This window comes from Pseudoduganella sp. R-31 (assembly GCF_049913235.1).
Lineage (GTDB): Bacteria > Pseudomonadota > Gammaproteobacteria > Burkholderiales > Burkholderiaceae_D > Rugamonas.
On record NZ_CP183986.1, the window covers coordinates 6,062,047 to 6,173,348 of the forward strand.

Here is a 111,302-nt window from a genome sequence, read left to right on the forward strand (position 1 = left end):
CCAAGTGCAACGTTGGTCAGCGCCGTGCCAGCCCCCATCTCGCCCAATAGGGCCGAAGTATTGAAGGCCTGCTTCTTGAAATCGAAGTCCACCAACTCAGTGGTGAGTGTTTGAGCCAAGGCGCTGATGCGTTCAGAAGAAGCAGAGTGAGTCTTGTTGGCATCATGAATGACGTAGCCAATGTCGCCATTTAGCTTGCCAACGTTACGTGCCGCGGCTTCCATAGTCGCCCTCCAAGCCTGGACTTCGCGAGACGGCTGTCCTTCCTGGCCTTCGAAGTCCACCACGTTCGTGGCGGCCGGATGGCCAATCCAAGCCAGCGGTGCACGCTCCGTCTTGTAGTTCGGACCAGCGAGCACCAGCAGCACCATATTCTCGTTAATCTGCGCGTCTTTTGGCGGGAAGCTCGGGGCGTCCCAGTTCATCACCCAGACCGTTTCGTTTGGGTGCGCTTGCAAATAGTCGAGACCAGCGGCCAACGATGTGAATCCAGCATTGGCACCGCCCATCGTTACACGTACGTCTGGCGGGGTACTCCGGCTCCATGCGGCGGGGAAGTTAGGATTGCCAATATCAAACGTATCAACGATGCGCTCTCGTGTGTAGGTTGCCGCCTCGATTGGATCCAGGCGCCCCTCGGGCAATGCATACTCGACGTGAATGCCAGCCAATTCTCGCCACGTTTTCTTGTCCTTTAAGGAGTGGACATTATAAAAATATGTCGAACTTGAAAAGTAATTCTTGTGAAATCTTAGCGTCAGTGAATCAACGTACTTGTGATGAAATCCATTGAAGGTTTCCACCCCATCATTACCGCTCGCGATAATGCCTATCGCCCGGAGCTCCGAGAATGACTTGGGATCTGACTTAACCATGTCATCGTCGTTGTTAGGCTGAACAAGCCCCAAGGTCCAAAGCAATTGCCACTCGGTCGGATAATCCCGCCGTTGCAGCAGGTTAAGCCATTGCAGCCCAACGACTTGTGCCTGAAATGGTTTGGCTTCCTGCAGCGCCCCCATCGCGGCGGCAGGCTCAGACCGGGTCGTACTGCACGCGCCAAGGTTAAGCAATGCCATGACACTCGTGCTAAAGAGGGCAGGCAAAAGTAAGAATCGATTCATAGTCAGCATCTGTTGGGAAAAGGGCGACGACTGGATAGTCACCTTGGCTGCACTGCCACCGATACTCCCCTGCCGCAACTACTTCGCGCACAAAATCTGCCGCGACAATGCACTGCCCACGTTATCCGCGGGTGCTCTTCGGGGCAGTGGTGATAAGGGTCGCGCCACAGCTGGTTTTATGACCGTCAAATGCCACTGGCACACCGTCGATCAGCACTTTGGGGTCACCTTCAACAATCACGCAAACGCCATGACCAGGCACTGGGCAGGTACAGCTGTCACCCTTGCGGGCGACAGCGATTCCATGGACCTTGGAATTAGGTGATGCACTGATGACGATGCCACCATGGCTGGTGGGGTCGTTCAGGCGGATCACGCCGCGCATGTGACGGCCTTACTCATCGCGAATAGCCTTGCGAGCCAGGCTTGGCGTCGTGACGCAGTCCCCACCAAGGCAGGAATGCGCTGCCGCCACCCCGAGCCCGGAACCAAGGAGCGTTTAGATCGATTGGCCGCACTTTGGCAGGCGGGCTTACAACGACTGCTGTCGGCTGTTCCGCGTTGGTTGTACCAGCGACCAGCACGTTCTTGCCAATATGATTGGCGTAAGCAATACCAAGTGCGACATTGGTTAGCGCCGTGCCGGCGCCCATTTCGCCCAGCAGCGCAGGAGTATTGAAGGTCTGCTTCGTGAAATCGAAATCCACCAGTTCAGTCGTCAGGGTTTGAGCCAGTGCGCCGATACGCTCGGATGAGGCGGAATGGGTATTGTTGGCGTCATGAATAACGTAGCCGATATCGCTATCCTGCTTGCCGACGTTCCGAGCGGCGGTTTCGACTACTGCCTTCCAAGCTTGGATCTGGCGCGGCGGCTGGCCTTTTTGCGCTTCAAAGTCCGCCACTTTTTGCGTGGCAGGGTAACCGATCCAGGCCAGTGGCGCGCGCTCAGTGCTGTAGTCTGGGCCAGCAAGAACCAAAAGCACCATGTTTTCGTTTATCTGCTCGTCTTTCGGCGGAAAGCTCGGGGCATCCCAGTTCATCACCCAGACTGTTTCGTTTGGATGTGCTTGTAGGTAGTCGAGACCTGCAGCCAGCGAAGTGAAACCGGCGTTGGGGCCGCCCATCGTTACGCGTACGTCAGGTGGCGTGTCGCGGTTCCATGCTTTGGGAAAGTTCGGGTTTCCAATGTCAAACGTATCAATAATGCGTTCCCGCGTGTATGTTGCGGCCTCGATCGGATTCAAGCGACCTTCTGGCAGCGCATACTCGACGTGGATACCAGCCAACTCACGCCATGTCTTCTTGTCTGTGAGCGAATGGGCGTTGTAAAAATACGTTGGACTGGAAAAATAGATGTCGTGAAAGAGCTCGGTAAGGGCATCAACGTACTTGTGATGATATCCCTTGAATGACTCCCTTCCATTATTGCCCGAGGCGATAATTCCTATCGCTTGAACCTTCGAGAATTTCTCAGGCTTTAATTTAACCATGTCATCGTCCTTGTTAGGCTGCACAAGCCCTAAGGTCCAAAGTAATTGCCACTCGGTCGGATAATCCCGCCTCTGCAGCGGGTTAAGCCATTGAAGGCCAACGACTTGAGCCATAAAGGGCTTTACTAAATTTGGTACCGCCGACTCAGCCGCTGCGGGCACCGGCTGGGCGGCTGCATGTGTGCCGAGGCTTAACAAAGCCAGTACGCCAGCTCCAAACAAGGCGGGAAAAACCAAGAAACGTTTCATAAGGTCACCATCAGATAGCAAATTTGGCGAGGATTCAGCGGCTCCTCTCGTAATTACGAAGGCCGCAATGACTGCAAGAACAAAGGCGAATAAGGCACAGGCGACTCGGCGCGTACGCGTCTCAGACAGAAATTTCATTGTGCCCCCTTGGGTACTTTGGCAAAGAAGCCTCGTTGATTAACGATCTTAATAGGCATGCTGCCTTCAGGATCGTTTTCCGCCCAAGTGTGAACAGCTAATTTCTTGAACTTCCCTAATTCAAAATATTCCTTGAATCGCTTGTTAGAATTATCGTCATCAAGACCACGAAGGAATCGCCAGTCTGCAGCCTTTCGTAACTCGGTAAAATCTACTGCTTTGATATAGCAAGCGCCAACTGCCACGTCGTAGGCAAGCGCCTTTTGTGCATGCATGCCGTTAGTCATAATCGTCGAATGGTCTGTCGCATGTGTGTCGATGTTATCAGCCAGGCTCTCTTTGATTTTCTTGGTGCGCCAAGCATTGTATTCTGCACTGGCAGTACTTGGATCGTCTTCTTCCATCGCTTGATCTCCATTTTTATAGAGGCCCTCCCGTTTCGCCTGCATGCGTAGCATGGCATGGTGCTCATAACGCAAGCCGGCCTCGGAAGACTGATCACCTTCTGCCGTATCGGTACCCTTGCGTGTCGAACCCTCTGAGCCACCACGCGGAATGGTCCGGTCGCCAGCATAAGCGTCACCTTCGTTGCGTTCACGATTCTTGTCGCGCGAGTCGCCCGGAGCATCGTAGCTCTGATCGAAGTCGGCGCACGGCTGGCCAAAACGCAGCGCAACTGGCAAGAACGAATCTGGCAGGTTTGGTGCGGTAAGTGGCGTCTTCCAGTTTTCTGGCGGGCTGCCATTGATGCGTGTACGAGCCAGCGATGTTGCTACCACTACCAACGGAGCGCTTACAAGCGTCATCACTTTGCCAAAAATATTCGTGTTGGCCGCAAGGCCTTTTGAAATGGAATATTTTGCTATCGGCGAAGGCGGGTGCCAGAACTCCTTAATGCCGCGGTCTTTCATCGCCTGTGCAAAGTCGTATTGCCCCTGCTCACCAACTTTGAATCCTTGCGCGAACACCCTTTGACTGAACACACCGTGGCCGCTGGTGGCATTGATCTCTTGCTGGCTCAGGCCACGCCAGCCTATGCCTTGAATGGTGGAGGATGAAATTACTTGGTCGTGCGGATTGAAATACAGGGTTACGCGTCCAAACGTTGTCAATTTGTCGCCATAGCCATACTTGTTACGGTCGCTTCGCGCATCGAAACCATGCGCTTCGTTTTTCATGAGTTCATCAACGACAGATGCTGGTTGCTCGTATGCCGCCTGCTTCCGTATGATGTCAAAGAAGGCGGCCAGCGTCTTGTAGCGGGCCTCGCCACTTGTACGCCCCCTACGCCCCTCTTCGTCTTTCATCCCGCGCTCGGCCCAGGTCTGGGTAGCGTTCTCTTGCAATAAGCTGTAAGGCGGATTGCACAGCACGTAGGTATCTGCTACGCAGTTGCCAGTTTTACCGGTCGCGTCACTGACGGGATCGAGCCGATCACCGAGAAATGCAGCCGCAATGCCGATCATATTGCCTTGGCTATGGCAGACGATAGTAATCGGGGTATCGGCCTGCTTCTTACGGATCGATTCGACCAGCTTCGCCAGGCGCAACGCGGCCAGCACGTAGTAAGGCCGGGGTGGGCAGGAATACACCAGTCGATCATTGGTCGGGTTCATGTGTTGGATGTGCAGCCACAGAAACAGAGTGTCGTCGATGCCGCTTCCCCATAGGTCGGGCAGCGATGTGCACCCGTTGGCAAATGGCCCACCTCCCCAATAGTTCTTTTCATTGAGGTAAATGGAATCGCCAAACTTCTGCAGTTCTTCGCTGCTAGCCTTATACCCCCAGCGGAAGTGAATCACCGGAGAGAAACTACCCGCACAATCAACAAAAGAATTTTCGTTCAGCTCGGGATTAATGAACCCATCCGGCGTCAACTCCTCCATATATTTGGCTGGCCGTAGCTGGCCGCCTTCCGGCGTAGCATGAACAATCTGTCCCTCATTGCGTTTGAGGCGGTCGTTCAGGCCTTTGCAGATGCCATCTTCCGTCTGCGTGTACCACTCGCCATCGGAATTCACTCCGTGCACGAAAATGGTAATGCCCGGCAGCGGCATCTGGGCGATCACGTCGAGGTGTTTGGGGTCGACCAGGCAGACGCCACTCTTGGCGCCGACGATCAGGTTACACGGGTCCTCAACCGGACCGTCAAAAGTTAATGGCTTCGTCATTGATGCGATTTCCTGGCTGATACGGGAGTGCACTTCATTTGCGCGGACGATAGAAAATGGCCTTGATCTGCTGCAGGCGGTCGGCGACGATCTTTTCGCCGGTACCGGCACCATCGCTGACGCCCTTCATCGCGCTGTCGCCGACGCGCTCGACGTGCAGCTGCATGCCTTCCACCGGCTTGCCGTCGGTGGCGCGCAGCAGGCGTGGCACGCGGCCAAAATCGCCCGATTCAAACTTGGGCAGCTCGGTCGCGGCGCTTGCGGGACCGTTCCAGTGGTGGCCATCCGTTTTCACGGTGAGTGGTCCCGGACCGCCGATTTCGGCATTGCCGCCTTTCAGCGTCAAATAGGCGCCACCACTCACCATCAAGGTCACTTCTTCTTCGGCCATGATGATCAGGCGCTTGGCAGCGGTGACCTTGATGTCCTTGGCCGAATTGATCTGCATGTCATCCAGTTGGCTTTGGAGCAGGAACTTGCCCTTGTGCGCCACCTGGGTGATGCCGTCCATGTGCGAGAACAGCGAAATGCCCTTCCCCGCATTGAGATTGAAGCGTTGGCCGCTCGTGAACTGCATATGCTGCTGGGCCACCGTGTCGACGTTCACGCCGGCGTAGCTGACCAGCGTTTTCGGTGTACTGAGCGCGATTCCGGCCGGCGCCGTCATGCTCAGCGTCGGCTTGCCGCCGTCGCGCTGGCGATCGGTATTGCTGCCGCCGGCGGCGGCGTCCACATGGTCTTTGAGTTCCGCTTGCGGCTCGGCATCCAGCGCAAGGCCCTGGTGTTCGGCGGCGTACTGGCCAAGGGACTTGAACAGGTCGAGGCAGTCCTGCATCAGGGCCAGGTGTTCGTCGCTGCTTAGCTGGTTGCCGCAGGCGTCCAGCCGCTTCCAGGCGGAGATCAGGAGCGACTTGGCGGTACGAATGGCGCCGCTGTCGTTGGTGGCCAGCTCGAAGCCCTCGCCGCGCGGGTCGGCTTCGCCGTCGCAGCGCGGATGGGTCAGATAACCGAGGTTCAACTGGCTGTGTCCATGTTCACTGGCCAATTGGGCGCTGATCTGGCCGGGCGTATCGTCCATGCGCAACTGGTTATAGCGCTGCGCCTTGACCTCTTTGCTCTTGATGCCGGACAGGTATTTGTCGCCGGGCAGTCGGCTGCGGTGGCTGAATGATGGCGGGTTGGTCTTGCCGCCATGTACGCGGCCGATGATCAGTGGCTTGTCCGGGTCGCCGCCGAGGAAGACGCAGATCACTTCGTCGCCGGCGCGCGGGAGGGAGATCGCGCCATACTGGGCGCTGGCCCAGCCGCTGGCCACGCGCACCCAGGCCGAATCGCGCTCGCTGTCGGACGCGCCGGCGCCGTTGGCGTGCTCATGGTCTTCGTTGCGGCAGCCGGCAAAGCGGATCTTGACGCGGCCCAGCGCATCGCAGTGGATTTCTTCGTTGACGGGGCCGACCACCGTCACGCTCTGCGCCTCGGTGCGCGGCAGATCGATGCGTGGGTCGTAGCGCGGCACGATGGGAATGCCGCGCCTCACGCAAGTAAAGCGATTGGTGTAGCGCACGCCGCGTTCGGCACTGGCCTGCTCCATGCCATTGCTGTCGGTACGCCAGTGATTGAGCGCGAACAGCCGGCGCACGCGGTCGTCGAATGCTTTGGGCAGGTTGTTTTCGGCCTCCACACGCAGTTCGGTGATGACAAACTCACGCTGCTCTTCCGAATGCGACTCCAGCTCCGGATGGCCGCTCACACGATTCCACTGGCCTACGCACATATTGCGGTCGCTGCCCTCGCCCTGGAAGAACTTGGACTCGTATTCATGCCGTTGCATGCGCAGGGTGCCCAGGCTACGGTAATCGGCGTCGTTGTCACCCGCATGCGGCACATCGACCAGGTAATCATCAAGGCCACTGGCGAACTGGTTGCCAAGCTTGCCCTGGTCAGCCTCGCTGAGGTTCTGGCTGCCCATGGACCAGGCCTGGGCGTAATCCCAACTGCGGCGGCTCACGCTGCCGGCGCTCAGTTGCCGCACTGCGTGCCATGTCGTGATGGTGTCGCGCTGTTCGGTACCGTCGTCACGGTGGTAGCGAATGGTGCCGGCCGCGTTCTCTTCCAGCGACATGGCATCGTCGAACAGCACCAGCGTGTGGGCCGGCGCTTCGTCGCTGCCGTGTTCACTCGATGCGCCGGGACGGATGAACCACGCAATGCCGCGGCGCTTCCAGAGGCGCTGCAGGAAAGCGGCGTTCGATTCGTTGTACTGCATGGTGAATTCGCGCGCCAGGTAGGTTTTCAAGTGACCCAGGTCGAACTGGAATGCGCGTGCCACGACGGGATTGGAGTCACGCCATTCGCGCAAGATGGTGTTGGTGATATCGATTTCGCTGGCGTTGCGGAACACCCGCGTATTGCTGGTTTTGTCGAGCAGCGACAGCGCGTCGCGCACGATCAGCTGGTAGGTGGCCAGGCCGCCATCGCCCTGCCCTTCAATGGCCGAGGCGACGATGCCGCACACGGAGCGCAGGCCGCCGCTGTCGGTAACGAACTGCAGTTCAACCGGATTGGCCATGAACTGCTTGAGCGGCAGTCCGGCTTCAGACGAAACGCAGAGCAGGCTGTATTCGATACCGCCGCAGATGCTCTCCACACCGCTAACGTGCTTGACCAGGAGTTTGTCGTCAGCTGTCCCCTCACCGCGGAACAGGCGCAGGCGGATCGGGCGATTGGCTTCGGTGAGCCCGGCCATTTCAAGGCCGGCGAGGCGTGGGGACATGCGAGCACTCCTGAAAATCAAGAAAATTCGGAGTGGAAATTATATTTTATTTAACACTTCATTGATGCACGATTGAATTTTTTTACATTGACAAGGTGCGGTCTGTCACTTTCTTTCAGACCGGACGCAACTGGTCGGCAAGGCTCCGCGTTTTTGTCGTAACTTCGGTACCGGTATGAAGCGTCGATTTTCGTTCGATCAGCATGATATGGCACTCCTCAACAGCGACGGGATTGTGCCTGACGCCTTTCGGAACGACGAAAGCCTCCCCTTCACGGAGCACCACCGTTCTGTCTTCCATCTCGATAGTTAAAGAGCCTTTGAGAATATAAAAAAGCTCGTCCTCGTTATCGTGGCTGTGCCAGGTGAGCGAGCCAAGTACCTTGGCAACTTTGACGAACGAGTCGTCCAGTTCTGCCACTACGCGGGGCGACCAGTGTTCAGTAAGGCCTGCCGCGATCTGGTTCGGAGAGACAACGTTGGTCATTGCATACCTCATTTAGGAGAACATCTTATTTCCTGGCTTCAGATACAAAAAAGCCCGGCAGTGCCGGGCTTTCCAGGTAGCAGGGTTTAATCCCAGCTCAACGCGCCGCCGGTCTGGTACTCGGTGACGCGGGTTTCGAAGAAGTTGCGCTCTTTCTTCAGGTCGATCATTTCCGACATCCATGGGAATGGATTCTCGTCCTGGTCGAACAGGGTTTCCAGGCCGATCTGGGTGGCGCGGCGATTGGCGATGAAGCGCAGGTAGCCTTTGAACATGGCTGCGTTCAGGCCCAGCACGCCGCGTGGCATGGTGTCTTCCGCGTAGCGGTATTCCAGGTCCACGGCTTGCAGGAACAGGCCCTTGATCTCTTCCTTGAAGGCCGGGGTCCACAGGTGCGGGTTTTCCAGCTTGATGGTGTTGATCAGGTCAATGCCGAAGTTGCAGTGCATCGATTCGTCGCGCAGGATGTACTGGTATTGCTCGGCGGCGCCGGTCATCTTGTTCTGGCGGCCCAGCGCCAGGATCTGGGTGAAGCCGACGTAGAAGAACAGGCCTTCCATCAGGCAGGCGAACACGATCAGGGACTTCAGCAGTTGCTGGTCGGTCTCGATGGTGCCAGTCTTGAAGGCCGGGTCGGTCAGCACGTTGATGAACGGGATCAGGAACTGGTCCTTGTCGCGGATCGACGCTACTTCGTTGTAGGCGTTGAAGATTTCCTGTTCGTCCAGGCCGAGGGATTCGACGATGTACTGATAGGCGTGGGTGTGGATTGCCTCTTCGAACGCCTGGCGCAGCAGGTACTGGCGGCACTCAGGGGCGGTGATGTGGCGGTAGGTGCCCAGCACGATGTTGTTGGCTGCCAGCGAGTCGGCGGTGACGAAGAAGCCCAGGTTGCGCTTGACCAGGCGGCGCTCGTCTTCGGAGAGGCCGTTCGGGTTCTTCCACAGCTCGATGTCGCGCTGCATGTTCACTTCCTGCGGCATCCAGTGGTTGGCGCAGCCGGCCAGGTATTTGTCCCAGGCCCATTTGTACTTGAACGGGACCAGCTGGTTGACGTCGGTCTGGCCGTTGATGACGCGCTTGTCGTCGGCGTTGACGCGCAGGGCGACTTGCTCGGCGGTGGCTTCGGCGGTGGCGCCCAGTGGTGGGGTTTGGCGCGGGGCGGCCGCGGCTTCATCATCCCAGGATAGCATTTGTTTTTTCCTCTTAGATTTACTCTTTTTTAACCGGTAAACCGGTGTCTGACCCATAGGGTCAGACACCTTCTGCTCGACCGCCGACGGTATTGTTACAGCCGAGGACTTTGTGCAGACGGGGTCTGACCCAGCGGGTCAGACCCCGGTTTACCGGTTCTAACTATGACTATTGTATTACTGGCAGGCTTCGCATTCCTCGAAACCTGGGTCACCAGGACGCAGGTAGCAGGCGGCGCCTTCGGTTACCTCGGCAGTCACTGCCGCCGGGGCATCCGGCACGTTCGCGGACACGGCGTTCAGGGCGCCGGTGCGGGTGGTGGATTTCTCCATGTGCGACGCTGCAATGGTGCGCAGGTAGTAGGTGGTCTTCAGGCCGCGCAGCCAGGCCAGCTTGTAGGTTTCGTCCAGTTTCTTGCCGGAAGCGCCTGCCATGTAGATGTTCAGCGACTGTGCCTGGTCGATCCACTTCTGGCGGCGCGATGCTGCTTCCACCAGCCAGGTTGGCGACACTTCGAACGCGGTGGCGTAGATGTCGCGCAGGTCTTGCGGAGCGCGGTCGATCTTGCTCAGCGAGCCGTCGAAGTACTTCAGGTCGGCGATCATCACTTCGTCCCACAGGTCGCGTGCCTTCAGGTCGCGCACCAGGTAGGCGTTGATCTCGGTGAATTCGCCGGACAGGTTGGACTTCACGTACAGGTTCTGGAAGGTCGGTTCGATGCAAGCCGACACGCCGATGATGTTCGAAATGGTTGCGGTCGGGGCGATCGCCACGCAGTTCGAGTTGCGCATGCCGAACTTGGCGATGCGTTCACGCACCGGGGTCCAGTCCATCGCGGACGACAGGTCCTGTTCCAGGTAGCCGCCGCGCTGTTCCGCCAGCAGGCGCACCGAGTCTTGCGGCAGGATGCCACGCGACCACAGGGAGCCTTCGTACGACTCGTAACGGCCGCGCTCTTCCGCCAGCTCGGTCGAAGCCAGGTAGGCGTAGTAGCACACGGCTTCCATCGAGGTATCGGCGAAGCTCACCGCTTCCATCGAGGCGTATGGCACGCGCATCATGTGCAGGCAGTCCTGGAAGCCCATCACGCCCAGGCCGACCGGACGGTGGCGCATATTGGCGTTGCGTGCTTTCTCAACTGCGTAGTAGTTGATGTCGATCACGTTGTCCAGCATGCGCATCGCGGTGCGGATGGTCTTCTGCAGCTTGACGTGGTCGATCTTGCCCTCTTTCATGTGGGCCGGCAGGTTGACGGAACCCAGGTTGCAGACGGCAATTTCGTCGTCATTGGTGTTCAGGGTGATCTCTGTGCACAGGTTCGACGAGTGCACCACGCCCACGTGCTGCTGCGGCGAACGGATGTTGCACGGATCCTTGAAAGTGATCCATGGGTGGCCGGTTTCGAACAGCATGGACAGCATCTTGCGCCACAGGTCCAGCGCTTCGATCTTCTTGAACAGGCGCAGTTCGCCGTTGGCTGCCTTGGCTTCGTAGCCCAGGTAGGCTTCTTCGAATTCCTTGCCGAACTTGTCGTGCAGGTCAGGCACGTCGGATGGCGAGAACAGGGTCCAGGTGCCCTTTTCCATCACGCGCTTCATGAACATGTCCGGAATCCAGTTCGCGGTGTTCATGTCGTGGGTGCGGCGGCGGTCGTCGCCGGTGTTCTTGCGCAGGTCGAGGAATTCCTCGATGTCCATGTGCCAGGTTTCCAGGTAGGCGCAGACGGCGCCTTTGCGCTTGCCGCCCTGGTTCACTGCCACGGCGGTGTCGTTCACCACTTTCAGGAACGGCACCACGCCTTGCGACTTGCCGTTGGTGCCCTTGATGTGGGCGCCCAGTGCACGCACCGGGGTCCAGTCGTTGCCCAGGCCGCCGGCGAACTTGGCCAGCAGTGCGTTTTCCTTGATGGCGTCGTAGATGCCTTCCAGGTCGTCGGACACGGTGGTCAGGTAGCAGGAGGACAGCTGCGAACGCTGGGTGCCGGAGTTGAACAGGGTCGGGGTCGACGACATGAAGTCGAAGGTCGACAGCAGGTTGTAGAACTCGATGGCGCGCGCTTCGCGGTCGGTTTCGTTCAGGGCCAGGCCCATGGCGACGCGCATGTAGAAGGCCTGCGGCATTTCGATGCGCACATCGCGCACGTGCAGGAAGTAGCGGTCGTACAGGGTTTGCAGGCCGATGTAGCCGAACTGCAGGTCGCGGTCGGCCACCAGGGCCTTGGCCAGCTTGGCCAGGTCGAACTTGCCCAGTTCTTCGTTCAGCAGTTCAGCGGCGATGCCCTTGGCGATGTACTGCGGGAAGTATTCGATGTAGGCGGCAGCGGCGCCGGCTTGCGGAACTTCCTTGCCGAACACTTCCTTGCGGATGGTGTGCAGCAGGATGCGGGCGGTCACCTGGGAGTAGGCCGGGTCCTTTTCCATCAGCGCGCGGGCAGCCAGGATGGCGGACTTGTGCAGTTCTTCGACCGGCACGCCGTCGTACAGGTTCTTCACGGTTTCGGCCAGGATGGCGTCGGCATCGACGTGCTTTTCCAGGCCCTTGCAGGCGGCGCCGATCAGGTCGCGCACTTCCTGCATCACCAGCGGACGGGATACGCCGTTCTCGGTGACGTTGATCTGCGGCTCAGCGGTCGCGGTGGCGCCGGCTGCCTCTTTCTTCAGGCGGCGTTCTTCCATGTGCTTGGCGCGGTACAGCACGTAGGAGCGTGCCACGTCGTGTTCGCCGGAGCGCATCAGGGCCAGTTCAACCTGGTCTTGCACGTCTTCGATATGGAAGGTGCCGCCGGCTGGCTGGCGGCGCATCAGGGCGCTCACCACGTTCTTGGTCAATTCTTCCACCAGTTCGCGGATGCGGGCGGAAGCCGCACCCTGGCCGCCGTTTACTGCCAGGAAGGCCTTGGTCATTGCCACGGCGATCTTGGATGGCTCGAAAGCGACCACGGCGCCGTTGCGGCGGATGATGCGGTAGTCGGCCATTTGGCTAGCGGAAACAGCGACGCCGCCAGCGGTTTCGCCAGCGGAAACAGGCACTTGAGGCGCCTGAGTGGTGGAAATATCTTGAGTAGATTGCATTTATGCTCCGCGTATTCAGTATTTGTTAATGGCCACTATATCTAGTGGACCATCGAATTCTGTCCACTAATTGTAGTGACGTGATTCGGATCGTACAAGGTGAAATTTTTTCGTTTAGACCACGTTTTCTTATTGACTTTTGATATCCCCCATCGCTACAGGCGATCGGCGGTGAGCGAGCACTAACACAGCTTTTTGCGTGCTGATTTAATAAGCAATGTTGCGGCGCAGCACACGGTTGTGCGTTGGCGAAAACGCTACATCAATCAAGGGGATTTTCGCGGCGGACCGGGATTATAGACCAATCGGGCGGCGGGCGCCCCGCCGCCGCGAACTGCTAGCCTGGGTCCTGGATGTTCAGCTTCTGCATCTGGTAGCGAAGCTGGCGGTAGCTGATGCCCAGCAGCTGGGCGGCCTGGGTGCGGTTGTAGTTGGCCTGGGCCAGGACACGCGTGATGATGTCGCGCTCGACCGCTTCCAGGTAGGCCGGCAGGCTGCTTGCCTGGACATTGAACGCCGGCAGCTGCGGCATGGCCGGCGCGCCGCCTGCTGCGGCCGCCCCTGCAGGGGCTTCGGCCGGCAAGCTTGCCACCGGCGCTGGCGTGGCGGCCGGGCTGGCCGGCTGGGCGGCAGCCTGGCTGGGCTCCGGGCTGGCAGGAGCGGCTGGCGCGGCCACGGGCGCAGGGCTTGGCACTGGCGCCGGCAGCGAACCGCCTTTCAGCGCCAGGTCTTCCGCCGAGATCACGCCATCATTGGAAAATGCCAGCGCGCGTTCCAGGATATTCTCCAGCTCCCGCACATTGCCCGGGAAGGAGTAGCCTTTCAAGACGTCCAGCACGCCGGGCGCCAGCACCACCTTTTGCTCAAAGCTCCCCAGCCGCGCCAGGATGGCTTCGACCAGTTCGTCCAGGTCGTCAAGCCGCTCGCGCAAGGGCGCCAGGCGCAGTTCGATCACGTTCAGGCGATAGAACAAGTCCTGCCGGAACAGGCCGTCCTCCACCAGCTTTTCCAGATTCTTGTGGGTGGCTGAAATGATGCGCACGTCGACCGGCTCCTCGGCCGTGGCGCCGATCTTGCGCACGCGCCGTTCCTGGATCGCGCGCAGCAGCTTGACCTGCATGGCCAGCGGCAGGTCGGCCACCTCGTCCAGCATCAGGGTACCGCCGTTGGCAGCCTGGAAGAAGCCGTCGCGCTCGTCGGAAGCGCCGGTGAACGCGCCCTTGCGGTAGCCGAAGAACTCGGCCTCCATCAGGGCTTCCGGGATGGCGCCGCAGTTGACGGCGATGAACGGCTTGTCCGCGCGCGAGCTCTGGGCGTGGATTTCGCGCGCCGCCAGCTCCTTGCCGCTGCCCGACTCGCCACTGATGGCAATCGGCGCCATCGAGCGCGCCAGCCGGGCAATCTGGGCGCGCAGGGCCTGGATCGCAGCCGAACTGCCGCGCAGCCTGCCTTGCGCCTGTCCGCGCGCCCGGGCGGCAGCCGGGGCGCTGTCGCTCAGCTTCAACGCCGACTGCACCAGCACGCGCAACTGCTCCAGCTGCACCGGCTTGCTCACATAGTCAAAGGCGCCCGCCTTCAGCGCCACCACGGCATTTTCGGCACTGCCGAAGGCCGTCACGACTGCAATCGGGATATTCTTGCCGCTGGCCGCCACCTCGCGCACCAGGTCCAGCCCAAGGCCGTCGGGCAAGCGCATGTCGGTCAGCACCAGTTGGAAGTCTTTTTCGGCAAACAGCTGGCGTGCTTGCTGAAGTGTTTCGGTGCTGTCCACGTCCAGCCCCATCTTCAGCAGGGTAATTTCCAGTAGTTCGCGCAGGTCGGCTTCATCGTCGACGACCAGGACACGTGGAGAAGTCATGTGTTTTTCGCAAATGTAATCACAAAACGGCCGCTCGATTTGCGCGCACCGCCCTCTGTCACGCTGGCTTCGAAGCGGTGTTCGTAGTCCAGCATGGCTTCGTTATTCGAGCACAATTCACGCGCCAGATACAGCCCCAGGCCCGTGCCTTTGCTCGACGTAGTATAAAACGGCTCGAACAGGTGGGCCCGCACCTGCGGCGAAATGCCGGGGCCATCGTCCTGCACGTGCAGTTCCAGCGGCCGGCCGGCCACCTGCACGATGAAGACGCGGATGCTGGCCGGCGTGCCGCTGGCGTAGCGCACCGCGTTGTTGAGCAGGTTGATCAGCACTTCGCGCAGGTGCAGCGGATCGAAGCGCACCACCACCTGGCGCATGCCGCCCAGGCAGACGATCTTGCTGTCCAGCTTATGGGTTTCGTCGAATTCCGCCTTCAAGTCATTGAGGAAGCTTTCCAGCTCCATCGGCTCATGGTGGTTTTGCGCCTTGCGCGACAGTTGCAGGATGTCTTCCACCATGCGGTTCACGCGTGCCACATTGTCGGCGATGATCTTCAGCAGGCGCTTGTGCACGGGCGCGTGCAAATCCTCTTCCAGCAGCGAATTGGCGTGGCCGATGGCCGACAGCGGATTGCGCACCTCGTGCGCGATACTGGCGGTCAGGCGGCCCATCGAGGCCAGCTTGAGCTGCTGCGCCTTTTCCTCGATGCTGGTCACGTCTTCCAGGAAGATCACGTTGCGCTCCACGTCCAGGCCGTTGGTATCGGCGGCGGCGAAACGCAGTTTCAGGTGCAGCGCCACGTCGCGCCGCGAATTCCAGGCAGCCGTCATGTCTTCCTTCTGGGGGTCCTCGAACGGCTTGACGGTGATGAAGGCGCTGGCCTGATGCGGGTCGTTGCGCCAGGTTTCGTAAGCGAGCGCAATCGGCTGCAGGGCTGCGCCATCCAGCATCTGCGCGGCGCCGCCCAGCATCTGCTGCGCTGCCGGATTGCTCATATGGATGGTGCCGTCCGCTCCCACCACCAGGATGCCGTCGGCCGAATGCGCGATCACCAGGCGGTTGACGGCCTGCTGCACGCCGATTTCAATGCCGCGCTGCGCCGCCAGTTCTTCCTGGCCGATCAGGCGCGCCGCCATGCGGTTCACCACCAGCGTCACGGCAAACCAGGCAACGCCGTACAAGCCGGCCTGCAGCACCGATGAATCTTCCCCGGCAATGGCGAAGTAGGCGCTATGGGCCAGCATGAACAGCGTGGCCAGCGAAGCACTGAACAGCGACAGCACCAGCGGCGCCAGGATGGCGCAGCCGGCCAGCGGGAACAGGTACAGGATGGCCAGGCCGGAGCGCAGGCCGCCCGATGCAAGGTACAGCAAGGAGATGCAGGTCAGGTCGCAGGCCACCTGCGACATCAGCTGCAGCATGAAATGGCGGCGCCAGCGGATAGCCAGCACCTGCATCCCCACCGCCAGCAGCAGGTAGGCGATGCACACCTGCACCGACAGTTCCGGGAGCGTCAGCTTGCCGGCGCTGAAGTACAGCAGCAAGACCAGGGCAATGACGATGCGGGTCGCGCCCAGCGCCTTCAGCGAGCGCCAGAAGGTGTCGCGCGAGGCGGCCGACAGGGTATGGAGACGGGCGAACACGCTGCGGCTTAATGCGGGGCGTGCGCCGCGCAGCAGTAGTCACGGCCGTTGGCAGGCACGTTTTCGGAGGCAGGGAAATGCACGCCGCAATGGGCGCATTGCAGCATCTTCTCGGCCTGTTGCGGCTCGGCCGCGCGCGGCTGTTGCGGCGCAGGCGAGCTACCGTCCTGCGGCGGGCCGCTCATCTTGCGCAGCTTGCTGCGGACGGCGGCGATGACCAGGAAGATCAGCGCCAGCCAGAACAGGAGTCGTGTCATGCCAAACCTCGACGTAAAACCACTTCCAGGACAAAACGGCTGCCGACATAGGCCAGCAGCAGGGTCGCAAAACCCGCCAGCGTGAAGCTGAGGGCCGTCTTGCCGCGCCAGCCGCGGAAATGACGCCCGGCCAGCAAGGCTGCGAACAGGACCCAGGACAGCAGGGTGAACACCGATTTATGGTCCCACTTCAGCGCCCGCCCAAACAATTCTTCGCTGAAGACGATACCCGACAGGACGGTCAGGCTCAGCAGCACGAAGCCGAAGGCGATCAGGCGGAACAGCAGCTTTTCCATCGTCAGCAGGGCCGGCAACTGGTCCAGTGCGGCGGCGAAAAAGCCGGGACTGTCGCTGCGCGTATGCAGGCGCGACTCCTGCAGCGCCATCAGCACGGCATGGAAGGCGGCGATGGTCAGCGTGCTGTAGGCCAGCGTGGCGATGGCAATGTGCCAACCCAGCATGGTGGAACGGCCCGCCATCGGCACCAGCGAGCCGGGAAAGCCGGCCTGCAGGGCCACCGCCAGGGCAGCCACCGGCATGACGATGCGGCGCAGGCCATCCAGCGGGTAATTCTGGTTCTCCAGCCAGTAGGCGCCGACCGAAATCCATAGCGCGGACGACAGCATGGTAGCAAAGCCGATGCGCAGCGAGCCTGGCACCATCACGTCGACCCACAGCGCCGCCCCGTGCAGCAGCCAGGCGCCGGCCGTCAGCGCGGCGATAGGCACGGATTTACGCGACGGGAGAAAACCACAAATCAGGTAAAGCAGCGTTGCTGCGAGCAGGAAGTAAGTTTGCATCCGGTAAGTTTAACACCTGAACACCATGGGGTCAGGCACTGACATGCAACACGCTGCGCGTGTCACAGGTCAGTGCCAGACCCCTGCTAATCCACCGCCGCCGCGCGCAACTCGTCGTTGTGATGGCGTTGTTGTTCTTCCATCACCAATTGCCCCAGCTCGCGCTTCAGGGCATTGAATTCCGGCGACGACGGATCGCGCAGGCGCGGCATGTCGACCAGGATGTCGCGCTTGACCGTGCCGGGGCGGTAGGTCATGACCACGATGCGGTCGGCCAGGTAGATCGCCTCCTCGATGCTGTGGGTGACGAAGATGATGGTCTTTTTCTGCTGGTCCCAGATGCGCAGCAGCTCGTCCTGCAGGTCGCGCCGGGTCAGCGCATCGAGCGCACCGAATGGTTCATCCATCAGCATGATCGGCGAATCGAGCGCCAGCACGCGCGCGATCGCCACCCTTTGCCGCATGCCGCCCGACAGGTCTTTCGGGAAGCGGTGGCGGAAGTCCTGCAGCGACAGGGTCTTGAGCAGCCTGTCCACGGTGGACGCGATCTGCTCCTTTGGCATGCCCTTGATCTCCAGCCCGAAGGCCACGTTGTCGGCCACCGTCATCCACGGGAACAGCGCGTACTCCTGGAACACCATGCCGCGCTCCGGGCCCGGGCCGGCCACCGGCTTGCCGTCGGCGACGATGCTGCCGCCGGTGGGCGGGGAAAAGCCGGCGATGGCATTCAGCAGCGTCGACTTGCCGCAGCCGGAAGGCCCCAGCAGGCAGACGAACTGGCCGCGCGGGATCTCCAGGTCGATGCCCTGCAGCGCCACCACCGAGGTGCCGAAGACCTTGGTGACGCCCTTGACTTCGATATGTGCAGCGCTCATTCAGCTCTCCAGGCCGCGGTGCCAGCGCAGCAGGTGGTTGTTCAGGCGGTCCATGGCGACGTCGATGGCCAGGCCGAGCAAACCGATGGTGATCATGCCGGCGATGATCTTGTCCGACCAGAAGTACTCGCGCGCCTCGCTGATGCGGAAGCCAAGGCCGTTGTTCACTGCCACCATTTCCGCCACGATCACCACGATGAATGCCGTGCCGATGCCGATGCGCACGCCGGCCAGGATGGAAGGCACGGCGGCCGGCAGGATCACGCGCAGGAACATGGTGGGTCCGGAGGCGCCGAGGTTGCGCGCGGCGCGCAGGTAGATGCCGTCCACCTGGCGCACGCCGGCGATGGTGTTGATCAGCACCGGGAAGAAGGCGCCCAGCGAAATCAGGAAGATGGCCGGCGGGTTGCCCAGCCCGAACCACAGCATCGACAGCGGGATGTAGGCGATCGGCGGCACCGGGCGGATGATCTGCACCAGCACATTGAACAGGCGGTAGGCGTGGGCGCTGGCGCCCATGGCCAGGCCCAGCGGCAGCGCCAGCCCGCCGCCGATGGCAAAACCAAGCAGCACGCGGTACATGCTGCCGATCGCATCGTGGATCAATTCGCCGGAGAAGGCCCAGGCCAGCCAGTTGCCGCTGCCGTCATAAGGCTGCAGCGGCAGCAGGTACTCCACCCATTTGCGCGCCACCGCCTCCGGCGACGGCAGCGCCTGCGGATTGACCCAGCCGCGGTAGGTCACGAGATGCCAGGCCAGCACCAGCATTGCCGGCACCACCAGGCCGACAGCGACGTCCCGCCATGCGACCTTCATTTGACGCCCAGCGATTTCTTGGCCTGGTCCAGCAGATCAGTCTTGACCCAGTCCTTGGCCACCGGCGGCTTGGCCATCTTGCCCACGCCGGTCTTGACCATGATGTCGGTGGTGACCTGGATGTGCTCAGGCGTCACGTCGTACGAATACGGCGAGTTGCCGATCGCGTCCTGGAAATCGTCGCTGGTGATCTGGCCCTTGAACACGGTGTCGCGCACATATTTTTCCGCGGTGGCCGGCTGGTCGATGAAGGTCTTGGTCGCCTCCACGAAGCAGCGCATGAACTTCTCTGCCACCGGGCGGCGCTCCTTGTAGAACTTCTCGGTCATCACCATGGTGCGGATCGGCTCGCCGATCGGGGTGTTGTAAGGCTTGAGGATCTCGGTGCCGTAGCCTTTGTTGATGGCCTGCGACGACTGCGGCTCCGACTGCATCATGGCGTCGATATGCTTGCCGAGCAGGGCCTGGTTCAGGTCCGCATAGGCCAGCAGCACGGTTTGCACGTCCTTGCCCGGCTGCTCGGAAACCGTCAGGCCGGCCTGCTGCAGTTCTGCCAGCAGCAGCACTTCCTGGATGCCGCCGCGCGTCACGCCGACCTTCTTGCCCTTCAGGTCCTTGACCGACTTGAGATTCAGGTCGCTGCGGCCCACCAGGCGCGCCCCGCCCTTGGCGAAACCGGCCACCACGTAGATCGGGGCGCCGCCGGCGCGGCCGGAGATGGCCGCCTCGGAAGCAGTGGCGCCCACGTCAAGCTCGCCGGCCAGCACGGCGGACATCACGTCCAGGCCCTTGGCGAACACGCGCTCTTCGACCTTGATGCCGCATTTCGGCGCGATCTCCTTGATGTACGACACGGCGCCGTAGTGGGCGAACTTCAGGTTCCCCAGCCGCACCACTTCCTGCGCCTGCGCGCTTCCAGCAGCCACCAAACTTGCCAGCGCCACGAGGGCCGCCGCCTTGCCGATACGTTCCAGTTTCATCCAGGTCTCCTTAGTGAATTTTGGCCTGCGCGGCCGCGCGCCCATCATACATTGAAGGCAGTGGCGCTTAAAGGGCGCTGCGTTCGCGCTGTTGCGCCAGGCGTTCCGCGCACGGGGGATGGATCGCGAGGTAGGCGCGCTCGGCGCCGGGCATGCCGGTGGTGCCGGTGGCGCCGGTGGTGCCGGCCGCGCCGCTGAGCGCTTCCTGCACTTCGGTCAGCAGACGCAAGGACAGGCCGTTATGCTCCAGCAGGTCGGCGGCGTAGTTGTCGGCTTCGATTTCAGCTTGTTGCGGCCACTCCAGGTGCGGCGCCCGCGCCGCCATGCTGGAAACCAGCCAGTTGGTGTCGCCCAGCACCACCGCGCTTGCCGCCGGCAGCATGGCTTCCTGCACCAGGCGGCGCAGCATGTGGCGCTGCTGCTGGTGGCCCAGCTCGTGCGCCAGTACCGCCAGCACCGCGCCATCGTCGGGCAGCGCCAGCACCAGGCTGTCGGTCAGGATGATGTCGCCCGATGGCAGGGTGAAGGCTGCGGCGCCCAGTTGGCTGCTGCGAAACAGCAGGCGGTGGCGCGGCGCGCCCTCATGCGGCGCCTGCAGGCTGGCGAAGGCCCCGCTGATGCGGGCCCGGTGCGTTTCCGACAGCTCGCTGGGCTGCAACGCCTGCCTATCGAGTTCGCGCAGCATGTCCTGCCCCAGCCGGGTTTCAAGCGTTGGCGGGAAAGCCTCGGCCAATTGGTCGACGATGGCGGGACGCGCCAGCTGCCAGCCGATGTACAGGGCGACGCAGGCCGCTGCCGCCAGCGCAGCGAGGCGCCAATGGCGCAGTGCGCGCCGCCGGCCGGGCGCGAATAGATTGATCAGGTCTGGAACGGCCAGCGTCTGCACAAGGTTTATCCATAAAATTAATTTATGAACAAGATGCACGTGGGTCGCATGTCTTGTCAAGAAGAAACTTTGTTTATTTCGCAAATTTGTGCAAGATAGTGACATTTCGTGAGAGACCCGGGGTCACCGCCGGACGCTGCCGCCGAAGCCGGCTCCTAAGGTAAAATGGCGGGATTTTCCGCTTATCGCGCCACTCTCTATTAATTAGTAGGCCACCAATGCTAGACAACCTGACTACGCGCCTTGCCAAAGTCGTCAAGACGATGCGCGGCGAGGCCCGCCTGACCGAATCCAACACCGCCGACATGCTGCGCGAAGTGCGCATGGCGCTGCTGGAGGCCGACGTCGCCCTGCCGGCCGTGCGCGAATTCATCGCCAAGGTCAAGGAGAAAGCCCTCGGCGAAGAAGTGATTTCCTCGCTGACCCCGGGCCAGGCCCTGGTCGGCGTGGTGCAGCGCGAACTGGGCGCCCTGATGGGCGCCGACCTGGGCGTGGAAGCCTCCCAGCTCTCGTTCGCCCAGCAGCCGCCGGCCATCATCCTGATGGCGGGCTTGCAGGGCGTGGGCAAGACCACCACTGTCGGCAAGCTGGCCAAGTACCTGAAAGAGCAGAAGAAAAAGAAGGTGCTGACCGTTTCGGCCGACGTCTACCGTCCCGCCGCGATCGCCCAGCTGCAATCGGTGACCGGCCAGGTCGGGGCCGACTTCTTCCCTTCCACCGCGCAGGACAAGCCGGTCGACATCGCCCTGGCTGCCCTCGACTGGGCCAGGAAGCACCACCATGACGTGCTGATCATCGACACCGCCGGCCGCCTCGGTATCGACGAAGAGATGATGAAAGAGATCGCCGCCGTGCACGGCGCGGTCAAGCCGATCGAAACCCTGTTCGTGGTCGACGCCATGCTGGGCCAGGATGCGATCAACACCGCCAAGGCCTTCAACGATGCGCTGCCGCTGACCGGCGTGGTGCTGACCAAGCTCGATGGCGATTCGCGCGGCGGTGCGGCGCTGTCGGTGCGCCACATCACCGGCAAGCCGATCAAGTTCGCCGGCGTGTCGGAAAAACTGGACGGCCTGGAAGCGTTCGACCCGCAGCGCATGGCAAACCGCATCCTGGGCATGGGCGACATCCTGGCCCTGGTCGAGGAAGCGCAGAAGAACGTCGACGCCAAGGCGGCGGCCGAGCTGGCAGCCAAGGTCAAGTCGGGCGGCAAGTTCGACATGAACGACTTCAAGGCGCAACTGGCGCAGATGAAGAAAATGGGCGGCATGTCCGGCCTGCTCGACAAGCTGCCGGCCCAGTTCCAGCAAGCGGCGGCCGGCGCCAACATGGACCAGGCCGAAAAGCAGGTGCGCCGCATGGTCGGCATCATCGACTCGATGACGCCGCAGGAACGCGCCAAGCCGGAGTTGATCAAGGCGGCGCGCAAGCGCCGTATCGCGGCCGGTGCCGGCGTCCAGGTGCAGGAAGTGAACCGCATGTTGACCCAGTTCGAACAGATGCAAACCATGATGAAAAAACTGTCCGGCGGCGGCATGATGAAGATGATGCGCTCGATGAAAGGCATGATGCCGGGCATGCGCTAAGCCCCGCCAAGCCGCAAAAAGCCGCCTTCGGGCGGCTTTTTTTGTGTTTAAGTCTTGTTTCCCCTAAAAAACCCACAAAAACACTTGCACAAGCTGCAAACCCCCGCCAATATTAGCCGTGCGATAGTATTGCGCAATTATCCATTTGTTTGTTAAGGAGGCTCGAATATGGCAACAGCCAAGAAAGCAGCACCAGCAGCAAAGAAAGCCGCCGCCAAGCCAGCAGCAAAAAAAGCTGCACCGGCCAAGGCAGCCGCCAAGCCAGCAGCAAAGAAAGCAGCCGCACCAGCCGCACGTAAACCTAACGCAGCCTTCATGAAGGCGATGACACCATCGAGCGCACTGTCCGCCGTAGTCGGTTCCGCACCGCTGCCGCGTACCGAAGTGACCAAGAAAGTCTGGGACTACATCAAGAAACTGAACCTGCAGGACGCCGCAAACCGCCGCATGATCAATGCGGACGACAAGCTGAAAGCTGTCTTCGGCGGCAAAGCCCAGGTTTCCATGTTTGAAATGACCAAGCTGATTTCCGACCACCTGAAATAAGCTGCTTCTGGCTGTTGCAGCCATTCGAGGAGCCCCGACGCCACGCGCTCGGGGCTTTTATTTTTTATGCACCCACGCCTTCACACTGCCCTGTCGCTCGCCAGCCTGGCCGCCCTCGGCCCGCTGGCCTTCGACGCCGTGCTGCCCGCCTTGCCGGCGCTCGGCAAGGAGCTCGGCCTGTCCCTTCCCGCCACCCGGTCCTTGCTGGCTGTGTACATGGCAGCCCTGGCATCGTCCCACCTGCTGTCGGCCTGGGCCGCCAATGCGCTGGGCAAGCGCACAGCACTGCTTGCCGGCGCCTTGCTGTTCGGCGCCGGCGGCGCCATGTGCGCGCTGGCCCAGGCACCGTGGGAATTGCAGGCCGGGCGCATCCTGCAGGGCCTTGGCGTGGGTGCGGCGGCGGCCCTGCTGCCCCTGCTGATGCGGGCCCATTCAAGCCGCGGGCTGCGGCTGCTGGCCGATGGCGCCATTCCGATCCTGGCGCCGGCGGTTGGGGCGCTGTTCGTGCTGTGCGCCAGCTGGCGCCAAGCGTTCTGGCTGGCGGCAGCGGCGGGCCTGCTGCTGCTCGTCCTGCTGGCGTCCACCCCGGCCGGCAGCATCAGTGCCGGCGACAGGTTCCAGTTCGGGGAGTTGATGGGAAACCTTGCCTACCTGCGCTATGCCGCCTGCCATGCCATGTGCTTCGGCGCCCTGGCGGCCGGCGCAGCTGCCCTGCCAGTCATGGCCTCCATGGACCTGGGGCTTGGCGCCGGCCACATTGCACTGCTGCAGGCCGCCGGCGCTTCAATCATGTTGCTGCTGTCTTACAGCAGCCCGGAGGGGCCGACGAGGCAACGGGTCACAGGCGGCATCGCAATGATGATCATGATGGCCGTTTTCATCGTGGCCTGGAACGAACTGGAGAAAGGGGTCGATCCCTTCTACTACCTGCTCGGCTGCTGGGCGATGCTCTGCGGCGGCTTCTCGACCTGCGCAATGCCGCTGGCTGCGGGAGCGCTGAAAGCGGCGGGCCAGCAGGCGCGCGCCGGACTGTCGCTGCTGCAGTTTGCCAGCCATGCCGTCGCCGCCGCCGCCATCCAGTGCACGGCCAGGGGCAATGTGGAAGACACGGCACTCATCACGTTCGGCACTGCCGCCCTGATGGTGATTGCGGGAGCAGCCGTGCTGCCCTTCTTCATCTGGCGCTCCGCCCATGTTGAGCATTAGCCGGCCGCCATGCAAGCACTCCACCGCCTCGCCCTTCCCCTCGCCAGCCTGACCGCACTGGGCCTGCTGGCCTCGGACCTGTACCTGCCCGCCATTCCGGTGATGGCCGCGGAGCTTGGCGCCTCGATCCCTTCCGCACAGGCGACCATGGCGCTGTTCATGGCAGCGCTGGCCCTGTCGCAGCTCGCCTGGGGCTGGGCCGCCGATCATTTCGGCGACCGCCGCACCATCATGGCGGGCACCGTCCTGCTTGGCGGCGGCAGCCTGGTGTGCGCCATGGCGCCGGGGATCGACTGGATGCTGGCGGGCCGCCTGCTGCAAGGACTGGGCGCAGGCGCGGCCACCGTTGCCGTCCCCGCACTGATACGGCGCCGCTTCAACGAAGCAAACGCCGTCAAGGCGCTGGCCATGGTCGCCATGGCCGAATCGACCATTCCCGCCGTGGGGCCGGTAGCCGGCGCCGCGATCGTGCTGTACGCCGACTGGCGCACCACGTTCTGGCTGATCGCCGCCATGTCGCTCCTGCTGCTGCCGCTGGTCGCGCGCATTGTCGGCCGCCCGCCGGCCCCGGCATCGGCGCATCCCGCCGCGACGCCCGCCCAGCGCGGCTATGCCCCGCTGCTGCGCAACCGCCGCTACCTGCGCTACGCCTTGAGCTACGCCCTCATGTTCGGCGCCCTGCTGATGTATGTCGCCAGCGCGCCGGTGCTGGTCACGCATGCCCTCGGGCTGGGAATCGAAGCCTTCGCCATCTTGCAGATCTGCGGCGTGCTGGCCTTCATGCTTGGCGCCTCGGCCGCGGTAAGGCTGGTGAAGCGGCTTGGCCAGCAATGGCTGGTGCGCAGCGGGACGCTGCTGCAATTCCTGGCAGGCGCGGGCTTGATGGGAATGGCCCTGGCGGGCCTGGCCGGCACGCGCGGCCTGGTGGCGCTGGCCGTGCTCGCGGCCCTGTTCTGCGGCGGCCTTGGCCTGCGCGGCCCCGCCACCATGGGCGGCGCGCTGCATGCGGCCGGGGACGATGCCGGCAAGGGCGCGGGCCTGCTGATGTTCCTGGCCTTTGCCTGCGTTGCGGGCGCCACGCAACTGGTGGCGCCCTTCCTGCATTACGGCTTGCTGCCGCTGGGCGCCCTGCTATTCGCGATGGTCAGCGCCAGCGCGCTCTTGCTGCCGCGTTAATTGCCGCCGATGGCGGCACTCTTGATGAAGACCAGCCTGTCGGCATCGTCTGGCCCGGCGATGCGGCCATTATTGCGTTCGGTGGCGATGCGGGCGCTCACCGGCTTGCCGCGCAAGCTCGGTTTCAAGGTCACCACGTCGTCCTTGTCCGGCTCGGTAAACCAGTCGCCGCAGTGGGTCGTGCAATAGGCCTGGATCTCCTTGCCGTTCTCCGTGCGGATCTTCAAGGAATAGTTATCGAGGCCGCCGCCGCCGACCAGTTTGCCCTTGACGAGTTCGGTCGGGACGGGCGGGCAATACGCGGGCGCATCATCGCCCAGGATCTTGCAGCCTCGCTTGATTTCATCGGTGATCATCTCGCAGCTGTTTGCGGCATTGCATGGCGGACGCGTGGCGGGAGAGACATTCTTGCATTGCTTGACCAGTTCGGCGGCCTTTGCCTTGCCAAGCTGCTCGTCACAGGACAATGCCGCGGCATTGCCGGCAAAGGCCAGCCAGGCCAGGGAAATCAGGATCTTATTCAATTGCATGGTTGCGCACCTGCGTGTGTTGGAGAGGCGCAAAGTGTAATCGCCGCCGCCCGCACACATATGCACGGAATGTCACGCACGCGGAACTTTGACGTGGCGCAGCAGCTTCATGCGGCTTCCGGTCCATTCGAAAAATGAAATGCCGCGCCGTTTCTCGTCTTCCTCAGGCTCGCCGATCAGGATGAACAGGCGGCTGTCGACGCGATAGCGCAGCATGCCGCCGCTATCGAACAAGGGACCGTCGATATTGATGACGATATTGGTTTCGACACCGGCCGGATGAAATACCTTGCCGGTGCGGGCATCGATGATCTTGTTCATCACGCAGCTGCTGCCGCAGCCCCATTGCGCCACGATGAAATGGCCGGCGAAATCCGGGCGCTGCTCCTGCGCCGCCTTCTTCAACATGGTGCGGTACAGGCGCGCCTGCGGGTCGGCCCGCCAGCGCACGGCCGCAACCGGGCCCGTATAAGGCCTGGCGGGATAATCCTCGAAACGCGGCGCATCGGCCGGATAGTCTTCCTGGCAGATGGTGAGGCTGTCCTCCTCGCCGGGCGGATCGCTCTTGCACGCCAGCGCCAGCGACGGCGCCGTGCAGGCTGCCGCCGCCAGCAGCATGCCAAGCCGGCGCAAGACGGCTACAGCTTCCATTTGTTCCACGCCGCCAGCACCGCGTTCGGATACTCAGGCCGGCCGCGGCTGCCGTTGTAGCGGCCAAGGGCCAGGTAGAGGTTGCCCTGCTCCATGTCGATATACATGCGCAGGATCGAGCAGCCGTAGCGCAGGTTGGTCTGCATATTGAACAGCTTGGAGCGGTCGCGGTCGCCGATCACATTGGTCCAGAACGGCATCACCTGCATGTAGCCGCGCGCGCCGACGATCGACACCGCATATTTGCGGTAGGCCGATTCAACCTGGATCAGTCCCAGCACCAGGCCCGGGTCCAGGCCGGCGCGGCGCGCCTCGTACCACGCGGTCTCGAGGAATTCGCGGCGCGTGAATTCGTCCGGCAGCTTGCGCTTCAGGCGATCCGACATGGCCGCATACCAGCTGTCGTACTGTGCGCGGTCGGTGGGGTTGAGGAACACCGGCTTGGGCGGCCGGGCATCCATGATGGCGTTGGACAGCGCCAGCCGCACGCTGTCGGCCAGCGCCTCTTCTTTCTGGTTGCCGGCAAAGCCGAACGGCGCGCACAGCACGCCGGTGGCGAAGGCCAGCGTATGCCACCAGCGCAGGGGACGCGCCCACCAGCGGCGGCGGTCACGTCCCTGCTTTGGCAAATCCCTTGCCATGGCGATCACTTCTGGATCTTGCCCTTGATGAAGGCCAGGGCATCGGCGACCGGCACGGCAGTCGCTTCGGTATCGCGGCGGCCCTGGTATTCCAGGTTGCCTTCCTTCAGGCCACGCTCGCCGATCACCACGCGGTGCGGCACGCCGATCAGTTCCCAGTCGGCGAACATGGCGCCTGGGCGTTGGCCGCGGTCATCCAGAATGACGTCGATGCCCGCTTCCACGGCCGCGTTGTACAGCTTCTCGGTTTCTGCCTTGACCAGCTCCGAGCGGTCCATGCCCATCGGGCACAGCACCAGTTCGAACGGCGCCAGGGAAGTCGGCCAGATGATGCCCTTGTCGTCGAAGTTCTGCTCGATGGCGGCGCCCAGGATACGGGTGATGCCGATGCCGTAGCACCCCATCTGCAGCGGGGCAGGCTTCTGGTTCTCGTCCAGGAAGGTCGCCTGCATCGATTCGGAGTAAGCGGTACCGAGCTGGAACACGTGGCCCACTTCGATGCCGCGCTCGATCGCCAGCACGCCCTTGCCGTCCGGCGAAGCGTCGCCTTCGACCACATTGCGCAGGTCGGCCACGATGGCAGGTTCGGCCACGTCGCGGCCCCAGTTGGCGCCGGTGTAGTGGTAATCCTCTTCATTGGCGCCGGTCACGAAGTCGGACATCAGCGCCACGGTGCGGTCGGCCACCACGGTCACAGGGCCCTTGGCGCCGATCGGCCCCAGGTAGCCAGGCTTGCAGCCGTAGATTTCCAGGATTTCGGCTTCGGTGGAGAAGCGGTTCTGGGCCAGGCCGGGCACCTTGCTGGCCTTGATCTCGTTCAGCTCATGGTCGCCGCGCAGCAGCAGCATGAAGTGCTGCTTGGAGCCGTCTTCCTTGTCGGCGGTCAGGGCGATGGTCTTGACGGTCAGCTTCAGGTCGATGCCCAGCAGCTTTGCCACATCTTCGCATTTGGCAGCTTTCGGGGTCGATGTCTTGGCCAGGGCGGCGCCGGCGGCGGCGCGGGTGCCGGTGGCCACCGCTTCCGCCGCTTCCATATTGGCCGCGTAGTCGGAGGTCGGGCAGTACACCAGGGCGTCTTCGCCGGTGGAGGCGATCACGTGGAATTCATGCGAACCGGTGCCGCCGATGGCGCCGTTGTCGGCCGCCACCGCGCGGAACTTCAGGCCGAAGCGGGTGAAGATGCGGGTGTAGGCGTCGAACATGATCTTGTACGACTTTTGCATGCCTTCCAGGTCGCGGTCGAAGGAATAAGCATCCTTCATGGTGAATTCGCGGCCGCGCATCAGGCCAAAGCGCGGGCGGCGTTCGTCGCGGAACTTGGTCTGGATGTGGTAAAAATTCAACGGAATCTGGCGGTAGGATTTAATCTCGCTACGCACCACGTCGGTGATCACTTCCTCGGAAGTCGGCTGGATCGCGAAGTCGCGGCCGTGGCGGTCCTTGACGCGCAGCAGCTCCGGACCCATCTTGTCCCAGCGCCCGGTTTCCTGCCACAGTTCCGCCGGCTGCACCAGAGGCATCAGCAGCTCAATAGCGCCGGCATTATTCATTTCTTCGCGAACGATGGCTTCGACTTTACGGATCACTTTCAGGCCCATCGGCATGTAGGTATAAATGCCGGAACCGAGGCGTTTGATCATGCCCGCGCGCATCATCAACTGGTGGCTGACGATCTCCGCGTCAGATGGAGCTTCCTTGAGGGTTGAAATAAAAAAACGAGATGCACGCATATCGGTGAATTCTTTTTAAAAAGAGAGAGTTATAATCGACCTAATTTTAAAGGATTAGCTGGCCCGATGCGTCCAAACTTTATACAAAGAGCGCTATTGCAGTTGGATTTGTAGTCAAAAATATAAGAGGACGCCTCGGCCACAGAAAGTTTGAGGTGCAATATGCTCGATCGTGAAGGGTTTCGCCCCAACGTCGGCATCATCCTGCTCAACTCGCATAACGAGGTGTGGTGGGGCAAGCGGGTGCGCGAGCACTCGTGGCAGTTCCCGCAAGGCGGGATCAAGTACGGTGAAACGCCGGAGCAAGCAATGTATCGCGAGCTCGAAGAGGAAATCGGCCTGCGTCCGGAGCACGTCAAGATTATCGGCCGCACGCGCGACTGGTTGCGTTACGAGGTGCCTGATCACTTCATCAAGCGGGAAATCCGCGGCCATTACCGTGGCCAGAAGCAGATCTGGTTCCTGTTGCGCATGTGCGCGCGCGACAACGACGTGAACCTGCGCCTGACCGACCATCCCGAGTTCGACGCCTGGCGTTGGCATGATTACTGGGTTCCGCTGGACGTGGTGATCGAATTCAAGCGCGAAGTCTACCAGCGCGCCTTGCAGGAGCTATCGCGCTTCCTGACCTGGCCGGCGCATGGCGACCGCCGCCATTCCTCGCGCTACCTGCGCCAGCCGCATGGCCAGCGTGGACAGCGCAGCAGCGACAAGCCGCAGCAGCCCGCGGTGACGCCGCCGCCAACGGAACTGGTAACGAAAGAATGAAGAAGCTGCCCGAGAGGGCAGCTTTTTTTATGGCTGGCGCAAGGCCCAGCGCTGCGACACATAGTCGATCACCAGCAGCTTGCCCAGCAAGTGGTGCAAGCCCACCACGCCGGCGAGAGGTTCGCCAGGCTCGAAGCCCAGGCCCTCGCAATAGCCGGCCAGGAAGGCGGGCAGCTTGATGCTGTCGCCGATCTCCAGGGTGCGCGGCGCCGTTCCCATCACGCAAGGCAGCTGCCTGCCCCACGCGTTGGCAGAAAAGCGCCGCTCGTCGCGCAGCGCAGTGCCACCGGTCAGCGCGGCCATCGCCTGCGCCGAATGGCCGTTCAGGCCAAACGCCGCGGAGCCGGTATCGAGAAGGGCAGCCTGCGGCTCGCCGCCGGCCACGCGCACCGTCACCAGGGGCTGGCCGCCCGCCCCGCCCCAACGCGCGTAGCGCATGGCTTGCGCGTCCGCTGCCTGCTGCAGCGCCGCGCCCTGCTGCCAGCGGTAGCGCGATCCGGCCAGGTCGAGCTCCAGCGTGCCCTGTTCGAAGAATTCGTTGCCGATGGTGGCAATCACGCCTTCGGTGCAGCGCCCCTGCTCCAGCAAGGCAAGGCTGGCGGAGCTCGCGGCGACCGCACGACGCAAGCCGGCAAGTTCGAGCGTCACCTCCTTGCGTCCCTCGCCGCCCTCGCTATGCCAGACGACGGCGCCCGCGACACCGGTGTCGAGCTGCGCATAGCAATCGACGCCCTCGACCTTCACCGGCAGCACGATGGCGGCCGGCACCTTGGGCGCGCCTTCATAGAGCGCATGGTCGACAAAGAAAAACGGCAGGAATCCCGGCATTATCAAAAAAGCAGCGAAGAAAGGGGCGCAGGATACACCCTGGCGCAGCAAGGTACAATGGCGGCATGTTTACCCCGTCTTCCCACGACGTTCGCCGCTTCTTCTGCGACGTCTACCGCAAAGCCAACGCCAACGAAATCATGGACCCGATCGAACTGATCGCCCGCGACTGGATCATGGCGCACCCCGAGTACCACGACCAGTTGAAGGATGTGGAAGCGGCCATCGCCCGCGACTACTCGGTCGAAGGCAGCGAAGCCAACCCTTTCCTGCACCTGTCGATGCACCTGTCGATCACCGAACAGCTGTCGATCGACCAGCCGCGCGGCATTCGCGAAGCCTTTGTTGGACTGGCGCGCAAGCTGGGCACCGAACACGCCGCGCACCACGAAATCATGGAGTGCCTGGGAGAGATGATCTGGAATTCCCAGCGCCGCGGCGTGCCGCCGGACGGCGCGGCCTACGTGGAAGCGGTCAAGCGCCGGATTTGAGGAGCAGGCGCGCGGCGCCCGCCAAGCCATAGCCCGCAGCCAGCAACAAGGCGTAGCGCACGTCGGACATGGTTCGCGTCAGCTGCCACACCACCGCGGCCAGCAGCAGCATGATCGCTGCCGTTCCGAACAGGCCCAGCACAGCGCGTTTCCGGCTTACCGCCCGCGACTGCCAGATCCCCAGGGCCGCCAGGCAGAAGGCGGTAAAGTAAGCGATCACGCCTCGTCCACGCGGACGATAGGCATATGCCAGATCAGGGCGAACACCAGCGGGCTGGCGACTGCCGCGAAAATCACCGAGCGCACCAGGTGGTCGGAACCGGCTGCCAGCGCCGGGCCGACATTGATCAGCCACGGCAGCGTCGCAGCCAGCAGGGCTTGCGACTTGCGTCCCAGGCGGGCGATCAGGCACAGCATCAGCACTGCCACCCCGGCCAGCAATGCAGTAAGCAAGTACACCATCTCTCGGCACCTCCGCGATTTCTTGATACGGCCATGATAGACCACAGGTTCCTCGCGGAAACTATCCAATAATCGCAGTGCAGCAAATATTTATGCCGGCTTCCTGAACACGCAATAGCCGCCTGCCAGGCGGGCATCCGGCGCCGCGGCCAGGTGGCCATCGGACAGCAGGTAGATGCAGGAGCCTGCGCAGGCTTCCAGGTGCGCCAGCATCTCAGGCAGCGTGGCCTCGGCCGCAAAATCATCCCACGCCGTGCCGGCGCCCGCCCCGGCGCGCGGCGTCACGATGGCGTGGCTGGAGCCGAAGGCAGATGCCAGGCGCAAGGCAAGGCCCGCCAGCGCGGCGCGGCTGCCCATGCGCTGCAATACGCAAGGCCAGCAGAAAACGTCGTCGCGCAACTCAAGCGCCACCATATGCTGGCTGGCCTGGCGCGCGCTGGCCGGCAGTCCGCCAACCCGGCCCAGCGCCTTGTCGACGCGCCGCAACAGGCCGCGCGCTGGCAGCGCATGGCTGACGTAGATTGTCGAAGTTTCCATGTTGATTTCCTCCAAGCATCATGCTTTCCTTTAGCATAGACCATGAATGCCACATGGAAACTATCCAATCATTGCAGCCGCAGCCCGGCCTTGATCAAAGGCAAATCGGTGTAGCGCCGGCCGGTGGCGGCAAACAGGGCATTTGCCAGGGCCGGCGCCAGCGGGCCGACCGCTTCCTCGCCGACACCGCCGGGCGCCTCGTTGCTGTCGATGACCACGACGTCGATCTGCGGCGTTTCAGCCAGGGACAGCAGCTTGTAATCGCTGAAGTTCGACTGTTCCACCGCGCCATCCCTGACCGTGATTTCGCCGTAAAAGGCCGCGCTCAGGGCGAAGATGATGCCGCCCTCCACTTGGCCGCGGATGTTGCGCGGGTTGACCGCAATGCCGCAGTCGAGCACCGTGGTGACGCGGTGCAGCCTGACCCGTGATTCCGCGTCGACCGACAGTTCGACCACCTGGCCGATATAGGTGCCGTTGGCCCAGGTGAAAGCCATGCCGCAGTGGCGCCCGGGCAGCCTGTCGCCGCGCCAGCCGGAACGCGCTTCCAGCTGGTCGAGCACCGCGCTTTCGCGGCTGCCTGCCTTCATCAGGCTGCGCCGGTAATCAAGCGGGTCCTCCTTGGCGCGCAGGGCAAGGTCGTCCACGAAGGACTCGGTGGCGAAGACGTTCTGCGACGCGGCGACCGAACGCCAGTAGCCAAGCGGCACGCCGGCGTCGATGGTGTTGGTGCGGTGAGCGAAGCCGGGCAAGCCGTAGTGGCGGGTCATCAGCACGCCGACTGCGCTGCGGTCGAAAGGCCTGGCGTACTGCCTGTCCGCGCCGAATCGCGAGTAGTTGAACAGGGTGTCGCTCGCGCTGTCCATGCGCACGGCGGCCAGCGCACCGGCGGCGTCGAAGCCGGCGCGCAGGCGCAGCACGGCGGCCGGCCGGTGGTAGCCGTGGCGCATGTCTTCTTCGCGGCTCCACAGCAGCTTGACCGGCACGCCGGCTTCCTTCGCGATCAGGGCTGCCTGCACGGCGAAATCGGCCTCGATGCGGCGGCCGAAACCTCCGCCGCTTAGCGTCGTGCGGATCGTGACCGCTTCCGGCGCGATGCCAAGCGCCTGCGAGACATAGGTGCGGGCCGTGTCCTGCGCTTGCGTCGGCAGCCACAGTTCCGCCTTGCCGTCCCTGACGCTGGCGGTGCCGTTCATCGGCTCCATGGTGGCATGCGCCAGCAGCGGCACGCTGTAGGTCCGTTCCAGCCAGGCGATGGACCTGGCCACGCCTGCGTCGTGCGCGGCGCCGATGTCTTCGGCCTTGCCATTGCGCGGCACGACCAGGTCGCCCTCTTTCTGCACTGCCTCGCGCAGCAAATCGCGGTACGGGGCGCTGGAGTGCTTGCTGGCAGCGGCGAGGTTCCATTCCGGCTTGAGCGCATTGAGCGCTTGCTGCGCGCGCCAATAGCTGTCGGCCACGACAGCCACGGCATCGGGCAGGCGCACCACTTTCTTCACGCCGCGCTTTGCCAGCGCCGGCTGCGGGTCGAGCGCCGCCAGCTTGCCGCCGAAGTGCGGGCACTGCATGATCGCGGCATGCAGCATGCCGGGCACTTTCACGTCGATGCCGTAGACCGCGCTGCCATCGGTCTTGGCGGGCAGGTCGAGCCGGGCCACGTCCTTGCCCATGTAGCGCCAGCGCTGCTTCGGCATCAAGGGCGGATCGGCCGGTACCTGCTGGGCTGCCGCCAGCTGCACCAGCCTGGCATAGGGCAGCTTGCGGCCGCTAGGCTTGTGCAGTACGGCGCCAAGCTGAGTGTCGCATTCTTCGGACGGGACTTTCCACTCCGCGGCAGCCGCACTCACCAGCATCGCGCGCGCCTGGGCGCCGGCCTTGCGCAGTTGCGTGAACTGGCGCGCCACGCCGCCGCTGCCATAGGTCGCATATTCGCCCCAGCCGGCGTTGATGAACTGCTTTTCGAGCGGCGCCATTTCGATGCGCACGGTTTTCCAGTCCAGGTCCATTTCGTCGGCCAGCAGCTGGGCGATGGCGGTGCCGGTGCCCTGTCCTATTTCACTGGTGTTGGAGAGGATGGTGACGCTGCCGTCCGGCGCAATGCGCACCCAGCCCGGCGGCGGAAGCGGCGTCTCGGCCGCCGCAGCGACGGCCGGGCCGACGGCGAGCAGCAGGCCGCCGGCCGCCAAGGTCTTCAGGAAGTCGCGGCGGTTGCTCATGCCACCTCCTCCACCTTCATCCCCGCCGCACGCCTGATTGCGCGCCGCACGCGTGGATACGTGCCGCAGCGGCACAGGTTCGTCATCGCTTCCGCAATCTGCGCATCGGTCGGCCTGGGATGGGATTTGAGCAGCGCCGCCGCCGCCATCAGCATGCCCGACTGGCAGTAGCCGCACTGCGGCACCTGCTCCGCGATCCAGGCCTGCTGCAAGGCGTGCGAACGATCCGGCGACAAGGCTTCGATCGTCCTTACCCTACTCTTGCCGACCGCGCTGACCGGCATCACGCAGCTTCGCACCACCTGACCGTCGATGTGCACGGTGCAGGCGCCGCAAACGCCCGCTCCGCAGCCGTACTTGGTACCGGTCAGCCCCAGCGTATCGCGCAGCACCCACAGCAGCGGCATATCGCCCTCGACATCGGCCGTGCGGGCCGCGCCATTGATATCCAGCTTGTAAGCCATCGTCTCCTCCAAATGTTGGAGGAAGCTTAACAGCGGCCAGTGCGCGCGGCTCGGCGCTGTGACGAACGCCGGCAACCGTGGTTTAAAAATGCAAAAAGCCCGCACAGGGCGGGCTTCTCTTCAAGCAGCGCTGAATCAGCGCTTCAGGACCAGCGAACCTGGCAGCGAGTGCAGGTAGGCGGCGATGTCCTGGATGTCCTTGTTGGTCAGGGGCTTGACCTGGCCGGTCATGATCGCGTTGGAGCGGCCGTTCGGCGCGTCGCCGCGCTTGTAAGCGGTCAGCGCATGCTGCAGGTAATCCTTGTGCTGGCCGGCCAGCTTTGGATAGCTCGGGTCGATCGGGGAGTTGTAATCCTTGCCGTGGCAGGCAGCGCAGCTGTATTTTTCAGTCAGGGCCTTGCCATTTTCGATGCTGCCGCCAGCCAGGGCGCTGAACGAGACTGCGGAGCAGAACAGAGCGGTAATCAGTTTTTTCATGGTTCAGGGCCTTATTTCTGCTGGGAGTAGAACGCGGCGATGTCGGCGATGTCCTGGTCGGACAGGCTGACAGCGATACCCTTCATGGTCGGGTGCTTGCGCTCACCCTTCTGGTAGCCCTTGAGCGCGTTTTCAATGTACTTGGCAGATTGGCCGCCGATCATCGGCACCTGGAAAACTTCGGGGAAAGTCGCTTTGTAGCCTGGAATTGCATGGCAACCGATGCACATCTCGATCTTGCCTTTTGCGTTCTTGGCGTCGCCGACGATGTCCGCGGCGACGGCTGCCTGCGCAACTGCGGTCAGCGCGAGGAGTGCGAAGATTTTTTTCATAGGTGTGGGCTTTAGTCAGTTGAAATCGGACACTGCATTGCGCAACAAAACCGCTCCTTTGCGCCCTCAACCTGCGATTTTACCTTAGAAGTTGGCCAATCGTCCATAAGATGGAACAAGCAACAGCCTGAAACTGTGGTTTGCCAGGGCTTGCCATAACAGCAAGCCCTGGCTGGGCCTTAATAGCCGGCCGGATAGCTGGCAGTTGCACTCATGGTGACCGGCTGCCCCACGCCGCTGCCCGAGCTGATCAAGTCATTCATCGGGAAGAACAGCTGCGCTGCTGCCGGCAGGTTGTATGCCGCCACCTGGGCTTCCGCTGCTGCGCTGACCGTGATGCCCCACAGCTTGAACATCGGACGCATGTCGCGGCCAATCAGGAAGGAGCTCGAGACCAGCATGAAGTCGTTGCCGTCCATATTGGAAGGGTAGCTGGCGTAGGTGCCGAAGCCATAGCCCGATGCCACGCTGGCCCAGTTGCCCGAACTGGCGCTCATATTACGGTCCAGCAGGTATTGCAGGGTCGGCAGCTCCCAGCCGTCGACAAAGCTGCTGTTGTAATAGCGTGCGTATTCCACCAGCTGGCGATAGAACATGATGCGTACCGAGTTGTTGGCGGCGTAGCTGCTGTCGGACCAGGTGCTGTTGAACATGGCGTTGGCCGGATCGGCGGCAGCCAGCGCCGTCTTCAGGGCGCTGAACGCGGCGAAGCCGGTATCCGGGCGCGCCTTGAGCGGGGCGGCAATGCCTGCAGGCGATTGATTGAACTTGATCATCTTATGCACCGGGAAGATGTTGTTCGACACTTCCGTCGACTGGCCGCCGTAAATCTTCATGCGCCAAACCTGCAGGTTATGCCCGATCTCGTGCGACTCGCCCCAGCCAAGCGGCTCGAACGGCCAGTCCTGGTCATAAGGATTGCCGGAGCAGCCGTTGCCGCAAGCGGCATGCGAATCGGCGATCACGTTTTGCATGGTGTCGCGGCGGTGCTGGGTGCCGGTGCAGTCCCAGCCCAGGCTGTCGCACTTGGCCTTGACGCTTGGCGCCAGGCCCAGGAAGCCGCTGGAGGCGTTGAAGCCGGCCAGCTCGTAAGTATCCTTGATGGTGTACTTGAAGGTGGTGTCCGCCAGCCGCACCATATTGCCCTGGTAGTTGGAAATGGTGCGCTTGAACTTGTCCTTCTGCGACTGCACGGTCAGCGTATCGGTGGCAAAGACCACCCAGCCGGTCGGCGTCGTGTTGACGGCATCCTGGAAGGCCGCCACCTGCACCGGGTCGTAGGCATTGCGCAGGATAGGATGCGTAATCACGCCATCGACCTTCACGCTGACCGACTGTTCGCCGGCCACCGGCGCATCGATGAACAGGATCAGCGGACCGCCGTAAGGGCTGCTGATCACGACCGGCTTGTTCGGCTCCAGCGCGAAACGCGGCGAGCTGATTTGCGACGGACGGTCATAGGTGTTGAAGACCCAGGTGGTATCGCGCAGCATGTTCAGGCCGAAGCGTACGGTGTTGCCGCCGTTGTCGGTGCGGGTCAGGGTCACCTTCGTTCCCGGCATGACGTACAGGCCGGTCATGTATTGCTTGGTGCCGCTGCTCGGCAGGCCCGTGGTAACGGTGCTGGACACGGTCGGCGTGGTCGCCGGGAACAGGTCCGAGAAATTGCCCAGGTTCTTCGCGACGGTCGTGACGCTGCGGTTGTACATCACCGTCATGTCGGAGAACAGGCCGCGGAAAAAGTCCTGGCGGTTGGCGGTCCTGGTCATCGGGTAGGACAGGGCCGCACGGTATTTGTCGCCCAGCAGGACCAGCAGCTTCTCCAGCTGGTAGCCGGTCTGGGCGAACAATGGCGCCTGCGGGTTGTCCAGGTCCCGGATCACGTCCTGCACATCCTTGACCGGATTGCCGAATTCCGCCATGTACGCAACGTCATCCGAGCAGTCGATGCGGCCGCCGCTCGTGCAACCGCTCCAGCTGGTGGTGAAGTTGTTCTGGTTCAGGCGGTTGAGCAGGTTCTGGAACTTGCTCAGTTGCGGCGAATTCGCCGGCAAGGCCGCCGGGTCGAAGGACAACAGGCCTTGCTTGCTCCAGTAATTGGTTTGCTGGCTGAGACCGAAGTAATTCAGCAAGCGGTCGGACAGGTCGTCGCTGTCGCGGTAGTGGTGCAGGTACAGCACCGGAATGCCGCGCTTCTGGGCGTCGGCCACTGCCTGCATCACAGCCGCGCCATCATAGGCGCCCGGCCCCTGCTCGCGGCCAATCACCAGCAGGTCCGCGCTCTGCAGGCAGCCTGCCAGCGCAGCGCCGTCGCACACATTGTCTTTTTGCGTAGCGCCAGCCGCCAGGCCGTTGACGGTTGCCGTCGGCGACTTGGCAAAGAACCAGTCGCGCACCTTCTTCTCGTAAGGGAACCAATAGGTCTCGGTACCAGGCAGGTGCGCGGTAACGACCTTCAGGTTGGCCAGGCTGCTGCGCGCGGTCAACCAGGTCGCCAGGTTGACCATGAACTGGTCCATATTGGCGTTGCCCGGCACGCCCAGCGGATTGCCGCCAAAGGCGGCGTAGCGCGCATTGCTGCCCGGTGCAACGCCGGCGACCGCCAGGGCGGAACCGTTACCGGCGGCGCTGTCGCTATAGCTCCAGTTGGAAGGCAGGATAACGTGGTTGCGCGAGTTGTCGCCTACGCCGAAAACCGACGAATCATGGGTCGGGTTCCAGTCGATGAGCCCGACGCTGGAACTGGTCCGCTTGCCATCCGCGCCGAGCTGGAACAAGGCCTGCTTGAGTTCACCGTACTTGGCGGCCTGCCCTGATATCAGCGCCTGCGCCGCCTGCATGATTTCATCGGTCGTGGCGTACTGGGCATCACCGGCCGTCAACGCTGCGCTGACCCCGGTTTGACCGCTGGTCTGGCCGCCGGAAGGAGGCGTGGATGGCTGGCTGCCACCCGTTGCAGGATTGCCGCTACCGGTCGAGCCACTGCCAGGCGCACCGCTGGCGCCACTGTCGGAGCCGCCGCCGCAGCCAGCAAGGCCCGCCAACAAGGCGACCAGGGGAATTAATTGGAATAGGTTCTTATTCACACCAGCCCTTTATCTGAAGAATATTAGCAGTCGAAAAAATGTTGCCATATGGAAATGGCGGGAAGTATATCTCAAAAGGCAAGAGATATATCCGGCTAATTTTCGAGGGCACCCTCATTAGTGAGTAATTAGCAACAGAAGGCGGACATTTTGGCCAGAATCGGCAGAAATCATCGGGCAAATGCACGCTTGGCGGTGCGCCCGGCAGCAACCGCGAGTTTGCAAAACAATAAATACGCATTAACGCAATAGCATCAAATAAGAATATAAAAGTGCAACGGGATAATATAAAAAAGTTAATTGAAATCCGAGGACCGCGGCACCGCGCCAGGCCGCTCTGGCATATACTTCCATTGATCAACTCACTGGAAATTTTCTATGCACGCACCGCAACGCTTTGAAGGCTCGGACAACTACGTCGCCACCAATGACCTGAAGCTGGCCGTCAACGCCGCCCTCACCCTGCAGCGTCCCTTGCTGATCAAGGGCGAGCCGGGCACCGGCAAGACCATGCTGGCCGAAGAAGTCGCCGCCGCCCTCGACATGCCGCTGATGCAGTGGCATATCAAATCCACCACCAAGGCCCAGCAAGGGCTGTACGAATATGACGCCGTGTCCCGCCTGCGCGATTCCCAACTGGGCGATGAACGCGTGCGCGACATCCACAACTACATCGTCAAGGGCGTGCTGTGGCAAGCCTTCACCGCGCCGGAACCGGTGGTGCTGCTGATCGACGAGATCGACAAGGCCGACATCGAATTCCCGAACGACCTGCTGCGCGAACTGGACCGCATGGAGTTCTACGTCTACGAGACGCGCGAGATGGTCACCGCCAGGCACCGCCCGCTGGTGATCATCACCTCGAATAACGAGAAGGAACTGCCGGACGCCTTCCTGCGCCGCTGCTTCTTCCACTACATCAAATTCCCGGACAAGGACACGATGGAAGCCATCGTCAAGGTCCACTACCCTCACCTGAAGCAGGAATTGCTGGCCACCGCCCTGCAAACTTTCTACGAAGTGCGCGACGTGCCGGGCCTGAAGAAGAAGCCATCGACCAGCGAATTCCTCGACTGGCTGAAGCTCCTGATGGCCGAAGACATCCCGCCGGAAGTCCTGCGCGGCAAGGACCAGAAGGCGGCTGTCCCGCCGCTGCACGGCGCCCTGCTGAAAAACGAACAGGACGTGCACCTGTTCGAACGCCTGGTATTCATGTCGAGGACCAACCGCTGATGGACGCACCAACCCCGGTCACGCTGGAAGCCAACGGCCTGCGCCTGGAGCCGCTCGGACCGCAGCATGCCGACGCCCTGCGTGAAGCCGCGCAGGACGGCGAGCTGTGGAAGCTGCGCATCACCTCCGTGCCGGAACCGCACAAGGTGGCAGCCTACATCGCCACCGCCCTGGAAATGCGCCCTTCCCGGCTGGCCTTCGCCGTGGTGGATGCGGCCAGCGGCCAGGTGCTGGGCACCACCAGCTACCACGACATCGTGCCCGCCATCGACCGCGCCGAAATCGGCTACACCTGGTACCGCCGCAGCGTGCAGCGCACGCATGTGAACACCACCTGCAAGCTGCTCCTGCTGACGCACGCCTTCGAAACGCTGGGCTGCGCCGTGGTCGGCTTCCGCACCGATAACTTCAACCATGCCTCGCAGGCCGCCATCGAACGACTCGGCGCAAAGAAGGACGGTGTGATCCGCCACCACGCCGTGCGCCGCGACGGCACCGTGCGCGACACGGTCATGTACAGCATCGTGCGCGGCGAATGGCCGGAAGTGAAGGCGCAACTGCGCTACCTGCTGGCGCGGAGGGAAACGGCATGCTGATCGACTTCTTCTTCACGCTGAAAGACGCCAGGATCCCGGTCACGATCAAGGAATTCCTCACCCTGCTGGAAGCCATGCAAAAGCAGGTGCTGGAGCCATCGCTGGACGACTTCTACTACATGAGCCGCCTGTGCCTGGTGAAGGACGAGGCCAACTACGACAAGTTCGACCGCGCTTTTGGCCAGTATTTCAAAGGCATCAACGCCGTCTTCGACACCACCAAGGAGATCCCGCTCGACTGGCTGCTGCAGCGCATGAAGCGCGAGCTGACGCCCGAGCAGATCGCCGCGCTGGAGAAATTCGGCTACGACAAGCTGATGGACCGCCTCAACGAACTGCTGAAAGAGCAGAAGGAACGCCACGAAGGCGGCAACAAATGGATCGGCAGCGGCGGCACCTCCCCGTTCGGCAATGGCGGCACCAATCCCGAAGGCATCCGCATCGGCGGCAAGGGTGGCAACCGCACCGCGGTCAAAGTGTGGGAGCAGCGCACCTACAAGGACTACGACGGCGAGCGCGAACTGGGCACGCGCAACATCAAGGTCGCCCTGCGCCGCCTGCGCAAGTTCGCGCGCGAAGGCGCGGCCGAGGAACTGGCGCTGGACCAGACCATCCGCGCCACCGCCAACAATGCCGGCTACCTCGACATCAAGATGCAGCCCGAGCGCAAGAACAACGTCAAGGTGCTGATGCTGATGGACGTCGGCGGCACGATGGACGACCACATCGAACGCGCGGAAGAACTGTTCTCGGCCGCCAAGACCGAGTTCAAGAACATGGAGTTCTACTACTTCCACAACTGCGTATACGACTACCTGTGGCGCAGCAACCGCCGCCGCAACGCCGAACGCTTCGCCACCTGGGACGTGCTGCGCAAATACCCGCCCGACACCAAACTGATCTTCGTCGGCGACGCCACCATGAGTCCCTACGAAGTGCTGCAGCCCGGCGGCTCGGTCGAATACAACAACGAGGAAGCCGGCGCCGAATGGCTCGGACGCTTCACCTCGCACTTCCCGAAGTTCATCTGGCTCAACCCCGAGCCGGAAGGCCTGTGGCAATACCGCCAGTCGATCAGCGTCATCAAGCAGATCATGCAGAACCGCATGTTCCCCATCACCATCGAAGGCCTCGAGCGGGCCATGCGCATGCTCTCGAAATAAAAGTCGGGGTCAGGTCTGGCAATCCGCCACATTTGTGGCGGATTGCCAGACCTGACCCCGACTTTCAAGTTAATTGGAGGCGGTAGCCGACGGCGGTTTCGGTCAGCAGGTATTGCGGCTGGGCGGGGTCGTCTTCCAGCTTGTGGCGCAGGTGGCCCATGTAGATGCGCAGGTAGTGGCTGTTGTCCGATTGCGCGGGGCCCCAGACGGCGCGCAGCAACTGGGGCGCGGTCATCACGCGGCCGGCGTTGGCGACCAGCACGGACAGCAAGCGGTATTCGGTTGGCGTCAGGTGGACGTGCTCGCCGCGCTTGGTGACGCGGCGGTTCGGCAAGTCGACCACTACTTCGCCAAATTGCACTTGGCCGGCGCTGTCGGCCTGCGGTTGCCGCTGGCGGCGCAGGGTGGCGCGCACCCGGGCCAGCAGCTCGCCGGTACCGAATGGCTTGCTGAGGTAATCGTCGGCGCCGGCGTCGAGCGCCTTGATCTTGTCGGCTTCGTTGACGCGCGCCGACAGCACGATGACCGGCACATTCGACCATTTGCGCAGGTCGGCGATGAAGTCGTTGCCGTCGCCATCCGGCAGGCCGAGGTCGAGGATCACCAGGTCGGGCCGGCGCGTTCCGGCGTCGATCAGGCCACGCTGCATGCTGGCCGATTCGTGCACGTGCCAGCCTTCTTCCTCCAGTGCGGCGCGCACGAAGCGGCGGATCTGGGGTTCGTCTTCCACCAGCAAGGCGGTGGGGACAATCTCGGATTGTTGGGTGTTCATTCTTCCTCGATTTCAGGCAGCCCTGGCGGCGTGCTGACCGGCAGCGTGAAGACGAAGGCGGCGCCGCCGAGCGGAGACTTGTCCGCCGCTATCGTGCCGCCATGTGCTTCGACAATGGCGCGGCAAATTGCCAGCCCAAGGCCGACGCCCGGCTTGGCCGATTCTTTTTCGCCGCGGGTGAATTTTTCAAAGATCGCTTCTTCGCGGCCACGCGGCAGGCCCGGGCCGTTATCGTACACCATGACCCGCACGAATTCGCCGCGCTGCACGGCGTAGATCACGATGGATGCGCTGGGCGGCGTGTACTTGGCGGCGTTTTCCAGCAGGTTGCACAGCACGCGTTCGATCAGCACCGCGTCGAAGCGCAACAGGGGCAAGCCGAGCGAGAGCTGGGTGCTGACCTTGTGCCCTGTCAGCTGCAGTCGGCTAGAACGCAAGGCGCTGCCCACTACTTCTTCCAGCGGCTGCCATTGCAGGTTGAATTTCAATTCGCCGCTTTCGATGCGTGCCATGTCGAGCAGGTTGGCGACCAGGGCGCTCATGCGCAGCGCTTCGGCATGCAGGGAGCTGGCGAGGGACAGCTGCTGCGCCGACAGCGCCGGGCGCGAACCGGCCAGCGATTCGGACAGGCCGACCAGTGAAGTCAGCGGCGTGCGCAGGTCGTGCGACAAGGCTGCCAGCAGCGAATTGCGCAGCCGTTCCGATTCCATATTGACCAGCGCCTCCTGCGCCACTTCGACGTAATGCACCCGCTCCAGTGCAATCGCGGCCAGCGCCGCGAAGGTGTCGAGGTGCTGCCGCTGTTCGGGAATCAGTAGCCAGCGGCGCTGCGCCGGCTCAATGGCCAGCACGCCACGGGTGCGCATGGGCGCTACCAACGGCATGTAGAACAAGGGGCTGGCCGGAAGCGTGTCCGTGCACAGGCCAGCGCTTTCGGCATGGTCGAACGCCCATTGCGCCACGCCCTCGTCAAGCGCAGGCACCGGAGCGGTGCCTGGCGGCAGGTGCAGCCTTCCGTCGGCATCAGGCACCAGCAGCGTTGCCTTGGCATTGAAAGTCGATTGTACGAAGCGCGCCGTGGTCTCGAACACTTGCCCGGTCTGCAGCGCCCCGGACAGCTCGCGCGCGAATTCGTACAGGGCGCGGGCGCGTGCTTCACGATAGGAGGCCACACGGGCCTGGAAGCGCAAGCCCGCGGTCAGGTGGCCGGTGATCAAGCCTACCGCCAGCATCACGGCAAAGGTGATGGCGTATTGCAGGTCCGAGATCGCGAAACTGAAGCGTGGCGGCACGAAGAAAAAGTCGAAACACGCCACGCTGACGCAGGTCGCCAGCACGGATGGCCCGCGCCCGTAGCGCACTGCCACCAGCAGCACCACCAAAAGGAACAGCATGGCAATATTGGCCAGGTCGAAGTATGGCAGCAGCGGCGTCGCCAGCATGGCCATGCCGACGCTGGCGAGGCCAGCCACCGCAAAGCCCTTCGCCCGCCGCCTGAAGCGCAGCGCATCTTCGTCGGCGTCGTCCGGCGCGGCGGTGCCGGCTGCGGCTTGCACCGGATGCGCTTCGACCTCGCTGCCGGACACTTCGATCAGGTCGATGTCGGGCGCATGCGCCGCCAGGCTGCGGATATGCGAACGGCGCCATGGCCAGTTGCGGTGCGCCCGCCCCATCGCAATCTTGGACAGGTTGTGGCTGCGCGCGTACGCGGCAGCCGTGGCGGCGATATCGCTGCCGGACAGCACGGCAGTGGTGGCGCCCAGGTCCTGCGCCAGCTTGAGCATTTTCAGGACGCGCTCACGCTCCCCGGCCGGCAGGCGTTGCAAGGCCGGCGTCTCGACGTAGATGGCGTGCCATTGCGTGCCCAGTTGTCCCGCCAGGCGTGCGGCGCTGCGCACCACTTGCTCGCAGCCTGGGCGCGGGCCGATCAGCGCCAGCACCGATGCGCCGGTTTTCCAGATGGTGTCGATCGACTGCTCGACACGATAGGCGCGCACATCGTCTTCGATACGGTCGGCAGTGCGGCGCAGGGCCAGTTCACGCAGCGCGATCAGGTTCCCTTTGCGGAAGAAGTTTTTCGCGGCCCGTTCGGCCTGCTGCGCCTGGTAGACCTTGCCGCCTTTCAGGCGCGTCAACAGTTCGTCGGCCGGGATGTCGACCAGCACCACTTCGTCGGCGGCGTCGAACACGGTATCGGGCACGGTTTCATTGACCTGGATGCCGGTGATGCCGCCCACCACGTCGTTCAGGCTTTCCAGGTGCTGCACGTTGACGGTGCTGAAGACATCAATGCCGGCTTCCAGCAGTTCTTCCACGTCCTGCCAGCGTTTGGGATGGCGCGAGCCCGGCGCGTTGGAGTGCGCCAGTTCGTCGATCAGGACCAGCGGCGGGCGGCGCGCCAGGGCGGCATCGATATCGAACTCGTTCAGGATCTTGCCGCGATAGGCAATTGCCCGAAGCGGCAGTACGTCCAGCCCTTCCAGCAGCGCCGCCGTTTCGCTGCGGCCGTGGGTCTCGATGACGCCGACCAGCACCAGCTGCCCGGCCGCCTGCAACTTGCGGGCGGCCGACAGCATGGCGTAGGTCTTGCCGACGCCGGCCGACGCGCCGAAGTAGATGCGCAGCTTGCCCCGCGCCGCCTTGCGCTCCTGCTGCATTTGCGCCAGCAGCGCGTCGGGATCTGGCCGGTCGTCGTCGAGTGGAATCATATCAGCGAGTATGCGGCGTTTTCTCGTCCAGCGCCAGATTCAACGCCAGGACGTTCACGCGCGGCTCGCCGAAGACGCCCATGACCTTGCCCGACGCATGCTCGGCGATCAGCGCCCGCACCTTGTCCGGTGCGATGCGTCGCTCGTCCGCCACGCGCCGAAGCTGGTATTCAGCAGCGGCCACGCTGATCTCCGGATCGAGCCCGCTTCCCGAGGCCGTGACCAGGTCGACAGGGATTGGCGCCGTGTTGCCCGGATCGGCAGCCTTGAGCGCTTCGATGCGGGAGCGCACAGCATCGGTGAAGGCGGGGTTGAGCGGGCCCTGGTTGGAGCCGCCGGAGCCGTTGGCGTTGTAGGGCATCGGGCCGGTGGCCGACGGGCGGCCCCAGAAATACTTCGCCGAGGTGAATTGCTGGCCAATCAGCTTTGAGCCGACTGGCTTGCCGTCCACTTCCAGGATGGAACCGCCAGCCTGGGCCGGGAAAGCCGCCGAGGCAACGCCTGTGACGGCAAGGGGATAGATCACGCCGCAGGCCAGGGTCAGTGCGCCGAACAACACCAGCGCGGGACGAATAGTCGAAATCATCTTGTTCTCCAGCTTAAACGAAGTTGAACGCTGCCAGCAGCATGTCGATCAATTTGATGCCGATGAACGGCAGGACCAGGCCGCCGGCGCCATACACCAGCAGGTTGCGGCGCAGCAGAGCGGTGGCGCCGATGGCGCGATAGCGCACGCCTTTCAGGGCCAGCGGAATCAGGAACACGATGATCAGCGCGTTGAAGATCACGGCGGACATGATGGCGGAGTTGGGGCTGGCCAGGTGCATGACGTCCAGCGCCTTCAGTTGCGGATAGGTGCCGACGAAGGCTGCGGGGATGATCGCGAAGTATTTGGCAATATCGTTCGAAATCGAGAACGTGGTCAGCGAGCCGCGCGTCATCAGCATCTGCTTGCCGATCTCCACGATCTCCAGCAGTTTGGTCGGATTCGAATCCAGGTCCACCATATTGCCTGCCTCCTTGGCAGCCTGGGTGCCGGAGCTCATGGCCACGGCGACGTCGGCCTGGGCCAGCGCGGGCGCATCGTTGGTGCCGTCGCCGGTCATGGCGACCAGGCGGCCGTCGGACTGGTAGCTGCGGATAAGTTTCAACTTATCCTCAGGCGTCGCCTCGGCCAGGAAGTCGTCGACGCCGGCTTCTGCCGCAATCGCAGCGGCGGTCACCTTGTTGTCGCCGGTGATCATCACGGTCTTGATGCCCATGCGGCGCAGCTCCGCGAAGCGTTCCTTGATGCCGCCCTTGACGATATCCTTGAGTTCCACCACGCCCACCACGCGGCCATTGTCGGCCACCACCAGCGGCGTGCTGCCGCGGCGCGATACATCCTCCACAGTGCGGCCCACTTCGGCAGGCCATTGCTGGCCGGCCGCTTCCACATGCTTGCGCACTGCGTCGGCGGAGCCCTTGCGCACTTCACGTCCCTCCATGTCGACACCGCTCATGCGGGTGTTGGCCGAGAACGGAATGAAGGAGGCATGCAACGGCGACAGTTCGCGTTCGCGGATATTGAACTTCTGCTTGGCCAGCACCACGATGCTGCGGCCTTCCGGCGTTTCATCCGCCAGCGAGGCCAGTTGCGCCACATCGGCCAGTTCGCGCTCGGTGACGCCCGGTGCCGCGAAGAAGGCCGACGCCTGGCGGTTGCCCAGGGTGATGGTGCCGGTCTTGTCCAGCAACAGCACGTCGACATCGCCAGCTGCTTCCACCGCGCGGCCGGAGGTGGCGATCACGTTGGCCTGCATCATTCGGCTCATGCCTGCCACGCCGATGGCCGACAGCAAGCCCCCGATGGTGGTCGGGATCAGGCACACCAGCAGCGCAATCAGCACCGTAATGGTGATCGGCGAACCCGCCTGCGCGGCCGCCACTGAGAACAGCGAGAACGGCAGCAAGGTCGCGGTCACGATCAGGAACACGATGGTCAGCGCCACGAGCAGGATCGTCAGCGCGATCTCGTTCGGCGTCTTCTTGCGCTTGGCGCCTTCCACCATGGCGATCATGCGGTCGAGGAAAGTTTCGCCCGGGTTGGCGGTGACCTGTACCACCAGCCAGTCGGACAGCACGCGGGTGCCGCCGGTAACGGAAGAAAAGTCGCCGCCCGATTCGCGGATGACCGGCGCGGACTCGCCGGTAATGGCGCTTTCGTCCACCGAGGCCACGCCTTCGATCACGGTGCCGTCGATCGGTATGATGTCGCCGGCCTCCACCAGCACGTAGTTACCCTTGCGCAGGTCGGTGGCCGGGCATGGCAACCAGGCGGTGCCATGTTGTGGCGCCGCGAGGCGCTTCGACATCACGCTCTGCTTCAGGCTGCGCAGCGAAGCCGCCTGCGCCTTGCTGCGGCCTTCGGCCAGCGCTTCAGCAAAATTTGCGAACAACACGGTGAACCACAGCCACACGGCTATGGCAAGGATAAAGCCGGAGCTGGCCTCGCCCACGCCGTTCAGCGCCTGGATGTAAAGCAGCGTGGTAATGATGCTGCCGATATAGACGACAAACATCACGGGGCTGCGCAATTGGACCGCGGGACTCAGCTTGCGGAACGCATCGGCGATGGCAAGAACCACCAGTTGCGAATCGAGCAGCTTGAGGCGCTGGCCTGGTTGGGCGAGTGGAATCGCCTGGGATTGCGACATGGTGTGCACTCCTTATTTATACAATTGCAGGTGTTCGATCACCGGGCCAAGCGCCAGCGAAGGAACGTAATTCAACACGCCCACCAGCAGCACCACGGCTACCAGCAGCATTACGAACATCGGGCCATGGGTCGGCATGGTGCCGGCGTTGGCCTGAAGCCGCTGTTTGGAGGCCAGCGAGCCGGCTATCGCCAGCACCGGCACGATCATCGCGAAGCGGCCAAACCACATGGCGACGGCCAGCATGATGTTGTAGAACGGCGTATTGGCGGAAAGCCCGGCGAAGGCGCTGCCGTTATTGTTGGCGGCCGAGCTGAAGGCATATAGGATCTCGGAGAAACCATGCGCGCCCGGATTGGCAACGCCGGCCTTGCCCGCTTCCAGCATGACGGCGATGGCGGTCCCCACCAGCACCAGGGTCGGCGTCACCAGGATGGCGATCGACGTCATTTTCATTTCATACGACTGAATCTTCTTGCCCAGGTATTCCGGGGTGCGGCCGATCATCAGGCCGGCGATGAACACCGCCATGATGGCGAAGACCAGCATGCCGTACAGGCCAGAGCCCACGCCACCGAACACCACTTCCCCCAGCTGCATCAGCAGCATCGGCCCTGCACCGCCCAAGGGCGTGAAGGAATCGTGCATGCCGTTCACGGCGCCGCAGGATGCAGCCGTGGTCACGGTGGCGAACAGGCTTGTGGCGGCGATGCCGAAACGCGTTTCCTTGCCTTCCATATTGCCGCCAGCCTGCAATGACGTGGCTGACTGGTCGACGCCCATTGCTTGCAGTGCCGGTTGCGCGGCCTGCTCCGCAGCGGTGATGCCGGTAGCTGCGACCACGAACATGATGGTCATAGCGCCCAGCACGGCCCAACCCTGGCGGCGATCGCCCACCAGGCGGCCAAAGGTAAAGCACAGCGCGGCGGGGATCAGGAAGATGGCGAGCATCTGTGCGAAGTTGGACAGCGGCGTCGGGTTCTCATACGGGTGCGCCGAGTTGGCGTTGAAGAAGCCGCCGCCATTGGTGCCCAGCATCTTGATCGCTTCCTGCGAAGCGACTGGGCCCATCGCGATGGTTTGCGTGGCCACGCTCTGGGTTTGGGCAGGGGCCTCGGGCGTGGCGCCCGGGACGGTATAAGTCACCGGTTCCACCAGGTTCACTTCCTTATAGGCGGAAAAGTTCTGGATCGATCCCTGGCCGACCAGGAATACTGCAAAGACAAAGGACAAAGGCAGCAATACGTACAGCACGGTGCGGGTCAGGTCGACCCAGAAGTTGCCGATCGACTTTGCCGAGCGCGCGGCGAAACCGCGGATCAGGGCAAAGGCCACGGCAATGCCGGTGGCCGCCGAGAAGAAGTTCTGGCCGGCGAGCGCCAGCATCTGGCTCAAATAGCTCATGGTCTGTTCGCCCGCATAGCCTTGCCAGTTGGTGTTGGCCACAAAGCTGACGGCGGTATTGAAGGAGGAGTCCGGACTGACGCCAGGCAGGCCCTGGGGGTTAAGCGGCAGCCAGGCCTGCAAGCGCTGAACAGCGTAGACAAACAGGGTGCCAACGAGATTGAAGACCAGAAGTGCCTTGGCGTAGGCCTTCCAGCCCATGCCTCGCTGCGCTTCGTCGCCCGGCACGCCAGCGGCACGATACAGCAGCCTTTCGACTGCAGCCAGCCAGCCAAGGCCAGGGATTTTGCTGCCATCGGCCACGCGAGCCAGCAAGGCGCCGAGCGGCCACGCTGCGGCGACCAGGACCAGCAGGAAGACGGCCAGCAGCAGGAAGGATTGGGGGGTCATATTACAGGTCCTCCGCTTTCAGAAGGGCAGCCAGCAGGTAGACCAGCAAGCCGGCCGTGGCGACGGAGCCGATGAGATAAAAGATATTCATTGCTTCCCTCCCAGCTTGTCGCAACCGGCCGCCATGGCGACAACCAGCACGAAAAAGGCGACGATTGCGCCAATAAAAACGATGTCCATCAGGTTCCCCGAAAGGTCTTGTTTGCATGCGAACCAGCTTATCGAGACACGCCTAAATTCGGTGTAAAGACTCGGCAAAGCGGTGTAAACAAGGTGTAAAAATCAGAAGGTCCGGCTGACCGTGAGCTGCAAGGCGCTCTTGCCCAGGAACTTGCCGTTGGCTGGCGAGGCGTAGGCTGCCTTGCCGGCATTGGTGCCGACGGCAGCCAGCTGCACGCTGGCGATGCCCAGGTCTTTGCTCACGCCCAGCTTCCAGTCGCTGTAGTCGGCGACGCCATTGTTTTTCACGCGCTGGTGGCCAGCGTGCAGGTTGATGGTGTAGCCGGCGCCCGCATCGACATTTGCGCCCAGGTCCAGGTAGCCGGAGTTTTTGCTGTCGGCGAAGCCGAACAGGCTGGTCACGGAATGCGAGTATTTCAAGGTCGCCGGGCCGTATCCAAGCTGGCCGTGGATCTCCGTCGTGTCAGGGTTATCGAGGCCTGGGATGCGCCCCTTATAAACATAGGTCAGCACGCCCGCGTCGTAGCTGACATCTGCCGTCAGTTGGCCGCGCTTGCCGCCGTAGATATCCAGCTCCACGCGGCCGGCCCCACCGGCATCGCGCGTCCAGTTGATGGCCGATGCCCAGGCGCCCGCGTACCAGCCTGTCCCCCTGTCGGCAAGATCGGCGCCGGCCTGCAACGCGGGCTGCAGGCGCGATTGCGAGATCCCGCGATAGCGGTAATCGCTGGCCAGCGCAGCGTTGAAGCTCAGATCATTGGCAAAGGCAGGAGCGGACAGCATCGCCGCCGCCAGGAATAACGCGTTCTTCATACATTCGCTTTCGTCAAAAAGAAGGTGACGAAAGCGTATCGATCGGCGCGTAAAAACGGTCTAAATAGAAGGCAGCGACAAATCAACGCCGCATAAAAATACCTACAGCCGCATGAATTTGCGCAGCACCGCCTGCACCTGGTGTTCAGCCAGCGGCTTGTCCAGCATGCCGGCGGCGCCGGCGGCACGTCCGCGCGTCAGGTCGTAGTCGTGGGCCGACTGCACCAGGAAGATCACTTCGGGTTGCGCCTCCAGGCTGCGCAGTTGGGCGCACAGCAGGTAATGGTCAATGATCGGGGCGGCGAAGTCGATCAGTACCACAGCCACCGGCTGCTGGCGGCAATGCGTCAGCGCTGCCACACCGTCCACCGCCCACAGCACCGCAGTGCCGAACTGTTTCAGGGACTGGCCCAGCTGCTCGCTGAAATTGGCGTTGGCATCGACGCACAGCACGGCGCCCTCGCGGCGCGGCTTGCGCATCTTTTCATAGACAGCGGGATCGGTCAGATCGAGGTCGAGCCGCTCGCGGCGCCGACGCTCGGGTACCAGCGAATCGACGGAAGCCGACAGGCCGGCCAGCACGTCGGCGCGGCGCTGGAGCAGGCGGCCCAGTTCCGCATACATGGCGCTCCACTGCACTGGTAGCGGCAGGTTCGGATATGGCAGGAGCACGCCGGTCGCTCCCAGCACCAGCGCCGGCCGGATGTCGCCTGCAGCCAACGATGCGATGGCTGCCAGCGCTTTCAGTTCCGTGCCGTTGGCCAGGTAAATATCAGGGTCCTGCAGGCTGTCTTCGGTCAGGCAGAGATAGGCCGGTCCGTCGGCGGGCGCCTTGGCCAGTCCCAGCGCGAGCGCGCGCTCGGCTTCCTGGGGGAAGCCGACCAGCCTGACTGCGAACGGGCGCCGATCTGTAGTCATAAAACCCATTTTAACGCTGCGATTCCCTTGCGCCACCGGCCGTAGCGGATAGAATGCGCAAGCATGCGATCCGTCAAACCGGAAAATACTGTATACAATCACAGCACTTTGCATTACCAATAACACGTATGGCCACTAAAAAACCAGTTTCCGACTACAGCGAATCATCTATCCGCGTCCTCAAAGGACTGGAACCCGTCAAGCAGCGCCCGGGCATGTACACCCGCACCGAGAACCCGCTGCACATCATCCAGGAGGTGATCGACAATGCCTCGGACGAAGCATTGGGCGGCCATTGCAAAAACATCATCGTGACGCAGAATGCCGACGGTTCCATCACCGTCGAAGACGACGGCCGTGGTATTCCGGTCGGCTTGCATCCTGAAGAAAACGTGCCGACGGTGGAAATCGTCTTTACCCGCCTGCACGCGGGCGGCAAGTTCGACAAGGGCTCGGGCGGCGCTTACGCCTTCTCGGGTGGCTTGCACGGTGTCGGCGTATCCGTCACCAACGCGCTGTCCAAGCGCCTGGAAATTGCAGTGTGGCGTAAAGACGACGCCGGCAACGGTTTCCACCAGATCGCCTTCGAACACGGCGACCTGGTCGAGCCATTGAGCTCCCAGCCGGCGCCGAAGGATGGCAAGAAGTCCGGTACCCGCGTGACCGCCTGGCCGGATGCGAAGTATTTCGATTCGCCGCTGATCTCGCAGGTCGAGCTGCAACGCCTGCTGCGCTCCAAGGCCGTGCTGCTGCCCGGCGTATCGGTCACGCTGAAGAATGCCAAGACCGGCGACGAACAGACCTGGATGTACAAGGACGGCCTGCGCGGCTACCTGAACGAGCAACTGGCGCAAACCACCTCCGGCGGCGAAACCCTGATCCCCCTGTTCGAGGGCGAGCAGTTCGCCACCCCTGATGCGGAAGGCTTTGCCGAAGGCGAAGGCGCGTCCTGGGTGGTGGCATGGACCGAGGAAGGCGCCGTGGTGCGCGAATCCTACGTCAACCTGATTCCGACCCCGAACGGCGGCACCCACGAATCGGGCCTGCGCGAAGGCCTGTTCGGCGCAATGAAGAACTTCGTCGAGCTGCACTCGCTGCTGCCGAAAGGCGTGAAGCTGCTGCCGGAAGACGTGTTTGCCCGCGCTTCCTTCGTGCTGTCGGCCAAGGTGCTGGACCCGCAATTCCAGGGCCAGATCAAGGAGCGCCTGAACTCGCGCGATGCGGTGCGCCTGGTATCGACCTTCTCCAAGCCCGCGCTGGAACTGTGGCTGAACCAGCACATCGACTACGGCAAGAAGCTGGCGGAGCTGGTGATCAAGCAAGCCCAATCGCGCCTGCGCTCCGCGCAGAAGGTCGAGAAGAAGAAGTCGTCAGGCGTGGCTGTATTGCCGGGCAAGCTGACCGATTGCGAATCGGACGAAATGACCCGCACCGAATTGTTCCTGGTCGAGGGCGACTCGGCGGGCGGTTCGGCCAAGATGGGCCGCGACAAGGAGTTCCAGGCCATCCTGCCGCTGCGGGGCAAGGTGCTGAACTCCTGGGAGACTGACCGCGACCGCCTGTACGCCAACAACGAAATCCACGACATCGCGGTGGCGATCGGCGTCGATCCGCACAATCATGGCGATTCGCCTGACCTGTCTGGCCTGCGTTACGGCAAAATCTGCATTCTCTCCGATGCGGACGTCGACGGCTCCCACATCCAGGTGCTGCTGCTTACCCTGTTCTTCCGCCACTTCCCTGCCCTGATCGACAAGGGCCACATCTGCGTGGCGCGTCCGCCGCTGTACCGCGTTGACGCACCGGCGCGCGGCAAGAAGCCGATCCAGAAGCTGTATGCGCTGGACGACGGCGAACTGGTGGCCATTGAAGACAAGCTGCGCAAGGACGGCTTGAAGGAAGGCTCCTGGACCATCTCCCGCTTCAAGGGCCTGGGCGAGATGAACGCCGAGCAGCTGTGGGAAACCACCATGAACCCGGACACCCGCCGCCTGCTGCCGGTGTCGCTGGGCGATTTCGACCACAGCTACTCCTCCTCGCGCTTCAATATGCTGATGGGCAAAGGCGAAGCCGCCGCCCGCCGCGCGTGGATTGAAGAACACGGCAACGAAGTGGAAGCGGATATCTAAAACCGGTAAAGCAGTGTCTGACCCGCGGGGTCAGACACTGGTACGCGACCGGTGCGGGCCTGGTGTCTGACTCCGCGGGTCAGACGGGACGGCCACCCGGCCGAATTACCAGTTAGAAAGTAAAAACTATGACTCAAGCAAATCTCTTTGACGAACCAACCCCGGAACTGCCGCCAAATGGCGGCAGCGGCGGTGATGACGGCGGCGAATCGCTGACCCTTTCGACCTTCGCCGAGCGCGCCTACCTGGATTACGCCATTTCCGTGGTCAAGGGCCGCGCCCTGCCGGACGTGTGCGACGGCCAGAAGCCGGTGCAGCGCCGCATCCTGTACTCGATGAATGAACTGGGCCTGGGCCCGACCGCCAAGCCGCGCAAGTCCGCCACCGTGGTCGGCGACGTGTTGGGTAAATTGCACCCGCACGGCGACCAGTCGGTGTACGACGCGCTGGTGCGCATGGCGCAGGATTTCTCGCTGCGCTATCCGCTGATCGACGGCCAGGGTAACTTCGGCTCGCGCGACGGCGACGGCGCAGCGGCAATGCGATACACCGAAGCCCGCTTGACCCCGATCTCGCGACTGCTGCTGGACGAAATCGACCAGGGCACCGTGGACTTCATCCCGAACTACGACGGCTCGTACGAAGAACCGGCCCTGCTGCCGGCGCGCCTGCCGATGGTGCTGCTGAACGGCGCCTCCGGTATCGCTGTGGGCCTGGCGACCGAAATCCCTTCGCACAACCTGACCGAGGTGGCGAAAGCTGCCGTGGCGATGATCCGCAATCCGAAGATCAGCCACGCGGAACTGATGGAACTGATCCCGGGCCCGGACTTCCCTGGCGGCGGCCAGTTGATCACTCCGCGCGCGCAACTGGACGACATGTACGCGTCCGGCCGCGGCTCGATGAAGGTACGCGCTCGCTGGAAGATCGAAGAACTGGCGCGCGGCCAGTGGCAGGCAGTTGTATACGAACTTCCCCCAGGTACTTCATCGCAGAAGGTGCTGGAAGAAATCGAAGAGCTGACCAATCCAAAGGTCAAACTGGGCAAGAAAGCCCTATCGCCGGAACAGGTTGCGCTGAAGGGCCTGCTGCTTGGCCAGCTGGACAAGGTGCGCGACGAATCCGGCCGCGAGGCCGCTGTGCGCCTGGTGTTCGAGCCTAAATCGAAGAACCAGAACCAGACCGAGTTCATGCACATGCTGCTGGCGCACACCTCGCTGGAGACTTCAGCGTCGATGAACCTGGTGATGATCGGCGGCGATGGCCGCCCGCGCCAGAAAGGCATCAGCGAAATCCTGGGCGAGTGGATTGAATTCCGCTTCGCCACCGTGACCCGCCGCACCCAGTTCCGCCTGAACAAGGTCGATGAGCGCATCCACATCCTGGAAGGCCGCCAGATCGTCCTGCTGAACATCGATGAGGTCATCGCCATCATCCGCAATTCGGACGAGCCGAAGGCGGCGCTGATCGAACGCTTCAAGCTGTCGGACCGCCAGGCTGAAGACATCCTGGAAATCCGTTTGCGCCAACTGGCACGCCTGGAAGCGATCAAGATCGAACAGGAACTGGCCGAGCTGCGCAAGGAGCGCGAAGGCCTGCAGGACGTGCTGGACAATCCGTCCACTCTGCGCCGCCTGGTCATCAAGGAAATCGACGGCGACGCCAAGACTTACGGCGACGCACGCCGCACCCTGATCGAGGAAGCGCAGAAGGCTGTCGTTGAACAGAAGGTGGCCGACGAACCGGTCACCGTAATCATTTCCGAAAAAGGCTGGGTGCGCGCACGGTCCGGCGTCGGCCACGATCCTGCGCAGTTCACCTTCAAGGCCGGCGATTCGCTGTATGGCGCATTCGAGTGCCGTACGGTCGATACCCTGCTGGGCTTCGGCGACAACGGCAAGGTGTATTCCGTGCCCGTGGCCGCCCTGCCTAATGCGCGCGGCGACGGCGTACCGATTACCACGCTGGTCGACCTGTCGGGCGGCGCCCGCCTGCTGCACTACTTCGCGGGCAATGGCGACAAGCAGCTACTGCTGGCGTCCGATGCGGGCTATGGCTTTATCGCCAAGGCCGGCGATATGGTGTCGCGACTGAAGGGCGGCAAGTCGTTCATTACGCTGGATGAGGGCGCGAAGCCGCTGCCACCGACCGTGGTGGCCGATGGCGCGAGCGCGGTGGCGGTCATTTCCGAGAAATCGAACCTGCTGGTGTTCGGCATGGACGAGATGAAGGTGCTGTCCAACGGCGGCCGCGGCGTGATCCTGATGGATCTGGCCGACAAGGAGAAGCTGGTTGCTGCTTGCGCGATCACCGACAAGGGCGTGACCGTGCAGGGGATTGGCAATGCTGCGAAGGCGAAGGAAGACCGCATGGGGCCGACGGCACTGGCGCCGCACTTCGGCAAGCGCGCTCGCAAGGGCAAGCCGATGCCGGTGCGGATCAAGCCGACTGGGTTGGCGCCGAACACCTGAACCGGCAACCTAGTGTCTGACCCGCAGGGTCAGACACTGTAACGCGGCGGCCGCAGGCCAAGTGTCAGACCCTATGGGTCTGACACTGGTTTACCGGTTTAGCGCGGGGCGTACAAGTCAATTGTCTCCTGCACCGCATCGCTGCACACCGCGCAAAACTCCTCGCTGCGGTCAAACATCAGGCACTGTTGCTGCGAACGATAGTAGCCCGTCGCTTCGTAGTTCGCTCCTTCGAACGCTCCCACGGCCTTGCGGTTCGGCGCTTTCGAGAACAGCGCATTGGTCCAGGCCAGATCCTCCTTGAACAACTTGCTCATCTCCGCTTCCGGACGATTATCCTTGCGCAGTTGCGCTCGAATCTTCTGGTACTCGCGTGAATGCGCCTCGTACTCCGCCTTCGGCCAGGCAGTCGGCAACGCAGTCCCCGGCGTCACAAACTTCTTCCACTTCACATTGGCCGGATCCAGCAAGGCCGTCACGTTCGGCTCCCATGGCTCCATGCGCACTCCGCCCGTGGCATAAGCCACCGGCGAGGTGTAATACTCATCCGCCAAGCCCGCGAAGTGGTGGCCGAATTCGTGCACGAACAGATAGTTCGCCCAATCGTTATCCGCGGCGGCCGTGCTGAATTGCCCGTAGATGCCGCCACCGCCGTAAGTATCGTTGTTGACCAGGATCTCGATGAACTCATACGGCGCGTGCTGCGCAATCTCGCGCAGCGCGCGGTTGTCGATGGTCAGCACATAACGTTCGCTGCCGAAGATGTCGTAGCGCGTGCCCAGCTTCGATGCATGGTGGCTGTTGGTGGAAGGACGCGACACGCCGCTCTCCTGCGTCGGCACCGCCATCGCCCATACGTTGAAGTCCTTGGCCCGCTCCTTGAACGGCGATACCGTGAACAGGTATTCGGACAGCTTGCGTGCCCGGGCTTCGAATTTGGCCATGTCGGCTTTGGTGTAGCCGTCGCCCAGGATCAGCAAGTCGACCTTCTTCTCGCTCGGCCCGTTGACACGGATCGGGATCGGCTTGGCGGGCGCCGCATCCTGCTTGCGCACCACATCCATCGCATCGGTATCGACGTCCACGCTCCACACCACGGAGAATTCATTACGCTCATCACGCTTCAGGATGCGCACCTTGACCGGGCGGTCAGGCTTGGGGAAGCGCACCGACTCATGGAAGCCGCGCGTCAGCTTGGCCGCCTCCTCGGTCGACTTCCACTCAACAAAGATGGTGGAGAAGGTGCGGGTGTACAGCACCTGGCCGGTCTTGGCGTCCGCCACTTCAACCTTGTTCACGCCGCGGTTAGTGGTATCGATTGTCTTGGACATATCGCCGGGCCATGGCAACGGCTCAATCACAACTTGTTCGATCGCATAACTTTCGTTTAGCGCGTTACCGGTGTGCATATAGTCAAGGCGCACGGTCGCAGGTTGCGCCGCCAGCGCAAGGCCGGCCGCGGTGCTCAGCGCCGCTCCCGCCAGCAGTCGGTTCAGGTACGACATGAAGTCTCCAGTGTGGTTTTGGTGGCGGTTATTGTAGCTTTGCTTTGCGGAATACAGTAGACCGCCCCGTAAGCCCGGCATAAGATGGCCCCATGCCCATCGAACCCGAACAGCTAAGAACATGGCTGGCAGCGGCCGGCCGCCAGGATGCCGTGGCGTTTCGCGCGCTGTACGATGCAGCCGCGCCGAAACTGTTTGGCTTTGCCCTGCGTATATTGCAGAAGCGGGAACTGGCCGAGGAAGCGCTGCAGGAAGGCTTCGTGTCGATCTGGCACGCGGCGCCGCACTACCAGGCCGGCCTGGCAGCGCCGCTGACGTGGATGGCTGCCATAGTCCGCAACAAGGCACTGGATATCCTGCGCCGCACGGACGATACGGTGGAATTGGACCATGAAGCATTTCGCGACGAGTACACAAGCTCACCCGCCGAGGCGAGTGAAATGAGCAGCGACGCCCGTGCGCTCATTGCTTGCATGGCGCGGCTGGAAGGCTTGCACCGGCTGGCGATCGGCCTCGCCTTCTTCCATGACCTGTCGCACACCGAAGTGGCGCAGCGCCTGTCGCTGCCGGTCGGCACGATCAAGACATGGATCCGGCGCGGCATGGAAAAGCTCAAGCATTGCCTGTCGCAAGGAGAAGGCCCATGAAGATCCGCGGCAACGATGCCTTGCGCGACAAGCTGGCCGCCGAATACGTGCTTGGCACCTTGCGCGGCGGTGCACGCCGCCGCTTCGAAGGCTGGATGTACACTGATGCCGCCCTGCGCATGCTGGTCAAGGAATGGGAGCGCCGCCTGCTGCCGATGCATGAATTCGTGCACACGGCCGAGCCATCGCCCCAGCTCTGGCGCAATATCGAAATGCGCCTGCACCTGAAGCCGGAACGCAGCAGCTGGCATTTCTGGCGCGGCTTCGGGCTCGGAACGGCATCAGCCACAGTGGCGGCGGGGCTGGTGGTGGCGATCAGCTTGCAGCAGTTGCGCGGGCCTAGCTACGACCTGATCGCGACATTGACCGACCAGCAAGCGCAGCCTGCCCTGCTGGTGAAGGCCGACACCAGCAAGCGCCTGCTGCAGGCCCATATCGTCGGCGGCGCACCGGTGCCGGTCGACCGGTCATTGCAATTGTGGGCGATTCCGAAGAAAGGATCTCCACGTTCGCTGGGCGTACTGGGAAGCGATGGGCGTGCAACGTTCTCGCTCGCGTCGGGCGCTGTCGGCGACGACGTCGTGATGCTGGCGATCTCGCTGGAGCCGCGCGGCGGATCACCCGATCCGAACGGGCCGACCGGGCCTGTGCTGTACAAAGGCCCGTGGGTACGGGCCATGTAATTACACAGTAGCCCGTTCGACGATCCACAACATGGCCAGCACGGCGATGCCGGCCGAGCCGGCCTTCACCATCAACTGTTTGTAGATCCAGCTGCGGCGCATGGCGAATGCGAGCGGCAGGAAGGCCGCCACAATTGCCAGCTGTCCCAGTTCGACGCCCGCGTTGAACGCTGCCAGCGCGAGTACCGCCGAGCCTTTCGGCAGGCCAAGGTCGCCAAGCACTCCCGCAAAACCGAAGCCGTGCAGCAGCCCGAAAGCGAAGGCGGCCAGCCAGCGCCTGCCTTGCACCAGAGGCCAGATGTTGTTCAGCGCCGCGACCGCGACCGAGGCCGCGATGGCGGTTTCGATCAGGCGGCTTGGCAGCGCGACCACTTGCAGCGCCGCGAGCGAAAGCGTGATGGAGTGTGCGAGCGTGAAGGCCGTGACGACGCGCAGCACATCCACGCCAGCCGGCCGCCAGCCTTTTGCCAGCACCGCCGGCAGCAACAGGGAAAGCAGGAACAGGATGTGGTCGTAGCCGGTCCAGATGTGCCAGATGCCGTGGTGCAGGTAGCTGCCGGCCTGTTGCCACGCGTTGCCACCGCCATCTCCCCCGCCTGCGGCGAGCCCCGTGCGCTCACCGCCCAGCACGGCCGATTGCGTGCGGCCGTCGACCGTAATGCTGGCCATGCCGCGATGCTGCGCATCCAGGTCGGCGAACAGCTGGTAGTCGATGGCGAAGGCGGCGCCGCTTTCGCAATCGCCTTGCAGCAACAGGACGGAGTAAGCGCCGTCAGTATGGCGGTCGATTTGCTGGCCTGTCACGCGCAGCCGGCAGCCCGGCGCCAGGCCGAGGCGCGGCATGGCATAGGTGGCAATGTCAGCATGGCGGGACCGGACTTCATCCCACGTCAGCTTGCCGTCACCATCGGCATCCAGCCCAAGGGCGAAATCGAGGTCGCGCAAGGCAATGTCCCAACGGCCGTCGACAAGGCGCAGCTGGCGCGCCGCCGCCGGGACGGCAGCCGCCAGGCGCAGCGCCAGGTAGCTATCGCTTGGCTTGTGGGCGTGCGCCGTGCCGGCGGCCAACAGTAAGGTCAGGAAGATCAGTCCGGCCAGCCTGCATGCGCGGAATTGTCGGGCGATCATGGTGCGCCTCCCTCCAGCTGCCGTGCCAGCGAAGCGACCAGGCTGTCCTCAAGGCCATGCCGGCGACGCCATGCCAGCGCCGGGCGGGCAGCCTCTGGATCGCGCGCCGCGAGTGCCGCTTCCAGCAGTATGCGCAGGTCTGCAGGCTCTTTCTGCACTTGCCAGTTGGCCAGCGCCAGCTGCAGCGCAGCGCGCGCGTCATGGCGCAAATGCAGCTCAAAACGGGCCTGTTCACGCTGGTGGATCGCGTCGCCACGGCGGGCAGCCGCATCGAAGCGCGCCTGCAAATCTGCAACGGCGCTTGTCACGGCCGGCGCGGCCGGCGCGGAACGCGACGCGGCGATGGTGTGCCGCAGCAGCAGGCCATCGATGCGAAGGTGCTTGCGCAGCAGCGCCTGCACTTCCTCGCCGCGTCCCTGGTCCAGCAAAAGGTCGGCATAAGCGCCAAGTAAGTAGCTATCGCCCGGCGCCAGGCCGAGCCCCAGGCGAAAACGCTCTTCTGCGCGCACGGCATCGGCGCGCCGATATGCCAGTTCGCCGAAAAGCGTCAATGCCCAGAGCCGCAAGCCGGCGTCCGATGCGGACGATGCGCCCTGGCCCCTGCCCGAGCGTTCGATGGCCAGCGCCAGCAGGTGTTCGCTGGCTGCAAGCTGGCCGCTGGCGGCGCGGGCGTTGGCAAGGCAGGCCATGCCGGCCAGTTGGCTGGCCAGCGACGAGAGCCGTCCGCAGCTGCGAACGGCCGCGTCGTACTCGCCCCGCACCACCTGCACTGTCGCCAGCGTCAGCCAGGCCTGGGGGTTGGCCGGGTCTGCGCGCGTGACGGCGCCCAGGTCGCGGATCGACTCGGCGAAGCGATGGCTGGATTGCAGCAGCGTCGCGCGCAGCAGCAATACCTGGACCGGCGGCGCAGCAGACTTCCACCAGGGAGCCAGCACCGCTTGCGCGTAGCCGAAATAGCGTGGATCGCCCGACGCGCGGCCACGCTCGATGTACTGCCGCGCGGCTTCTGCGGCAAGGACAGGATCGTGCGGCGCAGCGGCTATCTGCGCACGCTGGCGGCGCAATGCCGCATCCGGGGCATCGCCCCAGCGCGGCAGCGTCTCCAGCACCTGGGCGCCGGATTGCGGCACAAACGGCGCGGCCAGGCCGGGCAGCGGGAGCGCCGTGGCTGCAACTGCGGCGAGGGCCGAAGCGGCAGCGCGGATGATGCAGGTATCGGGCTTCATGCCGGCCTCACTCCAGCGCGACCGGCTCACCGCCGTCAGGCTGGCCCAGCGCCGTGCCATCGACATCGGCAGGCTCGGTGGTTTCAGGCGCGCTGCGGACCAGCGCAACGAGGGCGGAGGTGAAGGTGTCGCCGGGCGGCGGCGGGGCCGGCACCGGATCGGATATCGACATCGTCGAAGCGGCATCGCCACCACCGCCGCCGCAGCCGGCGAGCAGCACGGCCGCCATGGCAAGACAAAGGCGTTTCATGATCGCGCCCCCTATTGCTGCGGCGAGCCGGGAATCGGCGTCTTCAGGTAGGGGAAGCCAGCGCTGAAGAAGCTGTCGTCCAGGAAAGCGCCATCGGTGAAGCGGATAGCCCCCGCCGGCGCGTCGCCGGGCGCGCAGCCGATGTTCAGCGTGCACAGCTTGCCCATGACGACACGCAAGGCGATATCGACCACGTCGTCGCCCGGCCGGCGTCCGTTGGGGAAGCCGGCGTTATCGCCATCGATCACGCCCAGCCGTTTCTGCGCGCCCTTTTCAACCGGGGCGATCGAAGTATTCAGGCGCAGCATCTCCGATGCCTTCACGCGCGCAGGCTGGTTAAGCCCGGGCACGCCGGTAAGGAACACCGTTACCAGGTCATTGCGCGGGAAATTGACAGGCGCCTTGGCGCCCGCGCTGCCGAACAGCACTTCAACCAGTGCCGGCAGGGTTGGATTGGTGACGTAGTCCGCAAACTGCCCATCCTGCACTGGCTTGCTGTGGTTGAAGCGGTCCTTGTCCTTCAAGCCGATCACCACCTCATTCACCAGCGGCATGCCGAGCCGCGACACCTGCGTCCATGCCCCGCCCTCCTTCGAGCCGCCGTTCGGATTGATCAAACGTCCCTGGCGCAGGCTGGCCGTGGTCCAGCCGCCAATCACCGCCTCCGTGCCGGAAGTCAGGCAACGGGCCGCCACTTCCATCTCGATGGATGTCACGTTCTTGTCGTCCAGGTCGTCGCGCGCATTCTTCTCCGCATTGGCCAGGAATTCCACCGCAGGCGCCTTGATGTTGATCAGGTCAAAGGTTTCGCCCAGGTTGACCACGAACGAATCCTTGCGCTGCCCGACAAACAAGCGCGCCGGCACCTCGCAGCCGGGAATACTCACGGTGTAGACATGCTTGCCCGCATACCCCGCATAATCGGGAATCGACTTGTTGCCGATATTATCGATTGGCTTGTCGAACACCGTGGCGCCGTTGCCCGCCATGCGCACCGCCTGGCGCACGCCGCGCCGGTCGCCGCGCACCACGCCCACCGTATAGGTCTCGCGCACGTTCAGCCCGGCCGCATTCACCTCGTTAATCGGCCCGCCATTGATCACCAGCGGAATCGGCACTTTCTTGCCGCCCACCGTGAACGCCGCATTCTTGAAAGTATTGGTGAAGCGGAACTGGAAAGTCAGGTCTTCCCGCGCATCGCCATTGTTATCGATGTGGATCTCGTACAGCGCATCCGGATCCATGGTGAAGAAATTCGGTCCGCCATACGCATCCTGCAAGGGCACGTAATTGGCGATCAGGGTCACGAACTGCTCGCGCCCCGGCTCGTAGCTGCGGAACATGTAGAAGTCTGTTCCGTCGACCTTGGGTTCGCGCGTAATGAATGGCGCTTCGCGGTGGCTCGATGCCTGCGCCGCCGGCGCCAGGGCCGACAGCAGGGCTAACTGAACAGCAGCTTGCTTGATGGGTGCCATGGTTTCCTCCTCTGTGGTTGGTTGCCATGGCATATACGCGGCTGCGCCGCCGCCGGATTCAGGAAATCGTCATTTATATTTGTATAGCGGCCGCGTGATTTCGATAGGCCGGATATCGAGGCGGATATTCAGCACCGAATACGCCTCAGCCACGCTGGAGACATAGCCCACCGTCTCTGGCGTCTTGGTGAAACGGAACTCGAAGCCGACCTCGGTCCCGCTGGCACGCGGGTTACCGCTGGCAATGCCGATCGCCTCTTCCTGGTTGCTGTCGATCAGCCGTTCCATCAGGTCGATCACGGCGCTATTGCCCAGCACGTCATTGCTGAACACGGCCCCGCGGCCCAGGGTGCGCGTCGGGTCGATGCGGCCGCCTGCCTTGTCGTTGGACGGCAAAAACATATGGGTGCCGATATTGAATTTGTCGCCCCGGTCGAGATAGCTGATCACGGCGTTGCGCACGCCGAAGTGCGGCGCTTCCTTGTCCCACTCGGCGCGCGACAGGTCGATCAGCAGCGCCCCCTTGTAGCCGATGATTTCCACCTCGCGCTGGGCATTCACCACCATCGCGCTGTCCTCATCGATGCCAAGGCCGATCTGGTACCCCTTGGCCAGCATGGCCGGGATCATGCGCGCAAAGCGGCCGCGCACCAGCAAGTGCTGGTCCACGAACACGTCGTCGCCGATGAAGCCAAGGCCCGGTCCCAGCTCGCGCCCATCGGCAATGCCGGTCTGCAGCATCGACAGGACGGCTTTCGGATTGGCGAACATGGTGCTGCTCATGATGGCCGCACCGGCCGAGGAACCGGCAATCACGCCGCCGCGGCGGTACACGTCCCACACCGCCTCCAGCACCGCGGTCTGGGTGCCGTCCTCCCGCAACAGCGCCTTGGTAATGCGCCCCTGGTCGCCGCCGGCAAAATATACGCCGTCCGATTCGCGGATCCTCTTCGCCAATGCTGCGTCGTCGGCGTTCTTCCGGTAATCGCTGCCAGCCAGGCGCACCGCAACCGGCACCAGGAAGGCATCCGCCCCCCACTTGCGCAGGTAGCCGATGATGGTCTGGGCCGAACGTTCCGGATTGCCCGCGGCAGAAGGGAAGACGGCGATGCGCGAGCCCTTGCCGCCCGCCAGTTTCACCACGCGCTGCCACACGTCGGCATTGTCGCCGCGCAGGCCGCCGCCGATGATGACCAGCGAGCCCTGGTGCGCCGCCACGGGAGAAGGTGCGATGGCAGCCGATCCGCCGCTGACGGTAGCGCTGGCGCCCGCCACGATGCGCACTGGGGCGACCGTATCGGGCAATGGGGCGGGAGTCGAAGGCGGCGCCGCCGGAGGCCTGGACGGCGCGTCGGGCGGCGGCGTGGTGCTGGTGCGCCCGGTCGTTGCCGGCACGGGATTCTTGGGCGGCGCTTCGCGGGCGTGGATAGGAAGGCCGCAGGCGGCTAGCAAGGCCAGGCCCAATCGGGCCAGGCCGGCGGGGGAGTACAGCTTCACGATGGCCTCCTGTTCTGCTTGCTCACTGGCATCGCTGCTAGACATCTGGGTAATACCTTTCCGACAGTGTAGCCGGACGCAACGGTGGAGTAAAACCTTATCGCGCGCCGGCGCACACTTTGTTTATTGCGGCTTCAGGTAGCGCTCCGGCAGCGGGGTCTTTTCGCCCTCCGGCTGCCACAGGAGTTGCGAAATCCACCAACGCTTGCCGTCATTGACGAGCTGGATCGAATTGATGCCGCGCACAAAAGGCTTGTCCGCCGGCGCGTGGCGCGCCTCATAGGTACTGAAGACCTGGGCAATCTGTCCATATTCCTCGCCCTTGCGCGCGAGTTCGGATTCGTAGAAGCCTTCCTTCGCAAACACCGGCGTGACGCGGGTAATGTAGTCTTCCAGCGACAGTACGCGGGTATTCAGCGCCCCATCCTTGCCGGTGCTGTGCACCACCATGCGGCCATCGTTGCGGAACAGGGAACGCAGGCGGTCCCAGTCGCGCGCCTTGCCGGCGGGGCCGGAAATGGTGTCGTACAGGGCGGCCACGATGCCGTCCACGGATGCCACGTCGGACGGACGCGCACCCTGCGCGAAGGCGCTACCGCTGGCCAGCACCAACAGTAGCAAACTTGCTAACTTCTTCATTGACTCTCCTACTAATTTATAATCGTTTGAATTTCTCGTGCAAATCTCACCGCAAAGCCACTATGACAGATCAATTCTCCAAGAAGGCGGAAGCCTGGTCCGCTCGCTTCTCCGAACCTGTTTCCGACCTCGTGAAACGTTACACCGCCTCGGTGTTTTTTGACAAGCGCATGGCCAAGGCCGACATCCAGGGTTCCCTGGCGCACGCCGACATGCTGGCTGCCCAAGGCATCATCCCGGCCGCCGACCTGGCTGCGATCCAGAAAGGCCTGGCCCAGGTCAGCGCCGAGATCGACGGCGGCCAGTTCGAATGGCAGCTCGACCTGGAAGACGTGCACCTGAATATCGAAAAACGCCTGACCGAGCTGGTTGGCGACGCTGGCAAGCGCCTGCACACCGGCCGCTCCCGCAACGACCAGGTGGCCACCGACATCCGCCTGTACGTGCGCTCTGCGATCGACGACATCACCGGCCTGCTGCAGCAGTTGCGCGGCGCCCTGGTCGACCTGGCCGAGAAGAATGCGGACGTGATTCTGCCCGGCTTCACCCATATGCAGGTGGCGCAGCCGATCACCTTCGGCCACCACATGCTGGCCTACGTTGAAATGTTCGGCCGCGACGTCGAGCGCATGCAGGATTGCCGCAAGCGCGTGAACCGCCTGCCGCTGGGCGCCGCCGCACTGGCCGGCACCACCTTCCCGATCGACCGCCTGCGCGTGGCCAGGACCCTTGGCTTCGACGATGTGTGCCACAACTCGCTGGATGCCGTGTCGGACCGCGACTTCGCGATCGAGTTCACCGCCGCCGCCTCGCTGCTCATGATGCACGTGTCGCGCATGTCGGAAGAACTGATTATCTGGATGAGCCCGCGCGTCGGCTTTATCGACATCGCCGACCGCTTCTGCACCGGCTCCTCGATCATGCCGCAGAAGAAAAACCCGGACGTGCCGGAACTGGCGCGCGGCAAGACCGGCCGCGTGTACGGCCACCTGATGGGCCTCCTGACCCTGATGAAAGGCCAGCCGCTGGCTTACAACAAGGACAACCAGGAAGACAAGGAGCCGCTGTTCGACACCGTCGACACCGTGGTCGACACCCTGCGCATCTTCGCCGACATGGCGGGCGGCATCTCCGTCAAGCCGGAGGCGATGCGTTCGGCCGCGCTGCAGGGCTACGCCACTGCGACCGACCTGGCCGACTACCTGGTGAAGAAGGGCTTGCCGTTCCGCGATGCGCACGAAGCAGTGGCGCATGCGGTGCGCGCCTGCGACGACCTGAAGATCGACCTGGCACAGATGTCGCTGGAGCAGCTGCGTGCCTTCTCGCCGCTGGTGGGCGAGGATGTATTTGCGGTGCTGACGCTGGAAGGCTCGGTGGCGGCGCGCGACCACGTTGGCGGCACGGCGCCGAACCAGGTGCGCGCGGCGATTTCCCGCGTGCGTCAGCAGTTGGCAGGTTGAGCCTTGCGGGCGTGGCGGATGCTGTCCGCCATGTCCCGCATGACGAAGCGGTGCATGGAGCGGATCACGAGGTCCACGAGCAGGCGCCGCAAAGCGCTTTCCGATCCTTTGGGCTCGTAGCTGGTGGCCATGCTCACCAGCGTCTGGCTGCCGGACAGGCGGGTCAAATGGATGCTGCCGCCCTTCAGCGCGAGATGGCGCTGGAACTGTTCGCTGGCTTCGGTCACGCTGAATTCAAGCGCAGCATTATGCGTCGACTTCGTGATGCGCTTCATGATGTACTGCCCGTCCCCATACTCGCACCGGCACAGGGTGCCTACCGTCTTGTGGTCGCCGACTGTCCTCACGGGCAGGGGCAAGGTCCAGCGCAGGAACCAGTTCGGCCTGGCTTTCACTTCCTCGTAAAAGCAGACTTTATCCCATACTTCCGCGATGTCGGCGTCGATGATGCGTTCCGTTTGAGCGATGTTCATCTTGTAGCATCCTTATGGTTTTTGGCAGTGAAGAAAGCGTTACATCCAACCAGCCAGACTTCGACCTGGCTGAATCGTTGCGATAATTCGGCGTGCAGGGCGTCCAGCGAGTCGTCCCGGTTGTCCACCACTTTCAGCCAGTTCATGAAGCCCATCAGGGCCCTGGCGTACCAGGACATCGGCGCATCCTTGCCCAGCAGCGTGTAGCCGAACAGCGTCGTCCCGGGTGCGCACAGCGGCGCAATGGCGTCGAAAATGCGGCCCTTGTCCCGCATCGTCCCCGGCGCGCAGTGAATCAGGCCGCCGATACAGATTGAATCGACCGTGCTGCCGATGGAAATGGGTTCGAACGCGTTGCGCACATGACAATCGGGGACGTAGCGCTGCAGGCGCTGTGCCGTGTGGCGCAGGCAGTTCGGATTCAGGTCGATCAGGGCAATCTGCTGCCTTCCCTCGTCAAGCCCGGCATGGTCCAGGAAGTATCCGGTGCCCACGCCGATGTCGGCATGGCGGCGCCCGGCATGCCGGCGGTAGATGTCGATATAACGCTGCCCCTCGCACTTCCAGAAATACCTGGTAAAGATGCCGATCACCAGCAGGTCGTAGCAGTGAAGGAAGAAAGGCGTGTAGGCCTTGACTCCGTTGCGGTATGCCCCAACGTCCATGCGTTGCCCCTTTAAGTCAAAAAAAGCGTGCAAGAAACCATGGCCCATGAAAGGCCATCATTGCGGTCTGCGTGTACTGGCGATTTACGCTTCGCCGGCCTTTTTCCTGGCCTTGCTTTCGCGCTTGATTGGACCGGCGACCGGGCACAGCGCAAAGGCAAACTGCGTCAGCGTATTGACGAGGTTGTCGGACATCAGCTTGTAATAGACATACTGGCCGCGACGCTCGCTGCTGACCAACCCTGCACCTTCGAGGACGGACAAATGACGGGAAACCGCAGGCGCACTCATTTCAAAGCGGGCAGCCACCTCCCCGGCCGTCATCTCCTGCTCAGAGAGATAGGCGAGGATCAGTCGACGTGGCGTCGATGCCAATGCTTCAAATACTTTGTCCGACATGCTGGTTTTCTGTTGAGGGGCACCGCAACGCGGCGAGGCCTCTAGTCTATACCCGACGGGCGCTCCAGCCAATGCCGGAGTACTACTTTTATTTAATTAAGCATTTAACGAATATCTTAAATGCTTAATTGTCACCTGTCCAGTTTTTTCGTGGCGAAACGTCAACCGTCGCCGGGGAGCGATTCAATTCGGGGGGATTCTCGGCTAATATCCTTGCAATAAATAATCCAATCACCAGGAGACGCAATGCAGGAGTTTCTTCGCCTGTCGCATTGGCTTGACCGCCTTGGCTACCGCTGCGGGCAGCTGGCCAATGTGATGATTCTCGCCTCATGCTTCATCAGCGCCAGCAACGCCATGATCCGTTATGGCTTCGACTGGAGTTCCAACGCCCTGCTCGAAATGCAGTGGTACCTGTTTGGCGCCGCCGTCATGCTTGGCGCCAGCTACACCTTCCAGCGCAATGAGCACGTGCGCGTCGACCTGGTCTACGGCCACGTCTCCGAGCGCAAGCAACTCTGGATCGACGTCTTCGGCATCATCTTCTTCCTGTTCCCGGCCTGCATCCTGTTTGCCTGGCTGTCGTGGGAATCATTGTTCCTGCCTTCCTGGGCCATCATGGAACAATCGAGCAACGCCGGCGGCCTGGCGCGCTGGCCGATCAAGTTCGTGGTGCCCGTCGGTTTTGCCCTGCTCACCTTGCAAGGCATTTCTGAACTGATCAAGCGCATCGCCCACCTCGCCGGCCAAGCCAACCTGGACAGCAAATACGAAAGGCCAGTGCAATGATTCCGTTGGAGATGATGCCGCCGCTGATGTTCGGTGGCCTGGTCGTATTCATGCTGGTCGGCTTCCCGGTAGCGTTCTCGCTGCTGGCGGTGGGCCTGTTCTTCGGCTTTATCGCGATTGCGCAGGGCTTCTTCGGCGTGCCCTTCCTGCAGGCAGTACCGCAAAGGATTTTCGGCAGCGTGCTGGCCAACGACCTGCTGCTGGCGATCCCCTTCTTTACCTTCATGGGCGCGGTGCTGGAAAAGTGCCGCCTGGCGGAGGACATGCTCGACTCCATGGGCCGCCTGTTCGGCGGCGTGCGCGGAGGCCTGGGCTACTCGGTGATCATCGTCGGCTTCATCCTTGGCGCGATCACCGGCACGGTGGCGGCGCAGGTGATCGCCATGGCCATGATCTCGCTGCCGGTGATGATGCGCTACGGTTACCACATGCGCTACGCCACCGGCGTGCTGGCCGCTTCCGGCACCATCACCCAGCTGGTGCCGCCGTCGCTGGTGCTGGTGGTGCTGGCCGACCAGCTCAAGACCCCGACCGCTGCCGCCGACGTCGGCAGCATGTACCTGGGCGCCTGGGGCCCTTCGCTGGTGCAGATCGGCCTGTTCGCGCTGTACACCTTCATCCTGTCGCGCGTGAAGCCGCAATGGCTGCCGCCGGCGCCGCAGAACGAATTGGGCCCGCGCGGCTGGGCGCTGTGGAAGCAATGCCTGCAAGGCATCGTGCCGGCCGCTGTGCTGATCTTCATGGTGCTGGGCACCATGATGCTGGGCGTTGCGACGCCGACCGAATCGGGCGCCATGGGTGCGCTGGGCGCGGTGATCCTGGCAGCCCTGCGCCATCCGGAATTCAACGGTCGCGACAAGATATTCTTCCGCATCGGCATGGCGGCCCTGGCGGCCGCGGCATTGCTGGGCGCCTTTGTGGAAGGCGCCAAGCCTGTCGTGCAGGGCGCGCTGGCCGTGCTGTACGTGTGCGTGGCCTGGATCGTGATCCGCGCCAGCCAGATCAAGTCCTTGCGCGACCTGATCGTCCTGAGCTACCAGTCCACCATGCGCCTGACGGCAATGGTGGTGTTCATCCTGATCGGCTCCACCTGCTTCTCCGTGGTGTTCCAGGGCGTGGACGGCGGGCTGTGGGTGGAGCACCTGTTCAACGGCATCCCGGGCGGCTGGATCGGCTTCCTGCTGGTGGTGAACCTGTTCGTGTTCTTCCTCGCCTTCTTCCTCGACTTCTTCGAGATCGCCTTCATCGTGGTGCCGATGCTGGCGCCGGTGGCGCAGAAGGTGCTGGCGCCGCAACTGGAGCCGCTGATGGGCAGTCCGGAGGCGGCGGCATCGGCGGCGCTGGTATGGTTCGGCGTGATGCTGTGCGTGAACATGCAAACCTCCTTCATGCACCCGCCTTTCGGCTTCGCGCTGTTCTACCTGCGCGGCGTGGCGCCGAAAGAAGTGAAGTCTTCGGATATCTACTGGGGCGCCCTGCCCTGGGTCGGCCTGCAAATGCTGATGGTGCTGCTGGTGGCTGCGCTGCCGCAAACCGTCACCGCCTTCCTCGACCGGGGCACGGGCGGCAAGGTGGAGTCGGGCGACCTGCATATCGAGCAGCCGGCGGCTCCGGAATCGCTACCTGCGCAAAAGCAGGACGACGAACAGCAGCCCGAGCTGAACTTCTCGCAGCCTGAGGAAGAAAAGAAAAAGTAATCTGGGCAAACCTGATTATTTTATTGCAAGATTGCCATGAAGTAATTATCCTGTGGTGACCGGTCCGTTTCCGGGGTCAATACCACAGGATAATCATGTACAAGAAACTGCTATTCCCATTGGCCGCCAGCGCAATGCTCGGCGGCTGCGCCAACAACGCCCCGCTGATCGCGCCGGACCAGCTGGCAACGCCGGCCAATATCACCTGCATCCAGCTGCCCGAGGCCATGACGGCCGTCGATGAAGCCGGTATCCTGAAGCTGGTGACCGAAACCCGCCTTGAGCGCGGCCCCTACGTTTCGGAAAAAGTGGATGCGGACGGCACCTACTACCGTGCCCCGCAGGGCGGCATCTCAATGTTCCAGCCCGGGAATCCCGGCGCCAAGCGCGGCTACAACGATGGCGGCTTCTACATCCCCAACGATCCGCAGAAGATGCCTTACATTTACATGTACACCACAATGGACGGCGTGCCGCACGAAGCGCCAGCCGCAGGCGTCGGCTGCGCCGATGTCGGCTATGCCAAGGACCCGGTCACGAAAAAAATCAGCGTCGGCCTGATGGCAGCCGTTGGCGGCGCAGGTGGGGTGGCTGGCCGTGCCGCCGTCAAACATAGCAGCCTCAGCTACGGACAAGCGGCCGCCGGCGGCGCGATCGCTGGGGCACTGGTCGCTTACCTGGTCAATCAGGACATGGGCAAGATCAGCCCTGTCACGCTGGTCAAGGACAAGGCCGTGCTGGGCAAGCTGCGTGAAATGTCGCTGCAGGCCGTTCCGGTCGCGCCGCAGCAGGGAGCCGCTACGTCCCCTGCCGCCGCCGCACCGCAATAAGACAGCGCGGCGCAGCGGCCCCTCAGTCGAGCGGGCCGCAGGAGGCCTTGGTGTATTGGGCCTCCAGCTTGTCGATGTCGTCCTGGGTCTTGGCCATGGCATCGAGCTGGGAATTGCGGCGGTTCTCATTGCGCCGGCCGTACAATTCTTCGCGGCGGGAACGCAGCGAATCGCAGCTGCTCTTTGCCACTGGCGCACTGGCGGCGGCCTCCTTCGACGCTTCCTCTTCCTCCTTGGCCTGTCTGGCACGCGCTTCGCGGTTGCGCACGACAAGTTCGTCCACACGCTCGCGGTCTTCCTGCGCGCGCGCCTGGGCCGCCTTTACCTGGGCGGCCGTCGGCGGCGGCGGGTAATCGAGCGGGGCGCCGCCCTTGGCGCATGGCATGGACTGGTAGGTCACCTTGCCGTCTACCGTACACTTGAACAGCCCTTGCGCGCCGGCCTGCGACGCGGCGGCCATGCCAAGTACTGCGAACAACAGCGCTTTCTTCATTGCGCTTACTCCCAATGGGTCTGGGTCAAAAATTTGAGCCGGTTGTTATCTGGATCGAGAACGGACATCACGCGCAGGTCCGCTCCCAGGTCATTGTTCGGCGCTTGCTCGACGTTCACGCCGTACTCCAGGAAGTCGTCGTACAAGGCGTCGACGTCCGGAACATAAAAGTGTACCAGCCCGCCCGGTTGGCAGTCGCCCGAATGTTCTGATAGGAAAATTTCCATGCCATCGAGCATCATCGAGGCAAAGGTCGGCATGCCGGGCTCGAAGTGGTGGGTCCACTCCTCGCGAAAGCCAAGCGACTCATAGAAAGGCTTGCTGGCGGCGTAGCTCGCCACCCGCAATGCCGGCACTACCCGCTGCGTGTCTTTCAAGCCCATGCGAACTCCCTGTAAGTTCTCCTTACAGGGAAGTGTACATCAGTGCTTGTGCGCGATCATGTTGGAGAGGACGCTGAAGGCGGCGCCCGTGTGTTCCTTCTCCAGCAGCAGGGTGAGCTCGGTGTGGGTCGAGATCAGGTTGATCAGGTTGACCTTGTCCCACGCCAGCTTCTTCAGGATGGCGTGATAGATGCCCGGCGTGCGCCAGGAATCGGCGGTCAGCTGCAGCGTGACGGCGTTCAGGTTCTCCAGCCGCGCCAGCAGGCGCTCGCCGGCGAAGATCTGTTCGACCAGGCCGATGAACGGGCGGCTGCAGATCACCACCACTTCCTCGCTGCCGCGGGTGACGGTCAGGTACAGGCCGTGGCCCGTGCCCGAACGCTCCAGCAGCTGGCGGTGGCATTCATCGATGCGGTCCGAGCGGCGGAAAGTGAATTCGACGAGGTCGGTGCGTGCGGTCAGCTGGCCGGACTGCTGGGCCAGCACCAGTTCCTGTGCATCCTTGTCCGGCAGGCGCCCGGCCACGCGGCGCAAGGCCATGACCACGGCCGCCTGGCCGACGGGCTTCCACAGGTCGTTCTGGAGCTGCGGCTGCAGCTGGCGCGCCAGTTCCGACAGGTTGATCAGGCCACGGCGCAGACCTTCGCTCAGGAAGGGCGACTCCGTGACGATCCTTTCGACTTTGGTAGATATAGACAACATGAGTGATGCGCCCTCACTAAGTGGTACGTCAAACAAATGACGGGCTAGTGTAAAACGCAAAATTCAACTAGTGCAACATGAGTGTGACAATTTGATACATATTTGTGTTGCGTCAAACACGAAACTAGAAAAACACCTCTATTTCGTTGTAACTTCCCTACAAATCGCGCCAATCGTGCGCCATTTCGTCGCGAGGCAAGCTAGTTCAACAACCACGCAAATGTAATCAAATGTCTAAAACTGAACAAAAAGTGTAGAAACGACTTATTTCGCAACTTTTTTGACTTGCATAAAGAACAGGCATAACTTCCCGCTCTCCCTAAACCCCAACGCTCACAAGGAGAGCTGATGAAACTTCGCAAAAGCCTGCTGGCTGCAGCTGTAGCCGCCTCTTTCGCCCCCGCATTTGCAGGCGTCCTGCCAGAAACCATGATGGCCGCGCCGGCCCGGCCGATGAGCCTTGCAGCCAAGGCCAACCTGGCTGCGCGCCTGGACGAGCGCCGTTCCGCCGCAGGCCTGGACAGCGAGCACGGCTACAAGATGCGTGAACAGCACCCGGGCGCCAACGGCCAGCGCATCCTGCGCGCCGACCATACCTTCCAGGGCCTGCGCGTGTTCGGTTCCGAGTCCGTCGTCGTCACCGACGAAAACGGCGACATCGTCAGCGAGTCCGCATCCGACCGCCGCAACGGCCTGGACGCGCATCGCTCCGCGCGCGCCACCGGCAAGGGCGCTCCTGATACCACGCCAGCCTTCAGCGCCGACGAAGCGATCCGCGTCGCCGTTTCGCGCACTGCCGGCAAGACCCACCGCGTCAAGCCGGAAGCCGAACTGCTGATCTGGCCGGTGGTCAAGACCCAGCGCACCGCCGCCGCCGCCAACAAGGCGGAAAGCGCGCTGAACGCGATGGACGTGGAAGACGTGGTCGACCATTACGAGCTGGCCTACCTGGTCAAGACCCGCATGAACAAGGACGGCCGTCCTGTGTTCCGCGATACCGTGATCAACGCCGCCACCGGCGCCGTGATCAAGCAGTGGGATGCGCTGCAGACCGTGGTCGGCGTCGGCCACAGCCAGTACAACGGCGACGTGCCGATCAACACCACCCTGTCCGGCTCCACCTACAAGATGCTGGACTCCACCCGCGGCGTAGGCGGCACCTTCGGCGGCATGGCAATCACCAACGCCAACCACTCGCCGGAATCCAACCCGCAGGCCGGCTCGATCTACACCAACAGCACCAACACCTGGGGCGACGGCCAGCAGTACATCAGCGGCGGCAGCACCACCAACGCCAACGGCCAGACCGCCGCAGTGAATGCGCTGTGGGGCCTGATGAACACCTACGACACGCTGAAGAACGTGGTGGGCTGGTCCTCGCTGGACGGCAACAACACCGCCACCTACATCGCCGTCCACGTCGACAACAACTACGACAACGCCTTCTTCGATCCGAACTGCAAGTGCATGTACATCGGCGACGGCTCCAGCTTCTACAGCCTCGGTTCGATCGACGTGATCGGCCACGAAATGGGCCACGGCGTGACCGACGCCACCTCCAACCTGACCTACTCCGGCGAATCCGGCGGCCTGAACGAGTCCAACTCCGACATCACCGGCGAAATGGTGGAAGCGTATGCCCGCAACGGCGGCACCGGCAGCACCATCCCGTCCGGCAACGACTGGATGATGGGCAAGGAAATCGCCAGGAACGGCCAGCCGCTGCGCTGGATGTGGAAGCCTTCCAAGGATGGCTCGTCGAAGGATGCCTGGAGCAGCACCCTGGGCAACCTGAACGTGCACTACTCCTCGGGCCCGAACAACCGCATGTTCTACTTCCTGTCGCAAGGCTCGAACTCCTCGTCCTCGAGCGAGATGTACAGCCCGTACCTGACCAAGCAGCCGCTGGCCATGACCGGTATCGGCAACGACAAGGCGTTCCGCATCTGGTTCAAGGCCAACACCACCAAGTTCACCGCGTCGACCAACTATGCCGACGCGCGCAACAAGGTGATCCAGGCTGCGGAAGAACTGTACGGCGTGGGCAGCAAGGAATCGATCGCTGTCAAGCGCGCATACGCTGCGATCAACGTCGGCACCGACGTCGACGAAGCAGGCGGCACCGGCGTGTCAATCTCCACCCAGCCGAACAACATCACCGTGGCTGCAGGCGGCACCGCCAGCTTCACCGTAGGCGCAACCGGCGGCACTTCGCCTTACAGCTACAAGTGGTACCGCAACGGCACCCAGATCTCGGGCGCCACTTCGGCTACCTACTCGTTCACCGCGCAGGCGGCCGACAACGGCGCCGTGTTCAATGCCGTGGTCACCGACTCGTCGTCGCCGGTGAAGACCGCGACCTCGAACAACGCGACCCTGACCGTGGGCACCACCCAGCAATCCGAGCTGGTCGTGAACGGCGGTTTCGAGTCCGGTACTACGCCATGGGCCGGCAGCACCGGCGTGATCGGCAACTACAGCGGCCAGTCGGCGTACGAAGGCACCCGCTTCGCATGGCTGGGCGGTAACGGCGCCACCGCGACCGAAACCCTGTACCAGACCGTGTCCATCCCATCGACCGCGACGTCGGCGAACTTCTCGTTCGCGCTGCATATCGACACCGCGGAATCGGGCAGCACCGCGTACGACAAGCTGGTCGTGACCGTGAAGAACAGCTCCGGCACCACCCTGGGCACCCTGGCGACCTACAGCAACGCCAACGCCGCCAGCGGCTACCAGGTCCGCAGCTTCAACCTGCTGCCGTACAAGGGCCAGTCCGTGCGCCTGCACTTCAACATGACCGAAGACTCGTCGCTGCAGACGTCCTTCGTGGTTGATAAGGTCAGCCTGCAAGTCAAGTAACAGGCGGTAACCGGCAGTCAGGCGGGGGCGGCTCACCAGGCCGCCCCCGTTTCTTTTGGTGACTATAAAACCGTAATCTATTGTCTAAAAATATACAAAATAAGTAAAAATGACTCATTTCGCAAGTTTGTTGACTTGCACAAAAAACAGGCATAACGTCATCTCTCCCCACCAACCCAAGTTCCCAAGGAGAGTCGATGAAACTTCGCAAAAGCCTGTTGGCCGCAGCCGTTGCCGCCTCGTTCGCCCCTGCATTCGCAGGCGTCCTGCCAGATACCCTGATGGCCTCTCCTGCTCAACCGCTGAGCGTTGAAGCCAAGGCGAACCTGGTGACGCGCCTGGATTCACTTCGCTCTGCAGCCGGCCTCGATAGCGAGCATGGCTACAAGCTGCGCGAACAGCACCCGGGTGTCAACGGCCAGCGCATCGTGCGCGCCGACCACACCTTCCAGGGCCTGCGCGTGTTCGGTTCCGAGTCCGTCGTTGTCACCGATGAAAACGGCAATATCGTCAGCGAGTCCGCATCCGACCGCCGCAATGGCCTGGACGCTTCGCGCGCCGCCAGGGCCTCGGGCAGGGGCGCACCGGAAACCACTGCTGCCTTTGGCGCCGACGAGGCGATCCGCATCGCCGTATCGCGTACACCGGGCACCCAGCATCGCATCAAGCCGGAAGCCGAGCTGCTGATCTGGCCAGTAGTCAAGACCCAGCGCACCGCCGCCGCCGCCAACAAGGCCGAAAGCGCGCTGAACGCGATGGACGTGGAAGAAGTAGTCGACCACTACGAGCTGGCCTACCTGGTCAAGACTCGCATGAACAAGGACAACCGTCCGGTGTTCCGCGACACCGTGATCAGCGCCAAGACCGGCGCCGTGATCAAGCAGTGGAACGCCCTGCAGACCGTGGTCGGCGTCGGCCATAGCCAGTACAACGGCGACGTGCCGATCAACACGACCCTGTCCGGCTCCACCTACAAGATGCTGGACTCCTCGCGCGGCACCGGCGGCACCTATGGCGGCATGGCCATCACCAATGCAAACCATTCGTCGGCCAACAACCCAAGCCCAGGCTCCATCTACACCAACAGCACCAACACCTGGGGCGACGGCCAGCAATACAACGGCGGCAGCACCACCAACGCCAACGGCCAGACCGCCGCTGTGAACGCGCTGTGGGGCCTGATGAACACCTACGACACGCTGAAGAACGTGGTGGGCTGGTCTTCGCTGGACGGCAACAACACCGCGACCTACATCGCCGTCCACGTCGACAACAACTACGACAACGCCTTCTTCGACCCAAGCTGCAAGTGCATGTACATCGGCGACGGCTCCAGCTTCTACAGCCTGGGTTCCATCGACGTGATCGGCCACGAAATGGGCCACGGCGTGACCGATGCCACTTCCAACCTGAACTACTCAGGCGAGTCCGGCGGCCTGAATGAATCGAACTCCGACATCACCGGCGATATGGTCGAGGCCTATGCCCGCGCCGGCGGCACCGGCAGTACCATCCCGTCCGGCAACGACTGGATGATGGGCAAGGAGATCAGCAAGTCCGGCCAGCCGCTGCGCTGGATGTGGAAGCCTTCCAAGGACGGCGCATCGCGCGATGCCTGGAGCAGCACCCTGGGCAATATCGACGTGCACTACTCCTCGGGTCCGAACAACCGCATGTTCTATTTCCTGTCCCAGGGCTCGAATTCCTCGTCCTCGAGCGAGATGTATAGCTCCTACCTGAACAAGCAGCCGCTGGCCATGACCGGTATCGGCAACGACAAGGCGTTCCGCATCTGGTTCAAGGCCAACACCACCAAGTTCACCTCGTCGACCAATTATGCCGACGCGCGCAACAAGACGGTGCAGGCCGCGGAAGAACTGTACGGCGTAGGCAGCCCGGAATCGATCGCGGTCAAGCGCGCATACGCTGCAATCAACGTCGGCAGCGACGTGGACGAAGCCAATCCGAATACGGTAACGATCACCACGCAGCCGAACAACGTGACGGTCGCTCCCGGAGGCACCGCAACCTTCACCGTGGGTGCCAGCGGCGGCACAACGCCTTACAGCTACGCCTGGTACCGCAACGGCACGCAGATCTCGGGCGCCACTTCGGCGACCTACTCGTTCACCGCGCAGGCAGCGGACAATGGCGCCGTGTTCAAGGCCATCGTCAGCGACTCCTCGTCGCCAGCAAAAACCGCCACCTCGAACAACGCCACCCTGACCGTGGGCACCACGCCGCCGCAGAGCGAACTGATTGTCAACGGCGGCTTCGAGTCCGGCACTTCGCCATGGGCTGGCAGCACCGGCGTGATCGGCAACTACAGCGGCCAGACGGCCTACGAAGGCAGCCGCTTCGCATGGCTGGGCGGTAACGGCACGACCGCTACCGAAACCCTGTACCAGACCGTGACCATCCCGGCCACCGCAACGTCGGCCACCCTGTCGTTCGCGCTGCATATCGACACCAACGAGTCGGGCAGCACCGTGTACGACAAGATGGTCGTGTCCGTGAAGAACAGCTCCGGCACCACCCTGGGCACCCTGGCAACCTACAACAACACCATGCCGGCCAGCGGTTACCAGATCCGCACTTTCAACCTGCTGCCGTACAAGGGCCAGACCGTGCGTATCCACTTCAACATGACGGAAGACTACTCGCTGCAGACTTCCTTCGTTGTTGACAAGGTAAGCGTGCAAGTCCAGTAAGACTCGTCATCCCGGCCGGTATGCGGCTATCGTCATCCCCCGATACGATAGCTGCATAGCCGGCTTTTTTCCGTCCTTGCGGTGCTATGATGTTTCCCTTGTTTTTAAGGAGGCAGCATGGGCATTGGTATCGGCGGCAAGACTATCGAAGAGGCATTGGCATCCCTGTCGGACATGACGGCGGGCGCCACGCCGATCGGCAAGGATGAACACCTGGCACGCATCGACAAGGCGCAAGCCTACATGCGCCAGCAAGGCATTGCCGCCATCTATATCAATGCAGGCTCCAACCTGCTCTACTTCACCGGCACCAAGTGGTACCCGAGCGAACGCATGGTCGGCGCCATCCTGCCAGCCAGCGGCGCCGTCGAATACATCGCCCCCGCCTTCGAAGAAGATACGCTGAACGACTTCATGCTGGTGGAAGGCGCCGTCAACTGCTGGCATGAGCATGAAAGCCCATATGCGCTGTTCATCGCGGTCCTGAAGAAAATGGGCATTGTGCCGAATGCCGCACAGCCGCCGCGCGTCGGCATCGACGAAAGCGCCGCCTTCTTCATCTTCGACGGCATCCGCCCCCTGGCCGAAGGCTATGCGCTGGAAAACGCGCGCCCCGTCACTGCCCATTGCCGCACCCGCAAGTCGAAGGCGGAAATCGCCCTGATGCAGCGCGCCAAGGACATGACCCTGGCCGTGCATATCGCCGCCGCCAGCATCCTGCGCGAAGGCATCACCACCACCGAGGTGGCGGAATTCATCGACAAGGCGCACCGCAAGGTGGGCGCGCCGGCCGGATCCTACTTCGTGATCGTGCTGTTCGGCGTGGCCAGCTCCTTCCCGCACGGCGTCTCTTACGTGCAGACGCTGAAGCAGGGCGACACGGTGCTGATCGACACCGGCTGCAAGCTGCACAACTACATTTCCGACATCACCCGCACCTATGTGTACGGCGAAGCGAGCGAGCGCCAGCGCGCCGTGTGGAATGCGGAGAAAGCGGCGCAACAGGCCGCGTTTGAAGCAGCCCAGCTGGGCGTGCCGTGCGAGGAAGTGGACATGGCCGCGCGCCGTTCACTGCAGGCGGCCGGCTTCGGCCCGGAATACAAGCTGCCAGGCCTGCCGCACCGCACCGGCCACGGCATCGGCCTGGACATCCACGAATGGCCATACCTGGTCGGCGGCGACAAGACGCCGCTGGACGTCGGCATGACCTTCTCGAACGAGCCGATGATCGTGGTGCCAGGCGAATTTGGCGTGCGCCACGAAGACCACTTCTACATGGCGGAGGACGGCCCGCGCTGGTTCACAAAGCCATCTCACTCCATCGACGATCCATTCGGATTGCAGGCTTGATCAGTTGGACTTTGGCGCGCCGGTGAAGTTCAGGGACGGCAGTTCCCTGCGGGCTTCTTCGGCGCTGACCAGTTCCGGCACCACGCGGCCGACCTTCTCCTCAAACTGCGCCTTGGTGCGCACATACCTGGTCTCCCCGGGTTCAAGAACGAAACTGAGCTTTCTGGTAACCCTGGTAGCGGCGGATACTTCGTGTTTGCCCGGCGCTGCATCGACATAGAAGTAGCCGCCTGGAAGAGAGTCGCCCACCACGATCCCATCCAGCTTGACCGGGGCCGTCATCCCGCCGCCCTGTGAGCGCGTCAACGCGATAGAAGTACACGCGGCCCTGGCCGGGCGACAGCTTGGGCATGCCAGCCTCCTGCTGCGCAAACCTGGTTCCGGATACCGAAGTGCAGCCCGTCAGCAGGGCCATGGCGGCAATTGCCGCCAGCGATATGAATTTCATGCTTACCTTAAGAAGTTAAGAGCGGCGCAGCCCGCAGTGTAGCGAATCCATGTCCGCTTGTGGCATTTCATAATCGCTTCATTCTGAGCGCATACAGGCCATCTAAAGTACCGCTCATGAACATCTCTACTTCGATGCAGCGCGTCATGTACGCCCACCTCCTTGCGGTTAGCTGCGCCGCGCTCACCTTCGTCTTCGGCAACGAGCTGTGGGACTTCGTCGTGAACGGCGATAAAACCTTCCGCTTTCCCCTCGCTACACTGGTACTGGCATGGATCATGGCTTTCGCCGCCTCGGTCCTGCCTTTTGCAGGTGCGATGACGCTGGCCGTGCGCCGCGGCATCCGCAGCCCATGCTTCTTCATCGGCGGTGCAGTCCTCACCGCCATGGCATTCCTGCCGCTGCTGGCATGCGCCTATTCCGCGCGTCATCTGGTGCGGCTGGCCCCGATGCTTTTCCTCGCCGGACTTGCAGCGGGCAGCGCTTGCTGGCTTATGCTAAAGTCGGCGCACAATGAAGATATTGTTCCTGCTATTTAGTGCGCTGCTGGTGGCGGCGCTAGTGACCGACCGGCTGCGGCAATGGCGCGGCGGAAGGCGTAATGAGCGCGGTACCTGCGCGCTCTGCGCTGCTGAAATCAACTGGAATACCTATGAAGAGCTCCCGCTGGCAAGCGGTGGCGGTGCGAAAATGCGGGTTTGCCAGCGCTGCCATGCACGTCATTACAAGTTGAAGTGGTCGGCCGTGGCGCTGATCATTCTGGCGTTTGCAGGCGTGATCTACATAATGACGATGTAGCTGCGTTTCACAGCAGGTTCATACTGGCCGCACATTCGCCCGCTACAGTGCGGGACATGAAAAACACAATCACCTTTCGCCACGCAAATGTGGCATACCTCGCCGCTGTCACTGCTGCAGCAGCATGCGGCACCTTTACCTTCACCATGCAGGTCGGCGTCCAGATCGTGGGTGCCGTCATGCTTTTCGGGACCTCCTGGCTTTGCGCCTTTGTCAGCGCCCTGTTTCCGTACGTACTGACCATCCAGGTGGCCAACCGGCTGGGAACACGCCGCTGGAGCTATTTCGCCTCAGCGGGTGTCGTGACGGCCCTTGCTGTCTTCGGCACCGTGCTGGGGGTCGACGCTTATGCATGCGACGACGGCCCTGTGATGCAGGCCTGGAACTACGCCCTGCACATGGTGGCAAGCGGCGCCGCCGGCGGCACCGCTTGCTGGCATATGCTGGAACGTCAGGCGCGCTTGGATACGAGAGTCAGGATGTCGTAGCTTGCAACCAGTTCGTCGTTCTGGTTGGTCACCTGCACGTCCCACGCCACCACGCCCTGGCCACGGCCTTTGTCGTCGGTACGGTTGCGGTCGACCTTGCGCTTGCAGGTCAGGCGGGCGCGGATGGTGTCGCCGATCGCTACCGGGGTGATGAAGCGCAGGTTGTCCAGGCCGTAATTGGCCAGCACCGGGCCGGGCGCAGGGGACACGAACAGGCCCGCCGCCGCCGACAGCACGAAGTAGCCGTGGGCGATGCGCTTGCCGAACTGGGTGTCCTTGGCGGCGATCTCGTCGAAGTGCATGTAGAAGTAGTCGCCCGAAATGCCGCCGAAGTTGACGATGTCGGCTTCGCTCACGGTGCGGCGATGGGTCAGCAGCGAATCGCCGATTGCCAGGTCTTCAAAGCACTTGCGGAACGGATGGATGTCACCTTCCTTGACCGCGCCACCGCGCACGTACTCGCCGGTGATGGCAGTCAGCATCGTCGGCGAGCCTTGCACCGCGGAGCGCTGCAGGAAATGACGCACCGCGCGGATGCCGCCCAGTTCCTCTCCTCCTCCCGCGCGGCCAGGACCGCCGTGCTTCAGTTGCGGCAGCGGCGAGCCGTGACCGGTGGAATCCACCGAAGCTTCGCGATCCAGCACGTGCACGCGGCCATGCGAGGCAGCCGCGATCGGCACGGCGTAGGCAGCGGTTGCCGGGTCCTTGGTCACCAGGGTCGACACCAGCGAACCCTTGCCGCGCGCAGCCAGCTCCAGCGCCTCGTCGATGGAGTCGTAGGTCATCATGGTGCTGACCGGGCCGAAGGCTTCCACGTCGTGCACGGCATCGTTGGTCAGGGCGTTACGGCACAGCAGCAGGGTCGGCGAGAAGAAGGCGCCGTTCTCGACGCCTTCGCCCACCAGCTTCAGCGATCCGGCGCCACCGAACAGGATTTCATTGCCTTGCGCCAGCTGGGCTACTCGCTCGGCCACGTCGCGCTGCTGGTCTTTCGAGGCCAGTGCGCCCATGCGAACGCCTTCCACCGAAGGATCGCCCACCACGACTTTGCCCAAGCGTTCGCGCAGTTTTTCCGCCACCGCGTCCGCATGCTGGTGCGGCACGATGATGCGGCGCACGGCGGTACATTTCTGGCCCGCCTTGGTGGTCATTTCGCGCTGCACTTCCTTCACGAACAGGTCGAACTCGGGATCGTCAGGCGTGACGTCCGGCGCCAGGATGGCGCAGTTCAGCGAGTCGGCTTCGGCCGTGAACGGGACTGAGTTGGCGATCAGGTTGCGGTTGGAGCGCAGCTTGGCCGCGGTGTCGGCGGAACCGGTGAAGGTCACCACGTCTGCACCGCCCAGGCGGTCCAGCAGGTCGCCGGTGCTGCCGATCACCAGCTGCAGCGAGCCTTCCGGCAGCAGGCCGGAATCGTTGATCATGCGGATCAGGGCTTCCGTCAGGTAGGACGTCGCGCTGGCAGGCTTGCCGATGCACGGCATGGCGGCAAGGAAGGAAGGCGCGAACTTTTCCAGCAAGCCCCAGATCGGGAAGTTGAAGGCGTTGATGTGCACCGCGATGCCGCCGCGCGGCACCAGGATGTGAGTACCGGAGAAGCCGCCGCGCTTGCCCAGCGCCATGGCCGGGCCTTCATGCAGCACGTTGGATGAAGGCAGCTCACGGCTGCCCATGCTGGCGTAGGCGAACAGGGTGCCAATGCCGCCTTCCACGTCGACCCAGCTATCCGGGCGGGTAGCGCCGGTCAGGTGCGAGATCGCATACAGTTCTTCCTTGCGCTCCATCAGGTACATCGCCAAGGCTTTCAGGCGCTGGGCGCGGGTCTGGAAGTCCAGCTTCATCAGGGCCGGGATGCCGGTCTTGCGGCCGTAGTGCACGGCTTCAGCGAAGTCCAGCTGTTCGGCGTGGGTGTGGTAAATGACGCGGTTGTCCAGGGCGCTGTGCAGCGCGGTCGCGGCTTCCTTGCCTTGCCAGCGGCCGCCGATGAAGCTTTGCAGGGTGTGTACCATTTGTAGTCTCCGATTACTGTTTATTGTCGAATGCCTGCTTGTGCAGGTGCATAGGCAGCGAAGTGTCCCATTGCATGCGCTGGCGGCCCGGCGCAGCCTCGGTGTCGGGCTGGCACTCCACCATCGTCTGCATCGAGCGCACGGCCAGCTCATGATACTGGCCGGTGCCCAGCGTCTTCCAAGTGATCTCGCTGTCGCTGACCTGGCGCAGGATCTTGGCCGGCGCGCCGACCACCATGCTGCGCGGCGGGATTTCCATGCCGGCTTTGACGAAGGCTGCTGCACCGACGATGCTCTCTGCGCCCACCACCGCGTTATCCATCACCACCGCGTTCATGCCCACCAAGGCATTGCGGCCGATGCGGCAACCGTGCAGCACTGCACCGTGGCCGATGTGGCCATCCTGCTCGACCACCGTGTCGCCGCCGGGGAAGCCGTGCATCACGCAGGTGTCCTGCACATTGGCGCCCTCTTCCAGGATCAGGCGCCCGAAGTCGCCGCGCAGCGAAGCCAGCGGCGCCACGTAGCAGCGCGGGCCGACAATCACGTCGCCGATCAGCACCGCGGTCGGGTGCACATAGGCCGTAGGATGGACCACAGGCCGCACGCCATTGATCTCGTAGCAAGGCATGGTCAGACTCGCTCGATCACCAGCGCGATGCCCTGGCCGACGCCAATGCACATGGTGCACAGCGCGTAGCGGCCGCCGGTGCGTTCGAGCTGGTTCAGCGCGGTGGTCACCAGGCGCGCACCCGACGCGCCCAGCGGGTGGCCGATGGCAATCGCGCCGCCGTTCGGGTTGACGCGGGAATCGTCGTCTTTCAGGCCCAGGTCGCGGGTCACTGCCAGGCCCTGCGCGGCAAAGGCTTCGTTCAATTCGATCACGTCCATCTGTTCGATGGTCATGCCCAGTTGCGCCAGCAGCTTTTTGCTGGCCGGCGATGGACCGAAGCCCATGATGCGCGGTGCCAAGCCGGCAGTCGCCATGCCCAGCACCTTGGCGCGCGGCTTCAGGCCGAATTTGTCGACCGCCGCGGCGGATGCCAGCAGCAGCGCGCAGGCGCCGTCGTTCACGCCGGAGGCATTGCCGGCGGTGACCGTGCCATCGGGCTTGACCACGCCTTTCAGCTTGGCCAGCGCCTCAATGGTGGTGTCCGGACGCGGGTGTTCGTCGGTGTCGATCACCTTGGGTTCGCCTTTTTTCTGCGCGATGGTGACAGGCACGATCTCGCCCTTGAAAAAGCCGGCGGCATGGGCGGCTGCCCAGCGCTGCTGGCTGCGGATGGCAAAGGCATCCTGGTCGGCGCGTGCAACGGACCATTGCTCGGCCACGTTTTCCGCGGTCTCCGGCATCGAGTCAATGCCGTACTGCGCCTTCATCAGCGGGTTCACGAAGCGCCAGCCGATGGTGGTGTCTTCGATCTTCGCGCTGCGGGAGAACGCGCTGTCGGCCTTGCCCATGACGAAAGGCGCGCGGGTCATGCTTTCCACGCCGCCCGCAATCACCAGTTGCGCCTCGCCCGACTTGATGGCGCGGGCCGCGATGCCGACTGCATCCAGCGAAGAACCGCACAGGCGGTTGATGGTGTTGCCCGGCACCTCCACCGGCAGGCCGGCGAGCAAGCCGGCCATGCGGCCCACGTTGCGGTTGTCTTCGCCGGCGCCGTTGGCGCAGCCGTAATAGACATCGTCCACCTGTTTCCAGTCGACGGAAGGATTGCGCGCCATCAGCGCTGCGATCGGGATGGCAGCCAGGTCGTCGGCGCGCACCCCTGCCAGTGCGCCGCCGTAGCGGCCGAACGGTGTGCGAACGGCGTCGCAGATGAATGCTTCGGTCATTATTATTCCTTGGGTCGTTTATCGATTACTCTTTTGGCCTTGCCGGTCGCGGTGCGTTCGATGCCGCCCACGCCGACCAGCGTGACGGTGGTGCTCACGCCGACATTGGTCTTGATGCGCTGTTCCAGTTCGCGCGCGACATCGCCTGCGTCGGCGCGCGCCAGTCCGGCGCGCAGCTCCACCAGCACTTCCAGCTTGTCGAGGTGGCCGTCGCGGGTTACCACCAGCTGGTATTGCGGTTCGAGCTTGGGCAGCTTGCAGATCTGCTCCTCGATCTGGGTCGGGAACACGTTCACCCCGCGGATGATCAGCATGTCGTCCGAGCGGCCGGTGATTTTGCCGATGCGGCGCATGGCGCGCGAAGTCGGCGGCAGCAGTCGCGTGAGGTCGCGCGTGCGGTAGCGGATCACCGGCATGGCTTCCTTGCTCAGGGAAGTGAACACCAGTTCGCCCTCTTCGCCATCGGGCAGCACTTCCCCTGTCTCCGGGTCGATGATCTCGGGGTAGAAATGGTCCTCCCAGATCACCGGGCCGTCTTTCGATTCGATGCACTCGCTGGCGACGCCTGGGCCGATCACTTCCGACAGGCCGTAGATGTCTACCGCGTCGATGCCGGCACGCCGTTCGATCTCTCCGCGCATGGCGTTGGTCCAAGGCTCGGCGCCGAAGATGCCCACCTGCAGCGAGGACTTGGCGCAGTCCAGTCCCTGGCGCTGGAATTCCTCGACGATGTTCAACATGTAGGACGGCGTGACCATGATGATCGATGGCTTGAAGTCCTGGATCAGCTGTACCTGCTTTTCGGTCTGTCCGCCGGACATCGGAATCACGGTGCAGCCCAGGCGTTCAGCGCCATAGTGCGCGCCCAGGCCGCCGGTGAACAGGCCGTAGCCGTAGGAGATGTGCACCATGTCGCCGGCGCGGCCGCCCGCTGCGCGGATGGAACGGGCCACCACGTCGGCCCACATGTCGATATCGCGCTGGGTGTAGCCCACCACGGTTGGCTTGCCTGTAGTGCCGCTGGAGGCATGCACGCGCACGACTTTTTCGCGCGGCACGGCAAACAGTCCGAAGGGATAGTTGTCGCGCAGGGTCTTCTTGTCCGTGAACGGGAACCTGGCCAGGTCAGACAGGGACTTCAGGTCGTTCGGATGCACACCCTTCTCGTCAAAGGCCTTGCGGTAGTGCGGCACGTTCTCGTAAGCGTGCATCAGCGACCATTTCAGGCGTTCCAGCTGGAGCGCCTGCAATTCGTCACGGCTGGCGCGCTCGATCGGCTCCAGGTCGGAAGGGGCGGGAATGCGTTGGACCACGGTGCTACCTCCATCAACTAGCTATGGGTTGGAACCACCTCTCCGGCGACGCGGTGCGATTTGCCGCGGAAAGTGGCGATCATCTTGCCCTCCTGGTTGCTGACGGTGACATCGTAGATGCCGGTCTTGCCGACCAGCGTTCGTTCAACCGCCTCCGCCGTCAGCAAGTCATCCATCCGCCCGGGGGCGAGGTAGTCGATCGTGCAGCCCGCGCCAACCGTCGTGTGGTTATGGCTGTTGCACGCGAATGCGAAAGCACTATCCGCCAACGCAAAGATAAAGCCGCCGTGGCAAGTCTGGTGCCCGTTCAGCATATCGCTCCGTACCGGCATGGTCATGCGCGCATAGCCGGGGCGGATTTCTACCAACTTCATGCAGAGGGCCTGGCTGGCGGCATCGCGCGCGAACATCGCCGCGCCTGCCGCTTCGGCCAGGGCCTGCGGGTGCATCTTTGGGTCATGCATGGATCCTGGCTCCGCTCTGTTCGCGGCGGCGCAGCAGCGGCGACACGCGGTAGCGGTCTTCCCCGTAGCTGGTTGCCAGGTTCTCCAGCACTGTCACGATGTGCCTGACGCCCACCATGTCCGCCCAGGCCAGCGGGCCGCGCGGATAGTTGACGCCCTTTTGCATCGCCAGGTCGGCCGCCTGCGCGCTGCATACCCCCTGGTTGACGGCGTCGGCCGCTTCGTTGGCCAGCATGGCGACCGTGCGCATCACGGCCAGGCCTGGCACGTCATCCAGTCGCGTCACGGTGAAGCCGGCAGCCTGGAACATGCCGATGGCCGATGCCATGGCGCGCGGGCTGCACTGGTCGCTGCACGCGATGGCAATGCGCGGCGAAGCATTGAAGTCGAATACCAGGTCGTACACCACCATGTCGTCATGCTTGTCGTCGCGTGCGCGCTGGGTGGCGGTGCGGCCGTCGGTCAGGTAGATGGCGGCGCCGTTGGTATGGAAGGCAGGTGCTTCGGACGAACGGTGACCTTCGGCGGAATTGCGCTTGGTGACGGCAACGCCGCGCGCCTTCAGGCGCTCGATGAGCGTGGTCGCGATCGCGGTGTGGTCGCCCGGCTCGAAGCTGTAGCCGATGTACTCCGGCAGCGGCTGCGGCGCTTCGGAGCGCGGCAGCGGTGCTGCCGCGCCTTCGCTGTAATCGTAGAAGCCGCGGCCGGACTTACGCCCCAGGAAACCCGCGTTCACCATTTCCTGCTGCAGCACGGACGGCGTGAAGCGCGGGTCGTTGTAGTAGGCACGGAATACGGATTCGGTGACGGAGTAGTTCACGTCGTGGCCGATCAGGTCCATCAGCTCGAAGGGGCCCATGCGGAAACCGCCTCCTTCGCGCATCACCGCGTCGATGGTGGCGGCATCTGCGGCCTGTTCGTTCAGCAGGCGCCAGCCTTCGGCGTAGTACGGGCGCGCAACGCGGTTGACGATGAAGCCCGGCGTAGACTTAGCGTGCACCGGGTTCTTGCCCAAGGCGATCGAGGTGTCGTACACGGCTTCGGCCACGGCGGCATCGGTGGCCAGGCCGCTGATCACTTCCACCAGCGCCATCAGCGGCACCGGGTTAAAGAAGTGCATGCCGACCAGGCGCTGCGGTTTGCGAAGCTTGGCGGCAATGGCGGTGACGGAAATCGAGGAAGTATTGGTGGCGAGGATGGCGTCGTCGGCAACGATGCCTTCAAGGTCGGCGAACAGGCTGCGCTTGACGTCCAGGTTTTCGACAATGGCTTCCACTACCAGCTTTGCATCGGCGACGTCCGCCAGGCCGGCTACGCCGTGCAGGCGACTGCGCGCGGCGTCGGCATCGGCGCCGGACATCTTGCCTTTTTCAACCAGCTTGCCGTACACCTTGCCGATATCGGCAATCGCCTTATCCACCGCTTCCGCGCGGGTGTCGAACAGTTTGACCGTGTAGCCGGAAGCCGCTGCGACCTGCGCGATGCCGGAACCCATTGCCCCGCTGCCGATGATGGCAACGACACTGCCTTTCGCCAGAGCCGCCATGCTTATTCCCCCTTGAAGTTTGGAGTGCGCTTGTTGATGAAGGCGTCCACGCCTTCGCGGTAGTCGTGGCTGTAGCCAAGCTCGCGCATCATTTCGCCTTCCAGCTTTAGCTGGTCGGACAGGGTGTTGCCGTAGCTGGCTTGCAGCGCGTGCTTGGTGAAGGCCAGTCCCTTGGTCGGGGCGGTAGCGAAGTGCTTGGCCATGGCCATGGCTTCGCTCATCAGTTCTTCGTCGGGAACCGCTTTCCAGATCAGGCCCCATTGCTCGGCGCGTTCGGCGGACAGCTTTTCGCCCAGCATGGCGAGTCCGGTGGCGCGGGCGTGGCCGATCAGGCGTGGCAGGTGCCAGGTGCCACCGGTGTCCGGGATCAGGCCCAGTTTGCAGAAGGCTTCGATGAAGCTGGCGGATTTGGCGGCCAGCACGATGTCGCAGGCCAGGGCCAGGTTGGCGCCGGCACCGGCAGCAACGCCGTTCACGGCGCAGATGACGGGCATCGGCAGTTCGCGCAGCGCCAGCACCAGTGGGGCGTAGAATTTTTCGACGGATTCGCCGAGGTCCACTGCTGCGCCGCCTGGTGCGACTGCGCGGTCGCCCAGGTCCTGGCCGGCGCAGAAGCCGCGGCCGGCGCCGGTCAGCACCAGCACGCGCACGGATTTGTCGGCGCGCAGCTGGGACAGGGCTTCGCGTACTTCCAGGTGCATGGCCTGGGTGAAGCTGTTCAGCTTATCAGGGCGGTTCAGGGTCAGGGTGGCGACGCCTTCTGCGATTTCAAACTTGATGTTCTCGTAGCTCAATTCATGTCTCCTTTTTAAACCAGGTAAACCAGTGTCAGACCCGCAGGGTCAGACACTGATACGCGGCGGTCGCGGGCCGGGTGTCGGACCCTGCGGGTCTGACACCGGTTCTCCGGTTTTATTCAGCCTGATCGAAATCAATAATCACTTTATCAGTGACCGGAAACGCCTGGCAGCTCAATACAAAGCCACGTGCAATCTCGTAGTCTTCCAGCGCGTAGTTGACGTCCATGTCGACTTTGCCTTCCACCATCTTGCAGCGGCAGGTAGAGCATACGCCGCCTTTGCAGGAGTAACGCATATCGAGACCCGCACGCAAACCGGCATCCAGGATCGACTCCTTGTCCTTCTCCATGGTGAACGAAGCCGCATTCCCGTCCATGATCACGGTGACTTCCGTCAGGTGCGGTGCTGCATCGGCCTGCACGCGCGGCTTGTGCTGGTGCTTTGGAATGCTTGCAGCGAACAGCTCAATCTTGATGTTCGACTTTGGCATGCCAGCCTCCTGCAGGGCAGCGGAGACACCAAGCATCATGTCTTCCGGTCCGCAGATGAAGGCGGTGTCGTAGTCCTTGATGTCGATCCAGTGCTGCAGGAACTGCTCGGTTTTTTCCTTTGTGATGCGGCCGTTGAACAGCTCAATATCCTGCTGCTCGCGCGACATCACATAGACAATGTTCAGTCGTTCAAGATAGGCATCCTTCAGCTCCATCAGTTCCGTCTTGAAGATCACGGACGAGGAAGCGCGATTGCCGTAGAACAGGGTAAATCGGCTGGTCGGCTCGGTCATCAGGGTAGTTTTGATGATCGACAGGATAGGCGTAATGCCGCTGCCTGCCGCAAAAGCCAGGTAACTCCTGCTCTGCCCCGCATCCAGCGGCACGTTGAAGTGGCCCATGGGCGGCATCACTTCGATGGTCGCACCGGGCTTCAGCGCTTCGTTGGCCCAGGTCGAGAACATGCCGCCCGGCGTGCGCTTGATCGCCACGCGCAGCGCGCCGTCCTGCACGGCGGAGCAGATCGAATACGAGCGGCGCACGTCCTCGTTATTGATGTTCGTGCGCAGGGTCAGGTGCTGGCCTTGCTGGTATTTGAAGCTTTCCTGCAGTTCGGCAGGCACGGCGAAGGTGACGGCGATGCAGTCGCGGGTCTCCTGCTGCACCTTGGCGACGGACAGTGGATAGAATTTGCTCATGGTGTCAGTGGCACTTGAAGTAGTCAAAGGGCTCGCGGCAATCGAGGCACTTGTACAGCGCCTTGCAGGGCGTGGAGCCGAACTGGCTGGTGATTTCGGTGTGGCTGGAGCCGCAGTGCGGGCAAACGACTTTCGGCGCCGACACCGCGCCGCGGGCAACTCCGGCCTTCAGCGGATCCAACGGCGCGGCGGAGGGGCGCGGGGCGCGCAGGCCGCTGATGTCGACCACGCGCTGTGCCGGCGGCGCGATGCCGTAGCCTTTCAGCTTGGCCTTGCCCGAATCGCTCATCCAGTCGGTCGTCCAGGCGGGCGACAGGCGGGTGATGATGTCGACCTGCCTGATGCCCGCATCGTGCAACGCGCCTTGCACCGCGTCGGCGATCACTTGCATGGCCGGGCAGCCCGAGTAAGTCGGCGTGATCGTGACCGCGCAGGACGATGCCCCGGTGACCTGCACATCACGCACGATGCCGAGGTCCACTACGGAGATCACAGGGATTTCCGGATCGGAGACCTGCTCCAGCAGCGTCCAGACACGCGCTGCGTCCATCACCACTCCGAACCCGGGTAAGCGCGCTGCAGGAACTGCATCTCCGCCAGCAGGTAGCCCAGGTGTTCGGTATGGCGGCCTTGCTTGCCGCCCTTCTGCATCCAGGCGTCGGCCGCTGGCATGGCCAGCGTCGCTTCTCCGAGGATATCCGACACGTGCGACAGCCACTGCTCGCGCAGCATGGCAGCCGGGGGCGCAACGCGTTCCGCAACCATGGCTTCATCCACCGCGTCGTAGTTGAACACCTCGCCGGTGTACATCCACAGTTCGTCAATCGCCGTCTGCGTGAACTGGTGCGACACGTCGGTGCCGTCGCCCAGGCGCACAATCAGGTCGCCGCTGCGGCGCAGGTGATAGGTCACTTCCTTCAGCGACTTCTCGGCGATCTCCGCGATGCGCGGGTCGCTGCTCTTGGTCAGCGCGCCGATCAGGAAGTAATGCCAGGTATCGAAGAAGAACTGGCGCACCAGGGTGTGTGCATAGTTGCCGTTCGGCTGCTCGACCAGCAGCACGTTCTTGTAGTCATGCGCGTCGCGCAGGTAAGCCAGCTTGTCCTCGTCGCGGCCCGCGCCTTCCAGTTCTGCGGCGTAGGTGTACCACATGCGGGTCTGGCCCAGCAGGTCCAGCGACACGTTCGACAGCGCCATGTCCTCTTCCAGCGCCGGGCCCTTGCCGCACAATTCGCACAGGCGCTGGCTCAGCACCATGGCGTTGTCGCCCAGGCGCAGCAGGTAATTGACCTTGTTATCCATAGCAGGAAGCCTTACAGGTTCTTCACTTCTTCCGGCATCGGGAAGAAGGTCGGGTGGCGGTACACCTTGCTGTTGGAAGGCTCGAACAGCGGGCCCTTGTCGGCCGGTGCGCTGGCAACGATATCGGAAGCGCGCACCACCCAGATGCTCACGCCTTCGTTGCGGCGCGTGTAGACGTCGCGCGCGTTGTTGATTGCCATCTCCGCATCGGGAGCATGCAGGCTGCCCACATGCTTGTGCGCCAGGCCGTGCTGGCTGCGAATGAAGACTTCCCACAGTGGCCATTCTTTGCTCATCTTGTCTCCTCTCAGGCCGCAGCCTGCTCCTTATTGTGTTTGTCGGCGTACGCCACCAGCGCGTCGCGGAACCATGCGCCGTCTTCATAAGCCTTGACGCGGGTGCGCAGGCGCTCGCGGTTGCAAGGGCCGTTGCCCTTCAGGACCTGGTGGAATTCTTCCCAATCGATTTCGCCGAAGTCGTAGGAGCCGCGCTCCTCGTTCCATTTCAGGTCAGGGTCGGGGATGGTCAGGCCCAGGAATTCTGCTTGCGGCACGGTCTGGTCGACCATGCGCTGGCGCAGTTCGTCGTTGGAGAACAGCTTGATGCGCCAGGCGCTCGATTGCGCGCTGTTGACTGAGGCCGCGTCGGACGGGCCGAACATCATCAGCGACGGCCACCACCAGCGGTTCAATGCATCCTGCGCCATCGCCTTCTGCTCCGGCGTGCCTTTGGCCAGCGACATCATGATGTCGTAGCCCTGGCGGGCGTGGAAGGACTCTTCCTTGCAGACGCGGATCATGGCGCGCGAATACGGGCCATAAGAGCAGCGGCACAGCGGGATCTGGTTGATGATGGCCGAGCCGTCCACCAGCCAGCCGATGGCGCCCATGTCGGCCCAGCTCAGCGTCGGGTAATTGAAGATGGACGAGTACTTGGCTTTGCCGCTGTGCAGGGCCGCCAGCAATTCGTCGCGCGACACGCCCAGGGTTTCGGCGGCGCTGTACAGGTAAAGGCCATGACCGGCTTCGTCCTGGATCTTGGCCAGCAGGATGGATTTGCGTTTCAGGGTCGGGGCACGGGTCACCCAGTTACCCTCAGGTAACTGTCCAACAATTTCGGAGTGGGCATGCTGGGAAATCTGGCGGATCAGGGTCTTGCGGTAAGCCTCCGGCATCCAGTCCTTTGGCTCGATCTTGATGCCGGCGTCGATGCGCGCCTGGAATTCGCGCTCCTGCGCGTCCATATCTTCTGCGGTCTGGACCTTTTTCAGGCCAGTTTCCACCATTTGTGCGTACATAAGGAGGGCCTCCTTGTTCGGGATAGCTTCATAATACGATACAAAAACTGCTTTGCAAACGAATTTTGTGTGTCATTTAAAAATTCTGTATCTAGATCAATGACAGTGTATAAAATCGGTCTATGCAAAAAAACCAGAAAATCAATGGCTGGATCGAAGAATTCCTGGCCAGCGACCCGCCGCGCTCCAAATCGCTGGTGATGACCATCTTCGGCGACGCCATCGTCCCGCACGGGGGCATGGTGTGGACGGGCAGCTTGATCGAACTGCTGGCTCCCTTCGGCGTCAACGACCGCCTGCTGCGCACCTCCGTATTCCGCCTGGCGCAGGAAGGCTGGCTGGGCGCCCAGCGCGACGGCCGCCGCAGCAGCTATGCCATCACGCCCGACGCCATGCGCCGCTTCAGCCGCGCCTTTCGTCGCATCTACGCGCCGCTGAATGTGCACTGGAACGGCCAGTGGACCCTGGTGCTGGCCGCCGATGGCCTCGACGCCCCGGCGCGCAGCCAGTTGCGCAAGGAGCTGTTATGGGAAGGCTACAGCGTGATCGCGCCCGGCATCGCCGGCCATCCCGCCGGCGATGTGGAGGCGCTGGAAGCCCTGCTGTCGCGCCTTGGACTGCTGCAGAAGGTATATGTGGTACAGGCCAGCGAAGTGCCCGGCCTGCGCGCACGGCCGCTGGGCGAGATGGTGGCCGAAGGCTGGGACCTGAGCGAAGTGGCCGCCGGCTATGAGAAGTTCGTCGCCAACTTCAGCACCGTGCCCGGCCTGCTGGCCGAGGCAGGCGAAATCGATCCCGAGCAAGCCTTCGTGCTGCGCACTTTGCTGATCCACGCCTACCGGCGCGTACAGCTGCACGACCCGCAACTGCCAATCGAACTGCTGCCCGAGCCCTGGCCCGGCGCCCGCGCCTACGAACTGGCCAGCCAGCTCTATCGCCAGCTTTCCGGCCCTGCCGAAAGGCACATTCTCGCCGCCCTGCAACGCGAAGATCCAAGCGCCCCGCAACCCGAAACCAGCTTCCACCAGCGCTTCGGCGGCCTGCTATCATCAGCTTGATCACCGTGGAGGTAGGATGGTCCGGCCTATCGGGATTGCCAGCCTGCTGTTGTCCTTACCCCTGGTTTGCCGGGCAGGGCCCAATACGAGCAGCGCTGGGGAATGAAGCTGCCGGACGACCTGGCGGCTGGGGCCTGGCTGACAGGATGAAAGTCGGGGTCAGGTCTGGCAATCCGCCAAAATGGCGGATTGCCAGACCTGACCCCGACTTTCATTCGGTGTATCATGTCGGGCTTCGCGCGACGGCGCTTCATTTTTCCGACAGGACACACAATGTCTATCAAGATCAGCAGCCAGTTCGACGCTGGCGCCATCGATGTGGTCAGCGTTACCTCCGCTGGCGATATCGATGTCAATATCCGCAAGGACTCGCATGCGGACATCATCCAGTGGTTCTATTTCCGTGTGCAGGGCGCGCAGGCCGTGCCGCTGACCATCCGTTTCCTGAATGCCGGCAAGGCTGCCTATGCCGAGGGCTGGAAGGGCTATAACGCCGTTGCGTCCTACGACCGCGACAACTGGTTCCGCGTCCCGACTTCCTTCGATGGCGAAGTGATGACCATCGAGCACGCGCCGGAACACGATTCCATCTACTACGCTTACTTCGAGCCGTATTCGTGGGAGCGCCACCTGTCCCTGCTGGACTCCGCGCAACTGCACCCGCTGGCCGAACTGGTCGACCTGGGCAGCACCGTGGAAGGCCGCGACATGAACATGCTGGTGATCGGCGACCAGGCAGCCGAAAAGAAGGTGTGGGTCATCGCGCGCCAGCACCCTGGAGAGACCATGGCTGAATGGTTCGTGGAAGGCATGGTCGAAGCCCTGCTCGACGCCGCCAATCCATATGCCCGCCAATGCCTGCAGGATGCCTGCTTCTACATCGTGCCGAACATGAACCCGGACGGCTCCGTGCGCGGCAACCTGCGCACCAACGCCGCCGGCGCGAACCTGAACCGCGAGTGGAACGAGCCGACCATGGAGCGCTCGCCGGAAGTCTTCTTGGTCAAGGAGAAAATGAAGGAAATCGGCTGCGACTTGTTCCTGGACGTGCACGGCGACGAAGGCCTGCCTTACGTCTTCGTGGCCGGCAGCGATGCCCTGCCGAACTTCACCAGGGAGCAGAAGGCCGCCCAGGACAAGTTCATCGCCGACTTCAAGCTGGCGTCGCCGGACTTCCAGTCCGAGCATGGCTATCCTGATTCGCCATACACCCCGGAAGTGTTGACCATGGGTTCGCCGCACATCACCCACCTGTTCGGCTGCCTGTCGCTGACCCTGGAACTGCCGTTCAAGGACAACGCCAACGATCCGGATGAACTGGTTGGCTGGAACGGCGCCCGTTCCGCCAAGCTGGGTGCGGACGTGCTGCAGCCTGTCCTGCGCACCCTGCGCCGTTTCTAAACTATCGCAGCAGCGCCCGGAATGCCTTCGGTATCCACGGGCGCGCTGCCAGCATGATGGTCACCGCGCGGCGCTGTTCCCACGGCAGCCGCGCATCATCCTGGTGCTGCAGCGAGAATTCGTCCGCCACCTGCTTCAGGCGATCCAGCAAGGCGCGTGTCGATTGCTGCGACAACATCACGCTCACCAGCCGCTGCACCTCATGATGGCCGTCGAAGCGGCTATCGAAATAATCGCTGTACGCTTCGTCGCGGAAAAAGCCCTGGATCGGGCCATTCGGCAGCCAGCTGAAAGTGCGCGCCACCAGCAGCTTCACCTTGTTGTTCGGCTTGAGCATCAGGAAGCCGATCTTGTCGAGCCTTAGCAGGCAGCCCGTCGCTTCGGCGGCGCTGATCTTGTAGTTCTTCACCACTTCTTCGATCGGCACCTGGTTCAGCGCCAGCACAGCCACCACCAGCAGCTTGGTGTCGCTGATGATTTCTTTCTCCTGCGCGTAGGTGAGTTGCGAGATCAAATGCGGCGTATCGGCGCTGGCTTGCGCCAGTTCGGCAAAATCCATCTCCAGCACAGCCAATACCTGCTCCAGCCGGTCGAGCGTGAAATTGCGGGCCGCGAACATGCGCTTGATGCTGGGTTCGGAAAGACCGATCTTCTGCCCCAGGGCGGCGTAAGTAATGCCGCGCGCCTTGAGCTGGCGTTTAAGCGCGTCGACCAGGCGGATGACGTTGGACATGCTTGAATTTCCTGCAATAAAGTATCGCAATATGATACCACCAGCATGGCGCGGCGCTACAGTGCGCGAAGCAATTGCCCTGCCCCTGGCAACGCAGCAAGATGGCCGCTCCTTTAACCTGTGGAGCAAAAAATGAAACGCACCCTGATCGCCGCCTTGCTTGCTGTCGCTTGCGCCAGCAGCCAGGCGGTGAATGGTTCGCAAGCCCTGAGCCTCGGCGGCCTGTCCGCCGTGGTTGTCGTGGCGGGATCCGTGGTGACAATGATGACCGGCAACTCGCCGGTAGTCGATTCCGTCGAGACGGTCGGCGAAAGCGTGTTGGTCGTGGTCAAAGCGGTAGGCGACGGCAGCAAGGCTACCTTGCAGTTCAGCGGCAAGGCGCTGGAAGGCGTCTCGATGGTTGCCGGCACCGCGATCAGCGTTGTGGCCATGTCGGCCGGCCATGCGCTGGTAGTATCGGGCAAGGTGATCGCCTTCATCCCGAACGAGGCGGGCAAGGCACTGCTGCATCACAGCCAGGTGAGCTAAGCCATGCGACGCCTGATCCTTGCAGTGTCGTTGGCCGGTGCAATGGCCGGCGCGGCCCACGCGGGCCAGAGCTGCGAACACAAGCCCATGTCGGTGGAAGAGGTGAAACGCGGCCTGGACCTGGCCCAGCGCAGCATGCAGGCGCTTGACGCCAGCGGCGCACAAGTGGCCGTGATTGCACGCGCCGGGCAGGACCTGTCCAAATATGGCTTGCATTATTCCCACGTCGGCCTGGCATGGCGAGATCATCCGGCAGGCCGCTGGGTGGTGGTGCAGTTGCTGAACGAATGCGGCACGGCCGATTCAGCCCTGTTCAACGATGGCCTGGGGAACTTCTTCCTGTCCGGGGTGCACGAGTACAAGGCGCAGCTGATGCTGCCTGCGCCGGAAGTGCAGCAACGGCTGGCGCAGGTGCTGGCTTCGCGCACGCCGCTACGCCTGCACCAGCCGCACTACAACATGCTGTCCTACGCCTGGTCGACGCGCTACCAGAACTCCAACCAGTGGGCGCTGGAGACGCTGGCGGCAGCCAGTGCGGATGCCGGCCGCGTCGAAACACGCGCTGAAGCGCAGCAGTGGCTCGGCCAGGCCGGCTTCCGCCCGCAGCCGGTGGAAATCGGCGCCCTGACGCGGCTTGGCGGCCGCATGTTCCGCGCCAACGTCGCCTTCGACGACCATCCGATGGGCCAGCGCATGCAAGGCCATATTACGACCGTGACGGTGGACGGCATTGAGCAGTTCATGCACAGCCGCGGCGCGCAGGTGATTGAGCTGTGACTATTTTCGGCTGAGTTTCCGCACGCGCGTCACGTGCTTGCGGCGCAGCCGTTCAAGCTCACGCGCCTGCGGATAGCCCGGCTGGCCGGGCGCGCGCAGGTGCGGCGGGATGAGGGACGGCGCCTCCGGCTCGAAATACAGCGCGGGAAGGCGCTCGCTTTGTCGTTTGCTGGTCATGCTTCATGTTAGGCCCAGCCCCCGGAAGTTGCCAGTTTTGCGCCGGCGCAAAGGCCGTGCCGCGATCTGCGCCGATCATGGGCCTTTATGGAGGCGAATATGAAGCTATTTATTCCCCTGCTGGCTTGCGCCTTGCTCGCCGGCTGCACCTCGATGCCCTATCGCCCGGCACAGGCGGATGGCGCCTTTCCCGGCCTGGCGGACTTTGCCGCCACGGCGCCGGGGCATAGCGTCGACGTGCTGCTGGTGCATGGCATGTGCACCCATGACGCGCGCTGGGCCGATGAAACAGTGGCGCAATTGGGCAGCGCACTCAAAGCCAGGGCGCCAGGCCCGTCCAGCGCGGTGCGCGCTATCGCAAGCGCGGATGGCATAGAGATAGTCGAGCGCACCATCACGTTGCGGCAAGGCGAATTGCGCATCAAGGCCCTGGTGTGGTCGTCCCTGACCACGGCCCTCAAGCGCCAGCTTGAATATGACCTCAGCACGCGCCTGCCGGCCACGCGCGCGAAGCTCAATGCACAGGCCAAGGACAAGCTGCTGGACGATTGCATCCCGGACGCCCTGATCTACCAGGGTGTCGCGCGCGACACCATCCAGCAGCGCATGGCGCAAGCAATCCTGCACGCGACCAGGGACGCCGCGCCGGACGCGCCGTTGCTGGTGCTGTCGTCCAGCCTTGGCAGCAAGATCCTGTTCGATACCCTGCTGCGCATGGAGGCCGCAGCCCAGAGCACCATCGACCGCATGGCCTACCTGGTGATGGCTGCCAACCAGATTCCCCTGCTTGCGCTGGCCGACCAGCAGCTGCCAGGCGCCACGCCAGGCTTGGCGGCAACCGTGGTGCAGCCGCCCGACAGCCTGCGAGCCGTCCTGCTGAAGCGCCGCGCGGGTCCAGCGCCGCGCAGCAGCAGCACGGGCAGACTGAACCTGGTGGCGTTCAGCGATCCCAACGAGCTGCTGTCCTATACGCTGGAGCGCGAACGCTATGCCGGGCTGGGAGTGGACGTGGTGAATGTGCTGGTATCAAATGCGCCGACATGGCTTGGCCTGCTGGAGCGCCCCGACCACGCGCACACCAATTACCTGCTCAACCCAGACGTTGCCCGAATGGTCGCGTGTGGTGAGCCGCGGAGTGCGCGCTGCGAATGATTTCGTAGACCTTGCGCGCTTCGGCGATCGTGTCGAAGCGCGGCAGCTCTTCAACCCCAGGCCAGGAAGCCAGCCCGCTGAACATATTTCCCGCAGCTGATATGCCGAAGGCAATGGTGCCCTCGCCATTTCGGTTTTCGGTCAGCGAGAACTCGCCCATTGCGCGCAAGTTCAGACTTTTCATCCTGCGCTTGAAAATGCCGGAGCGGATGATGATGCGTTCATCGGTAACCGCGTACTCGGTATACGCGCGTTGCCACGCTTCGACCACAAAGCGGCCGGCAATCATGTAAAGCCCGACCAGCACGAAGGGGATGCCCCACAGGCGAAACAACAGGGGCGCAGCTGAATTGAAGACGGAGTATTCCCAGAACAGGGCAAAGCCGCCCCACATCAGGCTGAATGGAATCATCAGCAAATCGGAAGCGCGCAGCATCAACCCCTGTCGCGGGGCGCCGCTCCATAAGACGCGTTCATTGATCGACAAGTTATCCATGCCGCCATCTTACCCGGCAGGAGTGCCTATAAATCTGGCAGATTGTCACTTCCAGAAAATCAGTAGGCGCTTCCACCAGCTTCGACCCGTTGGCGCTGCGTCATGTACGTTGGGAAGCACCGCGAAGTCGGTCACCAGGCTGGCCACGCGGCCATCCGCGCCATAACCGAAGTAGGAGGCGTACGGGCCGGCGCCTGCGCCGGCTGGAAAAGAGACGACGCAATCCGGGCCGGCCTGCGGGTCCATGAAACAGGCGCTGCCCGATTCCACGCTGTAGCCGAAGATCTCACCCGGCTTGAGCGTGCGGGCGTCCTGCGTCGCGACCAGCGCTGGGTACCAGTGGGCGACCGGCGTGTCGGCAAGCTGCACACGGGCATAGGCGATGCGCTCCTCGCCATTGTCGCACCCCGCCATCGCCAGCGTGACGGGATATTCGCCGTTCGGCACGCATTGCGTAAACGGCTGCAGCCCGGCTTCGGCCTGCGGGTCGCCAGCGGCGATCTTGCCGGAGATGACTGCCAGCCGGCCAGCTTCGGCCAGCGTGAACTGAATGGTGGTCTCTTCAAACGTAAAGCGCTCCGCGGCAAAGGCGGAGCGCAGTCCTTCGGGATTGGGCGCATAGCTCATGCGCCCATCATATTACTTTTGAAGGCGTGCCAGCAATTCCTTGCCCACCAGCGGTGCCGACGCAGGATTCTGGCCGGTGATCAGTTCGCGGTCGGTCACCATATTGCCCTGCCAGTTGGCAGCCTTGGAAAACTGCAGGCCAGCCTTCTGCAGCGCGGTTTGCGGGTAGAACTTCATTTCGCCGCCGCCCAGTTGGGACTTGGACGCCTCCTCTTCATCGTTGGTGAAGACAGTGACCTTGTAGCCGGAGTAGATCCATTTCGGCTGGGCGGGCGTGGCGCCTTGCGCCAGCTTCATGGCGAAGCCCTTGGCATCAGGCATGGCCGACAGCAGTGCGATCGGACCGTGGCATACCAGCGCGGTCGGCTTGCCGTCCTGGTGGAAAGCAGCCAGCACCTTGCCCAGCGCGGGACTGGCCAGCAGATCCTGCATCGGTGCGTGGCCGCCAGGAACGTAGACCGCATCGAACTTGCCGTAGCCCTGCTGCTCCACGCGCGCCAGGCTGACCACTGGCGAATTGGCGCTGTCGGTCAGGCGCAGCTGTTCCAGCAGCTTGCGGTGCGCGTCCAGTGCCGCCTGGTCGCCGCCGAAGAACATGGCGTTGACCGAACCCTGGTCCAGCGTCGGCGCCTTGCCGTTCGGGGTGGCGAAGGTCACCGTGTGGCCTGCGTCCAGCAGCATCTTCACCGGCTGCATCAGCTCATTGAGGTAAAAGCCGGTCTGGAAGGTCTTGCCGGCTTTGAGGTCCAGCGTGGCCTCGTCGGACAGGACGACCAGCACGTTGCCGGCATTGGCGTGCATTGCCGCAGCGGCGAGCGCGATCGCAGTCAGTTTCTTCATCATGGTTTGCTCCTTGTGGAAGTTGATGGCGCTACTTTATTCGAACCTCCAACAACGATAAACTACCTTAAAACCAAACCATTTTTCCCTTAAAGGCAATAATGAGCCGAAAATACGACCACCTGGGCGACGTCGAAACCTTCGTCACCGTCGTGGAGCGCGGTTCGCTGACGGCGGCCGCCGTCGCCATGTCCACCACACCCTCGGTCGTCAGCCGCGCACTGGCCCGGCTGGAGGCGCGCCTCGGCACCCAGCTCCTGCGCCGCACCACGCGCAGCCTCGGGCTGACGGACGCCGGCCGCCTGTACCTGGAGCAGACGCGCGCCGCGCTGTCCCTGATCGACGACGCCGAACGCGCGGTGCAGGCCGAAGGGCGCGAAGTCACCGGCCGCATCCGCATCAGCGCCCCGACCACGTTCGGCCATTACCGCCTGCCCGCCCTGCTGCAGCAATTCTCCGAGCGCTATCCATCGGTACGCGTGGAGCTGAACATCACCAACCGCAACGTCGACCTGGCGGCGGAAAATTTCGATTTCGCCATCCGCCAGGGCACGCTGAAGGACAGCAGCATGATCGCCCGCAAGCTGGAGGATGCCCAGCTGGTGCTGGTCTGTTCGCCCGCATATGCGAAGCGGCGAGGCATGCCGCGCGACCTTGATGCGCTGGCAGGGCATGCGTGCCTGACATTCCAGCTGCCAAGCACGGGGCGCTCCTTCCCCTGGCAATTCCTGCGCGATGGCGAAGAGCTGGACTGGCCGCCGGCATCGGCGCTTGAAGTGACGGATGATGCGTTGGGAACGGTATCGCTGGCGGAGGCAGGCCTGGGCATATGCCAGACCTTCCGCTTCATTGCACAGGACCGGCTTGAACGCGGGGTGCTGGTGGAAGTACTGCCGGAACTGAAGGGCCGCAGCCGGCCCTTCTCACTGATCTACACGCCGCAGCGCCGGATGACCGCTGCGGCGCGCGCCTTCAGTACATGCCTCCTGGGACAGGCGTAATGGCTGATAAGCAATTTTGTTTGTTACAAAGAAAGTAACGTATAATTCCCGCCTTTACAAACCTGTCGTTCTGTCAACAATTCCGGATGGCAAGCGACCATCATCATGGAGCTCATATGGCTGCATTCCCTACCCGCACGCTGCTGATCGGCGCATGCCTCACCTCGGCCCTGTTTGGCTGCGCAACCGAAAGTTCGCGCAGCCTCGAAGTCGCAACCGTGGCAAGCGCCAGCCGCCCTTACGCCGGCCCGCGCAGCCTGATCGCAGTGGGTCGCTTCGACAACCGCTCCAGTTTCCAGCGCGGCATCTTTTCCGATGGCGTTGACCGCCTCGGCAGCCAGGCCAAGACTATCCTGATCTCCCACCTGCAGGAGACCAACCGCTTCAACGTGCTGGACCGCGATAACCTGGAGCAGTTGAAGCAGGAAGCAGACTTCAAACGGGAAGGCCAGTCCATCAAGGGCGCCGACTTCGTCGTGACCGGCGATGTGACGGAGTTCGGCCGCAAGGAAGTGGGCGACAAGCAGTTGTTCGGCCTGGCCGGGCGCGGCAAGACCCAGGTAGCGTACGCCAAGGTGACGCTGAATGTTGTCAACATCAAAACCTCCGAAGTCGTTTATACGGCGCGCGGCGCCGGCGAATTCAGCCTGTCGAACCGCGAAGTGCTCGGCTTTGGCGGCACCGCCAGCTATGACGCCACGCTGAACGGCAAGGTGCTCGACCTGGCCATGCGCGAGGCGGTGGAACGCTTGGTGGCCGGCGTCGAAAGCGGCGCACTGACGCTCGCCAAATAAGGACAGGCTGGGCATGAAACATATCTTCGTCAAAGCATCGATCATGATGCTCGCAGCCGGCGTGCTCGCCGGCTGCCGCACCAGTAATCCTGATCTTTACCAGTGGGGCTCGTACCAGCCGCAGGTGTACCAGCATTTGAAGGGTGAGAGCCCGAACGATCAAATCGCGGCGCTGGAGAAGGACTTGCAGCGCATGAATGCCGCCGGCAGGAAGGCGCCGCCGGGCTTCCACGCCCATCTTGGCATGCTGTATTCGATGGTCGGCCGAAGCGATCTGGTTGCGGCTGAATTCCAGGAGGAAAAAAGGCTGTTCCCGGAATCGACAACCTACATGGATCGCCTGCTTGGAACCATGAGCAAGGGTAGCAATTAAGATGTTGAAAAAAGTTTTCAAACTGGCCGCGGTATTTGCGCCGGCCGTCCTGATGGTCGGTTGTGCGACCCACACCGTGAAGCCTTACGACTACAAGGCATTCGAAGCGAGCAATCCGCGTTCGATCCTGGTGCTGCCGCCACTGAATAATTCGCCGGAAGTCGGGGCTACCGAGAGCGTGTATTCGAGCGTGAGCTACCCGTTGGCCGAAGCTGGCTATTACGTCTTGCCCGTTTCCCTGGTCAGCGAGACCTTCAGGCAAAACGGCTTGACCACCCCGGCTGACATCCACAACGTCGACACGGAAAAATTGCGGGAGATTTTCGGCGCCGATGCTGCCTTGTACATGACGGTGGAAAAATACGGCAGCACCTACAATGTTCTCAGCAGCGTTACCACGGTCTCTGCCAGTGCCAAACTGGTGGACTTGAAAACCAGGGCGCTGCTGTGGGACGGCAAGGCGACCGTCGTCGACGATGGCAACCGTGGCGGCAACAACGGGGGCGGCCTTGCCGGCTTATTGATCAAGGCCGTTGTCACGCAAATCATGAACTCCTCGACCAATCGCAGCCATGAGGTTGCCGCCCAGACCAATGCGCTCTTGCTGGCGGGAGGCAATTCGCAGGGCATTCTCTACGGCCCTCGCTCCCCGAAATACACGGGCCGCAATGGCGTCGCTCCGGGCGTCGAGGCAAATGCCGCGCGCGCCCAGCCGACCGCAGCGGCCCCGGCACCGGTTGCGCGGACGTCCCCCGCCCCAAGCGCCGATGCAGTTCAGCCAGTTGCCGCTGTGAAGCCCGTTGCAGCCATCAAGCCGGCAGCTGCCCCAGTCCAGCCAGTAGCGGCCACGGCGCCAGTTGTCGCGCAGCCTCAGCCGGCGGCGACAACGCCTGCGCCGGTGCCCGCGGTGCAGCGTAGTGCCGCGGAGCAGGGCTATGCGGATGCGCTGTCTCGCGCACAGTCCAGGTATCAGTCCCTCGATCCTGGCTCGCCATGGTATCGACAGGAGCTGTACGATTGGGTCATGGCGCGTAAAGATGAATTCGTCCGCGCTGGCAAGGCGCCTGAAGCCGCACTGAAGCTGGCACTGGCCTCCATGGAAGGCCGCTAATCGCGGCGCACGCAAGAAAAAATGCCGTTCAGCCTGCGCTGAACGGCATTTTTTTTGAACTACTTGCCTCCTCGGCCTGCCTTGATCAGGAAGTTCTGCATGGTCGATTCCGCCACCGAGGCCCACTGGTTCTGGTCGTTGCGGAAGCGCTTCCACGGTTCGTAGATCTTGGCGAACTTGGCGTTCTTCGAAGCTTCTTCCGCCATCAGCTCATTGGATGCCTTGTAGGCCGCTTCCATGATGTCGTTGGAGTAGTTGCGCAGCTTGACGCCGCTCTTCATCAGGCGGCCCAGCGCGGTCGGGTTCTTGAAGTCGTACTCGGCCTGCATCACCACGTGGGCCTCATAGGCGGAAGCTTCAATCGCGGCCTGATACTCCTTCGGCAGCTTTTCCCATTCCTTGATGTTCACGTACAGGGTGAAGGAAGCGCCCGGCTCCCACCAGCCCGGGTAGTAGTAATACGGCGCCACCTTGTGGAAGCCCAGCTTTTCGTCGTCGTATGGACCGACCCATTCCGCCGCATCGATGGTGCCCTTTTCCAGCGCCGGGTAAATGTCGCCGCCGGCCAGCTGCTGCGGCACGGCGCCCAGGCGCTCCATCACCTTGCCGGCCAGGCCGGCGATGCGCATCTTGGTGCCCTTCAGGTCGGCCACGGATTTGACTTCCTTGCGGAACCAGCCGCCCATCTGGGTGCCCGAGTTACCGGCGATGAAGTTCATCACCCCGTAGTCCTTATAGAAGGCGCGCAGCAATTCCTTGCCGCCGCCCTGGTCGTACCAGGCGGTCTGCTGGCGCGAGGTCAGGCCGAACGGCACCGCGCAGTCGAAGGAGAACGTCGCGTCCTTGCCGTAGTAGTAGTACGAGGCGCTATGGCCGCATTCCACCGTGCCTGCCTGGACCGCGTCCAGCACCTGCAGGCCTGGCACCACTTCGCCGGCCGCAAACACGCGGATATTGAATTTGCCGCCGGTGAGCTGCGCCACGCGCTTGGTGAAGGTGTCGGCAGCGCCGTAAATGGTGTCGAGGGATTTGGGGAAGCTGGATGCCAGGCGCCAGGTGATGGCGGGCAGTTCGGCGGCGATAGCCGGTGCGGCGATAATTCCTGCGCCCGCACCTGCTGCGGCCTTCTTGATAAAGGAACGACGTTCCATACGTACTGTCTCCTTATGAGGGTTTTATCTCGGGACAGTGTATGGAAATATTTAGTTCCCGGCAACCACCATCTTTTCGATCAGGATCGAGCCTGTTTGCTTGGTGCCACGCACCAGGACATCGGTGCCGATGCCGACGATGTCCTGGAACATGTCCTTCATATTGCCGGCGATGGTGATCTCTTCCACCGGGTACTGGATCACGCCGTTCTCCACCCAGTAACCGGAAGCGCCGCGGCTGTAGTCGCCGGTCACATAGTTGGTGCCCTGCCCCATGAGCTCGGTGACCAGCAGGCCGGTGCCCATCTTGCGCAGCATGCCTTCGAAGTCGTCGTCCTTTTTCGTCTGCGAGGACGTGATGGACAGGTTGTGCGAGCCGCCGGCATTGCCGGTGGTTTTCATGCCCAGCTTGCGGGCCGAATAGGTCGACAGGAAATAGCCCTGCAGCACGCCGTTCTTTACCACGTCGCGCTTGTGGGTGCGCACGCCTTCCTCATCGAACGGCGCTGAACCGATGGCGCCCACCACGTGCGGGTCTTCCTTGACCTGGATGTGGGACGGGAAGATGTCCTTGCCCAGCGAGTCGACCAGGAAGGAGGACTTGCGATACAGGGCGCCGCCCGAAGTGGCCTGGACGAAGGCGCCCAGCAGGCCGGCGGCCAGCGGCGCCTCGAACAGCACCGGGCAGGTGCGGGTAGCCAGCTTGCGCGCATTCAGGCGCGCCAGCGAACGTTCTGCGGCATAGCGGCCGACGGCTTCGGCGCTGGCCATTTTCTTCGGATCGCGCACCGAGGTGTACCAGTCGTCGCGCTGCATCTTGGCGCCCTTGCCGGCGATCGGGGTCACCGACAGCGTGTGGCGCGAGTAAGGATAGCCGCCGATGAAGCCGCGCGAGTTGGCCGACACGAAGTGCGACTGCTGCACGTGCACGCCGGCGCCTTCGCTATTGGTCACGCGCGGATCGACCGCGAAGGCCGCCGCTTCGGCGCGCTGCGCCAGCTCCACAGCTTCTTCCGTGGAGATGGCCCATGGATAGAACAGCTTCAGGTCCTGCGGATTCTTCTCCAGCAGCTCTTCTTCCGCCAGGCCGGCGCAATCGTCTTCCGCCGTGAAGCGGGCGATGTTGTAGGCCGCTTCCACGGTCGCCTTCAGCGAAGCCGGGGAGAAATCGGAGGTGCTGGCATTGCCGCGTTTCTGGCCGATGAAGACCGTGACGCCGATGCCCTTGTCGCGATTCTGCTCGATGGTTTCGATCTTGCTCTTGCGGACCGAGACCGAAAGACCGCTGCCTTCGCTGATTTCGACGGCAGCATCGGTGCCGCCCTGCTCGCGCGCGTACTTCAACACGTCGCGGGCAAGCTGTTTCAACTGGTCCTGGGAATAGGAGAAGGCGGATTCGCTCATGGGGTCTTTTTGGGGGGCTGGGCGTTAAAACAGTTATCATAGCAGCCGTTTACCGTTTTTACAGGTAGGGTGTGACAGCCCCTGCCCCTCCTATCATGCCTAATCCAAACCGTGGCTCGTGCGGCTTCCAGTCCAGCGAGTTCGAACAAGAATACGAACGCCCATCCAAAACCGAAATGAAACGCCAGTCCGACGCCCTGCAAGACCTGGGCCGGGAACTGGTGGAGGCCCCGCGCGACCGCGTCAAGCGGGTGCCGATGCCGGAAGACGTGCGCGATGTCATTCTGGAATGCCAAAACATCAAGAATCACGAAGGCCGCCGCCGCCAGATGCAATTCATCGGCAAGAAGATGCGCACCCTGTCCGAAGAGGAAGTGGCGATCATCAAGCGCACCATCGAAGGCTGGAAAGGCGCCTCCAAGGCCGATACCGCCGCGCTGCACGCGCTGGAACGCCGCCGCGACAAGCTGCTGGCCGACGACAAGGCCCTGACCGTCCTGCTGGAAGAAGCGCCGCACCTGGACGTGCAGCACCTGCGCACCCTGATCCGCAACGCCCGCAAGGAACAGGCCGAGAACAAGCCTCCCAAGGCCTACCGTGAAATCTTCCAGATCCTGAAGGACCTGGACAAGAAGTCCGCCGCCTCCGAGCCATCGCCTGGTCCGGACGTTGACGTCGATGCGCCCGAAGGCGACGAAGATGAGTGACGAAACCCTGCTCGTTGGCCTGGTGTCGATCTCCGACCGCGCCAGCGGCGGCGTCTACCAGGACCAGGGCATCCCGGCGCTGGAAGATTGGCTGCGCAGCGCCATCGCCACGCCGCTGCGCTTCGAAACCCGCCTGATTCCCGATGAGCGTGCGCAGATCGAAGCCACCCTGGTGGAGCTGGTCGACCAGGTGCGCTGCCACCTGGTGCTGACCACCGGCGGCACCGGCCCCGCGCGCCGCGACGTGACGCCGGAAGCCACGCTGGCGATTGGCACCAAGGAAATGCCGGGCTTCGGCGAGCAGATGCGCCAGGTCAGCCTGGCCTTCGTGCCGACCGCCATCCTGTCGCGCCAGGTTGCCGTGATCCGCGAAACCGCCGACCACGCTGCCCTGGTCATCAACCTGCCGGGCCAGCCGAAAGCCATCAAGGAAACGCTGGAAGGCCTGAAGGATGCCGACGGCAAGCAACTGGTAGGCGGCGTGTTCGCAGCCGTCCCTTACTGCATCGACCTGATCGGCGGCCCTTACGCTGAAACCAACGATGCGGTGTGCAAGGCATTCCGTCCCAAATCCGCCATTCGCAAGAAGGACAACGCATGACCCACCTGCTGGATTCCATCGTCATCGACACCAAGCCCAATCCTGAAGTCTCCGTGATCTGGATGCACGGCCTGGGTGACAGCGGCGAAGGCTGGGCGCCTATCGTCAATGAGCTGAACCTGGCCGGCCTGCCGGGCATCCGCTTCATCTTCCCGCATGCGAACACCATGCCGGTGACGATCAACGGCGGCTACGTCATGCGCTCGTGGTACGACATCGTGCATACCGACCTGGGTCGCCAGGAAGATGAAAAAGGCTTGCGCGAGTCGCAGATCCTGGTCGACGCGCTGATCGAACGCGAAATCGCACGCGGCGTTGCGGCCAACCGCATCGTGCTGGGCGGCTTCTCGCAAGGCTGCGCAATGACCTTGCAGGCAGGCCTGCGCTATCCGAAAAAGCTGGCGGGCCTGATGTGCCTCTCCGGCTACGTGCCGCTGGCCGACAAGGTGGCCGCCGAGCGCCACGCCGCCAACCAGGAGACGCCGGTCTTCATGGTGCACGGCCGCATGGACCCGGTGATCCCGATCGAGCGCGCAGTGGCATCGCGCGAGCTGCTGGTAAAGCTGGGCTACCAGGTCGAATGGCATGACTATCCGATGCAGCACTCGGCCTGCGCCGAAGAGCTGGTGCATGTCTCGGCATGGCTGAAGAAGGTGCTCGCCTAAAACTGCGCCGATCTCGCCGTTGCGGAACCCCGACGGCCCGCTGGTCGCCAAACCGCAAGCGTGAACGCACACGGCGTAGACCTGAACCGCAATTCTCCCGCCCTGCTGGCAGTACGAAGCGCCTCGCTACTGGGCCAAAGTCACTCGCAGCGACCCACGCCGCTTCTCCGGCAAGGCACCACTGTCGGAGCCGGAAAGCCGCTGGGTGCACGAGACCATCGAACGGTTTCCAGCCTGACCTGATCGTATCCTGCATGCGCCCTTCGTCGTGTTGGACTTCGACGGCGAGGCCGAACAGCGGCCAACACAAACAAAATGCCCGTGAACACGGTTAAATAGCCAGACGCCCAGGCCATGCCGATGGATGCGGAAATCCAGCGCATCTGGCTCGACATGATGGACTGGATCCGGCAGAACGTGAATTAGAGCCGGGCACTCAGTCCGCCTGCTCTGCCTTTTTCAGGTTGGCCTCGTAGCCGGCCAGCGCACCAGCATCCATCCCTTGCGATCGCCCAAGCGCCAATGCACGCTGGAACTGGGCCTTGGCCAGTTTCGTCTGCTTCATTTCGAGCAATGCTTCGCCATAGCTGTCATACGCGTTGGCCGACTCAGGGAAATTCTCGACGTTGAACTTCATCAGCATGGCCGCAAACTGAACCTTTTGCGGCTGTCCGAGCAGAGAGTAGGCCAGAGTGTTGATATCGGCTTCGCCAAGCTGGCTCGCTTTCAGCTGGGCGCCGACCAAGGACTCCGCTTCCCGCGCCCGTCGTGCCAGCACCAGTGGAGCTGCCTGGTCGACAGCCTTGAGCACACCTTCACGCGCCAACTGGCGGGCCTTGCGTTGTGCATGGGAGGTGGCACTAGCCATCACTTGCTCGACTGCACTGACCACCAGCTCCGGCTCGTCCAGCTGAATATAGTGGCCGCTGTTTGCCGTGACAATATGGCTGCCGTTGGAGAACTGCTTGAAAAACTCGTCGTGCAAGGTGCGCCAGGCTGACATGCCCGCTTGCGTATGCAGCACGAACTCGGGGTGTTCGTAAACCTTGGCGGAAGTCAGCACCACGGTTGGCACATCGGGCAATGGCGCGCCCTGCGGCAAGCTGCCCGCATCAAAAATTTGCTGAACCAGTCTGTATTCAGCCTTGTAAGGTGCGGGTATGAACGACTCGATTGCCTTCTGGTCTTGGGCAAACTTGGCCGGATCAATTTTCTTAAGTGCTGCGTCCAAGCCTTCAGCGCTGGCGTCGACAAATACCATACCCGCAACGTCGGCTGGGTGGTGCGCAGCAAACTGCCTCACCAGTAGCCCGCCATACGAATGGCCAACCAAGATGAAGGGCGGCTTGAGCTGGGCGGCCTTGATCATCTGCTCCAGTTCAGCGCCACTCTGCTCCAGTGTGCGCGGCTCCGGGCGAACATCCGACTTGCCGATGCCTGCGCGCGAATATGTGACGACCTTGGCCGACTTCGATAACGCCGGCGCAACCTTGCGCCAGACACTCAGGTCACCAGCAAATCCCGCTTCAAAAATAATCGTGTACGGCCCGCTGCCCGCGGTTTGTACATCCACGGAGTAAACACCAACACGCAGGCCCTCGGCCTGGCACACCGGGATAGTCATGCCCATCGCGAGCGACAAGAGGGAAACCTTCAGCAACTGCCTGGAGAGAAAATGCATAAACGACGCTGACCTTCTATTCGGGTTGAGGAATTTGCTTGCATATAATAAATTACAAAAAATGCAAACCACAACTCTATCTCACCCGCCGAACCTTGAGGGACCGAATCACCGCAGACTGGCTGGATCACCTGCCTGGCTTTGTTGGCTGTGAATTGAAGTCCGCCAAGAGCTCGTCAATCACTGGTGTGAGCTTCTCTTGCGTACGAGCCCATGTTCCTGAGCCAATTACCCTGGAATTTTAGTTGCGCACCAAGATCTAGACATTCATGTAATTAAAATTCGAGGAGATTGCGTGGATTTTTGTAGGAACAGGTCGGGCTCTCAGGGCGGAGTCACCTCGACCGCATCTAGCTAAGGTTGCGGCTCAACTTGTCGAGGCCCGCCGCCAGACGCTCCACGTCGCTGGCAGTGATCGCGCACGCTTCGGCGATCTGCTCGCTCACCTTCAACCCTGTAGCGCGCAGCTTGCGGCCTTTGTCGGTCAACGTCAGCACGAGGTTGCGTTCATCATTCGCATCGCGGCCGCGGGCAACGTAGCCTTCCGCCTCCAGGCGTTTGACCAGTGGCGTGATCGAGCCAGGGTCCTGCTGCAGGCGCTCGGCCAGCCCCTTGATGCCCAAGCCCTCCTGCTCCCACAGCACGACCATCACCAGGTA

106 protein-coding genes and 1 pseudogene (2 of these 107 only partly in view) are annotated in these 111,302 nt (G+C 62.9%); 35 read left to right on the plus strand and 72 right to left on the minus strand.

What is annotated here, in order from left to right:
- From ACN9MY_RS27620 to ACN9MY_RS27695, 16 genes are all read right to left on the minus strand, one after another.
- Nucleotides 1-1,076, minus strand: the 5' portion of a protein-coding gene (locus ACN9MY_RS27620; protein ID WP_426164902.1) for a hypothetical protein. Its footprint begins 217 nt before the window's first position; only the first 1,076 of its 1,293 coding nucleotides appear in the window; its start codon is at nucleotides 1,074-1,076; its stop codon lies off the left edge, out of view.
- A 166-nt stretch (nucleotides 1,077-1,242) separates the two neighbouring features.
- A complete protein-coding gene (locus ACN9MY_RS27625) occupies nucleotides 1,243-1,506 on the minus strand; it encodes a PAAR domain-containing protein (RefSeq protein ID WP_426319272.1) in 264 nt (87 codons plus the stop codon).
- A gap of 13 nt (nucleotides 1,507-1,519) precedes the next feature.
- Nucleotides 1,520-2,998: a virulence factor gene (locus ACN9MY_RS27630; RefSeq protein WP_426319273.1), complete on the minus strand. Its 1,479-nt coding sequence runs from the start codon at nucleotides 2,996-2,998 to the stop codon at nucleotides 1,520-1,522.
- On the minus strand, nucleotides 2,995-5,169 hold the full coding sequence (locus ACN9MY_RS27635) for a T6SS effector phospholipase Tle3 domain-containing protein (RefSeq protein ID WP_426336421.1): 2,175 nt from the start codon (nucleotides 5,167-5,169) through the stop codon (nucleotides 2,995-2,997). Before ACN9MY_RS27635 ends, ACN9MY_RS27630 begins: the two co-directional genes overlap by 4 nt.
- Before the next feature lie 34 nt (nucleotides 5,170-5,203).
- The gene (locus ACN9MY_RS27640) at nucleotides 5,204-7,942 is read right to left on the minus strand and encodes a type VI secretion system Vgr family protein (RefSeq protein WP_426164910.1); all 2,739 of its coding nucleotides are present in this window, start codon (nucleotides 7,940-7,942) and stop codon (nucleotides 5,204-5,206) included.
- 115 nt (nucleotides 7,943-8,057) lie between these two features.
- A complete protein-coding gene (locus tag ACN9MY_RS27645; protein ID WP_426164912.1) occupies nucleotides 8,058-8,429 on the minus strand; it encodes a cupin domain-containing protein in 372 nt (123 codons plus the stop codon).
- A gap of 86 nt (nucleotides 8,430-8,515) precedes the next feature.
- Nucleotides 8,516-9,622, minus strand: coding sequence for a ribonucleotide-diphosphate reductase subunit beta (locus tag ACN9MY_RS27650; protein ID WP_426164914.1), 1,107 nt, complete (start codon nucleotides 9,620-9,622; stop codon nucleotides 8,516-8,518).
- A gap of 177 nt (nucleotides 9,623-9,799) precedes the next feature.
- Nucleotides 9,800-12,694 (minus strand): ribonucleoside-diphosphate reductase subunit alpha, encoded by a 2,895-nt coding sequence (locus ACN9MY_RS27655; protein ID WP_426319275.1) that lies wholly within the window; start codon nucleotides 12,692-12,694, stop codon nucleotides 9,800-9,802.
- Nucleotides 12,695-13,031: 337 nt separating this feature from the next.
- The gene (locus tag ACN9MY_RS27660) at nucleotides 13,032-14,552 is read right to left on the minus strand and encodes a sigma-54-dependent transcriptional regulator (RefSeq protein ID WP_426164918.1); all 1,521 of its coding nucleotides are present in this window, start codon (nucleotides 14,550-14,552) and stop codon (nucleotides 13,032-13,034) included.
- Nucleotides 14,549-16,195, minus strand: a complete 1,647-nt coding sequence (locus ACN9MY_RS27665; RefSeq protein ID WP_426164920.1) for an ATP-binding protein — start codon at nucleotides 16,193-16,195, stop codon at nucleotides 14,549-14,551. Before ACN9MY_RS27665 ends, ACN9MY_RS27660 begins: the two co-directional genes overlap by 4 nt.
- Before the next feature lie 8 nt (nucleotides 16,196-16,203).
- A complete protein-coding gene (locus ACN9MY_RS27670) occupies nucleotides 16,204-16,452 on the minus strand; it encodes a PP0621 family protein (RefSeq protein ID WP_426336422.1) in 249 nt (82 codons plus the stop codon).
- Nucleotides 16,449-17,252 (minus strand): cytochrome C assembly family protein, encoded by an 804-nt coding sequence (locus tag ACN9MY_RS27675; RefSeq protein WP_426336423.1) that lies wholly within the window; start codon nucleotides 17,250-17,252, stop codon nucleotides 16,449-16,451. The genes ACN9MY_RS27670 and ACN9MY_RS27675 overlap by 4 nt, the downstream gene beginning before the upstream one ends.
- An 86-nt stretch (nucleotides 17,253-17,338) precedes the next feature.
- Nucleotides 17,339-18,127 carry an ABC transporter ATP-binding protein gene (locus ACN9MY_RS27680; RefSeq protein WP_426336424.1) on the minus strand — a complete coding sequence of 263 codons (789 nt, stop codon included), beginning with the start codon at nucleotides 18,125-18,127 and terminating at the stop codon, nucleotides 17,339-17,341.
- Nucleotides 18,128-18,895: an ABC transporter permease gene (locus tag ACN9MY_RS27685; RefSeq protein WP_426172322.1), complete on the minus strand. Its 768-nt coding sequence runs from the start codon at nucleotides 18,893-18,895 to the stop codon at nucleotides 18,128-18,130.
- A gap of 44 nt (nucleotides 18,896-18,939) precedes the next feature.
- Nucleotides 18,940-19,923 carry an ABC transporter substrate-binding protein gene (locus tag ACN9MY_RS27690; RefSeq protein WP_426164928.1) on the minus strand — a complete coding sequence of 328 codons (984 nt, stop codon included), beginning with the start codon at nucleotides 19,921-19,923 and terminating at the stop codon, nucleotides 18,940-18,942.
- A 67-nt stretch (nucleotides 19,924-19,990) separates the two neighbouring features.
- Nucleotides 19,991-20,809 (minus strand): M48 family metallopeptidase, encoded by an 819-nt coding sequence (locus tag ACN9MY_RS27695; RefSeq protein ID WP_426336425.1) that lies wholly within the window; start codon nucleotides 20,807-20,809, stop codon nucleotides 19,991-19,993.
- Nucleotides 20,810-21,027: 218 nt separating this feature from the next.
- Here ACN9MY_RS27695 and ffh point away from each other — a divergent pair, with 218 nt between their 5' ends.
- The 4 genes from ffh to ACN9MY_RS27715 all read left to right on the plus strand — a co-directional run bounded on the left by ffh (nucleotide 21,028) and on the right by ACN9MY_RS27715 (nucleotide 25,323).
- Nucleotides 21,028-22,395, plus strand: coding sequence for a signal recognition particle protein (gene ffh / locus ACN9MY_RS27700; RefSeq protein WP_426164932.1), 1,368 nt, complete (start codon nucleotides 21,028-21,030; stop codon nucleotides 22,393-22,395).
- A 168-nt stretch (nucleotides 22,396-22,563) separates the two neighbouring features.
- Complete coding sequence (locus ACN9MY_RS27705; protein WP_055929217.1) at nucleotides 22,564-22,941, plus strand: SWIB/MDM2 domain-containing protein; 378 nt, start codon at nucleotides 22,564-22,566, stop codon at nucleotides 22,939-22,941.
- 66 nt (nucleotides 22,942-23,007) lie between these two features.
- The gene (locus ACN9MY_RS27710) at nucleotides 23,008-24,147 is read left to right on the plus strand and encodes an MFS transporter (protein WP_426319279.1); all 1,140 of its coding nucleotides are present in this window, start codon (nucleotides 23,008-23,010) and stop codon (nucleotides 24,145-24,147) included.
- A gap of 9 nt (nucleotides 24,148-24,156) precedes the next feature.
- Nucleotides 24,157-25,323, plus strand: a complete 1,167-nt coding sequence (locus tag ACN9MY_RS27715) for an MFS transporter (protein WP_426319280.1) — start codon at nucleotides 24,157-24,159, stop codon at nucleotides 25,321-25,323.
- Here ACN9MY_RS27715 and ACN9MY_RS27720 read toward each other — a convergent pair.
- The 4 genes from ACN9MY_RS27720 to ACN9MY_RS27735 form a co-directional block, all read right to left on the minus strand.
- Nucleotides 25,320-25,853 (minus strand): hypothetical protein, encoded by a 534-nt coding sequence (locus ACN9MY_RS27720; protein WP_426336426.1) that lies wholly within the window; start codon nucleotides 25,851-25,853, stop codon nucleotides 25,320-25,322. The two genes, ACN9MY_RS27715 and ACN9MY_RS27720, sit on opposite strands and share 4 nt — an antisense overlap.
- Nucleotides 25,854-25,925: 72 nt before the next feature.
- Complete coding sequence (locus tag ACN9MY_RS27725; protein WP_426164941.1) at nucleotides 25,926-26,504, minus strand: hypothetical protein; 579 nt, start codon at nucleotides 26,502-26,504, stop codon at nucleotides 25,926-25,928.
- Complete coding sequence (locus ACN9MY_RS27730; RefSeq protein ID WP_426164943.1) at nucleotides 26,492-27,145, minus strand: lytic transglycosylase domain-containing protein; 654 nt, start codon at nucleotides 27,143-27,145, stop codon at nucleotides 26,492-26,494. Before ACN9MY_RS27730 ends, ACN9MY_RS27725 begins: the two co-directional genes overlap by 13 nt.
- A 5-nt stretch (nucleotides 27,146-27,150) precedes the next feature.
- Nucleotides 27,151-28,875 carry a proline--tRNA ligase gene (locus ACN9MY_RS27735; RefSeq protein ID WP_426164945.1) on the minus strand — a complete coding sequence of 575 codons (1,725 nt, stop codon included), beginning with the start codon at nucleotides 28,873-28,875 and terminating at the stop codon, nucleotides 27,151-27,153.
- A gap of 162 nt (nucleotides 28,876-29,037) precedes the next feature.
- Between ACN9MY_RS27735 and ACN9MY_RS27740 the strand changes: the two genes are divergently transcribed.
- On the plus strand, nucleotides 29,038-29,643 hold the full coding sequence (locus ACN9MY_RS27740; RefSeq protein ID WP_057260876.1) for an RNA pyrophosphohydrolase: 606 nt from the start codon (nucleotides 29,038-29,040) through the stop codon (nucleotides 29,641-29,643).
- 27 nt (nucleotides 29,644-29,670) lie between these two features.
- Here ACN9MY_RS27740 and ACN9MY_RS27745 read toward each other — a convergent pair whose 3' ends face one another.
- Nucleotides 29,671-30,471 carry a hypothetical protein gene (locus tag ACN9MY_RS27745; RefSeq protein WP_426164947.1) on the minus strand — a complete coding sequence of 267 codons (801 nt, stop codon included), beginning with the start codon at nucleotides 30,469-30,471 and terminating at the stop codon, nucleotides 29,671-29,673.
- Nucleotides 30,472-30,536: 65 nt separating this feature from the next.
- Here ACN9MY_RS27745 and ACN9MY_RS27750 point away from each other — a divergent pair, with 65 nt between their 5' ends.
- Nucleotides 30,537-30,962 carry a DUF1841 family protein gene (locus tag ACN9MY_RS27750; RefSeq protein ID WP_426164949.1) on the plus strand — a complete coding sequence of 142 codons (426 nt, stop codon included), beginning with the start codon at nucleotides 30,537-30,539 and terminating at the stop codon, nucleotides 30,960-30,962.
- Here ACN9MY_RS27750 and ACN9MY_RS27755 read toward each other — a convergent pair.
- The 8 genes from ACN9MY_RS27755 to ACN9MY_RS27790 form a co-directional block, all read right to left on the minus strand.
- Entirely contained in the window at nucleotides 30,946-31,182 is a 237-nt protein-coding gene (locus ACN9MY_RS27755; protein WP_426164951.1) for a hypothetical protein, read from the minus strand. The genes ACN9MY_RS27750 and ACN9MY_RS27755 overlap by 17 nt on opposite strands.
- On the minus strand, nucleotides 31,179-31,424 hold the full coding sequence (locus tag ACN9MY_RS27760) for a hypothetical protein (RefSeq protein ID WP_426164953.1): 246 nt from the start codon (nucleotides 31,422-31,424) through the stop codon (nucleotides 31,179-31,181). Before ACN9MY_RS27760 ends, ACN9MY_RS27755 begins: the two co-directional genes overlap by 4 nt.
- A 90-nt stretch (nucleotides 31,425-31,514) precedes the next feature.
- On the minus strand, nucleotides 31,515-31,961 hold the full coding sequence (locus ACN9MY_RS27765; RefSeq protein WP_426164955.1) for a hypothetical protein: 447 nt from the start codon (nucleotides 31,959-31,961) through the stop codon (nucleotides 31,515-31,517).
- Nucleotides 31,962-32,029: 68 nt separating this feature from the next.
- Nucleotides 32,030-34,177 (minus strand): molybdopterin cofactor-binding domain-containing protein, encoded by a 2,148-nt coding sequence (locus ACN9MY_RS27770; protein WP_426336427.1) that lies wholly within the window; start codon nucleotides 34,175-34,177, stop codon nucleotides 32,030-32,032.
- Nucleotides 34,174-34,641, minus strand: coding sequence for a (2Fe-2S)-binding protein (locus ACN9MY_RS27775; RefSeq protein ID WP_426336428.1), 468 nt, complete (start codon nucleotides 34,639-34,641; stop codon nucleotides 34,174-34,176). The genes ACN9MY_RS27770 and ACN9MY_RS27775 overlap by 4 nt, the downstream gene beginning before the upstream one ends.
- Before the next feature lie 135 nt (nucleotides 34,642-34,776).
- Nucleotides 34,777-35,118: a c-type cytochrome gene (locus ACN9MY_RS27780; RefSeq protein WP_426164959.1), complete on the minus strand. Its 342-nt coding sequence runs from the start codon at nucleotides 35,116-35,118 to the stop codon at nucleotides 34,777-34,779.
- An 11-nt stretch (nucleotides 35,119-35,129) separates the two neighbouring features.
- A complete protein-coding gene (locus ACN9MY_RS27785; RefSeq protein WP_426164961.1) occupies nucleotides 35,130-35,450 on the minus strand; it encodes a c-type cytochrome in 321 nt (106 codons plus the stop codon).
- Between the two features lie 179 nt (nucleotides 35,451-35,629).
- Complete coding sequence (locus ACN9MY_RS27790; protein WP_426164963.1) at nucleotides 35,630-38,536, minus strand: ImpA family metalloprotease; 2,907 nt, start codon at nucleotides 38,534-38,536, stop codon at nucleotides 35,630-35,632.
- 378 nt (nucleotides 38,537-38,914) lie between these two features.
- Between ACN9MY_RS27790 and ACN9MY_RS27795 the strand changes: the two genes are divergently transcribed.
- The 3 genes from ACN9MY_RS27795 to ACN9MY_RS27805 are packed head-to-tail and all read left to right on the plus strand — an operon-like array spanning nucleotide 38,915 to nucleotide 41,528.
- Nucleotides 38,915-39,769, plus strand: coding sequence for an AAA family ATPase (locus tag ACN9MY_RS27795; protein WP_426164965.1), 855 nt, complete (start codon nucleotides 38,915-38,917; stop codon nucleotides 39,767-39,769).
- Nucleotides 39,769-40,365: a GNAT family N-acetyltransferase gene (locus ACN9MY_RS27800; RefSeq protein WP_426336429.1), complete on the plus strand. Its 597-nt coding sequence runs from the start codon at nucleotides 39,769-39,771 to the stop codon at nucleotides 40,363-40,365. The genes ACN9MY_RS27795 and ACN9MY_RS27800 overlap by 1 nt, the downstream gene beginning before the upstream one ends.
- Nucleotides 40,359-41,528, plus strand: a complete 1,170-nt coding sequence (locus tag ACN9MY_RS27805) for a vWA domain-containing protein (RefSeq protein WP_426336430.1) — start codon at nucleotides 40,359-40,361, stop codon at nucleotides 41,526-41,528. Before ACN9MY_RS27800 ends, ACN9MY_RS27805 begins: the two co-directional genes overlap by 7 nt.
- Nucleotides 41,529-41,592: 64 nt before the next feature.
- On the opposite strand, the gene kdpE is transcribed toward ACN9MY_RS27805, so the two are convergent.
- The 8 genes from kdpE to ACN9MY_RS27845 form a co-directional block, all read right to left on the minus strand.
- On the minus strand, nucleotides 41,593-42,300 hold the full coding sequence (kdpE, locus tag ACN9MY_RS27810) for a two-component system response regulator KdpE (protein WP_426164970.1): 708 nt from the start codon (nucleotides 42,298-42,300) through the stop codon (nucleotides 41,593-41,595).
- Complete coding sequence (gene kdpD, locus ACN9MY_RS27815) at nucleotides 42,297-45,008, minus strand: two-component system sensor histidine kinase KdpD (RefSeq protein WP_426336431.1); 2,712 nt, start codon at nucleotides 45,006-45,008, stop codon at nucleotides 42,297-42,299. The genes kdpE and kdpD overlap by 4 nt, the downstream gene beginning before the upstream one ends.
- Before the next feature lies 1 nt (nucleotide 45,009).
- Nucleotides 45,010-45,594, minus strand: a complete 585-nt coding sequence (gene kdpC, locus ACN9MY_RS27820) for a potassium-transporting ATPase subunit KdpC (RefSeq protein WP_426164974.1) — start codon at nucleotides 45,592-45,594, stop codon at nucleotides 45,010-45,012.
- 13 nt (nucleotides 45,595-45,607) lie between these two features.
- On the minus strand, nucleotides 45,608-47,704 hold the full coding sequence (kdpB, locus tag ACN9MY_RS27825) for a potassium-transporting ATPase subunit KdpB (RefSeq protein ID WP_426336432.1): 2,097 nt from the start codon (nucleotides 47,702-47,704) through the stop codon (nucleotides 45,608-45,610).
- Nucleotides 47,705-47,716: 12 nt separating this feature from the next.
- Nucleotides 47,717-49,498 (minus strand): potassium-transporting ATPase subunit KdpA, encoded by a 1,782-nt coding sequence (gene kdpA / locus ACN9MY_RS27830; protein WP_426164978.1) that lies wholly within the window; start codon nucleotides 49,496-49,498, stop codon nucleotides 47,717-47,719.
- 1 nt (nucleotide 49,499) lies between these two features.
- A complete protein-coding gene (locus ACN9MY_RS27835) occupies nucleotides 49,500-49,589 on the minus strand; it encodes a potassium-transporting ATPase subunit F (protein WP_426164980.1) in 90 nt (29 codons plus the stop codon).
- A 191-nt stretch (nucleotides 49,590-49,780) separates the two neighbouring features.
- Nucleotides 49,781-50,491 carry a TorF family putative porin gene (locus tag ACN9MY_RS27840; protein WP_426336433.1) on the minus strand — a complete coding sequence of 237 codons (711 nt, stop codon included), beginning with the start codon at nucleotides 50,489-50,491 and terminating at the stop codon, nucleotides 49,781-49,783.
- A gap of 102 nt (nucleotides 50,492-50,593) precedes the next feature.
- Nucleotides 50,594-51,409: a response regulator gene (locus ACN9MY_RS27845; RefSeq protein ID WP_426336434.1), complete on the minus strand. Its 816-nt coding sequence runs from the start codon at nucleotides 51,407-51,409 to the stop codon at nucleotides 50,594-50,596.
- A gap of 128 nt (nucleotides 51,410-51,537) precedes the next feature.
- Between ACN9MY_RS27845 and ACN9MY_RS27850 the strand changes: the two genes are divergently transcribed.
- Both ACN9MY_RS27850 and parC read left to right on the plus strand, forming a co-directional pair.
- Complete coding sequence (locus ACN9MY_RS27850; protein ID WP_426164986.1) at nucleotides 51,538-53,538, plus strand: DNA topoisomerase IV subunit B; 2,001 nt, start codon at nucleotides 51,538-51,540, stop codon at nucleotides 53,536-53,538.
- Nucleotides 53,539-53,666: 128 nt separating this feature from the next.
- Nucleotides 53,667-56,009 (plus strand): DNA topoisomerase IV subunit A, encoded by a 2,343-nt coding sequence (gene parC / locus ACN9MY_RS27855; RefSeq protein ID WP_426336435.1) that lies wholly within the window; start codon nucleotides 53,667-53,669, stop codon nucleotides 56,007-56,009.
- Between the two features lie 98 nt (nucleotides 56,010-56,107).
- On the opposite strand, the gene ACN9MY_RS27860 is transcribed toward parC, so the two are convergent.
- Nucleotides 56,108-57,514, minus strand: a complete 1,407-nt coding sequence (locus ACN9MY_RS27860; RefSeq protein WP_426164990.1) for a M64 family metallopeptidase — start codon at nucleotides 57,512-57,514, stop codon at nucleotides 56,108-56,110.
- Between the two features lie 92 nt (nucleotides 57,515-57,606).
- On the opposite strand from ACN9MY_RS27860, the gene ACN9MY_RS27865 reads away from it, so the two are divergent.
- Entirely contained in the window at nucleotides 57,607-58,161 is a 555-nt protein-coding gene (locus ACN9MY_RS27865) for a sigma-70 family RNA polymerase sigma factor (protein WP_426319299.1), read from the plus strand.
- The gene (locus ACN9MY_RS27870) at nucleotides 58,158-58,844 is read left to right on the plus strand and encodes an anti-sigma factor (protein ID WP_426319300.1); all 687 of its coding nucleotides are present in this window, start codon (nucleotides 58,158-58,160) and stop codon (nucleotides 58,842-58,844) included. Before ACN9MY_RS27865 ends, ACN9MY_RS27870 begins: the two co-directional genes overlap by 4 nt.
- Here the strand turns inward: ACN9MY_RS27870 and ACN9MY_RS27875 are convergent, their stop codons facing one another.
- From ACN9MY_RS27875 to ACN9MY_RS27900, 6 genes are all read right to left on the minus strand, one after another.
- Entirely contained in the window at nucleotides 58,845-59,972 is a 1,128-nt protein-coding gene (locus tag ACN9MY_RS27875) for a HupE/UreJ family protein (protein WP_426319301.1), read from the minus strand.
- Entirely contained in the window at nucleotides 59,969-61,258 is a 1,290-nt protein-coding gene (locus ACN9MY_RS27880; protein ID WP_426319302.1) for a hypothetical protein, read from the minus strand. The genes ACN9MY_RS27875 and ACN9MY_RS27880 overlap by 4 nt, the downstream gene beginning before the upstream one ends.
- Nucleotides 61,206-61,448 (minus strand): hypothetical protein, encoded by a 243-nt coding sequence (locus tag ACN9MY_RS27885; protein ID WP_426165000.1) that lies wholly within the window; start codon nucleotides 61,446-61,448, stop codon nucleotides 61,206-61,208. Before ACN9MY_RS27885 ends, ACN9MY_RS27880 begins: the two co-directional genes overlap by 53 nt.
- An 11-nt stretch (nucleotides 61,449-61,459) precedes the next feature.
- Nucleotides 61,460-62,923: a DUF4331 domain-containing protein gene (locus ACN9MY_RS27890; RefSeq protein ID WP_426319303.1), complete on the minus strand. Its 1,464-nt coding sequence runs from the start codon at nucleotides 62,921-62,923 to the stop codon at nucleotides 61,460-61,462.
- Nucleotides 62,924-62,992: 69 nt separating this feature from the next.
- Nucleotides 62,993-64,420, minus strand: coding sequence for a cyanophycinase (locus ACN9MY_RS27895; protein WP_426336436.1), 1,428 nt, complete (start codon nucleotides 64,418-64,420; stop codon nucleotides 62,993-62,995).
- 123 nt (nucleotides 64,421-64,543) lie between these two features.
- Nucleotides 64,544-65,059 (minus strand): hypothetical protein, encoded by a 516-nt coding sequence (locus ACN9MY_RS27900; RefSeq protein WP_426336437.1) that lies wholly within the window; start codon nucleotides 65,057-65,059, stop codon nucleotides 64,544-64,546.
- Nucleotides 65,060-65,121: 62 nt separating this feature from the next.
- On the opposite strand from ACN9MY_RS27900, the gene argH reads away from it, so the two are divergent.
- Complete coding sequence (argH, locus tag ACN9MY_RS27905; RefSeq protein WP_426165008.1) at nucleotides 65,122-66,519, plus strand: argininosuccinate lyase; 1,398 nt, start codon at nucleotides 65,122-65,124, stop codon at nucleotides 66,517-66,519.
- Here argH and ACN9MY_RS27910 read toward each other — a convergent pair.
- The 3 genes from ACN9MY_RS27910 to ACN9MY_RS27920 all read right to left on the minus strand — a co-directional run bounded on the left by ACN9MY_RS27910 (nucleotide 66,501) and on the right by ACN9MY_RS27920 (nucleotide 68,056).
- Nucleotides 66,501-66,992 (minus strand): hypothetical protein, encoded by a 492-nt coding sequence (locus tag ACN9MY_RS27910; protein ID WP_426165009.1) that lies wholly within the window; start codon nucleotides 66,990-66,992, stop codon nucleotides 66,501-66,503. The genes argH and ACN9MY_RS27910 overlap by 19 nt on opposite strands.
- The gene (locus ACN9MY_RS27915) at nucleotides 66,989-67,657 is read right to left on the minus strand and encodes a class I SAM-dependent methyltransferase (RefSeq protein WP_426336438.1); all 669 of its coding nucleotides are present in this window, start codon (nucleotides 67,655-67,657) and stop codon (nucleotides 66,989-66,991) included. The genes ACN9MY_RS27910 and ACN9MY_RS27915 overlap by 4 nt, the downstream gene beginning before the upstream one ends.
- Nucleotides 67,658-67,741: 84 nt before the next feature.
- Entirely contained in the window at nucleotides 67,742-68,056 is a 315-nt protein-coding gene (locus ACN9MY_RS27920) for a metalloregulator ArsR/SmtB family transcription factor (RefSeq protein WP_426319308.1), read from the minus strand.
- A 246-nt stretch (nucleotides 68,057-68,302) separates the two neighbouring features.
- On the opposite strand from ACN9MY_RS27920, the gene ACN9MY_RS27925 reads away from it, so the two are divergent.
- The 3 genes from ACN9MY_RS27925 to ACN9MY_RS27935 all read left to right on the plus strand — a co-directional run bounded on the left by ACN9MY_RS27925 (nucleotide 68,303) and on the right by ACN9MY_RS27935 (nucleotide 71,372).
- The gene (locus ACN9MY_RS27925; RefSeq protein ID WP_426319309.1) at nucleotides 68,303-68,845 is read left to right on the plus strand and encodes a TRAP transporter small permease subunit; all 543 of its coding nucleotides are present in this window, start codon (nucleotides 68,303-68,305) and stop codon (nucleotides 68,843-68,845) included.
- Complete coding sequence (locus tag ACN9MY_RS27930; protein WP_426319310.1) at nucleotides 68,842-70,542, plus strand: TRAP transporter large permease; 1,701 nt, start codon at nucleotides 68,842-68,844, stop codon at nucleotides 70,540-70,542. The genes ACN9MY_RS27925 and ACN9MY_RS27930 overlap by 4 nt, the downstream gene beginning before the upstream one ends.
- 95 nt (nucleotides 70,543-70,637) lie before the next feature.
- A complete protein-coding gene (locus tag ACN9MY_RS27935; RefSeq protein ID WP_426336439.1) occupies nucleotides 70,638-71,372 on the plus strand; it encodes a hypothetical protein in 735 nt (244 codons plus the stop codon).
- 22 nt (nucleotides 71,373-71,394) lie between these two features.
- Here the strand turns inward: ACN9MY_RS27935 and ACN9MY_RS27940 are convergent, their stop codons facing one another.
- The 3 genes from ACN9MY_RS27940 to ACN9MY_RS27950 are packed head-to-tail and all read right to left on the minus strand — an operon-like array spanning nucleotide 71,395 to nucleotide 72,950.
- A complete protein-coding gene (locus ACN9MY_RS27940; protein ID WP_426336440.1) occupies nucleotides 71,395-71,865 on the minus strand; it encodes a hypothetical protein in 471 nt (156 codons plus the stop codon).
- A gap of 5 nt (nucleotides 71,866-71,870) precedes the next feature.
- Nucleotides 71,871-72,248, minus strand: a complete 378-nt coding sequence (locus tag ACN9MY_RS27945) for a glyoxalase superfamily protein (RefSeq protein ID WP_426165023.1) — start codon at nucleotides 72,246-72,248, stop codon at nucleotides 71,871-71,873.
- A 39-nt stretch (nucleotides 72,249-72,287) separates the two neighbouring features.
- On the minus strand, nucleotides 72,288-72,950 hold the full coding sequence (locus ACN9MY_RS27950) for a hypothetical protein (RefSeq protein WP_057260906.1): 663 nt from the start codon (nucleotides 72,948-72,950) through the stop codon (nucleotides 72,288-72,290).
- 348 nt (nucleotides 72,951-73,298) lie between these two features.
- On the opposite strand from ACN9MY_RS27950, the gene ACN9MY_RS27955 reads away from it, so the two are divergent.
- The 3 genes from ACN9MY_RS27955 (at nucleotide 73,299) to ACN9MY_RS27965 (ending at nucleotide 79,873) form a co-directional block, all read left to right on the plus strand.
- Nucleotides 73,299-75,812, plus strand: a complete 2,514-nt coding sequence (locus tag ACN9MY_RS27955; protein WP_426336441.1) for a M4 family metallopeptidase — start codon at nucleotides 73,299-73,301, stop codon at nucleotides 75,810-75,812.
- Between the two features lie 197 nt (nucleotides 75,813-76,009).
- Nucleotides 76,010-78,523, plus strand: a complete 2,514-nt coding sequence (locus ACN9MY_RS27960) for a M4 family metallopeptidase (protein ID WP_426165027.1) — start codon at nucleotides 76,010-76,012, stop codon at nucleotides 78,521-78,523.
- A gap of 117 nt (nucleotides 78,524-78,640) precedes the next feature.
- Nucleotides 78,641-79,873, plus strand: a complete 1,233-nt coding sequence (locus tag ACN9MY_RS27965) for a M24 family metallopeptidase (protein WP_426336442.1) — start codon at nucleotides 78,641-78,643, stop codon at nucleotides 79,871-79,873.
- Here the strand turns inward: ACN9MY_RS27965 and ACN9MY_RS27970 are convergent, their stop codons facing one another.
- Nucleotides 79,874-80,155, minus strand: a complete 282-nt coding sequence (locus ACN9MY_RS27970) for a DUF2846 domain-containing protein (protein ID WP_426336443.1) — start codon at nucleotides 80,153-80,155, stop codon at nucleotides 79,874-79,876.
- Nucleotides 80,156-80,437: 282 nt separating this feature from the next.
- On the opposite strand from ACN9MY_RS27970, the gene ACN9MY_RS27975 reads away from it, so the two are divergent.
- From ACN9MY_RS27975 to ACN9MY_RS27985, 3 genes are read left to right on the plus strand one after another with little or no spacing between them, the layout of a single operon-like run.
- Nucleotides 80,438-80,860 carry a hypothetical protein gene (locus tag ACN9MY_RS27975; RefSeq protein WP_426336444.1) on the plus strand — a complete coding sequence of 141 codons (423 nt, stop codon included), beginning with the start codon at nucleotides 80,438-80,440 and terminating at the stop codon, nucleotides 80,858-80,860.
- The gene (locus tag ACN9MY_RS27980; RefSeq protein WP_426319314.1) at nucleotides 80,835-81,119 is read left to right on the plus strand and encodes a hypothetical protein; all 285 of its coding nucleotides are present in this window, start codon (nucleotides 80,835-80,837) and stop codon (nucleotides 81,117-81,119) included. Before ACN9MY_RS27975 ends, ACN9MY_RS27980 begins: the two co-directional genes overlap by 26 nt.
- 56 nt (nucleotides 81,120-81,175) lie before the next feature.
- A complete protein-coding gene (locus tag ACN9MY_RS27985; protein ID WP_426319315.1) occupies nucleotides 81,176-81,607 on the plus strand; it encodes a hypothetical protein in 432 nt (143 codons plus the stop codon).
- Here the strand turns inward: ACN9MY_RS27985 and paaZ are convergent.
- From paaZ to paaA, 12 genes are all read right to left on the minus strand, one after another.
- Nucleotides 81,571-83,616, minus strand: coding sequence for a phenylacetic acid degradation bifunctional protein PaaZ (gene paaZ, locus ACN9MY_RS27990; RefSeq protein ID WP_426336445.1), 2,046 nt, complete (start codon nucleotides 83,614-83,616; stop codon nucleotides 81,571-81,573). The genes ACN9MY_RS27985 and paaZ overlap by 37 nt on opposite strands.
- Nucleotides 83,617-83,629: 13 nt before the next feature.
- Nucleotides 83,630-84,247 (minus strand): phenylacetic acid degradation protein PaaY, encoded by a 618-nt coding sequence (paaY, locus tag ACN9MY_RS27995; RefSeq protein WP_426336446.1) that lies wholly within the window; start codon nucleotides 84,245-84,247, stop codon nucleotides 83,630-83,632.
- A gap of 2 nt (nucleotides 84,248-84,249) precedes the next feature.
- A complete protein-coding gene (pcaF, locus tag ACN9MY_RS28000) occupies nucleotides 84,250-85,455 on the minus strand; it encodes a 3-oxoadipyl-CoA thiolase (protein WP_426336447.1) in 1,206 nt (401 codons plus the stop codon).
- A 2-nt stretch (nucleotides 85,456-85,457) separates the two neighbouring features.
- Nucleotides 85,458-86,768, minus strand: coding sequence for a phenylacetate--CoA ligase PaaK (paaK, locus tag ACN9MY_RS28005; protein ID WP_426319318.1), 1,311 nt, complete (start codon nucleotides 86,766-86,768; stop codon nucleotides 85,458-85,460).
- Between the two features lie 17 nt (nucleotides 86,769-86,785).
- Complete coding sequence (gene paaI / locus ACN9MY_RS28010; RefSeq protein WP_426336448.1) at nucleotides 86,786-87,232, minus strand: hydroxyphenylacetyl-CoA thioesterase PaaI; 447 nt, start codon at nucleotides 87,230-87,232, stop codon at nucleotides 86,786-86,788.
- The gene (paaH, locus tag ACN9MY_RS28015) at nucleotides 87,225-88,778 is read right to left on the minus strand and encodes a 3-hydroxyacyl-CoA dehydrogenase PaaH (protein WP_426336449.1); all 1,554 of its coding nucleotides are present in this window, start codon (nucleotides 88,776-88,778) and stop codon (nucleotides 87,225-87,227) included. The genes paaI and paaH overlap by 8 nt, the downstream gene beginning before the upstream one ends.
- Before the next feature lie 2 nt (nucleotides 88,779-88,780).
- Entirely contained in the window at nucleotides 88,781-89,572 is a 792-nt protein-coding gene (paaG, locus tag ACN9MY_RS28020; RefSeq protein WP_426165049.1) for a 2-(1,2-epoxy-1,2-dihydrophenyl)acetyl-CoA isomerase PaaG, read from the minus strand.
- Between the two features lie 118 nt (nucleotides 89,573-89,690).
- A complete protein-coding gene (gene paaE, locus ACN9MY_RS28025; RefSeq protein ID WP_426165051.1) occupies nucleotides 89,691-90,767 on the minus strand; it encodes a 1,2-phenylacetyl-CoA epoxidase subunit PaaE in 1,077 nt (358 codons plus the stop codon).
- A 4-nt stretch (nucleotides 90,768-90,771) separates the two neighbouring features.
- Entirely contained in the window at nucleotides 90,772-91,317 is a 546-nt protein-coding gene (gene paaD / locus ACN9MY_RS28030; protein WP_426319322.1) for a 1,2-phenylacetyl-CoA epoxidase subunit PaaD, read from the minus strand.
- On the minus strand, nucleotides 91,317-92,069 hold the full coding sequence (gene paaC / locus ACN9MY_RS28035; protein ID WP_426336450.1) for a 1,2-phenylacetyl-CoA epoxidase subunit PaaC: 753 nt from the start codon (nucleotides 92,067-92,069) through the stop codon (nucleotides 91,317-91,319). The genes paaD and paaC overlap by 1 nt, the downstream gene beginning before the upstream one ends.
- An 11-nt stretch (nucleotides 92,070-92,080) precedes the next feature.
- A complete protein-coding gene (gene paaB, locus ACN9MY_RS28040) occupies nucleotides 92,081-92,365 on the minus strand; it encodes a 1,2-phenylacetyl-CoA epoxidase subunit PaaB (RefSeq protein ID WP_057260923.1) in 285 nt (94 codons plus the stop codon).
- A gap of 11 nt (nucleotides 92,366-92,376) precedes the next feature.
- The gene (gene paaA, locus ACN9MY_RS28045; protein WP_426165058.1) at nucleotides 92,377-93,366 is read right to left on the minus strand and encodes a 1,2-phenylacetyl-CoA epoxidase subunit PaaA; all 990 of its coding nucleotides are present in this window, start codon (nucleotides 93,364-93,366) and stop codon (nucleotides 92,377-92,379) included.
- Between the two features lie 122 nt (nucleotides 93,367-93,488).
- Between paaA and paaX the strand changes: the two genes are divergently transcribed.
- Together paaX and ACN9MY_RS28055 are read left to right on the plus strand one after the other, a co-directional pair.
- Entirely contained in the window at nucleotides 93,489-94,424 is a 936-nt protein-coding gene (gene paaX / locus ACN9MY_RS28050) for a phenylacetic acid degradation operon negative regulatory protein PaaX (protein WP_426165060.1), read from the plus strand.
- Nucleotides 94,425-94,697: 273 nt separating this feature from the next.
- Nucleotides 94,698-95,825 (plus strand): M14 family metallopeptidase, encoded by a 1,128-nt coding sequence (locus tag ACN9MY_RS28055; protein WP_426336451.1) that lies wholly within the window; start codon nucleotides 94,698-94,700, stop codon nucleotides 95,823-95,825.
- A 1-nt stretch (nucleotide 95,826) separates the two neighbouring features.
- Here the strand turns inward: ACN9MY_RS28055 and ACN9MY_RS28060 are convergent, their stop codons facing one another.
- Complete coding sequence (locus tag ACN9MY_RS28060) at nucleotides 95,827-96,558, minus strand: helix-turn-helix domain-containing protein (protein WP_426336452.1); 732 nt, start codon at nucleotides 96,556-96,558, stop codon at nucleotides 95,827-95,829.
- 132 nt (nucleotides 96,559-96,690) lie between these two features.
- Between ACN9MY_RS28060 and ACN9MY_RS28065 the strand changes: the two genes are divergently transcribed.
- Together ACN9MY_RS28065 and ACN9MY_RS28070 are read left to right on the plus strand one after the other, a co-directional pair.
- The gene (locus tag ACN9MY_RS28065) at nucleotides 96,691-97,086 is read left to right on the plus strand and encodes a hypothetical protein (protein ID WP_426165066.1); all 396 of its coding nucleotides are present in this window, start codon (nucleotides 96,691-96,693) and stop codon (nucleotides 97,084-97,086) included.
- 3 nt (nucleotides 97,087-97,089) lie between these two features.
- Nucleotides 97,090-97,863, plus strand: coding sequence for a DUF2145 domain-containing protein (locus ACN9MY_RS28070; RefSeq protein ID WP_426165068.1), 774 nt, complete (start codon nucleotides 97,090-97,092; stop codon nucleotides 97,861-97,863).
- Here the strand turns inward: ACN9MY_RS28070 and ACN9MY_RS28075 are convergent, their stop codons facing one another.
- Nucleotides 97,864-98,040, minus strand: a complete 177-nt coding sequence (locus tag ACN9MY_RS28075) for a hypothetical protein (protein WP_426165070.1) — start codon at nucleotides 98,038-98,040, stop codon at nucleotides 97,864-97,866. It lies immediately after the preceding gene.
- A gap of 99 nt (nucleotides 98,041-98,139) precedes the next feature.
- Here ACN9MY_RS28075 and ACN9MY_RS28080 point away from each other — a divergent pair, with 99 nt between their 5' ends.
- Nucleotides 98,140-99,192 carry a hypothetical protein gene (locus ACN9MY_RS28080; RefSeq protein ID WP_426336453.1) on the plus strand — a complete coding sequence of 351 codons (1,053 nt, stop codon included), beginning with the start codon at nucleotides 98,140-98,142 and terminating at the stop codon, nucleotides 99,190-99,192.
- Here ACN9MY_RS28080 and ACN9MY_RS28085 read toward each other — a convergent pair.
- The 3 genes from ACN9MY_RS28085 to ACN9MY_RS28095 all read right to left on the minus strand — a co-directional run bounded on the left by ACN9MY_RS28085 (nucleotide 99,131) and on the right by ACN9MY_RS28095 (nucleotide 101,158).
- Nucleotides 99,131-99,628: a PH domain-containing protein gene (locus tag ACN9MY_RS28085; protein ID WP_426336454.1), complete on the minus strand. Its 498-nt coding sequence runs from the start codon at nucleotides 99,626-99,628 to the stop codon at nucleotides 99,131-99,133. The two genes, ACN9MY_RS28080 and ACN9MY_RS28085, sit on opposite strands and share 62 nt — an antisense overlap.
- A 105-nt stretch (nucleotides 99,629-99,733) precedes the next feature.
- Complete coding sequence (locus tag ACN9MY_RS28090; RefSeq protein WP_426165076.1) at nucleotides 99,734-100,315, minus strand: DUF4241 domain-containing protein; 582 nt, start codon at nucleotides 100,313-100,315, stop codon at nucleotides 99,734-99,736.
- A 12-nt stretch (nucleotides 100,316-100,327) separates the two neighbouring features.
- Nucleotides 100,328-101,158 (minus strand): type 1 glutamine amidotransferase domain-containing protein, encoded by an 831-nt coding sequence (locus tag ACN9MY_RS28095; protein ID WP_426165078.1) that lies wholly within the window; start codon nucleotides 101,156-101,158, stop codon nucleotides 100,328-100,330.
- A gap of 98 nt (nucleotides 101,159-101,256) precedes the next feature.
- Here ACN9MY_RS28095 and ACN9MY_RS28100 point away from each other — a divergent pair, with 98 nt between their 5' ends.
- The 4 genes and pseudogenes from ACN9MY_RS28100 to ACN9MY_RS28115 all read left to right on the plus strand — a co-directional run.
- Complete coding sequence (locus ACN9MY_RS28100) at nucleotides 101,257-102,156, plus strand: LysR family transcriptional regulator (protein ID WP_426165080.1); 900 nt, start codon at nucleotides 101,257-101,259, stop codon at nucleotides 102,154-102,156.
- 116 nt (nucleotides 102,157-102,272) lie between these two features.
- Nucleotides 102,273-102,950, plus strand: coding sequence for a CsgG/HfaB family protein (locus ACN9MY_RS28105; RefSeq protein WP_426319330.1), 678 nt, complete (start codon nucleotides 102,273-102,275; stop codon nucleotides 102,948-102,950).
- 13 nt (nucleotides 102,951-102,963) lie between these two features.
- Nucleotides 102,964-103,323 (plus strand): DUF4810 domain-containing protein, encoded by a 360-nt coding sequence (locus tag ACN9MY_RS28110; RefSeq protein ID WP_426165084.1) that lies wholly within the window; start codon nucleotides 102,964-102,966, stop codon nucleotides 103,321-103,323.
- Between the two features lies 1 nt (nucleotide 103,324).
- A pseudogene (locus ACN9MY_RS28115) lies at nucleotides 103,325-103,981 on the plus strand (DUF799 domain-containing protein); the annotation flags it as partial.
- 512 nt (nucleotides 103,982-104,493) lie between these two features.
- Here ACN9MY_RS28115 and ACN9MY_RS28120 read toward each other — a convergent pair.
- Entirely contained in the window at nucleotides 104,494-105,585 is a 1,092-nt protein-coding gene (locus ACN9MY_RS28120) for a TRAP transporter substrate-binding protein (RefSeq protein ID WP_426165086.1), read from the minus strand.
- Between the two features lie 51 nt (nucleotides 105,586-105,636).
- On the minus strand, nucleotides 105,637-106,989 hold the full coding sequence (pmbA, locus tag ACN9MY_RS28125; RefSeq protein ID WP_426165088.1) for a metalloprotease PmbA: 1,353 nt from the start codon (nucleotides 106,987-106,989) through the stop codon (nucleotides 105,637-105,639).
- A 95-nt stretch (nucleotides 106,990-107,084) separates the two neighbouring features.
- Between pmbA and yjgA the strand changes: the two genes are divergently transcribed.
- From yjgA to ACN9MY_RS28140, 3 genes are read left to right on the plus strand one after another with little or no spacing between them, the layout of a single operon-like run.
- Entirely contained in the window at nucleotides 107,085-107,696 is a 612-nt protein-coding gene (gene yjgA, locus ACN9MY_RS28130) for a ribosome biogenesis factor YjgA (RefSeq protein WP_426165090.1), read from the plus strand.
- Entirely contained in the window at nucleotides 107,689-108,297 is a 609-nt protein-coding gene (gene mog, locus ACN9MY_RS28135; RefSeq protein WP_426165092.1) for a molybdopterin adenylyltransferase, read from the plus strand. Before yjgA ends, mog begins: the two co-directional genes overlap by 8 nt.
- Nucleotides 108,294-108,962 carry an alpha/beta hydrolase gene (locus tag ACN9MY_RS28140; protein ID WP_426319331.1) on the plus strand — a complete coding sequence of 223 codons (669 nt, stop codon included), beginning with the start codon at nucleotides 108,294-108,296 and terminating at the stop codon, nucleotides 108,960-108,962. The genes mog and ACN9MY_RS28140 overlap by 4 nt, the downstream gene beginning before the upstream one ends.
- Nucleotides 108,963-109,398: 436 nt before the next feature.
- Here ACN9MY_RS28140 and ACN9MY_RS28145 read toward each other — a convergent pair whose 3' ends face one another.
- Together ACN9MY_RS28145 and ACN9MY_RS28150 are read right to left on the minus strand one after the other, a co-directional pair.
- A complete protein-coding gene (locus ACN9MY_RS28145; protein ID WP_426319332.1) occupies nucleotides 109,399-110,643 on the minus strand; it encodes an alpha/beta fold hydrolase in 1,245 nt (414 codons plus the stop codon).
- A gap of 350 nt (nucleotides 110,644-110,993) precedes the next feature.
- Nucleotides 110,994-111,302 carry the 3' portion of a MarR family winged helix-turn-helix transcriptional regulator gene (locus tag ACN9MY_RS28150; protein WP_426319333.1) on the minus strand. It continues 111 nt past the right edge of the window, so 309 of the gene's 420 nt are visible here — the last part of the coding sequence; its start codon lies off the right edge, out of view; it ends in the stop codon at nucleotides 110,994-110,996.

Bases quoted from the DNA above. Each gene is read 5' to 3' on its own strand.
- ACN9MY_RS27625 (WP_426319272.1), bottom strand. From the start codon at position 1,506: ATGCGCGGCGTGATCCGCCTGAACGACCCCACCAGCCATGGTGGCATC.
- ACN9MY_RS27630 (WP_426319273.1), bottom strand. From the start codon at position 2,998: ATGAAATTTCTGTCTGAGACGCGTACGCGCCGAGTCGCCTGTGCCTTA.
- ACN9MY_RS27635 (WP_426336421.1), bottom strand. From the start codon at position 5,169: ATGACGAAGCCATTAACTTTTGACGGTCCGGTTGAGGACCCGTGTAAC.
- ACN9MY_RS27640 (WP_426164910.1), bottom strand. From the start codon at position 7,942: ATGTCCCCACGCCTCGCCGGCCTTGAAATGGCCGGGCTCACCGAAGCC.
- ACN9MY_RS27645 (WP_426164912.1), bottom strand. From the start codon at position 8,429: ATGACCAACGTTGTCTCTCCGAACCAGATCGCGGCAGGCCTTACTGAA.
- ACN9MY_RS27650 (WP_426164914.1), bottom strand. From the start codon at position 9,622: ATGCTATCCTGGGATGATGAAGCCGCGGCCGCCCCGCGCCAAACCCCA.
- ACN9MY_RS27655 (WP_426319275.1), bottom strand. From the start codon at position 12,694: ATGCAATCTACTCAAGATATTTCCACCACTCAGGCGCCTCAAGTGCCT.
- ACN9MY_RS27660 (WP_426164918.1), bottom strand. From the start codon at position 14,552: ATGACTTCTCCACGTGTCCTGGTCGTCGACGATGAAGCCGACCTGCGC.
- ACN9MY_RS27670 (WP_426336422.1), bottom strand. From the start codon at position 16,452: ATGACACGACTCCTGTTCTGGCTGGCGCTGATCTTCCTGGTCATCGCC.
- ACN9MY_RS27675 (WP_426336423.1), bottom strand. From the start codon at position 17,252: ATGCAAACTTACTTCCTGCTCGCAGCAACGCTGCTTTACCTGATTTGT.
- ACN9MY_RS27680 (WP_426336424.1), bottom strand. From the start codon at position 18,127: ATGAGCGCTGCACATATCGAAGTCAAGGGCGTCACCAAGGTCTTCGGC.
- ACN9MY_RS27685 (WP_426172322.1), bottom strand. From the start codon at position 18,895: ATGCTGGTGCTGGCCTGGCATCTCGTGACCTACCGCGGCTGGGTCAAT.
- ACN9MY_RS27690 (WP_426164928.1), bottom strand. From the start codon at position 19,923: ATGAAACTGGAACGTATCGGCAAGGCGGCGGCCCTCGTGGCGCTGGCA.
- ffh (WP_426164932.1), top strand. From the start codon at position 21,028: ATGCTAGACAACCTGACTACGCGCCTTGCCAAAGTCGTCAAGACGATG.
- ACN9MY_RS27705 (WP_055929217.1), top strand. From the start codon at position 22,564: ATGGCAACAGCCAAGAAAGCAGCACCAGCAGCAAAGAAAGCCGCCGCC.
- ACN9MY_RS27710 (WP_426319279.1), top strand. From the start codon at position 23,008: ATGCACCCACGCCTTCACACTGCCCTGTCGCTCGCCAGCCTGGCCGCC.
- ACN9MY_RS27715 (WP_426319280.1), top strand. From the start codon at position 24,157: ATGCAAGCACTCCACCGCCTCGCCCTTCCCCTCGCCAGCCTGACCGCA.
- ACN9MY_RS27720 (WP_426336426.1), bottom strand. From the start codon at position 25,853: ATGCAATTGAATAAGATCCTGATTTCCCTGGCCTGGCTGGCCTTTGCC.
- ACN9MY_RS27725 (WP_426164941.1), bottom strand. From the start codon at position 26,504: ATGGAAGCTGTAGCCGTCTTGCGCCGGCTTGGCATGCTGCTGGCGGCG.
- ACN9MY_RS27730 (WP_426164943.1), bottom strand. From the start codon at position 27,145: ATGGCAAGGGATTTGCCAAAGCAGGGACGTGACCGCCGCCGCTGGTGG.
- ACN9MY_RS27735 (WP_426164945.1), bottom strand. From the start codon at position 28,875: ATGCGTGCATCTCGTTTTTTTATTTCAACCCTCAAGGAAGCTCCATCT.
- ACN9MY_RS27740 (WP_057260876.1), top strand. From the start codon at position 29,038: ATGCTCGATCGTGAAGGGTTTCGCCCCAACGTCGGCATCATCCTGCTC.
- ACN9MY_RS27745 (WP_426164947.1), bottom strand. From the start codon at position 30,471: ATGCCGGGATTCCTGCCGTTTTTCTTTGTCGACCATGCGCTCTATGAA.
- ACN9MY_RS27750 (WP_426164949.1), top strand. From the start codon at position 30,537: ATGTTTACCCCGTCTTCCCACGACGTTCGCCGCTTCTTCTGCGACGTC.
- ACN9MY_RS27760 (WP_426164953.1), bottom strand. From the start codon at position 31,424: ATGGTGTACTTGCTTACTGCATTGCTGGCCGGGGTGGCAGTGCTGATG.
- ACN9MY_RS27765 (WP_426164955.1), bottom strand. From the start codon at position 31,961: ATGGAAACTTCGACAATCTACGTCAGCCATGCGCTGCCAGCGCGCGGC.
- ACN9MY_RS27770 (WP_426336427.1), bottom strand. From the start codon at position 34,177: ATGAGCAACCGCCGCGACTTCCTGAAGACCTTGGCGGCCGGCGGCCTG.
- ACN9MY_RS27775 (WP_426336428.1), bottom strand. From the start codon at position 34,641: ATGGCTTACAAGCTGGATATCAATGGCGCGGCCCGCACGGCCGATGTC.
- ACN9MY_RS27780 (WP_426164959.1), bottom strand. From the start codon at position 35,118: ATGAAAAAACTGATTACCGCTCTGTTCTGCTCCGCAGTCTCGTTCAGC.
- ACN9MY_RS27785 (WP_426164961.1), bottom strand. From the start codon at position 35,450: ATGAAAAAAATCTTCGCACTCCTCGCGCTGACCGCAGTTGCGCAGGCA.
- ACN9MY_RS27795 (WP_426164965.1), top strand. From the start codon at position 38,915: ATGCACGCACCGCAACGCTTTGAAGGCTCGGACAACTACGTCGCCACC.
- ACN9MY_RS27800 (WP_426336429.1), top strand. From the start codon at position 39,769: ATGGACGCACCAACCCCGGTCACGCTGGAAGCCAACGGCCTGCGCCTG.
- ACN9MY_RS27805 (WP_426336430.1), top strand. From the start codon at position 40,359: ATGCTGATCGACTTCTTCTTCACGCTGAAAGACGCCAGGATCCCGGTC.
- kdpE (WP_426164970.1), bottom strand. From the start codon at position 42,300: ATGAACACCCAACAATCCGAGATTGTCCCCACCGCCTTGCTGGTGGAA.
- kdpD (WP_426336431.1), bottom strand. From the start codon at position 45,008: ATGATTCCACTCGACGACGACCGGCCAGATCCCGACGCGCTGCTGGCG.
- kdpC (WP_426164974.1), bottom strand. From the start codon at position 45,594: ATGATTTCGACTATTCGTCCCGCGCTGGTGTTGTTCGGCGCACTGACC.
- kdpB (WP_426336432.1), bottom strand. From the start codon at position 47,704: ATGTCGCAATCCCAGGCGATTCCACTCGCCCAACCAGGCCAGCGCCTC.
- kdpA (WP_426164978.1), bottom strand. From the start codon at position 49,498: ATGACCCCCCAATCCTTCCTGCTGCTGGCCGTCTTCCTGCTGGTCCTG.
- ACN9MY_RS27835 (WP_426164980.1), bottom strand. From the start codon at position 49,589: ATGAATATCTTTTATCTCATCGGCTCCGTCGCCACGGCCGGCTTGCTG.
- ACN9MY_RS27840 (WP_426336433.1), bottom strand. From the start codon at position 50,491: ATGAAGAACGCGTTATTCCTGGCGGCGGCGATGCTGTCCGCTCCTGCC.
- ACN9MY_RS27845 (WP_426336434.1), bottom strand. From the start codon at position 51,409: ATGACTACAGATCGGCGCCCGTTCGCAGTCAGGCTGGTCGGCTTCCCC.
- ACN9MY_RS27850 (WP_426164986.1), top strand. From the start codon at position 51,538: ATGGCCACTAAAAAACCAGTTTCCGACTACAGCGAATCATCTATCCGC.
- parC (WP_426336435.1), top strand. From the start codon at position 53,667: ATGACTCAAGCAAATCTCTTTGACGAACCAACCCCGGAACTGCCGCCA.
- ACN9MY_RS27860 (WP_426164990.1), bottom strand. From the start codon at position 57,514: ATGTCGTACCTGAACCGACTGCTGGCGGGAGCGGCGCTGAGCACCGCG.
- ACN9MY_RS27865 (WP_426319299.1), top strand. From the start codon at position 57,607: ATGCCCATCGAACCCGAACAGCTAAGAACATGGCTGGCAGCGGCCGGC.
- ACN9MY_RS27870 (WP_426319300.1), top strand. From the start codon at position 58,158: ATGAAGATCCGCGGCAACGATGCCTTGCGCGACAAGCTGGCCGCCGAA.
- ACN9MY_RS27875 (WP_426319301.1), bottom strand. From the start codon at position 59,972: ATGATCGCCCGACAATTCCGCGCATGCAGGCTGGCCGGACTGATCTTC.
- ACN9MY_RS27880 (WP_426319302.1), bottom strand. From the start codon at position 61,258: ATGGCACGGCGCTGGGCCAGCCTGACGGCGGTGAGCCGGTCGCGCTGG.
- ACN9MY_RS27885 (WP_426165000.1), bottom strand. From the start codon at position 61,448: ATGAAACGCCTTTGTCTTGCCATGGCGGCCGTGCTGCTCGCCGGCTGC.
- ACN9MY_RS27890 (WP_426319303.1), bottom strand. From the start codon at position 62,923: ATGGCACCCATCAAGCAAGCTGCTGTTCAGTTAGCCCTGCTGTCGGCC.
- ACN9MY_RS27900 (WP_426336437.1), bottom strand. From the start codon at position 65,059: ATGAAGAAGTTAGCAAGTTTGCTACTGTTGGTGCTGGCCAGCGGTAGC.
- argH (WP_426165008.1), top strand. From the start codon at position 65,122: ATGACAGATCAATTCTCCAAGAAGGCGGAAGCCTGGTCCGCTCGCTTC.
- ACN9MY_RS27910 (WP_426165009.1), bottom strand. From the start codon at position 66,992: ATGAACATCGCTCAAACGGAACGCATCATCGACGCCGACATCGCGGAA.
- ACN9MY_RS27915 (WP_426336438.1), bottom strand. From the start codon at position 67,657: ATGGACGTTGGGGCATACCGCAACGGAGTCAAGGCCTACACGCCTTTC.
- ACN9MY_RS27920 (WP_426319308.1), bottom strand. From the start codon at position 68,056: ATGTCGGACAAAGTATTTGAAGCATTGGCATCGACGCCACGTCGACTG.
- ACN9MY_RS27925 (WP_426319309.1), top strand. From the start codon at position 68,303: ATGCAGGAGTTTCTTCGCCTGTCGCATTGGCTTGACCGCCTTGGCTAC.
- ACN9MY_RS27930 (WP_426319310.1), top strand. From the start codon at position 68,842: ATGATTCCGTTGGAGATGATGCCGCCGCTGATGTTCGGTGGCCTGGTC.
- ACN9MY_RS27935 (WP_426336439.1), top strand. From the start codon at position 70,638: ATGTACAAGAAACTGCTATTCCCATTGGCCGCCAGCGCAATGCTCGGC.
- ACN9MY_RS27940 (WP_426336440.1), bottom strand. From the start codon at position 71,865: ATGAAGAAAGCGCTGTTGTTCGCAGTACTTGGCATGGCCGCCGCGTCG.
- ACN9MY_RS27945 (WP_426165023.1), bottom strand. From the start codon at position 72,248: ATGGGCTTGAAAGACACGCAGCGGGTAGTGCCGGCATTGCGGGTGGCG.
- ACN9MY_RS27950 (WP_057260906.1), bottom strand. From the start codon at position 72,950: ATGTTGTCTATATCTACCAAAGTCGAAAGGATCGTCACGGAGTCGCCC.
- ACN9MY_RS27955 (WP_426336441.1), top strand. From the start codon at position 73,299: ATGAAACTTCGCAAAAGCCTGCTGGCTGCAGCTGTAGCCGCCTCTTTC.
- ACN9MY_RS27960 (WP_426165027.1), top strand. From the start codon at position 76,010: ATGAAACTTCGCAAAAGCCTGTTGGCCGCAGCCGTTGCCGCCTCGTTC.
- ACN9MY_RS27965 (WP_426336442.1), top strand. From the start codon at position 78,641: ATGGGCATTGGTATCGGCGGCAAGACTATCGAAGAGGCATTGGCATCC.
- ACN9MY_RS27970 (WP_426336443.1), bottom strand. From the start codon at position 80,155: ATGACGGCCCCGGTCAAGCTGGATGGGATCGTGGTGGGCGACTCTCTT.
- ACN9MY_RS27975 (WP_426336444.1), top strand. From the start codon at position 80,438: ATGAACATCTCTACTTCGATGCAGCGCGTCATGTACGCCCACCTCCTT.
- ACN9MY_RS27980 (WP_426319314.1), top strand. From the start codon at position 80,835: ATGAAGATATTGTTCCTGCTATTTAGTGCGCTGCTGGTGGCGGCGCTA.
- ACN9MY_RS27985 (WP_426319315.1), top strand. From the start codon at position 81,176: ATGAAAAACACAATCACCTTTCGCCACGCAAATGTGGCATACCTCGCC.
- paaZ (WP_426336445.1), bottom strand. From the start codon at position 83,616: ATGGTACACACCCTGCAAAGCTTCATCGGCGGCCGCTGGCAAGGCAAG.
- paaY (WP_426336446.1), bottom strand. From the start codon at position 84,247: ATGCCTTGCTACGAGATCAATGGCGTGCGGCCTGTGGTCCATCCTACG.
- pcaF (WP_426336447.1), bottom strand. From the start codon at position 85,455: ATGACCGAAGCATTCATCTGCGACGCCGTTCGCACACCGTTCGGCCGC.
- paaI (WP_426336448.1), bottom strand. From the start codon at position 87,232: ATGCATGACCCAAAGATGCACCCGCAGGCCCTGGCCGAAGCGGCAGGC.
- paaH (WP_426336449.1), bottom strand. From the start codon at position 88,778: ATGGCGGCTCTGGCGAAAGGCAGTGTCGTTGCCATCATCGGCAGCGGG.
- paaE (WP_426165051.1), bottom strand. From the start codon at position 90,767: ATGAGCAAATTCTATCCACTGTCCGTCGCCAAGGTGCAGCAGGAGACC.
- paaD (WP_426319322.1), bottom strand. From the start codon at position 91,317: ATGGACGCAGCGCGTGTCTGGACGCTGCTGGAGCAGGTCTCCGATCCG.
- paaC (WP_426336450.1), bottom strand. From the start codon at position 92,069: ATGGATAACAAGGTCAATTACCTGCTGCGCCTGGGCGACAACGCCATG.
- paaB (WP_057260923.1), bottom strand. From the start codon at position 92,365: ATGAGCAAAGAATGGCCACTGTGGGAAGTCTTCATTCGCAGCCAGCAC.
- paaA (WP_426165058.1), bottom strand. From the start codon at position 93,366: ATGTACGCACAAATGGTGGAAACTGGCCTGAAAAAGGTCCAGACCGCA.
- paaX (WP_426165060.1), top strand. From the start codon at position 93,489: ATGCAAAAAAACCAGAAAATCAATGGCTGGATCGAAGAATTCCTGGCC.
- ACN9MY_RS28055 (WP_426336451.1), top strand. From the start codon at position 94,698: ATGTCTATCAAGATCAGCAGCCAGTTCGACGCTGGCGCCATCGATGTG.
- ACN9MY_RS28060 (WP_426336452.1), bottom strand. From the start codon at position 96,558: ATGTCCAACGTCATCCGCCTGGTCGACGCGCTTAAACGCCAGCTCAAG.
- ACN9MY_RS28065 (WP_426165066.1), top strand. From the start codon at position 96,691: ATGAAACGCACCCTGATCGCCGCCTTGCTTGCTGTCGCTTGCGCCAGC.
- ACN9MY_RS28070 (WP_426165068.1), top strand. From the start codon at position 97,090: ATGCGACGCCTGATCCTTGCAGTGTCGTTGGCCGGTGCAATGGCCGGC.
- ACN9MY_RS28075 (WP_426165070.1), bottom strand. From the start codon at position 98,040: ATGACCAGCAAACGACAAAGCGAGCGCCTTCCCGCGCTGTATTTCGAG.
- ACN9MY_RS28080 (WP_426336453.1), top strand. From the start codon at position 98,140: ATGAAGCTATTTATTCCCCTGCTGGCTTGCGCCTTGCTCGCCGGCTGC.
- ACN9MY_RS28085 (WP_426336454.1), bottom strand. From the start codon at position 99,628: ATGCTGCGCGCTTCCGATTTGCTGATGATTCCATTCAGCCTGATGTGG.
- ACN9MY_RS28090 (WP_426165076.1), bottom strand. From the start codon at position 100,315: ATGAGCTATGCGCCCAATCCCGAAGGACTGCGCTCCGCCTTTGCCGCG.
- ACN9MY_RS28095 (WP_426165078.1), bottom strand. From the start codon at position 101,158: ATGATGAAGAAACTGACTGCGATCGCGCTCGCCGCTGCGGCAATGCAC.
- ACN9MY_RS28100 (WP_426165080.1), top strand. From the start codon at position 101,257: ATGAGCCGAAAATACGACCACCTGGGCGACGTCGAAACCTTCGTCACC.
- ACN9MY_RS28105 (WP_426319330.1), top strand. From the start codon at position 102,273: ATGGCTGCATTCCCTACCCGCACGCTGCTGATCGGCGCATGCCTCACC.
- ACN9MY_RS28110 (WP_426165084.1), top strand. From the start codon at position 102,964: ATGAAACATATCTTCGTCAAAGCATCGATCATGATGCTCGCAGCCGGC.
- ACN9MY_RS28120 (WP_426165086.1), bottom strand. From the start codon at position 105,585: ATGGAACGTCGTTCCTTTATCAAGAAGGCCGCAGCAGGTGCGGGCGCA.
- pmbA (WP_426165088.1), bottom strand. From the start codon at position 106,989: ATGAGCGAATCCGCCTTCTCCTATTCCCAGGACCAGTTGAAACAGCTT.
- yjgA (WP_426165090.1), top strand. From the start codon at position 107,085: ATGCCTAATCCAAACCGTGGCTCGTGCGGCTTCCAGTCCAGCGAGTTC.
- mog (WP_426165092.1), top strand. From the start codon at position 107,689: ATGAGTGACGAAACCCTGCTCGTTGGCCTGGTGTCGATCTCCGACCGC.
- ACN9MY_RS28140 (WP_426319331.1), top strand. From the start codon at position 108,294: ATGACCCACCTGCTGGATTCCATCGTCATCGACACCAAGCCCAATCCT.
- ACN9MY_RS28145 (WP_426319332.1), bottom strand. From the start codon at position 110,643: ATGCATTTTCTCTCCAGGCAGTTGCTGAAGGTTTCCCTCTTGTCGCTC.